Source organism: Geodermatophilus pulveris (assembly GCF_900188375.1).
GTDB lineage: Bacteria > Actinomycetota > Actinomycetes > Mycobacteriales > Geodermatophilaceae > Geodermatophilus > Geodermatophilus pulveris.
The window spans coordinates 1-113,437 of the sequence record NZ_FZOO01000012.1 but is presented as its reverse complement, the minus strand read 5'-3'; the positions used below and the strand labels follow the sequence as shown (position 1 = coordinate 113,437).

At 76.2% G+C, this 113,437-nt stretch carries 104 protein-coding genes, 1 tRNA gene and 4 pseudogenes (1 of these 109 cut by a window edge); 58 read left to right on the top strand and 51 right to left on the bottom strand.

The window, feature by feature from the left end; all coding sequences use genetic code 11:
* A protein-coding gene (locus CHB98_RS19670) for an MBL fold metallo-hydrolase (protein ID WP_245821448.1) crosses the window boundary here: on the bottom strand, positions 1-444 show its 5' end (the start). The gene continues 771 nt to the left of window position 1, outside the view; 444 of the gene's 1,215 nt are visible here — the first part of the coding sequence; it begins with the start codon at positions 442-444; its stop codon lies beyond the left edge, outside the window.
* Between the two features lie 110 nt (positions 445-554).
* On the opposite strand from CHB98_RS19670, the gene CHB98_RS19665 reads away from it, so the two are divergent.
* The gene (locus CHB98_RS19665) at positions 555-731 is read left to right on the top strand and encodes a hypothetical protein (RefSeq protein WP_218822435.1); all 177 of its coding nucleotides are present in this window, start codon (positions 555-557) and stop codon (positions 729-731) included.
* A gap of 20 nt (positions 732-751) precedes the next feature.
* On the opposite strand, the gene CHB98_RS19660 is transcribed toward CHB98_RS19665, so the two are convergent.
* Positions 752-1,588, bottom strand: a complete 837-nt coding sequence (locus CHB98_RS19660) for a hypothetical protein (protein ID WP_179224707.1) — start codon at positions 1,586-1,588, stop codon at positions 752-754.
* A gap of 176 nt (positions 1,589-1,764) precedes the next feature.
* On the opposite strand from CHB98_RS19660, the gene CHB98_RS19655 reads away from it, so the two are divergent.
* Both CHB98_RS19655 and CHB98_RS19650 read left to right on the top strand, forming a co-directional pair.
* Positions 1,765-2,163, top strand: coding sequence for a DUF485 domain-containing protein (locus CHB98_RS19655; RefSeq protein WP_089307289.1), 399 nt, complete (start codon positions 1,765-1,767; stop codon positions 2,161-2,163).
* Entirely contained in the window at positions 2,156-3,799 is a 1,644-nt protein-coding gene (locus CHB98_RS19650; RefSeq protein WP_089307288.1) for a solute symporter family protein, read from the top strand. Before CHB98_RS19655 ends, CHB98_RS19650 begins: the two co-directional genes overlap by 8 nt.
* 125 nt (positions 3,800-3,924) lie before the next feature.
* Here the strand turns inward: CHB98_RS19650 and CHB98_RS19645 are convergent, their stop codons facing one another.
* The 3 genes from CHB98_RS19645 to CHB98_RS19635 all read right to left on the bottom strand — a co-directional run bounded on the left by CHB98_RS19645 (position 3,925) and on the right by CHB98_RS19635 (position 5,951).
* On the bottom strand, positions 3,925-4,146 hold the full coding sequence (locus CHB98_RS19645) for a hypothetical protein (RefSeq protein ID WP_089307325.1): 222 nt from the start codon (positions 4,144-4,146) through the stop codon (positions 3,925-3,927).
* A 94-nt stretch (positions 4,147-4,240) separates the two neighbouring features.
* Positions 4,241-5,101 carry a manganese catalase gene (locus CHB98_RS19640; protein WP_089307287.1) on the bottom strand — a complete coding sequence of 287 codons (861 nt, stop codon included), beginning with the start codon at positions 5,099-5,101 and terminating at the stop codon, positions 4,241-4,243.
* A gap of 115 nt (positions 5,102-5,216) precedes the next feature.
* Positions 5,217-5,951 carry a histidine kinase gene (locus CHB98_RS19635; protein ID WP_089307286.1) on the bottom strand — a complete coding sequence of 245 codons (735 nt, stop codon included), beginning with the start codon at positions 5,949-5,951 and terminating at the stop codon, positions 5,217-5,219.
* A 59-nt stretch (positions 5,952-6,010) separates the two neighbouring features.
* Here CHB98_RS19635 and CHB98_RS19630 point away from each other — a divergent pair, with 59 nt between their 5' ends.
* Positions 6,011-6,700: a response regulator gene (locus CHB98_RS19630; RefSeq protein WP_089307285.1), complete on the top strand. Its 690-nt coding sequence runs from the start codon at positions 6,011-6,013 to the stop codon at positions 6,698-6,700.
* Between the two features lie 96 nt (positions 6,701-6,796).
* Here the strand turns inward: CHB98_RS19630 and CHB98_RS19625 are convergent, their stop codons facing one another.
* On the bottom strand, positions 6,797-8,326 hold the full coding sequence (locus CHB98_RS19625; RefSeq protein WP_245821446.1) for a PH domain-containing protein: 1,530 nt from the start codon (positions 8,324-8,326) through the stop codon (positions 6,797-6,799).
* Between the two features lie 76 nt (positions 8,327-8,402).
* Positions 8,403-8,927 carry a PH domain-containing protein gene (locus CHB98_RS19620; RefSeq protein WP_179224705.1) on the bottom strand — a complete coding sequence of 175 codons (525 nt, stop codon included), beginning with the start codon at positions 8,925-8,927 and terminating at the stop codon, positions 8,403-8,405.
* A 56-nt stretch (positions 8,928-8,983) separates the two neighbouring features.
* Between CHB98_RS19620 and CHB98_RS19615 the strand changes: the two genes are divergently transcribed.
* Positions 8,984-9,313 carry a rhodanese-like domain-containing protein gene (locus CHB98_RS19615; protein ID WP_245821460.1) on the top strand — a complete coding sequence of 110 codons (330 nt, stop codon included), beginning with the start codon at positions 8,984-8,986 and terminating at the stop codon, positions 9,311-9,313.
* 320 nt (positions 9,314-9,633) lie between these two features.
* On the opposite strand, the gene CHB98_RS19610 is transcribed toward CHB98_RS19615, so the two are convergent.
* A complete protein-coding gene (locus tag CHB98_RS19610; RefSeq protein ID WP_089307282.1) occupies positions 9,634-11,250 on the bottom strand; it encodes a long-chain fatty acid--CoA ligase in 1,617 nt (538 codons plus the stop codon).
* 62 nt (positions 11,251-11,312) lie between these two features.
* Complete coding sequence (locus tag CHB98_RS19605) at positions 11,313-12,506, bottom strand: cytochrome P450 (protein WP_245821444.1); 1,194 nt, start codon at positions 12,504-12,506, stop codon at positions 11,313-11,315.
* Between the two features lie 263 nt (positions 12,507-12,769).
* Here CHB98_RS19605 and CHB98_RS19600 point away from each other — a divergent pair, with 263 nt between their 5' ends.
* From CHB98_RS19600 to araA, 8 genes are all read left to right on the top strand, one after another.
* A complete protein-coding gene (locus tag CHB98_RS19600; protein WP_089307280.1) occupies positions 12,770-13,705 on the top strand; it encodes a DUF5926 family protein in 936 nt (311 codons plus the stop codon).
* 244 nt (positions 13,706-13,949) lie between these two features.
* Positions 13,950-15,110, top strand: a complete 1,161-nt coding sequence (gene chvE / locus CHB98_RS19595; RefSeq protein ID WP_218822434.1) for a multiple monosaccharide ABC transporter substrate-binding protein — start codon at positions 13,950-13,952, stop codon at positions 15,108-15,110.
* Positions 15,111-15,280: 170 nt separating this feature from the next.
* Complete coding sequence (gene mmsA, locus CHB98_RS19590) at positions 15,281-16,819, top strand: multiple monosaccharide ABC transporter ATP-binding protein (protein WP_089307279.1); 1,539 nt, start codon at positions 15,281-15,283, stop codon at positions 16,817-16,819.
* Positions 16,816-18,081 carry a multiple monosaccharide ABC transporter permease gene (gene mmsB / locus CHB98_RS19585; protein WP_089307278.1) on the top strand — a complete coding sequence of 422 codons (1,266 nt, stop codon included), beginning with the start codon at positions 16,816-16,818 and terminating at the stop codon, positions 18,079-18,081. The genes mmsA and mmsB overlap by 4 nt, the downstream gene beginning before the upstream one ends.
* Positions 18,082-18,209: 128 nt before the next feature.
* Positions 18,210-19,223 carry a LacI family DNA-binding transcriptional regulator gene (locus CHB98_RS19580; RefSeq protein ID WP_179224703.1) on the top strand — a complete coding sequence of 338 codons (1,014 nt, stop codon included), beginning with the start codon at positions 18,210-18,212 and terminating at the stop codon, positions 19,221-19,223.
* Between the two features lie 31 nt (positions 19,224-19,254).
* A complete protein-coding gene (locus CHB98_RS19575; RefSeq protein ID WP_089307277.1) occupies positions 19,255-20,919 on the top strand; it encodes a xylulokinase in 1,665 nt (554 codons plus the stop codon).
* The gene (locus CHB98_RS19570) at positions 20,916-21,596 is read left to right on the top strand and encodes an L-ribulose-5-phosphate 4-epimerase (protein ID WP_089307276.1); all 681 of its coding nucleotides are present in this window, start codon (positions 20,916-20,918) and stop codon (positions 21,594-21,596) included. Before CHB98_RS19575 ends, CHB98_RS19570 begins: the two co-directional genes overlap by 4 nt.
* Positions 21,597-21,607: 11 nt before the next feature.
* Entirely contained in the window at positions 21,608-23,116 is a 1,509-nt protein-coding gene (gene araA / locus CHB98_RS19565) for an L-arabinose isomerase (protein ID WP_089307275.1), read from the top strand.
* 19 nt (positions 23,117-23,135) lie between these two features.
* On the opposite strand, the gene CHB98_RS19560 is transcribed toward araA, so the two are convergent.
* A complete protein-coding gene (locus tag CHB98_RS19560) occupies positions 23,136-24,401 on the bottom strand; it encodes an arginine deiminase (protein WP_089307274.1) in 1,266 nt (421 codons plus the stop codon).
* A 50-nt stretch (positions 24,402-24,451) separates the two neighbouring features.
* Between CHB98_RS19560 and CHB98_RS19555 the strand changes: the two genes are divergently transcribed.
* Positions 24,452-25,219: an SDR family oxidoreductase gene (locus tag CHB98_RS19555; protein ID WP_089307273.1), complete on the top strand. Its 768-nt coding sequence runs from the start codon at positions 24,452-24,454 to the stop codon at positions 25,217-25,219.
* Here CHB98_RS19555 and CHB98_RS19550 read toward each other — a convergent pair.
* A complete protein-coding gene (locus CHB98_RS19550) occupies positions 25,165-28,533 on the bottom strand; it encodes an ATP-binding protein (RefSeq protein ID WP_179224701.1) in 3,369 nt (1,122 codons plus the stop codon). The genes CHB98_RS19555 and CHB98_RS19550 overlap by 55 nt on opposite strands.
* A gap of 162 nt (positions 28,534-28,695) precedes the next feature.
* Here CHB98_RS19550 and CHB98_RS19545 point away from each other — a divergent pair, with 162 nt between their 5' ends.
* A complete protein-coding gene (locus tag CHB98_RS19545) occupies positions 28,696-30,141 on the top strand; it encodes an FAD-binding oxidoreductase (RefSeq protein ID WP_089307321.1) in 1,446 nt (481 codons plus the stop codon).
* Positions 30,142-30,157: 16 nt separating this feature from the next.
* Here CHB98_RS19545 and CHB98_RS19540 read toward each other — a convergent pair whose 3' ends face one another.
* Positions 30,158-31,246: an FUSC family protein gene (locus CHB98_RS19540; RefSeq protein ID WP_179224696.1), complete on the bottom strand. Its 1,089-nt coding sequence runs from the start codon at positions 31,244-31,246 to the stop codon at positions 30,158-30,160.
* 105 nt (positions 31,247-31,351) lie between these two features.
* Here CHB98_RS19540 and CHB98_RS19535 point away from each other — a divergent pair, with 105 nt between their 5' ends.
* The 4 genes from CHB98_RS19535 to CHB98_RS19520 all read left to right on the top strand — a co-directional run bounded on the left by CHB98_RS19535 (position 31,352) and on the right by CHB98_RS19520 (position 35,837).
* Positions 31,352-32,146, top strand: coding sequence for a methyltransferase domain-containing protein (locus CHB98_RS19535; protein ID WP_089307270.1), 795 nt, complete (start codon positions 31,352-31,354; stop codon positions 32,144-32,146).
* A 96-nt stretch (positions 32,147-32,242) separates the two neighbouring features.
* Complete coding sequence (locus CHB98_RS19530) at positions 32,243-33,625, top strand: FAD-binding oxidoreductase (RefSeq protein ID WP_089307269.1); 1,383 nt, start codon at positions 32,243-32,245, stop codon at positions 33,623-33,625.
* The gene (locus CHB98_RS19525; protein WP_089307268.1) at positions 33,622-34,917 is read left to right on the top strand and encodes a (Fe-S)-binding protein; all 1,296 of its coding nucleotides are present in this window, start codon (positions 33,622-33,624) and stop codon (positions 34,915-34,917) included. The genes CHB98_RS19530 and CHB98_RS19525 overlap by 4 nt, the downstream gene beginning before the upstream one ends.
* A 152-nt stretch (positions 34,918-35,069) precedes the next feature.
* Complete coding sequence (locus CHB98_RS19520) at positions 35,070-35,837, top strand: SDR family NAD(P)-dependent oxidoreductase (protein WP_089307267.1); 768 nt, start codon at positions 35,070-35,072, stop codon at positions 35,835-35,837.
* Between the two features lie 25 nt (positions 35,838-35,862).
* Here the strand turns inward: CHB98_RS19520 and CHB98_RS19515 are convergent, their stop codons facing one another.
* A complete protein-coding gene (locus tag CHB98_RS19515; RefSeq protein ID WP_179224694.1) occupies positions 35,863-36,498 on the bottom strand; it encodes an NAD(P)-dependent oxidoreductase in 636 nt (211 codons plus the stop codon).
* A 56-nt stretch (positions 36,499-36,554) separates the two neighbouring features.
* Here CHB98_RS19515 and CHB98_RS19510 point away from each other — a divergent pair, with 56 nt between their 5' ends.
* Positions 36,555-37,007, top strand: a complete 453-nt coding sequence (locus CHB98_RS19510; protein WP_089307265.1) for a MarR family winged helix-turn-helix transcriptional regulator — start codon at positions 36,555-36,557, stop codon at positions 37,005-37,007.
* Positions 37,008-37,043: 36 nt separating this feature from the next.
* Here CHB98_RS19510 and CHB98_RS19505 read toward each other — a convergent pair whose 3' ends face one another.
* Positions 37,044-37,799, bottom strand: coding sequence for a MerR family transcriptional regulator (locus tag CHB98_RS19505; RefSeq protein WP_089307264.1), 756 nt, complete (start codon positions 37,797-37,799; stop codon positions 37,044-37,046).
* Positions 37,800-38,129: 330 nt separating this feature from the next.
* Between CHB98_RS19505 and CHB98_RS19500 the strand changes: the two genes are divergently transcribed.
* The 8 genes from CHB98_RS19500 to CHB98_RS19465 all read left to right on the top strand — a co-directional run bounded on the left by CHB98_RS19500 (position 38,130) and on the right by CHB98_RS19465 (position 45,832).
* A complete protein-coding gene (locus tag CHB98_RS19500; RefSeq protein ID WP_089307263.1) occupies positions 38,130-38,771 on the top strand; it encodes an ABC transporter permease in 642 nt (213 codons plus the stop codon).
* The gene (locus CHB98_RS19495; RefSeq protein ID WP_089307262.1) at positions 38,764-39,954 is read left to right on the top strand and encodes an ABC transporter ATP-binding protein; all 1,191 of its coding nucleotides are present in this window, start codon (positions 38,764-38,766) and stop codon (positions 39,952-39,954) included. The genes CHB98_RS19500 and CHB98_RS19495 overlap by 8 nt, the downstream gene beginning before the upstream one ends.
* Positions 39,951-40,757 (top strand): ABC transporter permease, encoded by an 807-nt coding sequence (locus CHB98_RS19490; RefSeq protein WP_179224692.1) that lies wholly within the window; start codon positions 39,951-39,953, stop codon positions 40,755-40,757. Before CHB98_RS19495 ends, CHB98_RS19490 begins: the two co-directional genes overlap by 4 nt.
* A gap of 1 nt (position 40,758) precedes the next feature.
* On the top strand, positions 40,759-41,736 hold the full coding sequence (locus CHB98_RS19485) for a glycine betaine ABC transporter substrate-binding protein (protein ID WP_089307261.1): 978 nt from the start codon (positions 40,759-40,761) through the stop codon (positions 41,734-41,736).
* Positions 41,737-41,795: 59 nt separating this feature from the next.
* Positions 41,796-42,701: a haloalkane dehalogenase gene (locus CHB98_RS19480; protein ID WP_089307260.1), complete on the top strand. Its 906-nt coding sequence runs from the start codon at positions 41,796-41,798 to the stop codon at positions 42,699-42,701.
* Positions 42,702-42,855: 154 nt separating this feature from the next.
* Positions 42,856-43,983, top strand: a complete 1,128-nt coding sequence (locus CHB98_RS19475; protein WP_218822433.1) for a glycosyltransferase family 4 protein — start codon at positions 42,856-42,858, stop codon at positions 43,981-43,983.
* Positions 43,983-45,104, top strand: coding sequence for a glycosyltransferase (locus tag CHB98_RS19470; protein WP_089307259.1), 1,122 nt, complete (start codon positions 43,983-43,985; stop codon positions 45,102-45,104). The genes CHB98_RS19475 and CHB98_RS19470 overlap by 1 nt, the downstream gene beginning before the upstream one ends.
* Positions 45,101-45,832 (top strand): SGNH/GDSL hydrolase family protein, encoded by a 732-nt coding sequence (locus CHB98_RS19465; RefSeq protein ID WP_179224690.1) that lies wholly within the window; start codon positions 45,101-45,103, stop codon positions 45,830-45,832. Before CHB98_RS19470 ends, CHB98_RS19465 begins: the two co-directional genes overlap by 4 nt.
* A gap of 10 nt (positions 45,833-45,842) precedes the next feature.
* Here the strand turns inward: CHB98_RS19465 and CHB98_RS19460 are convergent, their stop codons facing one another.
* Positions 45,843-46,289 (bottom strand): YdeI/OmpD-associated family protein, encoded by a 447-nt coding sequence (locus CHB98_RS19460; RefSeq protein WP_089307257.1) that lies wholly within the window; start codon positions 46,287-46,289, stop codon positions 45,843-45,845.
* Positions 46,290-46,368: 79 nt separating this feature from the next.
* Between CHB98_RS19460 and CHB98_RS19455 the strand changes: the two genes are divergently transcribed.
* Both CHB98_RS19455 and CHB98_RS19450 read left to right on the top strand, forming a co-directional pair.
* Positions 46,369-46,818: a PH domain-containing protein gene (locus CHB98_RS19455; protein WP_089307318.1), complete on the top strand. Its 450-nt coding sequence runs from the start codon at positions 46,369-46,371 to the stop codon at positions 46,816-46,818.
* 118 nt (positions 46,819-46,936) lie between these two features.
* Positions 46,937-48,694 (top strand): HNH endonuclease signature motif containing protein, encoded by a 1,758-nt coding sequence (locus tag CHB98_RS19450; RefSeq protein WP_089307256.1) that lies wholly within the window; start codon positions 46,937-46,939, stop codon positions 48,692-48,694.
* 256 nt (positions 48,695-48,950) lie between these two features.
* Here the strand turns inward: CHB98_RS19450 and CHB98_RS19445 are convergent, their stop codons facing one another.
* From CHB98_RS19445 to CHB98_RS19435, 3 genes are all read right to left on the bottom strand, one after another.
* The gene (locus CHB98_RS19445; protein ID WP_089307255.1) at positions 48,951-49,784 is read right to left on the bottom strand and encodes an ABC transporter permease; all 834 of its coding nucleotides are present in this window, start codon (positions 49,782-49,784) and stop codon (positions 48,951-48,953) included.
* Positions 49,781-50,770, bottom strand: a complete 990-nt coding sequence (locus CHB98_RS19440) for an ABC transporter ATP-binding protein (RefSeq protein WP_089307254.1) — start codon at positions 50,768-50,770, stop codon at positions 49,781-49,783. The genes CHB98_RS19445 and CHB98_RS19440 overlap by 4 nt, the downstream gene beginning before the upstream one ends.
* Before the next feature lie 256 nt (positions 50,771-51,026).
* A complete protein-coding gene (locus CHB98_RS19435) occupies positions 51,027-51,629 on the bottom strand; it encodes a TMEM165/GDT1 family protein (RefSeq protein ID WP_245821441.1) in 603 nt (200 codons plus the stop codon).
* A gap of 195 nt (positions 51,630-51,824) precedes the next feature.
* Between CHB98_RS19435 and CHB98_RS19430 the strand changes: the two genes are divergently transcribed.
* The gene (locus CHB98_RS19430; RefSeq protein WP_089307253.1) at positions 51,825-52,898 is read left to right on the top strand and encodes an MFS transporter; all 1,074 of its coding nucleotides are present in this window, start codon (positions 51,825-51,827) and stop codon (positions 52,896-52,898) included.
* Here CHB98_RS19430 and yczE read toward each other — a convergent pair.
* On the bottom strand, positions 52,891-53,490 hold the full coding sequence (gene yczE, locus CHB98_RS19425; protein WP_245821439.1) for a membrane protein YczE: 600 nt from the start codon (positions 53,488-53,490) through the stop codon (positions 52,891-52,893). The genes CHB98_RS19430 and yczE overlap by 8 nt on opposite strands.
* 58 nt (positions 53,491-53,548) lie before the next feature.
* Here yczE and yczR point away from each other — a divergent pair, with 58 nt between their 5' ends.
* Positions 53,549-54,979, top strand: coding sequence for a MocR-like transcription factor YczR (gene yczR / locus CHB98_RS19420; RefSeq protein WP_089307251.1), 1,431 nt, complete (start codon positions 53,549-53,551; stop codon positions 54,977-54,979).
* Between the two features lie 115 nt (positions 54,980-55,094).
* Complete coding sequence (locus CHB98_RS19415; RefSeq protein ID WP_089307250.1) at positions 55,095-56,177, top strand: CE1 family esterase; 1,083 nt, start codon at positions 55,095-55,097, stop codon at positions 56,175-56,177.
* A gap of 41 nt (positions 56,178-56,218) precedes the next feature.
* On the opposite strand, the gene CHB98_RS19410 is transcribed toward CHB98_RS19415, so the two are convergent.
* From CHB98_RS19410 to CHB98_RS19400, 3 genes are all read right to left on the bottom strand, one after another.
* The gene (locus tag CHB98_RS19410; protein ID WP_089307249.1) at positions 56,219-56,503 is read right to left on the bottom strand and encodes a DUF1905 domain-containing protein; all 285 of its coding nucleotides are present in this window, start codon (positions 56,501-56,503) and stop codon (positions 56,219-56,221) included.
* 50 nt (positions 56,504-56,553) lie between these two features.
* Positions 56,554-56,961: an MmcQ/YjbR family DNA-binding protein gene (locus CHB98_RS19405; protein ID WP_089307316.1), complete on the bottom strand. Its 408-nt coding sequence runs from the start codon at positions 56,959-56,961 to the stop codon at positions 56,554-56,556.
* Positions 56,962-57,216: 255 nt separating this feature from the next.
* Entirely contained in the window at positions 57,217-57,402 is a 186-nt protein-coding gene (locus CHB98_RS19400; protein ID WP_089307248.1) for a hypothetical protein, read from the bottom strand.
* 30 nt (positions 57,403-57,432) lie between these two features.
* Between CHB98_RS19400 and CHB98_RS19395 the strand changes: the two genes are divergently transcribed.
* Positions 57,433-58,059: a LysE family translocator gene (locus CHB98_RS19395; RefSeq protein WP_089307247.1), complete on the top strand. Its 627-nt coding sequence runs from the start codon at positions 57,433-57,435 to the stop codon at positions 58,057-58,059.
* Between the two features lie 152 nt (positions 58,060-58,211).
* On the top strand, positions 58,212-58,505 hold the full coding sequence (locus tag CHB98_RS19390) for a DUF1905 domain-containing protein (RefSeq protein WP_089307246.1): 294 nt from the start codon (positions 58,212-58,214) through the stop codon (positions 58,503-58,505).
* On the opposite strand, the gene CHB98_RS19385 is transcribed toward CHB98_RS19390, so the two are convergent.
* Together CHB98_RS19385 and CHB98_RS19380 are read right to left on the bottom strand one after the other, a co-directional pair.
* Complete coding sequence (locus CHB98_RS19385; protein WP_245821437.1) at positions 58,498-61,215, bottom strand: diguanylate cyclase domain-containing protein; 2,718 nt, start codon at positions 61,213-61,215, stop codon at positions 58,498-58,500. The two genes, CHB98_RS19390 and CHB98_RS19385, sit on opposite strands and share 8 nt — an antisense overlap.
* A gap of 104 nt (positions 61,216-61,319) precedes the next feature.
* Complete coding sequence (locus CHB98_RS19380) at positions 61,320-62,975, bottom strand: GGDEF domain-containing protein (protein WP_089307245.1); 1,656 nt, start codon at positions 62,973-62,975, stop codon at positions 61,320-61,322.
* Positions 62,976-63,065: 90 nt separating this feature from the next.
* Between CHB98_RS19380 and pheA the strand changes: the two genes are divergently transcribed.
* The gene (gene pheA, locus CHB98_RS19375) at positions 63,066-64,001 is read left to right on the top strand and encodes a prephenate dehydratase (RefSeq protein ID WP_089307244.1); all 936 of its coding nucleotides are present in this window, start codon (positions 63,066-63,068) and stop codon (positions 63,999-64,001) included.
* Between the two features lie 17 nt (positions 64,002-64,018).
* Here pheA and CHB98_RS19370 read toward each other — a convergent pair whose 3' ends face one another.
* Positions 64,019-66,130: an MMPL family transporter gene (locus tag CHB98_RS19370; RefSeq protein ID WP_089307243.1), complete on the bottom strand. Its 2,112-nt coding sequence runs from the start codon at positions 66,128-66,130 to the stop codon at positions 64,019-64,021.
* Positions 66,131-66,215: 85 nt separating this feature from the next.
* Between CHB98_RS19370 and CHB98_RS19365 the strand changes: the two genes are divergently transcribed.
* Positions 66,216-66,683: a MarR family winged helix-turn-helix transcriptional regulator gene (locus CHB98_RS19365; protein ID WP_089307242.1), complete on the top strand. Its 468-nt coding sequence runs from the start codon at positions 66,216-66,218 to the stop codon at positions 66,681-66,683.
* Positions 66,684-66,751: 68 nt separating this feature from the next.
* Here the strand turns inward: CHB98_RS19365 and CHB98_RS19360 are convergent, their stop codons facing one another.
* From CHB98_RS19360 to CHB98_RS19335, 6 genes are all read right to left on the bottom strand, one after another.
* Positions 66,752-67,075 (bottom strand): GroES family chaperonin, encoded by a 324-nt coding sequence (locus CHB98_RS19360; protein WP_245821435.1) that lies wholly within the window; start codon positions 67,073-67,075, stop codon positions 66,752-66,754.
* A gap of 95 nt (positions 67,076-67,170) precedes the next feature.
* Complete coding sequence (locus tag CHB98_RS19355; protein WP_089307241.1) at positions 67,171-67,518, bottom strand: metallopeptidase family protein; 348 nt, start codon at positions 67,516-67,518, stop codon at positions 67,171-67,173.
* Complete coding sequence (locus tag CHB98_RS19350; RefSeq protein WP_089307313.1) at positions 67,515-68,948, bottom strand: GuaB1 family IMP dehydrogenase-related protein; 1,434 nt, start codon at positions 68,946-68,948, stop codon at positions 67,515-67,517. Before CHB98_RS19350 ends, CHB98_RS19355 begins: the two co-directional genes overlap by 4 nt.
* Positions 68,949-68,982: 34 nt before the next feature.
* Positions 68,983-70,422, bottom strand: coding sequence for a glycosyltransferase family 2 protein (locus CHB98_RS19345; RefSeq protein ID WP_089307312.1), 1,440 nt, complete (start codon positions 70,420-70,422; stop codon positions 68,983-68,985).
* Complete coding sequence (locus tag CHB98_RS19340) at positions 70,422-71,474, bottom strand: HEAT repeat domain-containing protein (protein WP_089307240.1); 1,053 nt, start codon at positions 71,472-71,474, stop codon at positions 70,422-70,424. Before CHB98_RS19340 ends, CHB98_RS19345 begins: the two co-directional genes overlap by 1 nt.
* Positions 71,471-71,851 (bottom strand): response regulator transcription factor, encoded by a 381-nt coding sequence (locus CHB98_RS19335; protein ID WP_089307239.1) that lies wholly within the window; start codon positions 71,849-71,851, stop codon positions 71,471-71,473. Before CHB98_RS19335 ends, CHB98_RS19340 begins: the two co-directional genes overlap by 4 nt.
* 137 nt (positions 71,852-71,988) lie before the next feature.
* On the opposite strand from CHB98_RS19335, the gene CHB98_RS19330 reads away from it, so the two are divergent.
* Genes CHB98_RS19330 through CHB98_RS19315 form a run of 4 tightly spaced genes read left to right on the top strand, consistent with a single transcriptional unit; the run spans position 71,989 to position 77,813 of the window.
* Entirely contained in the window at positions 71,989-74,778 is a 2,790-nt protein-coding gene (locus CHB98_RS19330; protein WP_143425138.1) for a hybrid sensor histidine kinase/response regulator, read from the top strand.
* 35 nt (positions 74,779-74,813) lie between these two features.
* Positions 74,814-76,109 carry a serine--tRNA ligase gene (gene serS / locus CHB98_RS19325; protein ID WP_089307311.1) on the top strand — a complete coding sequence of 432 codons (1,296 nt, stop codon included), beginning with the start codon at positions 74,814-74,816 and terminating at the stop codon, positions 76,107-76,109.
* A complete protein-coding gene (locus CHB98_RS19320) occupies positions 76,106-77,017 on the top strand; it encodes an HAD family hydrolase (protein WP_089307237.1) in 912 nt (303 codons plus the stop codon). Before serS ends, CHB98_RS19320 begins: the two co-directional genes overlap by 4 nt.
* A complete protein-coding gene (locus tag CHB98_RS19315; protein WP_089307236.1) occupies positions 77,010-77,813 on the top strand; it encodes a Cof-type HAD-IIB family hydrolase in 804 nt (267 codons plus the stop codon). The genes CHB98_RS19320 and CHB98_RS19315 overlap by 8 nt, the downstream gene beginning before the upstream one ends.
* 54 nt (positions 77,814-77,867) lie before the next feature.
* On the opposite strand, the gene CHB98_RS19310 is transcribed toward CHB98_RS19315, so the two are convergent.
* On the bottom strand, positions 77,868-79,376 hold the full coding sequence (locus CHB98_RS19310; RefSeq protein WP_089307235.1) for a helix-turn-helix domain-containing protein: 1,509 nt from the start codon (positions 79,374-79,376) through the stop codon (positions 77,868-77,870).
* Positions 79,377-79,597: 221 nt separating this feature from the next.
* On the opposite strand from CHB98_RS19310, the gene CHB98_RS19305 reads away from it, so the two are divergent.
* From CHB98_RS19305 to CHB98_RS19285, 5 genes are read left to right on the top strand one after another with little or no spacing between them, the layout of a single operon-like run.
* Positions 79,598-80,146 carry a diol dehydratase small subunit gene (locus CHB98_RS19305; RefSeq protein WP_089307234.1) on the top strand — a complete coding sequence of 183 codons (549 nt, stop codon included), beginning with the start codon at positions 79,598-79,600 and terminating at the stop codon, positions 80,144-80,146.
* Complete coding sequence (locus CHB98_RS19300; protein ID WP_089307233.1) at positions 80,143-81,837, top strand: propanediol/glycerol family dehydratase large subunit; 1,695 nt, start codon at positions 80,143-80,145, stop codon at positions 81,835-81,837. Before CHB98_RS19305 ends, CHB98_RS19300 begins: the two co-directional genes overlap by 4 nt.
* Before the next feature lie 3 nt (positions 81,838-81,840).
* Positions 81,841-82,434, top strand: a complete 594-nt coding sequence (locus CHB98_RS19295; RefSeq protein WP_089307232.1) for a propanediol/glycerol family dehydratase medium subunit — start codon at positions 81,841-81,843, stop codon at positions 82,432-82,434.
* A 1-nt stretch (position 82,435) separates the two neighbouring features.
* A complete protein-coding gene (locus CHB98_RS19290) occupies positions 82,436-84,322 on the top strand; it encodes a diol dehydratase reactivase subunit alpha (RefSeq protein ID WP_089307231.1) in 1,887 nt (628 codons plus the stop codon).
* Entirely contained in the window at positions 84,307-84,681 is a 375-nt protein-coding gene (locus CHB98_RS19285) for a glycerol dehydratase reactivase beta/small subunit family protein (RefSeq protein ID WP_089307230.1), read from the top strand. Before CHB98_RS19290 ends, CHB98_RS19285 begins: the two co-directional genes overlap by 16 nt.
* Positions 84,682-84,824: 143 nt before the next feature.
* Here the strand turns inward: CHB98_RS19285 and CHB98_RS19280 are convergent, their stop codons facing one another.
* Positions 84,825-85,103, bottom strand: coding sequence for a hypothetical protein (locus CHB98_RS19280; RefSeq protein ID WP_089307229.1), 279 nt, complete (start codon positions 85,101-85,103; stop codon positions 84,825-84,827).
* 334 nt (positions 85,104-85,437) lie between these two features.
* Here CHB98_RS19280 and CHB98_RS19275 point away from each other — a divergent pair, with 334 nt between their 5' ends.
* A complete protein-coding gene (locus CHB98_RS19275) occupies positions 85,438-86,364 on the top strand; it encodes a slipin family protein (protein WP_245821431.1) in 927 nt (308 codons plus the stop codon).
* Here the strand turns inward: CHB98_RS19275 and CHB98_RS19270 are convergent.
* Both CHB98_RS19270 and CHB98_RS19265 read right to left on the bottom strand, forming a co-directional pair.
* A complete protein-coding gene (locus CHB98_RS19270; protein WP_089307228.1) occupies positions 86,333-86,527 on the bottom strand; it encodes a DUF1707 SHOCT-like domain-containing protein in 195 nt (64 codons plus the stop codon). The two genes, CHB98_RS19275 and CHB98_RS19270, sit on opposite strands and share 32 nt — an antisense overlap.
* A gap of 80 nt (positions 86,528-86,607) precedes the next feature.
* On the bottom strand, positions 86,608-87,156 hold the full coding sequence (locus CHB98_RS19265; RefSeq protein ID WP_089307227.1) for a bacterial proteasome activator family protein: 549 nt from the start codon (positions 87,154-87,156) through the stop codon (positions 86,608-86,610).
* A 77-nt stretch (positions 87,157-87,233) separates the two neighbouring features.
* Between CHB98_RS19265 and CHB98_RS19260 the strand changes: the two genes are divergently transcribed.
* Entirely contained in the window at positions 87,234-88,457 is a 1,224-nt protein-coding gene (locus tag CHB98_RS19260; protein WP_089307226.1) for a cysteine desulfurase-like protein, read from the top strand.
* Between the two features lies 1 nt (position 88,458).
* Here CHB98_RS19260 and CHB98_RS19255 read toward each other — a convergent pair whose 3' ends face one another.
* From CHB98_RS19255 to folP, 5 genes are all read right to left on the bottom strand, one after another.
* Complete coding sequence (locus CHB98_RS19255) at positions 88,459-89,451, bottom strand: NAD(P)H-quinone oxidoreductase (RefSeq protein WP_089307225.1); 993 nt, start codon at positions 89,449-89,451, stop codon at positions 88,459-88,461.
* Positions 89,452-89,486: 35 nt separating this feature from the next.
* Positions 89,487-91,088 (bottom strand): 4-coumarate--CoA ligase family protein, encoded by a 1,602-nt coding sequence (locus CHB98_RS19250; RefSeq protein WP_089307224.1) that lies wholly within the window; start codon positions 91,086-91,088, stop codon positions 89,487-89,489.
* 75 nt (positions 91,089-91,163) lie between these two features.
* A complete protein-coding gene (locus CHB98_RS19245) occupies positions 91,164-91,601 on the bottom strand; it encodes a PaaI family thioesterase (RefSeq protein WP_089307223.1) in 438 nt (145 codons plus the stop codon).
* Positions 91,602-91,726: 125 nt separating this feature from the next.
* On the bottom strand, positions 91,727-92,665 hold the full coding sequence (locus tag CHB98_RS19240) for an acetamidase/formamidase family protein (protein WP_089307222.1): 939 nt from the start codon (positions 92,663-92,665) through the stop codon (positions 91,727-91,729).
* Positions 92,666-92,675: 10 nt separating this feature from the next.
* Positions 92,676-93,536, bottom strand: coding sequence for a dihydropteroate synthase (gene folP / locus CHB98_RS19235; RefSeq protein WP_089307221.1), 861 nt, complete (start codon positions 93,534-93,536; stop codon positions 92,676-92,678).
* Between the two features lie 73 nt (positions 93,537-93,609).
* Here folP and CHB98_RS19230 point away from each other — a divergent pair, with 73 nt between their 5' ends.
* Positions 93,610-94,071 carry a MaoC family dehydratase gene (locus CHB98_RS19230; RefSeq protein ID WP_089307220.1) on the top strand — a complete coding sequence of 154 codons (462 nt, stop codon included), beginning with the start codon at positions 93,610-93,612 and terminating at the stop codon, positions 94,069-94,071.
* 49 nt (positions 94,072-94,120) lie between these two features.
* Here CHB98_RS19230 and CHB98_RS19225 read toward each other — a convergent pair whose 3' ends face one another.
* Together CHB98_RS19225 and CHB98_RS19220 are read right to left on the bottom strand one after the other, a co-directional pair.
* Positions 94,121-95,374, bottom strand: coding sequence for a serine hydrolase domain-containing protein (locus CHB98_RS19225; protein ID WP_089307219.1), 1,254 nt, complete (start codon positions 95,372-95,374; stop codon positions 94,121-94,123).
* A 174-nt stretch (positions 95,375-95,548) separates the two neighbouring features.
* Entirely contained in the window at positions 95,549-95,833 is a 285-nt protein-coding gene (locus CHB98_RS19220; RefSeq protein ID WP_089307218.1) for an HU family DNA-binding protein, read from the bottom strand.
* A 213-nt stretch (positions 95,834-96,046) separates the two neighbouring features.
* On the opposite strand from CHB98_RS19220, the gene CHB98_RS19215 reads away from it, so the two are divergent.
* Entirely contained in the window at positions 96,047-96,970 is a 924-nt protein-coding gene (locus CHB98_RS19215) for an aldo/keto reductase (RefSeq protein ID WP_089307217.1), read from the top strand.
* Between the two features lie 301 nt (positions 96,971-97,271).
* On the top strand, positions 97,272-99,986 hold the full coding sequence (locus CHB98_RS19210; RefSeq protein WP_089307216.1) for a SpoIIE family protein phosphatase: 2,715 nt from the start codon (positions 97,272-97,274) through the stop codon (positions 99,984-99,986).
* A 10-nt stretch (positions 99,987-99,996) separates the two neighbouring features.
* Here the strand turns inward: CHB98_RS19210 and CHB98_RS19205 are convergent, their stop codons facing one another.
* Positions 99,997-100,731, bottom strand: a complete 735-nt coding sequence (locus tag CHB98_RS19205; protein WP_089307215.1) for a trimeric intracellular cation channel family protein — start codon at positions 100,729-100,731, stop codon at positions 99,997-99,999.
* 127 nt (positions 100,732-100,858) lie between these two features.
* On the opposite strand from CHB98_RS19205, the gene CHB98_RS19200 reads away from it, so the two are divergent.
* Positions 100,859-102,394 (top strand): amidase, encoded by a 1,536-nt coding sequence (locus CHB98_RS19200; RefSeq protein WP_089307214.1) that lies wholly within the window; start codon positions 100,859-100,861, stop codon positions 102,392-102,394.
* Between the two features lie 48 nt (positions 102,395-102,442).
* Here the strand turns inward: CHB98_RS19200 and CHB98_RS19195 are convergent, their stop codons facing one another.
* Positions 102,443-104,470 (bottom strand): acyl-CoA dehydrogenase family protein, encoded by a 2,028-nt coding sequence (locus tag CHB98_RS19195; protein ID WP_089307213.1) that lies wholly within the window; start codon positions 104,468-104,470, stop codon positions 102,443-102,445.
* Entirely contained in the window at positions 104,467-105,096 is a 630-nt protein-coding gene (locus CHB98_RS19190) for a TetR family transcriptional regulator (protein ID WP_089307212.1), read from the bottom strand. The genes CHB98_RS19195 and CHB98_RS19190 overlap by 4 nt, the downstream gene beginning before the upstream one ends.
* 115 nt (positions 105,097-105,211) lie before the next feature.
* Between CHB98_RS19190 and CHB98_RS19185 the strand changes: the two genes are divergently transcribed.
* The 5 genes from CHB98_RS19185 (at position 105,212) to CHB98_RS19165 (ending at position 109,036) form a co-directional block, all read left to right on the top strand.
* Positions 105,212-106,960: a glycoside hydrolase family 2 protein gene (locus CHB98_RS19185; protein WP_089307211.1), complete on the top strand. Its 1,749-nt coding sequence runs from the start codon at positions 105,212-105,214 to the stop codon at positions 106,958-106,960.
* A 43-nt stretch (positions 106,961-107,003) separates the two neighbouring features.
* Positions 107,004-107,711: a class I SAM-dependent methyltransferase gene (locus CHB98_RS19180; protein ID WP_089307210.1), complete on the top strand. Its 708-nt coding sequence runs from the start codon at positions 107,004-107,006 to the stop codon at positions 107,709-107,711.
* A gap of 305 nt (positions 107,712-108,016) precedes the next feature.
* The gene (locus tag CHB98_RS19175; RefSeq protein WP_089307209.1) at positions 108,017-108,643 is read left to right on the top strand and encodes a hypothetical protein; all 627 of its coding nucleotides are present in this window, start codon (positions 108,017-108,019) and stop codon (positions 108,641-108,643) included.
* A 28-nt stretch (positions 108,644-108,671) separates the two neighbouring features.
* Positions 108,672-108,902, top strand: coding sequence for a hypothetical protein (locus tag CHB98_RS19170; RefSeq protein WP_089307309.1), 231 nt, complete (start codon positions 108,672-108,674; stop codon positions 108,900-108,902).
* 47 nt (positions 108,903-108,949) lie between these two features.
* Positions 108,950-109,036 (top strand) — tRNA-Ser (locus CHB98_RS19165).
* Between the two features lie 76 nt (positions 109,037-109,112).
* Here the strand turns inward: CHB98_RS19165 and CHB98_RS19160 are convergent.
* The 5 genes and pseudogenes from CHB98_RS19160 to CHB98_RS22580 all read right to left on the bottom strand — a co-directional run bounded on the left by CHB98_RS19160 (position 109,113) and on the right by CHB98_RS22580 (position 111,806).
* Positions 109,113-110,078 carry a site-specific integrase gene (locus CHB98_RS19160; RefSeq protein ID WP_143425136.1) on the bottom strand — a complete coding sequence of 322 codons (966 nt, stop codon included), beginning with the start codon at positions 110,076-110,078 and terminating at the stop codon, positions 109,113-109,115.
* Between the two features lie 9 nt (positions 110,079-110,087).
* Positions 110,088-110,156: pseudogene (locus tag CHB98_RS23130) on the bottom strand (hypothetical protein); the annotation flags it as partial.
* Between the two features lie 148 nt (positions 110,157-110,304).
* Complete coding sequence (locus CHB98_RS19155) at positions 110,305-110,523, bottom strand: helix-turn-helix domain-containing protein (protein ID WP_089307207.1); 219 nt, start codon at positions 110,521-110,523, stop codon at positions 110,305-110,307.
* A gap of 141 nt (positions 110,524-110,664) precedes the next feature.
* Positions 110,665-111,475, bottom strand: a pseudogene (locus CHB98_RS19150) (IS5 family transposase).
* Positions 111,476-111,582: 107 nt separating this feature from the next.
* A pseudogene (locus CHB98_RS22580) lies at positions 111,583-111,806 on the bottom strand (helix-turn-helix transcriptional regulator).
* A gap of 210 nt (positions 111,807-112,016) precedes the next feature.
* Between CHB98_RS22580 and CHB98_RS19140 the strand changes: the two are divergent.
* A complete protein-coding gene (locus CHB98_RS19140; protein WP_089307206.1) occupies positions 112,017-112,484 on the top strand; it encodes a hypothetical protein in 468 nt (155 codons plus the stop codon).
* Positions 112,485-112,500: 16 nt separating this feature from the next.
* Here CHB98_RS19140 and CHB98_RS19130 read toward each other — a convergent pair.
* Positions 112,501-113,368, bottom strand: a pseudogene (locus CHB98_RS19130) (IS3 family transposase); the annotation flags it as partial.
* Positions 113,369-113,437 lie beyond the last annotated feature (69 nt).

The window sequence follows — 113,437 nt, the reverse complement described above, 5'->3', positions numbered from 1 at the left end:
CACCGGGTGCAGCCGGGTGGGCCCGATGACGGGGGACGGCGAGACCCGCTCGCCCCACACCGGGTCCACCAGCACCCGGCGGCCGTCGACCTCCAGCAGCGCGCTGGAGTGCCCGAACCAGGTCACCGCCAGCTCGGCGGCCTCCGCCGGCAGCTCGGGCCGGCGCAGCGGCACCGGGCGCGCCGGCAGGCCGGTGTCCCGCTCCTCGTGCACCTGGCGCAGCAGGCCGCGCTGGGCGCTGGCCGGGGGCCGCGCCGGGGTGCTGATCCGGTTGTGGAAGCGACCCTGGGAGAAGTGCGGCGACCCGGCGGCGTACGGCCGGACCTGCCGCTGGCTGGCGCCCAGGGCCGTGGGCAGCCCCCAGGCGGCCCGGGCCAGCCACGTGGCGGGCCCGGCGAGGGTGGCGACGGCGAGCGCGGTGCGGCGGGCGGCGGAGGACGGCACGCCCGCCAGCATCCCAGCCGCGCGCCGGGCGGCGGCGTCCTCCTGGAGGGTGGCGCCGGCCACCGGGAGGGCGGTTGCCCGGCCGCTGGCGGCGGCCGACGATGGCGCCCGTGACCGACGACACGGCACCCGCCGGGCGTGGCGACACGGCACCCGCCCGACGCGGCGACGACGGCGGCGACCCGGCGTGCTGGCTCCGCCGGGTGTGCCCCGCGTGCGGCCGGCTCGCCGACGCCGACCCGCCGGTGCGGTGCACCGCCTGCGGCGGGCTGCTGCCCGCGGACTGAGGACCTCCGCCCGGCGACCCTCAGGCGGCGCCGCGGTGCCGCACCGGCGCGGACAGCACGAACTCGCACAGCGCCCGGCGCAGCTCCGCGCCCGGCCGGTCGGCGGGCACCGGCGGTCCGTCGCGCCCGGCCAGCGCCAGCCCCGTGCCGGCCAGGTGCGCGACCGCCGCCAGGTCCTCGTCGAGCACCCGCTGCGCGGCGGCCACCTCCCGGGCTACGTCGGCCGGCGCGGGAAGCGGGCGACCGGACCCGGCGGAGAGCAGCAGCCGGGGGTGCACCCGCGTGGAGTCCGCGTCCTCCGGCTGCAGCAGGAGCAGCAGGGTCCGCACCGCGCCGGCGTCCCGGGACTCCTCGCGCAGCAGCAGCTGGAACGGCGCCCGGTGCACCGACGTCAGCCGCCGGCCGGCCGCGCGGTCCCCGCGCACGCTGCGCGAGCCGCCGGGCTCGGGGGAGACCGCCGCGGGCGGCACCGCCCCGGACCGGGCGTGCGCGGCGTCGAGGAGGGCGTCGGCCACCACCCCGGCCGCCGCCGCCGAGCGCCGGGACCGCAGCCGGCCGGTGACGAACCGGCGGTCGCCGTCCTCGGCCACCTCCAGCGGGACGTCCCGCGGTTCGCCGGGCGCCAGCCACACCACTCCGAGCCGCTCGCGGACGCCGTGCGCGGGCGGGTCGGCCGCCAGGCGGTCGGTGCGGTGCAGCGTCCAGGTCCGCCCGAGCAGGCGGACCTGCAGCCAGCCGCCGGGCCGCAGCTCGCCGGACGGCGCCACCGGGTGCCACGCCGTCTCCAGCGCCGGGTCCAGGTTGCCGAGGACCGGGCCGGTCGAGGTCCCCGCGGTCGCGACGTCGTCTCGGTGCACCGGCCCAGTGCAACCGACCGACGTTCCCGGGCGGTTACGGACGGCGCACGACTGCGTGAGCGATTCCGGTGGCGCACAACGAATCGGCATCCGGCAGTCGAGTTCCGGACGCCGGGAATCTAGAGTGACCGCGATCACCCCGACCAGGTGACGAGCACCAGCAGGGAGACCGCACCGTGACACCACCCGAAGAACGCAGGCTGCTCACCCCGGAGGAGTACGCGCAGGCGCAGGCCTCGCCGGAGTTCGTGGAGCTCAAGCGGCGCTTCCGTCGCTTCGCCTTCCCCATGACCGTGGCCTTCCTGGCCTGGTACCTGCTCTACGTCCTGATGTCGACCTACGCGCCGGACTTCATGGCGACCCCGGTCTTCGGCAACGTCAACCTCGGCATCCTGCTGGGGCTCGGGCAGTTCGTCTCCACGTTCGTGATCACCCACGTCTACGTGGCGCACGCCAACAAGCGCACCGACCCGATCTCCGACGAGATGCGCGAGCGGCTCGAGCACCACGAGTACGCCCCGGGCACCCGTGGCAGCAGCGGTCCGTCAGTGACCGGGGGTGCCTCGCGTGCCTGAGCTGCTCGCCGCCGACAGCGCCACGATCGGCAGCCCGGCGATCAACATCTCGATCTTCGGCATCTTCGTGCTGATCACACTGGTCATCACGTTCCGGGCCAGCCGCAACAACACCAGCGCGGCGGACTACTACGCCGCCGGCCGCAACATCAGCGGTACCCAGAACGGCCTGGCCATCGCCGGCGACTACCTGTCGGCGGCGTCCTTCCTGGGCATCGCCGGCGCCATCGCCGTCTACGGCTACGACGGGTTCCTCTACTCCATCGGCTTCCTCGTCGCCTGGCTGGTGGCGCTGCTGCTCGTCGCCGAGCTGATGCGCAACACCGCGCGGTACACCATGGCCGACGTGCTGGCCTTCCGGATGCGCCAGGGCCCGGTGCGCACCGCCGCGGCCATCTCCACGCTGGCGGTGTCGCTGTTCTACCTGCTGGCCCAGATGGCCGGCGCCGGCGGCCTGGTCACCCTGCTGCTCGGCGTCACCGGCGAGGCGGCCCAGGCGGTGGTCGTCGTCCTCGTCGGCGCGCTGATGATCGTCTACGTGCTGGTCGGTGGCATGCGCGGTACCACGTACGTGCAGATCATCAAGGCCACGCTGCTCATCGCCGGTGCGCTGGTGATGACGCTGTGGGTCCTGGCGTTGTACGGCTTCAACCTGTCGGCGCTGTTCGGCGACTCGGTGGCCAACGCGGTGGAGGGCCGCGACGTCCTCGCGCCGGGTGCGCAGTACGGCGCGACCAACATCTCCCAGCTCGACTTCATCTCCCTCGCGCTGGCCCTGGTGCTCGGGACGGCGGGCCTGCCGCACGTGCTGATGCGCTTCTACACCGTGCCGACGGCCAAGGACGCCCGTCGCTCGGTGGTGTGGGCGATCTGGCTGATCGGCATCTTCTACCTGTTCAGCCTGGTGATCGGTTACGGCGCCGGTGCGCTGGTCGGCCCGGAGACGATCCTCAGCGCGCCCGGGGCGGTCAACGCCGCGGCGCCCCTGCTGGCCTTCGAGCTCGGCGGCACGGTCCTGCTGGGCATCATCGCCGGCGTGGCCTTCGCGACGATCCTCGCCGTGGTCGCCGGCCTGACGATCACCGCGTCGGCGTCCTTCGCCCACGACGTCTACGCGTCGGTGATCAAGAAGGGCAACGTGTCGCCGAACGGCGAGGTGAAGGTCGCCCGCATCACCGCGATCGTCATCGGGGCCATCTCGATCGGCCTGGGCATCCTGGCGCTGCAGGCCGGGCTGAACATCGCCTTCCTGGTGGCGCTGGCCTTCGCGGTGGCCGCCTCGGCGAACCTGCCGACCATCCTCTACACGCTGTTCTGGAGCCGGTTCACCACCCGGGGCGCGCTGTGGTCGATGTACGGCGGGCTGATCGCGTGCATCACGCTGATCCTCTTCTCGCCGGTGGTGTCCGGTGCACCGGTGAACCCGGTGACCGGCGTCAGCCCGTCCCTGGTGCAGGACGTCGACTTCTCCTGGTTCCCGCTGAACAACCCGGGCCTGGTGTCCATCCCGCTGTCGTTCTTCCTCGGCTGGCTGGGCACGGTGCTGTCCAAGGAGCGGCCGGACGAGCCCAAGTGGGCCGAGCTGGAGGTCCGGGCGTTCACCGGCATCGGGGCGGAGAAGGCCGTCCAGCACTAGGAGGACCTCCTGGCCCCCCACGCCTCGCTCCGCTCGGCGCGGGCCCCTGCCAGGAGGCCACTCCACCCGGTTGCGTCGGCGCGCGTCCCCTGTGCAGGGGGCGCGCGCCTCGCGCGTCGTGGGGCTCAGGCGGCGGCGGCCCGGGCGGGGTCGGGCGCCAGGACGGCGTCGGCGGTGGCGGCCGCGACGACGGCGTGCGCGCGGCGGTGGCGGACGGCCCAGCGGGTGACCAGGCCGGTGAGGACGAGCAGGCCGGCCAGCAGGTGCTGGCCGGGCGCGGTCACCGCGACGGCGAGGGCCGCGGCGTAGACCGTCGTCAGCAGGACGGCGGGGACGGACAGGTGCACGGTGCTCTCCTCCACGGGAGGCGTCCCGCCGGCCGGCGGCCGGGTCACGCGGACCCGGCCACCGGCGCGGCGACGGCGCAGGGGACGGGTCAGCTCACTTGAGCAGGTCCTTGGCCTTCTGCAGCAGCGACTGCCCCGGCAGCTGCGGCGTGGAGAACAGCCGCGGGTCACCCGGCGGCAGGATCGGCGCGTCGGCCGTGGCCTCGATCGGGCGGGCGCGGAACTCGCCGCGGCCGTCGGGCGCCGGGCCGGACGCCCAGCGGCCGGCGGAGGCCTCAGGGCCGTCGGAGGCGTCGATGAAGGTGTAGCCGAGGTCGGCGATCTCCTCCTCCAGCGGGAAGGCCTCGGGCACCGGGATGCCCTCGATGCCGTCGGACTTGAGCTCCTCGGTCGCGGCCAGCCACTGCATCTGGTGCATGTGGTCGCGGGTGATCAGGAACCGCAGCATGTCCTTGACGCCGGGGTCGTCGGTCATGTTGTAGAGGCGGGACACCTGCAGGCGGCCCTGCATCTCGGCGGTGGCGTTGTACATGAAGTCGGCCATGAGGTTGCCGCTGGCGGTCACGTACGCGCCGGTCCAGGGGTTGCCCATGCTGTCCATGTAGGACGCGCCCTGACCGTTGGCGATCAGGTGCTGCGGGTTGTGCTGGCCGTAGCCGGCGGCCGCCTCCTTGGTGCGGTCGGCGGCGTCGGGCTTGAGGGGCGCGTGGTCGAGCAGCCGGTCGATCATCGTGATGATCATCTCGACGTGGGCCAGCTCCTCGGTGCCGATGGCCAGGAGCATGTCCTTGTACTTGCCGGGCAGCCGGCAGTTCCAGCCCTGCAGCAGGTACTGCGTGGCGACCGTCATCTCGCCCCACTGGCCGCCGAGGATCTCCTGCATCTTCCGGGCGAAGTCCGGGTCGGGACCGTCGGGCTTGGCCTCGTACTGCAGGGCGTGGGTGTGCGTGAACATGCGTCTCTCCCTGGCGTCGTCGCTCCACCGCCGGTGCGGTGACACCGGGGATCTGCCCGCCCCCGCTGGCCCGCCCGTGCCGACCGGTGGCCCCCCGGTGCCACCTTGTCCGCGCTCACCGGTCGGGCAGCTGCACGGTCAGCGTGAGGGCCGTGCCGTCCTCGGCCCACACGATCCGGCCGTCCAACTCGGCGGTCTGCCGCCGCACCGACCACAGCCCCAGCCCGGTGAGGTCCGGCGGCGGGGCGTCGGTGGACAGGTGGCCGAGCAGCCGCTCGGGGCGCGAGACGGCCTGGGTGAGCGCCAGGTCGACCCAACCGGGACGGCACCGCACGGCCAGCAGCACCACGGCGCCGTCCCCGTGCCGGTGGGCGTTCTCCAGCAGGTTGGTGAGGATGCGCTGGACCCGGGCGTCGGCGACGGCGACATCCCCGGCGTGCGGGCAGAACTGCACGGTCAGCTGCGCGGCGGGCAGCCCGGCGGCCGCCACCGAGGCGCGGACGACGTCGCCCAGCCGTCGCGGCCCGCGGCCCAGCGGGGCGGCGCCGCCCGTGGCCGCGGCCGTCCGCAGCATCGACGACAGGTGGGCGGTCTGCGCCCGGGCCAGCTCCAGCACCTCCGCCGGGTCCGGTCGCGGGCCGGCGGACGGGCCGGCGGCCCCCAGGGCGGCCAGCAGGGCCTCCAGCGAGGCCAGCGGGGAGCGCATGTCGTGGCACAGGGCCCGCACCAGCGCCTGGTCGGGTGCGGGGACGTCGGGGGTGGCGGCGCGGGCGCGGGTGGCACGGCGCAGCAGGCGGCGCAGGGCGCCATCGGTGGCGGAGGAGGTCGAGGGGTTGGCGGCGAGGGTCATGGGCACCTCCGGAGTGCGTCCGGTCAGCAGCGCCGGCGCTGTCGACCGTCGGGGGAGAGATGGAGTCGACCGACGCCGGTGCTGGGCGCCGTCCCGACGTCGACGTCGTGCTCGTCGACGACCACCCGTTGTTCAGCCGGGGCCTGGCCCTGCTGCTGCCGGGGGTGAGCGAGGGGCGGGTGCGCGTGGTGGCGACCACCGACGACGCGTCGGCGGCCGCCGCGATGGTGCGCCGGCACCACGCCGACGTCGCGATCGTCGACCTGCACATGCCGCCGCCGGGCGGCACGCGGGCGATCGCGGCGATCCGCCGGGCGGACCCGACGGTGCGGGTCGTGGCGCTGTCCGGTCAGGCCGAGGAGGACGCCGTCCTGGAGGCGCTGCGGGCCGGGGCGGCCGGCTTCCTGCCCAAGAGCGCCGACCCCGAGGCCCTGGTCCGGCCGCTGCTCGCGGTGCTCGACGGCTGGTCGGTGCTGCCCGAGGCGCTGCTGCGCCGGCTGCTCGAGGACTCCGCGCCCACCGGCGAGCAGGGCCTCGCCGAGCGGCTCACCGCCGACGAGCGCCGGCTGTGGCGGCTGGTGGCCGAGGGCACCAGCACCGTGGAGATCGCCACGACGCTGCACGTGTCCGAGCGGACCGCGAAGCGGCTGGTGGCCGCCCTGCTGCGCACCCTGGGGGTGGCCACCCGGATGGAGGCCGCCGCGCTCGCCGGCCGGGTCCACCTCCGCGGGGACGGCAGGCCGGGGTGAGTACCGCACCGATGCGGTCTCGCACCTCATCGCCGCTCCAGCTACCCGGCAGGGTGATCGACACGCGCCGTCCCCGGCGGCCGGCGGGTGAACGGCTCAGCGCGGGGCCAGCGTCCCCGCCCACGAGCCGGACGACGCCGCCGCGGTGAAGCCGGCGACGTCCGCCGCGGCCATGTCGACCGCCGCGTAGCCCCCGCTGCCGGCGCCCACGCAGGCGAGCACCGTGGCCAGCCCGGCGCGCCGCTGCAGGGGGCTCTGGCGCACCTGCCAGCCGACGACGGCGCGGCGCTGCAGCACCGCCTGCTCGCGCACCAGCCAGCCGCTGCGGACGCTGAACGACCGCGGCCCCGCGCAGTGTCCCAGCGCCCGGTAGCGGCCGATCCCCATCGGCACGCCGAGCACCGTGAGGACGAGGCCGGCGACCGGCAGCGGCCACCAGCCGAGCGCGGCGGCCGCCCACAGCCCGCCCGCGGTGACCAGCAGGCCGGCGGTCAGGGCGCGGGCCAGCCGGCGGCGCAGCGCCGCCCGCGGGTGGCCGGTCAGCGGCCCGGGGTCCTCGACCAGCCGGCCGAGCAGCAGCAGCGCCTCGCTGCGCGGGCCCAGCGGCAGCAGCTGCCCCCGCCGGTTGGCCTGCCCGAGGCCGGTGACCAGCGCGTTCACCCGTGCCGCGCGCACCCAGCGCATGCCGAGGCCCTCGCTCAGCGTGCCCCCCCGGATGCGGTCGACCTCCAGCTCGGTGTGCCGGCGGGTGAGCAGCCCGCGGACGGCGACCAGCGAGCCGCCGCGGCGCACCAGCCGGTACCGCCAGTTGACGACGGCCGCGCCGACGACCGCGGTCAGCGCCATCGCCGGCAGCGCGGCGAGCAGGGCGACCGCGAGCAGCTGCGGGGAGGGCTCCGGACCGGCGAGGTCCGGGACCACGGCGTCGGGCAGCTCCTGGAGCAGGCGGACCAGGGTGCCGACCGCGGCCACCGGGACGACCAGGTAGCTGCCGACCAGCGGCGCGTAGAGCAGCCAGCGGGCCGACAGGCGGGTGATCTCCTCCTCGGCCGGCTGCCCCGCGCCGTCCGGGCCGGGCCCGGCGGCCGCGGCCGGGCGGCGGCTCAGCAGCCGGGCGCGCAGCCGGTCGCCCTCGGCGCGCGGGACGCCGTCGACGACCAGTTCCTCCTCGTTGGTCCCGACCGAGCCCGCGGCGGCGTCGATGCGCACCCGCACCAGCCCGACCAGCCGGTGCAGCGGCGGGGCCTCCACCTCCACGCCCCGGATGCGGTCGTTGGGGACGGTGCGCACCGAGCGGGCCAGCAGCCCGCGGGTCACGACGACCGCCGTCTCCCGGTCGGCGTAGCTGAACCGCCACCAGCTCAGCGCGGCGGTCGCCAGCGACAGCAGCGTGACGGCCACCGCGAGGACGACGACCGTGGTCAGCCCGTCGTCCAGGCCGACCACCGCGGCGACCGGGATGAGGGCCGGCACCAGCTGGCGGGCCTGCCGGAAGGTGGCGGTGTGCACCAGCACCACGCGCGGCGAGGTCCGCCGCGGCCGCTCCCCGGGCACGAGCGCGTCGCCGGCACCCGCGTCCGGCCGGGTCCGTTCCTCGCCGGGGTGCCCGCTGCCCTGTGGGCTCACGTGGCTCACTGTTCGCCTCCGCGGGGCGCTCCGCTCCTCGCTCGTCCCCCGCTGCGATGCTCGCGCCCCTGTCGGCTCACGTGGCCTCGTCGCGGACCAGCTCGGCCCGTCGGGCGAGGTCGTCGGCGACCCGCTGCGCCACGTCGGCCTCCAGGTGCAGCACCCGGACCGTGCCCTGCGAGGACGCCGTCAGCACCGCCACCGTGGCCAGGCCGAACAGCTGCTGCAGCACGCCGCGGGTGACGTCGACGGTCTGGATGCGGGAGATCGGCACCAGCGTCCAGGTGCGGGTCAGCCAGCCGGTGAGGGTGTAGACCGCCTCGCCGGTGACCTCCCAGCGGTGCACCCGGTAGCGCACCCACGGCCGGATGCCGATCGTGACCACCGCGTCCACGGCGAGCAGCGAGGGCAGCAGCCAGCGCAGCACCGGTGCCGGCCCGACGTCGGGCAGGAAGGACAGGACGGCGACCACCACCACGACCCAGAAGAGGGTGCCGAGGACGCCCTCGACGACCCACAGGCCGATCGCCGAGCGGGACAGCGGCCAGGCGGGGTCGCGGACGGGCGTCCCGGCGTCGGGTTCGGCGGCGTCGGCGGTCATCGCCCCCATCCTGTCAGCCCGGCCGGCCCGGGCCGCGTGTCACGATGGGCCGCGTGATGCCGCAGCAGGTCCCGACCGTGCCCGCCAGCGAGCTGCCCGAGGACGCCGTCGTCCTCGACGTCCGCGAGGACGACGAGTGGGTCGCCGGCCACATCGACGGGGCGACCCACATCCCGATGGGCGAGGTCCCGGCACGGCTGGACGACGTCCCGGAGGGCGACCCGGTCTACGTCACCTGCCGCGGCGGCGGCCGCTCGGCGCGGGTCACCGCCTGGCTGAACGCCAACGGCTACGACGCGGTCAACGTGGGCGGCGGCATGGGCGAGTGGGAGGCCGCCGGCCGGCCGATGGTGAGCGAGACCGGCCAGCAGCCCTTCGTGCGCTGACCGCCGCGGGAGCGCCGGCGGCGTCTGCCGGGCACCGGGGCCGATGGCGTCGCGGACGGAGGAACGGTGGGCACGGCCACGGACGAGGCGGGCGGCGCCGTCGCCGCCGGGACCGCCACGGTGACGCAGGAGGGCCGCTGCTCGTGGGCCGACCGGCGCCCGGGCGCGTGCCGGGCGTCCTCCGCCGGTCGGTCCCCGTGGACGTGCCCGTGCCGGGCCCGGAGGACGATCTGCGCCCAACGTGTCCGCGCGACTCCTGCGTCATGACGCCCGGTGCGTCGGGCTGGGTCCCCACCGGCGGGCGGACCCACCCGCGGCGGTCAGCTCCGGACCGGGAACTCCGTGAAGCGGGCACGCAGGTCCTTCTTGGAGAACTTCCCGACGCTGGTCTTGGGCACCTCGTCGATGAACTCGACCGCGTCCGGCACCCACCACTTGGCCACCAGCGGCTTCACGTGCTCGAGGATCTCCTCCTCGGTCGCGGTCTCCCCGTCCCGCAGGACGACGCAGGCCAGCGGCCGCTCGTCCCACTTCGGGTGCGCGATGCCGACGACCGCGGCCTCCTTGACCTTCGGGTGACTCATGATCGCGTTCTCCAGGTCCACCGAGCTGATCCACTCGCCGCCGGACTTGATCAGGTCCTTGGTGCGGTCGGCGATGCGGATCGACCCGAAGGCGTCCATGGCCGCGACGTCGCCGGTGCGCATCCAGCCGTCCTCCGTGGTCAGCTCCACGCCGGCGTCGGGGTTGTAGTAGTCCTGCGCGCACCACGGCCCGCGGACCTGCAGCTCGCCGGTGGCCTTGTCGTCCCACGGCTGGGGTTCCAGCGTCTCGGCGTCGACGATCCGCGCCTCCACGCCCAGGAACGGGATGCCGGCACGGGCCCGCTGGGCGGCCCTGCCCTCGTCGTCCAGGTCGTCGAAGCGCGGCGGCAGGATGCCGGAGGAGGCCACCGGGTGGGTCTCGGTCATCCCCCAGGCCTGCAGGATCGGCAGGCCGACCTGCTCGCGGTAGGCCTCCGACAGCGCCTTCGGGACCGCCGAGCCGCCGCAGCCGATGTCGCGCAGCCGGTGCGGGCGGCCGGCCAGGTGGGGCAGCACCCCCTGCCAGATCGTGGGCACGCCGGCGGTGAAGGTGACCCCCTCGTCGACGATCAGGTCGGCCAGCGCCTGGGGCTGCATCATCGAGCCGGGCATGACCAGGGAGGCGCCGGCGGCCGGCGCGGCCTGCGCGATGCCCCAGGCGTTGGCGTGGAACATCGGGACGACGGGCATCGCGACGTCCCGGATGCCCAGGCTGAAGGCGTTGGGCGCCATCACGCCCATGGTGTGCAACCAGGTCGACCGGTGGGAGTAGACGACGCCCTTGGGGTTGCCCGTCGTGCCGCTCGTGTAGCACATGTAGGCGGCCGAGTACTCGTCGGTGACCCCGAAGTCGACCGGCTCGGCGTCGGCCAGGAGCGTCTCGTAGTCGAGGACGCGCGGGTCGTCGGGGATCTCGGCGTCGCCGCCGTCGTCCATGACCACCACGTGCCGGATGGTCTTCATCGTGTCGATGAGCGGCCACAGCAGCGGGAGCACCGTGCGGTCGACGAAGACGACCTCGTCCTCCGCGTGGTTGGCGATGTAGGTCAGCTGCTCGGGGAACAGCCGCACGTTGAGGGTGTGCAGCACCCGGCCGGTGCTCGGCGCGCCGAAGTACAGCTCCAGGTGCCGCTGGGTGTTCCAGCCGAACGTGCCCACACGTCCGTCGGCGCTGATGCCCAGGGTGTCGAGCACGCCGCCCAGCCGCCGGGTCCGGTCGGCCCACTCGGCGTAGGTGCTGCGGGTGACCCCGCCGGGCCCCGCGGTGACGATCGTCCCGTCGCCGTAGTGCTGCTCGACGTGCCGGAACATCGCGTCGATGGTCAGAGGGTGGTCCTGCATGAGCCCGCGCATGGCGCGATCGTGCCAGTGACCCCGCTCACGTTCCACCCGCAGAGGTCACGGCAGCTCGCCGCTCAGCCCAGCACGACCGGCAGCTCGGCCAGGCCGCGGATGACGAACCCCGGGCGGCGCACCGGCGGGCCGCCGGGCTCCAGCCGCGAGGTGCGTGCCAGCAGCGCGCCGAAGGCGGCCTGCAGCTCCACCCGGGCCAGCGGCGCCCCGACGCAGAAGTGCACCCCGGCACCGAAGGAGACGTGCGGGTCGTCGCGGCGGGCGACGTCGAGGGTGTCCGGGTCGGTGGAGGCCGCCGGGTCCCGGGCGGCCGCGCCCAGCAGGGCGGCCACCTTCTGGCCCCGGCGCACGGTCACCCCGCCGATCCCGACGTCCTCGGTGGCGGTGCGCTCGAACAGCTGCAGCGGCGGGTCGAAGCGCATCAGCTCCTCCACCGCGGTCGGCAGCAGGCCCGGGTACGCCCGCAGCCGGGCCAGCTGGCCGGGGTGCCGCTGCAGCGCCAGCAGGCCGTTGCCGGTGACGTTCACCGTCGCCTCGTGCCCGGCGTTGAGCAGCAGCACGCAGGTCGTGACCAGCTCGTCCTCGGTCAGCCGGTCGCCGTCGGCGTCCCGCACGCGCACCAGGGAGGACAGCAGGTCCTCGCGCGGTGCGCGGCGGCGCTCGGCGGCCAGCCCGCGCAGGTACGTGACGAACTCCTCCGCCGCCCGCTCGGCGGCGTCCTCGTCGGCCGCCGTCCGGCCGTACTCGTACATCCGCACGATCGCGTTCGACCACGGCCGCAGCCGCGGCCGGTCGGCGTCCGGGACGCCGAGCAGCTCGGCGATGACGGCGACCGGCAGCACCTCGGCCAGCCCGCCGACGACGTCGACCGGGTCGGTGCCGCCGGACCGCTCGACCAGGCCGTCGACCAGCCCGGCGGCCAGGTCCTGCACCCAGGGCCGCAGCCGCTCCACGTGCCCGCGGGCGAAGGCGGCACTGACCAGGCGGCGCAGCCGGGTGTGGTCCGGCGGCTCCATCTCCAGCAGGGCGTTGCGGTGCACCAGGTTGAAGGCGGCGAAGCGGCCGGCCGGCTCCCGGTCCCGCCAGATCCGGCCCAGCCGCCGGTCGCGCAGGACGGCGTCGCACTCGGCGTGGGTGAACGCCAGCCACATCCCCAGGCCCTCGTGCCACTGCACCGGCGCCTGCGCGCGGGCGCGCGCGAAGGCCGGGTAGGGGTCGGCCACGACGGCCGGGTCGGTGAGGTCCAGCGGCTCCACGACCGGAGCGTAGGGGCGCTCCCGGTGCTGCCGGGGCGCCCCGGCGGCGGTCAGCCGGCCGGGGGACCGGGCGAGGTCAGGGCGGGCAGGGCGTCGAACCGCTCGACGATGCGGACGGTGCGTCCGCCGACGTCCTCGTCGGCCCACTCCCGACATCCCGCCCCGTCCGCACCCCCGCCCCGGACGCGAGGGCTGTGTCCCGGCGCGGGGGAGCTGTCCACGGGTGCGCGGCGGCCGCACGGCCGCCACCTAGGCTCGGGCGCATGGCCCGCTCCGCCACCCGCAAGCGTCCCGCCGCCCCGTCCGCCGGGGACGGCGTCAACCCGAAGGCGCCGTGCCCGTGCGGCTCGGGTCGCCGCTACCGGCACTGCCACGGGTCCGGCTACGCCCCGCCGGTGACCCGGCCGTTCGAGGGGCTGCCCGGCGAGGAGCACTGGGTGGCCCTGCGGGAGCTGGTCCCCGCGGCCACCGCGCCCCTGCGGACGGCGGACGGGCGCGCGGTCACCCTGGCCAGCGTGCTGCCCGGCGGCGCGCCCGCCCTGGTCCGCGCCAACGGCGAGATCCTGCTCGGCGTCCAGCTGCAGGGCTCCTCCGACGACGTCAGCCGCGACCTCGGGACGGCGCTGGCCGCCGCGCTGGAGGCACCGGCCGGCGCGCCGGTCGACCCGGGCCCCCTGGGCGGCGCCGGCTCGGCCGGCCCGCGGCTGCAGGAGCTGCTCGACCTCACCGCGCCGCTGGACGTGACCGTGCACCCGGACTTCGGCTTCTGGCTGGAGGGTGTCGACGCCGGGGCCGCGGCGCGGGCCGGCCTGGAGCAGGCGAACGCGGCCATCCTGCCCACCGAGGCGCTGCCCGGGCTCGGCGCCGCCTACTGGGTGCGGCCCAGCGGCGAGCGGGCCCACCTGCGCTGGGTCCGGCCCGAGCCGGAGGAGCGGCTGCTCGACGCGCTGGCCCGGCTGCGCGCCTCCGGGGAGGTCCTGCTCGGCGAGGGCACCCGCTACGCCGGGGCCTTCCGTGCGCACGGCCTGCTCGTCCCGGTCTGGGACCTGCCCGCCGGTGCCCCTGCCGCCGACTGGACCGGGGCGGCGACGGCGTTCCAGGGCCGGCTGGAGCAGGCGCTGGGCGAGACGGCCCCGCTGACCGCCGACGAGCGCCGCGCCCGGGCCGGCCTGCTCTCCCGCCAGGTCACCCTGCGCTGACGGCCCCCTGACCGGGTGGTCCCCCGCACGCCCCATGGGGAGGCCGTCGCCGCCCCGTCGTCGACGCGGCGTCACGCGCCGGTGACGGCGGTGCGCCGCCCGCCGGGGACGTTACGAGACCGTGACGCCGAGATGGCGCCCAGGGCTTGACGGCGATGGGTTGTTAGCGCTCACACTCTTACCGCTCGCCACGGGCGGGCCTGCGCCGGGTCGAGCGCGCAGCAGTTCCCGAGGAGGAGATCACGTGAGCAAGAAGCTCGGCTTCGCCGCCCTCAGCGCCGGCATGGCGTTGACCCTGGCGGCCTGTGGCGGCGAGGGCGCCGGTGGCGGCGGCGGTGGTGCGGGCGCTGGTGGCAGTGCCGCGCCGGAGGACCTGACCATCGGCGTCTCGATGCCGACGCAGACCTCCGAGCGGTGGATCGCCGACGGCGCGAACGTGCAGGAGCAGCTGGAGGGCGCGGGCTACACCGTCGACCTGCAGTTCGCCAACGACGACATCCCCACCCAGCTGCAGCAGATCGACTCGATGATCACCCAGGGTGCCGACATCCTCGTCATCGCGGCGATCGACGGGACCGCGCTGGCCGGCCAGCTGGAGACCGCGGCCAGCCAGAACATCCCGGTGGTCTCCTACGACCGGCTGATCCGCGACAGCGAGAACGTCGACTTCTACGTCACCTTCGACAACTTCCAGGTCGGCGTCGCGCAGGGCAACGCCCTGCTGCGCGGGCTGGGTCTGCAGAACGAGGACGGCTCGGCGGGCACCGCCACCGGCCCGTTCAACATCGAGCTGTTCGCCGGCTCGCTGGACGACAACAACGCCTTCTTCTTCTTCAATGGCGCCATGTCGGTCCTGCAGCCGCTGATCGACGACGGCACGCTGGTCGTCAAGTCCGGCCAGACCAGCATCGAGCAGGCCGCCATCCTGCGCTGGCAGCAGGAGACCGCCCAGCGGCGCATGGAGGACCTGCTGACCTCCACGTACAACGACGGCTCCCGCGTCGACGGCGTCCTGTCGCCGTACGACGGCCTGTCCCGCGGCATCATCACCGCGCTGACCAACGCCGGCTACGGCCCGACGCTCGACGCCGGCAACCCGATGGCGGTCGTCACCGGTCAGGACGCCGAGATCGCCTCGGTCAAGTTGATCCAGGACGGTGTCCAGAGCTCCACGATCTTCAAGGACACCCGCCTGCTGGCCGAGCAGGCCGTCGAGGCCGCCGCGGCGTTCGCGGAGGGCGGCGAGCCGGAGGCCAACGACACCGAGACCTACGACAACGGCGTCAAGGTCGTCCCGTCCTACCTGCTGCCGGTCGAGACGGTGTTCGCCGACGACATCCAGTCGGTGCTCATCGACTCCGGCTACTGGACGGCCGACGAGGTCGCCAGCGGCCAGGCCGACTGACCCCCTCCCCCCGAGACCCGGCCGGGCCCGGCAGCACAGGCTGCCGGGCCCGGCCGGCACCACCCGGACCGCACCGCACGCCCCTGGCCGACCCGACCCACGGGGCGCACACTCCACAGACCACCCGCGGGCGCCGCGTCCGGCGCCGACGACATGGACGACGAGGTCCCATGGACGACTCCATCCTGGAGATGCGCGGCATCACCAAGACCTTCCCGGGCGTCAAGGCCCTGGAGGACGTCAACCTCAAGGTGCGCCGCGGCGAGATCCACGCGATCTGCGGCGAGAACGGCGCCGGCAAGTCGACGCTGATGAAGGTCCTGTCCGGCGTCTACCCGGCCGGCAGCTACGACGGCGAGATCGTCTACGACGGCCAGCCGGTGCGCTTCTCCGGCATCCGCGACAGCGAGCACGTGGGCATCGTGATCATCCACCAGGAGCTCGCGCTGGTGCCCTACCTGTCGGTCGCGGAGAACATCTTCCTCGGCAGCGAGCGGCGCGGCCGGCTCGGGCTCATCGACTGGAACAAGGCCAACGCCGACGCCGGTGAGCTGCTGCGCTCGGTGGGGCTGGACGAGAACCCGGTCACCCCGGTCGGCCAGCTCGGCGTCGGCAAGCAGCAGCTGGTGGAGATCGCCAAGGCGCTGTCGAAGGACGTCCGGCTGCTCATCCTCGACGAGCCCACCGCCGCGCTGAACGACACCGACTCCGCGCACCTGCTGGACCTGCTGCGCCGCCTCCGCGAGCGCGGCATCACCTGCATCATGATCTCGCACAAGCTGGGCGAGATCACCGCCGTCGCCGACAACGTCACGGTCATCCGCGACGGCCGGACCGTCGAGACGCTGAGCCTGCACGCCGGCGAGGTCACCCAGGAGCGGATCATCCGCGGGATGGTCGGCCGGGACCTGGAGAGCTACTACCCCGAGCGCGAGTCGCACCCCGGCGAGGAGGTGCTGCGGGTCGAGGACTGGACCGTCTGGCACCCCACCCAGGACCGCAAGGTCGTCGACGGGGCGAGCTTCACCGTCCGGGCCGGGGAGGTCGTCGGGATCGCCGGCCTCATGGGCGCCGGGCGCACCGAGCTGGCGATGAGCATCTTCGGCCGGGCCTACGGCCGCAACACCACCGGCCGGATGTACGTGCACGGCAAGGAGGTCCACCCCCGCAACGTCTCCGAGGCGATCGACGCCGGCATCGCCTACGCCACCGAGGACCGCAAGCACTACGGCCTGAACCTCATCGAGGACATCCGGCGCAACATCTCCGCCGCGGCCCTGCACAAGCTCGCCAGCCGCGGCCTCGTGGACGGCAACGAGGAGATCAAGGTCGCCGAGGGCTACCGCCAGAGCATGAACGTCAAGGCCCCGAGCGTGACGTCGATCGTCGGCAAGCTCTCCGGCGGCAACCAGCAGAAGGTCGTGCTGTCCAAGTGGCTGTACACCGACCCCGAGGTGCTCATCCTCGACGAGCCCACCCGCGGCATCGACGTGGGCGCGAAGTACGAGATCTACACGATCATCAACCGGCTGGTCGCGGCCGGTAAGGCGGTGCTGGTCATCTCCTCGGAGCTGCCCGAGCTGCTGGGCACCTGCGACCGCATCTACACCCTCTCGGCGGGCCGGATCACCGGTGAGGTGCCCGTCGGCCAGGCGACCCAGGAGAACCTCATGGAGCTCATGACCAAGGAGAAGGAGCTGGCGGCATGACCAGGACCGTGCCCCCGTCGTCGGAGCCGGAGGCCCAGACGGCGACCGCCCCCAAGGACGTCGCGCCCGCCGTCGCGCTGCACACCGGTACCAGCGACGTCCGCGCGCTGCTGACCAGCAACCTGCGGACCAGCGGCATCTACATCGCCTTCGTGGCCATCATCGCGCTGTTCACGGTGCTGACCGACGGGACGCTGCTGTCCCCGAACAACGTCACGAACATCGTCCTGCAGTACAGCTACATCCTGATCCTGGCCATCGGCATGGTCATCGTGATCATCGCCGGGCACATCGATCTGTCGGTCGGATCGGTCGTGGCGCTCACCGGGGCCGTCTCGGCGGTGCTGGTCATCCAGCAGGGCCAGCCATGGTGGGTCGGCGTGGTGGCCGCGCTGGCCACCGGCATCGTGATCGGCGCCTGGCACGGCTTCTGGGTCGCCTACGTCGGCATCCCGGCGTTCATCGTCACCCTCGCCGGCATGCTGCTGTTCCGCGGGCTGGCGCAGCAGGTGCTCGGCAACATCTCGCTCTCGCCGTTCCCCCAGGAGTACGGCCGGATCGCCAACGGCTTCCTCAACGGCCTGCTCGGTGGCAACGGGTACGACGCCTTCACCCTGCTGATCGGCGCGATCGCCGTCGCCGGCTACGCGGTCAGCCAGTACCGCAGCCGCATCGCCCGCATCCGCTACTCCCAGCCGGTCGAGTCCTTCCCGTTCTTCGTCGTGAAGATCGTCCTCGTGGCGGCCGTCGTCATGGCCTTCGCCTGGCAGCTGGCGCACTCCCGCGGCCTGCCGATCGTGCTGGTCATCCTGGCCGTGCTGATCCTGACCTACGGGGTCATCACCAAGCGCAGCGTCTTCGGCCGCCAGGTCTACGCCATCGGCGGCAACCTGGCCGCAGCCACGCTGTCGGGGGTGAAGGTCCGGGCGGTCAACTTCTGGATCTTCGTCAACATGGGCTTCCTGGCCGCGATCGCCGGGATCGTCTTCTCCTCCCGGTCCAACGGTGCCCAGCCCAGCGCCGGCAACATGTTCGAGCTCGACGCCATCGCCGCCGCCTTCATCGGCGGCGCGGCCGTCACCGGCGGTGTCGGCACCGTGGTCGGTGCCATGGTCGGCGGCCTGATCATGGCCGTCATGAGCAACGGCATGCAGCTCATGGGTGTCGAGAGCCAGATCCAGTCGGTGATCAAGGGCCTGGTGCTGCTGCTGGCCGTCGCCTTCGACGTCTACAACAAGCGGCGCGCCGGCGCGTCCCGCTGACGCCCGGAGCGGCCCCGCGGTGCACCCGCGGGGCCGCCCGGCGCGCACCCGGTGAGGCGGCAACGGGCCGGCTCCTCGACGCAGGAGGGGTGACGGTGGAGCCCGAGGGGGCGAGCCGAGCACTGGTCATGTCCGACGTCGCGGCTCGCGCCGGCGTCTCCCACCAGACGGTCTCCCGGGTCGTCAACGGGCACCCCAACGTCGCCCCGCAGACCCGCGAGCGCGTCGAGCGGGCCATCCGGGAGCTGGGCTACCGGCCCAACACCGCCGCGCGGGCGCTGGTCACCGGCTCGACGCGGACCCTCGGGTTCGTGGCGGTGAACATCAACCAGTACGGCCCGGCGCAGACCCTGGTCGGCCTGGAACAGGCGGCGCGGGCGGCGGGGTACTCGCTGGCGGTGACCGTGCTCGACGAGGCCACGGCGGAGGCGATGCACGACGCCGTCGACCGGTTCGTCGCCCAGTCCGTCGACGCCGTCCTGGCGCTGGCCACCTACGACGACGCGGCCGAGGCCCTGCACCTGGTGCACGCCCCCCTCCCGCTGGTCACCGTGCAGAGCGGCGGGGCGGTGGAGGAGCCGGCGGTCGGCGTGGACCAGGTCGCCGGCGCGCGGCTGGCCACCCGGCACCTGCTCGACCTCGGGCACCGCACCGTCCACCACGTCACCGGCCCGGCCGACTCCCAGGAGTCGCGGGACCGCATCCGCGGCTGGGAGGCGGAGCTGACCTGCGCCCGCGTCCCGATCCCGGCGTGCCTGCACGGCGACTGGACGCCGTCCTCCGGGTACGAGGCCGGCCGCCGGCTCGCAGCCCGCCGGCGCGCGGGGGAGGACATCACCGCGGTGTTCACCGCCAACGACCAGATGGCCCTGGGCCTGCTCGCCGCCCTGCACGAGGAGGGGCTGGACGTCCCGGTGGACGTCAGCGTGGCCGGCTTCGACGACCTCCCCGAGGCGCCGTACCTGACCCCGCCGCTGACGACGGTCCGGCAGGACTTCGCCGAGCTCGGCCGCCGGGCGGTGCAGCTGGTGCTCGCCCGCCTCGAGGGGCGCGAGCTGTCCCTCGAGCCGGTCCCGCCGGTGCTCCTGGTGCGCGCGAGCAGCGGTCCGGTGCCGGCCGGGGCGGCGCACGCCGGGGTGTGACGCCGGCCGTTGTTAGCGCTAACATCAACGGATGACGACGGACGCCGGCGGGGCGGTCACCGCAGGACGCACGGCGCTGGGGATCGAGCTGGGCTCGACGCGGATCAAGGCGGTGCTCGTCGGCCCGGACCACGCCCCGCTCGCGGTGGGCAGCTCCGACTGGGAGAACCAGTTCGTCGACCGGCGGTGGACGTACTCGCTGGAGGCCGTCTGGGCCGGCGTGCAGCAGGCCGTCGCGGCCCTCGCCGACGACGTGCGGCGACGCCACGGCGCCGAGCTGGCGGGGGTGGGGGCGCTCGGCGTGTCGGCGATGATGCACGGCTACCTCGCCTTCGGCGCCGACGGCGAGCTGCTCACGCCGTTCCGCACCTGGCGCAACACCGACACCGGCCGGGCGGCCGAGCGGCTCAGCGCGGAGTTCGGCGTCAACATCCCGCACCGGTGGAGCGTCGCGCACCTCTACCAGGCGGTCCTGGACGGCGAGGAGCACGTCGGCCGGCTGGACTCCCTGACCACCCTGGCCGGCTACGTGCACCGGCAGCTCACCGGCGAGCACGTCCTCGGCGTCGGTGACGCCAGCGGCATGTTCCCGATCGACGCCGCCACGGGCGGGTACTCCGCGCCGCTGCTGGACCGGTTCGACCGGCTGGCCGCCGAGGCCGGGGCCGGGCTGGCCCTCGCCCGCCTGCTGCCCCGGATCGCGTCCGCCGGCGAGCCGGCCGGGGAGCTCACCGAGGCGGGCGCGCGGCTGCTGGACCCGACCGGGCGGCTGCGCCCCGGCACCCCGCTGTGCCCGCCCGAGGGGGACGCGGGCACGGGGATGGTCGCGACCAACTCGGTCGCCCCGCGCACCGGCAACGTCTCCGCTGGGACGAGCATCTTCGCCATGGTCGTGCTCGAGCGCGAGCTCGGCCGCGCGCACCGCGAGCTGGACCTGGTGACCACGCCGGCCGGCGACCCGGTGGCCATGGTGCACTGCAACAACGGGGCCAGTGAGCTGGACGCCTGGGCCGGCCTGTTCACCGAGTTCGCCCGGGCGCTCGGGTCCGAGGCCGACCCGTCGACGGTGTTCGAGGTGCTGTTCACCGCCGCCCTCGACGGAGCCGCCGACGCCGGCGGGCTGCTGGCGTACAACTACCTCTCCGGGGAGCCGATCACCGACCTCGAGGAGGGGCGGCCGCTGTTCGTGCGCCCCCCGGACAGCCGCTTCGACCTCGGCACCTTCATGCGGGCGCAGCTGTTCGCGTCGCTGGCCACGCTGCGGATCGGCATGGACGTCCTGCACGCCGAGGGGGTGCAGCTGGACCGGATGTTCGCCCACGGCGGCCTGTTCCGGACCCGGGGCGTGGGGCAGCGCTTCCTGGCCGCCGCGATCGACACCCCGGTGTCCGTCGGGGACGTCGCCGCCGAGGGCGGCGCCTGGGGGATCGCCGTCCTGGCCGCCTTCGCCACCCGGCGCGCGCCGGGCCAGGGCCTGGCCGAGTACCTGGACACGGCCGTCTTCACCGGCACCGGCCTGCACACCGTGCAGCCCGACCCGGCCGACGTCGCGGGCTTCGACGCGTTCGTGCAGCGCTACGTCGCCGGGCTCCCGGTCGAGCGGGCCGCCGTGGCCCACGTGGGCACCGGCCACGGGCGGGCCGGGCCGCGGGCGACCGAGACCGAGACCACCCCCACCGAGGAGCAGCCGGCATGACCGCAACCCCGACCCGGACCGAGCGGGGCACCCACCGGGCGCAGCGCGAGCGCGTGGCCGCCCTGCACGCCGAGCTCACCGGCAACGGCCTGGTCACCTGGACCGCCGGGAACGTCTCCGAGCGGGTGCCCGGGGAGGACCTGTTCGTCATCAAGGGCAGCGGCGTCCGCTACGACGGGCTCACCTGGGAGGGCATCACCGTCTGCGACCTCGACGGCACCGCGGTCGACGGCGTGAAGAAGCCCTCCAGCGACACCGACGCGCACGCGTACGTCTACCGGCACATGCCCGAGGTCGGCGGCCAGGTGCACACGCACAGCCCCTACGCCACCGCCTGGGCGGCGCGGGCGGAGCCCATCCCGTGCGTGCTCACCGCGATGGCCGACGAGTTCGGCGGCCCCATCCCGGTCGGCCCGTTCGCCCTCATCGGCGACGACTCGATCGGCCGGGGCATCGTCGGCACGCTGCGCGGGTCGCGCTCGCCGGCGGTGCTCATGCAGAACCACGGCGTCTTCACCATCGGCCCGTCGGCGGAGGCCGCGGTCAAGGCCGCGGTGATGACCGAGGACGTCGCCCGCACCGTGCACCTGTCCCGCCAGCTCGGCGAGCCGCTGCCCATCGCGCAGGCCGACGTCGACTCCCTCTACGCCCGCTACCAGAACGTCTACGGACAGTGAGGACCGCGACGATGCGCACGGACCCGTTCGCCGGGCACGAGGTCTGGTTCCTGACCGGCAGCCAGGGGCTGTACGGCGAGGAGACCCTCCGGCAGGTCGCCGAGCAGTCCCGGCGGGTCGCCGCCGCGCTCGACGCGGCCGCCGAGGTGCCGGTGCGGGTGGTGTGGAAGCCGGTGCTCACCGACGCCGCGGCGATCCGGCGGGCGATCGGCGAGGCCAACGAGGACCCGGCCTGCGCCGGCGTCGTCACCTGGATGCACACCTTCTCCCCGGCGAAGATGTGGATCTCCGGGCTCGGTGCGCTGCAGCGGCCGCTGCTGCACCTGCACACCCAGGCCGACGCCGCCCTGCCCTGGGCGACGATCGACATGGACTTCATGAACCTCAACCAGGCCGCCCACGGCGACCGGGAGTACGGGTTCCTGCTCACCCGGCTGCGCGTGCCGCGGACGACGGTGGCCGGCCACGTGTCCGACCCGCGGGTCCGCGCGCGGGTGGGGTCGTGGGCCCGCGCGGCGGTGGCAGCCGGTGCGGCGCGGTCGATGCGGCTGGCCCGCTTCGGCGACAACATGCGCGACGTCGCGGTGACCGAGGGCGACAAGGTCGAGGCCGAGATCCGGTTCGGCACGTCGGTGAACACCTGGGGCGTCAACGACCTGGTCGCCGTGGTCGACGCCGTCGAGGACGAGGCCGTCGACGCCCTCGTCGAGGAGTACGGCGACCTCTACGCGTGGGCCGACGACTGCCGGCCCGGCGGGCCGCGGCACGAGGCGGTGCGCTACCAGGCCCGCCTCGAGGCGGCCCTGCGCGGCTTCCTCACCGACGGCGGCTTCACCGCGTTCACCACGAACTTCGAGGACCTCGGCGGGCTGCGCCAGCTCCCGGGCCTCGCCGTCCAGCGGCTGATGGCCGACGGCTACGGCTTCGGCGGCGAGGGCGACTGGAAGACCGCGGCGCTGCTGCGGGTGCTCAAGGTCGCCGCGGCCGGGCTGCCCGGCGGCACCTCGTTCATGGAGGACTACACCTACGACCTCACCGGGACGCCGCGGATCCTGGGAGCGCACATGCTGGAGGTCTGCCCGACCATCGCCGGCGACCGGCCGCGGGTCGAGGTGCACCCGCTGTCGATCGGCGGCCGCGAGGACCCGGCCCGGCTGGTGTTCACCGCGGCGCCGGGCGCGGGCGTCGTCGTCGGCTGGTGCGACCTGGGCGACCGGTTCCGCTGGGTGGCCAACGAGGTCGACGTCGTGACGCCCGGCGAGCCGCTGCCGAACCTGCCGGTGGCCCGGGCGGTGTGGCAGCCGCGGCCGGACTTCCCGACGGCGACCGAGGGCTGGCTGACCGCCGGCGGCCCGCACCACACGGTGCTGTCCACCGCCGTCGGCGCCGACGAGCTCACCGACCTGGCCGAGGTGTTCGCCACCGAGCTGGTGCTCATCGACGGCGCCACCACCCGCCGCTCGCTGGCCCAGGAGCTGCGCTGGAGCGCCGCCTACCACCGTCTCGCCCAGCGCCTCTGACTGCCTCCCGCGCCGCCCCCTATGCCTCGGGCGGCTGCGGTGGCGGCAGGGGGTCGCGGGTCACCGGGCAGGACATGCACCGCGGCCCGCCGCGGCCGCTGCCGAGCTCGGAGCCCGCGATGCGCACCACCTCGATGCCGGCCGCCTCGAGCGCGGCGTTGGTGACCGTGTTGCGCTCGTAGGCCACCGCCATCCGCGGCGCCAGCGCGAGGGTGTTGTTGCCGTCGTCCCACTGCTCGCGCTCGGCGGTGACCGGGTCCAGGCCGGTGTCGATGACCCGCAGCCGGTCGATGCCCATGGCGGCGGCCGCGGCGGTCACGAACGGTGCGGGCCCGCGGACCACGAGGTCGGTGCCGTCGTCGGCCATCCGATCGGCCCCACCTGCCCCCGCGGTGACCGTCCAGGCGACCAGCGAGTCGGCCACGGCCGGGTACATGACCATGGCGTCGACGTCGACCATCGTGGCGATGGTGTCCAGGTGCATGGTCGCCCGCTGCTGGGCGATCGGGACGACGAGCACCGTGTGCGCCAGCCCGCGGGCGAACACCCGCCGGGCCAGCCGCTCCGCGCCGCCCGGCGTCGTCCGCTCGCCGACCCCGACGGCCACCACCCCCGGGGCCAGCAGCAGCACGTCGCCGCCCTCCAGGTGCTCCAGCGAGGCGTCGTAGAGCTGCTCGGCGCCGGCGAACCGCGGGTGGTGGGCGTAGACGGCCGCGGTGATGGTGCTCTCCCGGTGCCGGGCGGGCATCGCCAGCGACGTCACCGCCACCTCGTCGCCCACCCACACCGAGGAGTCCCGGGTGAACAGCAGGTTGGGCAGCGGGCGGACGACGAAGTCCGTGCGGTCCATGAGCTCCCAGGACAGGCCGCGCGCGCCGGGCAGCTCGTCGTGCGCCACCCCGCCGACCAGGGCGCGGGCGAGGTCCGCGGGGGCCAGGTCGGCCAGGTGCGCGGCCGCGGTGCGCCGCAGCGTGGCGCCCAGCCGGGGGTCGTCGACGGCGGCGGCGACCAGCTCGGCCCGCGCGGCGGGGGTGTCCAGCACCTCGGTGAGCAGCCGGTCCAGGTAGAGCACCTCGACGCCGCGCGCGGTCAGCTCGGCGGCGAAGGCGTCGTGCTCCTCCTGCGCCCGCGGCACCCAGGGCACGCCGTCGAAGAGCAGCTGGTCGTTGTTGCGCGGCGTCAGCCGGCGCAGCTCGGCGCCGGGGCGGTGCAGCAGCACGGTGCGCAGCGGGCCGACCTCGCTGGTCGCGCCCAGGACGGCGGTGTCGGCGGTGGGTGCGCTCATGGGGCGAGGCTGGCACAGGCCGCCCACCGGGCGCGGCTAGGGTGCCCGCTGTGGACCTGTTCGACCTGACCGGCAAGGTCGCCCTGGTCACCGGCGGCACCCGCGGCATCGGCCTGATGATGGCCCGCGGCCTGCTGCAGGCCGGGGCCTCGGTCTACGTCAGCTCCCGCAAGCCCGACGCCGGCGAGGCCGCGGTCGCGGAGCTGTCGCGCCACGGCCGGGTCGCGTCGATCCCCGCCGACGTCTCCACCGAGGACGAGTGCCGCCGGCTGGCCGCCGAGCTGGGCCGCCGCGAGGAGCGGCTGCACGTGCTGGTCAACAACGCCGGGGCCACCTGGGGCGCGCCGTTCGCCGAGTTCCCCGCCGCGGCCTGGGACAAGGTGCTCGACCTCAACCTCAAGGCGCCGTTCTTCCTCACCCGGGCGTGCCTGCCGCTGCTGGAGGCCGCGGGCACCGACGACGACCCGGCCCGGGTGGTCAACGTGGGCAGCATCGACGGGCTGCACGCGCCGTCCCTGCCGACGTTCTCCTACTCGGCGAGCAAGGCCGGCGTGCACCACCTGACCCGGGTGCTGGCCAAGGAGCTCGGACCGCGGCGGATCACCGTGAACGCCGTCGCCCCGGGGCCGTTCGAGTCCAGGATGATGGCCGCCACGCTGGCCGCGCGCGGCGCGGAGATCGCCGCGTCGTCCCCGCTGGGCCGCATCGGCCGCCCCGACGACATGGCCGGCGTCGTGGTCTACCTGGCCAGCCGGGCCGGCGCCTACGTCACCGGCGCGGTCATCCCCGTGGACGGCGGCCGCGCCACGACCCTCTGAGCCGCCACCCGGCCCAGGTGCGACTCGGCCAGGGCGACCTGGTGCGGTGAGCCCACCTCCGCGCCCTCCCGGCGGGCGGCCCGCCACCACCGGCCGGCCGCGTCGAGGTCGCCGCAGCGCTCGGCGAGCCGGCCGAGCAGCTCGTCGTAGGCGCCCAGGGTGAGCGACGGCGTGCCGAGCACCGCCTGCCGGCCGCGGTAGGGGAGCAGCGACTCCGCCGCCGCGGTCCAGTCGTCCTCCCCGCCCAGCCACAGCGAGGACTCGGCCTGCAGGTAGAGGGCGACGTCGCTGGCCCAGTCGCGGACCAGCGTGCGCCCCCACCGCGCCCGCAGCCGGCGGGCCTCGGCGAGGTCCCCGGACTCCGCGGCCGCCAGCACCGCCATCTCCTGCAGCAGGGGGCTGCCCTCGTCGCCGGTCTCCACCAGCAGCGGCAGCGCGTCGCCCTGGCGGGAGTCGGCCCGCCGCAGGGTGAACTGGTGCGCCGCGTAGGCGTGCCGGGCGTGCGGGGTGACCCGGCGGAACCGCTCGTAGGCCTCGGTGGTCAGCTCCTCGGCGCGGGCGGCGTCCCCGCGCAGCCAGGCCAGCCCGCCGGCCTGCCACAGCACGTGCGGGCGCACCTCGGGTCCGCCGAGCGAGACGGCCAGCCGCCGGGCCTGGGCGTGGTCGGCCTCGAACCCGGCCAGGTCGCCCAGGTGCAGCCGGACCGCCGCGCGGTGCAGGTGGGCGGTGAACTCGGTGCGCCGCGGCAGCCCGCTCCCGGCCAGCTCCAGCGTCTCGTCGGCCGCCGCCAGCCGCAGCTCCGCCGCCCCCGGGCGCCCCCACACCGCCAGGCTGAAGTTGTTCAGCGTCCGGCCCAGCAGCTCCGGGTCGCCGGTCCGCCGGGCCAGCTCGACCGCCCGCCGGGCGGCCCGCACGCCGCGGTCGTCCGGGCCGAAGGCCAGCTCGACGCCGAGGGTGCCCAGCAGCCGGGCGGTCATCGGGTCGTCGTCGGGGCGCTCGGCGACCAGGTCGTCGAGCAGCGCCACCATGTCGTCGTCCACCACGCCGTGCGGCCGCCAGTTCCACAGCGTGACGCTGCCCCAGACGGCCGCGGCCTCGGCGAGGCACTGCCGGTCGCCGAGCTGCCGGGCCACCGTGATCGCCTCGGCGACCACCTCGCGGGCCTCCATGAGCTGGCCGCTGCGCAGCAGGTCGCTGCCGAGGGCGGTGAGCAGGTCGTGCCGGGTGCGCGCGGCGTCCGGCGCGCCGGGGTCGAGCAGGTCCAGCGCCCGCCGGGTGTGCACGGCGGCCTCGCCATGGGCCAGGCGGGCGCGGGCGGTGCGCGCCGCGGCCGCGGACCACAGCCGCGCGGGGCCGGGGCCGGTCACCGGCAGGGCCGCGACGTAGTGGTGTGCCAGCCGCTCGACCTGCTCGTCGTCGGCCGTGGTGGGCAGCCGCCGCTCGAGCGCCTCACCCAGCCGCGCGTGCAGCCGCGCCCGCCGCAGCGCCGGCAGGTCGCCGGCCAGCACCTCCTGCACCAGCGCGTGCGCGAACCGCCAGCTCCACGGCCGGGTGCCCTCGACGACCAGCCCGGCGGCGACCGCCGGGTCCAGGGCGGTCAGCGCCTCCTCGGCCGGGGTGCCCGCGGCCTCCAGCAGGTCGATGCCGACCTCGCGCCCGGCGACCGCGGCCAGCTCCAGCACCGTCCGGGTGGCCGGGGGCAGGCGGTCCAGCCGGGCGCGCAGCACCTCGCCCACCGACGGCGGGACCGGGACGGAGTCCAGGTGCAGGTCGTGCGCGCCGACCATCCAGCGGGACAGCTCGCCGACGAAGAACGGGTTGCCGCCGGTGCGGTCGTGCACCGCCGCGGCCAGCGACCGGTCGCCGACCGAGCCCAGCCGGGCGGCGAGCAGCGCGGCGACGTCGTCGGTGCCCAGCCCGCCCAGCCGCAGCCGGGTGCACGCCGGCTCCCGGGCGAGCCGGGCCAGGCAGTCGACGACCGCCCCGGACAGCTCCTCGCCGACGGTGCGGACGGTGACGACGACGAGCAGCGGCACCGCGGGGAGGTGCCGGGCCAGCAGCGCGAGCAGCGCCACCGAGGTGGTGTCGGCGCCCTGCAGGTCGTCGAGGACGACGAGCACCGGGCGGGGCGCGGCGGTGGCCGCCAGGCGGGCGCGCAGGTCCTGGAAGAGGCCGAAGCGGGCGGCGTCGGCGTCCCCCACGGCGTCCTCGGCCGGCAGGGCGAGCTGCTCCTGGCCGAGCTGCTCGAGCACCTGGGTCCACGGCCACAGCGCCGGCGCGCCGGCGTCGTCGGCGCACCGGCTCCAGGCCACCGACCACCCGGCCGCCCGGGCCGTGTCCGCGGCCGCGCCGGCCAGCCGGGTCTTGCCGATGCCGGCCTCCCCGTCGAGGACGACCACGCCCGGCCGGCCGCCGGCCGCCTGCTCGGCGACCGCCCGCAGCGCGGCCAGCTCCGCCTGCCGGCCGACCAGCTCGTCCGCGTCGGGCGCCGTGGCCGGCAGCGACGCCGGCGCGGGGACGACGGACAGCACCGGGCGGGGCACGCGCTCGGTGAGCCGCGGGTCCTGGCGCAGCACCGCCCGCTCGAGGTCGCGCAGCTCCGGGCCGGGGTCGATGCCCAGCTCGTCGCGGAGCCGGTCGGTGCACCGGCGCACCGCGTCGAGCGCGTCGGCCTGCCGGTCGGCGGCGTACAGCGCGGTGACCAGCCGCGCCCACAGCCGCTCGCGCAGCGGGTGCTCGACGACCAGGTGCTCCAGGTCGGTGACGGCGGCGTCCGGCCGGCCGGTCGCCAGCAGCGCGTCGCAGCGCCGCTCGCGGGCGCGCACGCGCAGCTCGGTCAGCCGCAGCCGGTCGGTCGCGGCGCTGGGCAGGTCGCCGAGCTCGGGCAGCGGCTCGCCGCGCCACAGCTGCAGCGCCCGGTCCAGCAGCGCCACCCCGCGCGCCGGCTCCCCGCCGCTCACCGCCCGGTCGCCCTCGTCGACCAGCCGGGCGAAGCGCAGGCTGTCCAGCTCGGCGGCGCCGGCCTGCAGCAGGTATCCCGGGGGCCGGGTGAGCAGCACGGTCGGCGGCTGGCGCGGGCCGCGGGCCGGCTCCAGCACCCGCCGCAGGTGCGAGACGTGGGCCTGCAGGGTGCCGGTGACCGCCGGCGGCGGGGTGTCGCCCCACAGCGCCGCGATGATCCGGTCGACGCCGACCACCCGTCCGGGCTCGGCGAGCAGCAGGGCCAACAGCGCCCGCGGCTTCGCGCCGCCGACGTCGACGGCCCGGCCGGCGTCGTCCTCGACCTCCAGGGGACCGAGGACGCGGTAGCGCACGACCCGCGATCCTGGCAGCTCCCGGCCCGCTGCGGGAGGCACCGGGCGCTGCCGGTCGACCGCAAGCCCGCGGCCAAGCCGGGGACAAGTGCGCGGCAAGGGGACGGCGCCAGTCTCGTCGCCGTCCCGAACCCCCGCCGCACCCGCCGAGGAAGCGCCACCATGACCAGCTCCACCGAGCTCCGCACCGCCACCCCCACCGTCCCGGCCCCGCGCCGCCCCGCCGCCGCCGTACCGGCCGCCGACCTCGACGACCTGCGCCGCCGGGTGCACGGCCCGGTCCACGCCGCCGGTGAGGAGGGGCTGGCCGCCGAGGTCGCCACCTGGAACGTCGCCGTCCGGCACACCCCGGCCGTCGCCGTGGGCGCGACCTGCGCCGCGGACGTCGCCGCCGCCGTCGGCTGGGCCGCCGCGCGCGGCCTGCCGGTCGCCGTCCAGGCCACCGGGCACGGACCGGTCCGCAACGCCGACGGCGCGGTGCTGGTGTCGACCCGCCGCATGCAGGGCGTCTCCGTCGACCCGGTCCGCCGCACCGCCCGCGTGGAGGCCGGCGTGAAGTGGGAGAAGGTGCTGGCCGCCGCGGCCGAGCACGGGCTGACCGGCCTGTGCGGGTCGTCGTCCGACGTCGGGGTTGTCGGCTACACCCTCGGCGGCGGGATGGGCTCCCTGGGCCGCCGGTACGGCTTCGCCGCCGACGCCGTCGTCTCCTTCGACATCGTGACCGCCGACGGCGCGCTGCGGACGGTGAGCGCCGACACCGAGCCCGAGCTGTTCTGGGCGGTGCGCGGCGGCAAGGCCAACTTCGGCATCGTCACCTCGCTGGAGTTCGGGCTCTTCCCGGTGCGCTCGGTGGTCGGGGGCGGCATCTTCTTCGCCGCCGAGGACGCCCCCGCGGTGCTGCACGCCTTCCGCGCGTGGGCCCCGACGCTGCCCGAGGAGGTCGGGACGTCGATCGCCGTCCTGCGGCTGCCGCCGATGGAGGAGCTGCCCCCGCCGCTGCGCGGGCAGACCGTCGTCCACCTGCGCTACGCCCACTGCGGGGACGACCCGGCCGAGGGTGAGCGGCTGCTCGAGCCGATGCGGGCGGCCGGGCGGATCGTCGTCGGCCACGTCGCCCCGCTGCTGACCACCGAGCTGGACGCGGTGCACATGGACCCGAAGGACCCGATGCCCGCCTGGGAGAAGGGCATGCTGCTGGCCGAGCTCACCGCGGAGACCGTCGAGGTGTTCCTCGCCGCGGCCGGGCCGCAGGTGCAGGTGCCGCTGGTGCTGGCCGAGATCCGGCTGATGGGCGGCGCGCTGGCCCGCGCGCCGCGCGTGCCGAACGCGGTGGCCGGCCGGGACGCGGCCTGGTCGGTGTTCGTGCTCGGCCCGATGGTGCCCGAGCTCGCCGAGGTGCTGCCGCGGGCCGGCCGCGGGGTGCTGGCCGCGCTGCAGCCGTGGGCGGCGCCGGGGTCCATGACCAACTTCCTCGGCGACGTCTCCGAGCCCGCCGAGGTGGCCGCCTCCTACCCGCCGGCGGTGCGCGAGCGGCTGCTGGCGCTCAAGGACGCCGTCGATCCCGGTGGCGTGTTCTCCTCCGGCCACGCCCTGTCCCCGCGCGGCTGAGGAGGGCGCGGGCGGCTCAGGCGGGCTGGTACTGCCTGCGGCGCGCGCCGAGGGCGGTGAGCCCCCGGCGCACCCCGACCGCCACCGCGCCCAGGGCGAGGAAGCCGTCCTCGTCGGCCGGCCGGGAGGTGCGCAGCAGGCCGACCAGCCGGTCCAGCGCGGCCTCGGTGGCGGCTATCCGCTCGTCCCGGTGGTCCGGCGTCCCGTCGGTGCTGTGGTGCGGCGTGCGGACGACGCCGGCCAGCCCGGACAGCGCCTCGGCGAGCACCCAGCCGGTGCCGGCCTCGACCCGGTCGACACCGCGCCTGTGCGGCTGGAACTCGACGACCAGCGAGGTGAGGTCGTCGACGAGGACGGCGACGCGGTCCAGCGCGCGGGACTCCTCCCGGATGCCGCGGGCCCGGCCCTGCCAGCGCCGGGCCCGCGGGTTGGCCCGGCGGGCCCGCTCGACCGCGGCCTCGGCGGCGCGCATCCGCTCCAGCGCCCGGTCCAGTGCCTGCGAGCGACCGGACCACTCGGCGGGCTCGGGGACCCGGCCCTCGCGCAGCGTCACGGCGATCCCGTCGAGGTGCGCGGCGAGCAGCGAGCGGGTGGCCGAGATCTGCTCGACGGCGCGGGTGAGCTGCAGCGGCGGGAAGAGCACGGTGGTGACCAGCACGCCGATCACGCCGCCGAGCAGCGTCAGCCCGGCGTAGCGCAGCACGTAGGCGGCGGGGTCGTCGAGGCCCACGGTCATCATCAGGACGGCGGCGAAGCTGACCCAGCTGGCCTGCTCGCGCCACAGCCGCCACTGCTCGACGGCGACCGCGGCGGCGACGATCAGGGCGATGGTGAGCGCGTTCGGCACCGCCCGGGTCAGCTCGTACAGGCCCACGGCCAGGGCGAACCCCGCGAGGATGGCCAGCACGCTGCGCCAGGCGGCGCCGGCCGAGTCGGCGATCGTGGGGTGCACCGCGATCACCGCGCCGAGCGGGGCGTAGTAGGCGTACTCGCTCAGCAGCGGCGGCAGCAGGACGGCCACCTGCCAGGCCAGCCCGGCCGCCACCGCGGCCCGCACCCCGCGCTGCACGGCGGGACGGTGCAGCCGCACCCACAGCGCTCCCACGGGAGCCAGGGTGACCGGTGCCGGGACCCACCGCCGCACCGGGTCCCCCTCCCGCAGCGTGGGACACCTCTTCCCGTGCGGTGGGAGGAGGGCGACGCTCGGCCCGTGGACACCTACACCCACGGGCACGCCGAGCCGGTCCTGCGGTCCCACCGGTGGCGGACGGCGGAGAACTCCGCGGCGTACCTGCTCCCGCACCTGCGACCCGGCCTGGACCTGCTGGACGTCGGCTGCGGCCCCGGCACGATCACCGTCGACCTGGCCGGGCGCGTGGCCCCGGGGCGGGTGCTGGCGGTCGACGTCTCGCCCGACCCGCTGGACGAGGCCCGGGCGCTGGCCGTGGAACGGGGCCTGCCGGTCCGGTTCGCCGTCGGCGACGCCTGCGCCCTCGGCGCCGCCGACGACTCGTTCGACGTGGTGCACGCCCACCAGGTGCTGCAGCACCTCACCGACCCGGTCGCGGCGCTGCGCGAGATGGCCCGCGTCTGCCGGCCGGGCGGGCTGGTCGCCGTCCGGGACGTCGACTACGCCACGGTCACCTGGGCCCCGGCGGACGTCGGCCTGGACCGCTGGCTGGACCTCTACCACCGGGTGGCCCGGCGCAACGGCGCCGAGCCCGACGCCGGACGCCGGCTGCTCGGCTGGGCGCACGCGGCCGGGCTGCGCGACGTCACCGCCTCGGCGAGTGCCTGGTGCCACGCCTCGCCCGCCGAGCGGGAGTGGTGGGGGACCTCCTGGGCCGGCCGGGCGACGGCGTCGGCCTTCGCCGAGCAGGCACTCGCCTCCGGGCTGGCGACGACGGCCGAGCTGGCGGAGGTCGCCGCCGCCTGGCGCCGCTGGGCCGCCGCGGACGACGGCTGGCTCGGGATGCTGCACGGCGAGCTGCTGGTCCGCGTCTGACAGCCGCCCGGCCGGGTGTCGTGCGGGTCACTACGCTGGCGGCTGCGGTCCGCACGCCGGGGAGTCCGCCCCGTGGGCCGCGAGAGGGGTGTCGCCATGGCGCTGGATCCCGGGGTGCTGGCCGAGCTGGGGTCGATCGTCGGCCGCGAGCACGTGCGGTCCGGGGCGGGCGAGGTCGCGCCCTACGCCCGCGACGCCACCCCGCTGTTCTCCTCCCCGCCCGACGCGGTGGTCTTCCCGGCGCGCACCGCGGAGGTCGCTGCCGTGCTGCGGCTGGCCACCGCCCACCGCATCCCGGTGGTGCCCCGCGGCGCCGGCTCGAACCTGTGCGCGGCCACGGTCCCGCTGCAGGGCGGCATCCTGCTGGTGCTGACCCGGATGGACCGCGTCCTGGAGATCAGCAACGAGGAGTTGCTGGTCCGGGCCGAGCCGGGCGCCACCACCGCCACGGTCGCCGACGCCGCCGCTGCCAAGGGGCTGCTGTTCGCCCCGGACCCCGGCAGCCGCACCGTCTCCACCGTCGGCGGCAACGTGGCCACCTGCGCCGGCGGGCTGCGCGGCCTCAAGTACGGCGTCACCCGCAACTACGTGCTCGGCCTGGAGGTGGTGCTGCCCACCGGTGAGGTCATCCGCACCGGCGGCCGGCTGTGGAAGGACGTCGCCGGCTACGACCTGACCCGGCTGATGACCGGCTCGGAGGGCACGCTGGGGGTCATCACCGAGGTGACGCTGGCGCTGCTCCCGATGCCCGCCACCGCCAGCACCGGGGTGGCCTACTTCTCCTCGCTGGCCGACGCCGGCCGCGCGGTCACCGCGATCCTCGGCCACGGCGTGGTGCCGGCGACGCTGGAGTTCCTGGACCGCACCTGCATCGGCGCGGTGGAGGACTACGCGAAGCTGGGGCTGCGCTCCGACGCCGGCGCGCTGCTGCTGTTCGGCGACGACGGCGAGGCCGACGCCGTCGAGCGCAACCTGACCCGCATGGGCGAGCTGTGCGCCGACGAGGGCGCGCTGGAGGTCACCGTGGCCAAGGAGGTGGCCCAGTCCGAGGCGCTGCTGGCCGCCCGCCGCTGCGCGCTCCCGGCGCTGTCCCGGCTGGACACGCTCACCGTGCTGGAGGACGTCACCGTGCCCCGCCCCCGGCTGGCCGAGATGGTCGACCGGATCGACGACGTCGCCGCCCGGCACGACCTGGTGATCGGCACGTTCGGCCACGCCGGCGACGGCAACCTGCACCCGACGGCGGTGGTCGACGTCCGGGACACCGAGGCCGCCGAGCGCACCCACGCCGCCTTCGCCGAGATCTTCACCGCCGCCATCGGGATGGACGGCACGATCACCGGCGAGCACGGCGTCGGGGCGGCCAAGCTGCCCTACCTGCGCCAGCGGCTGGGTGACGACCAGATGGCGCTGACCCGGCGGATCAAGACCGCGTTCGACCCGGCCGGCATCCTCAACCCCGGCAAGGTGGGCTCATGAGCGCCGAGGTGTCGCCGGGCACCGACGCCCTCGCCGCCGCCGGGCAGACCCGCGGCATCTTCCCGGCCGAGCTGCTCGACCGGTGCATCTCCTGCGGCTTCTGCCTGCCGGCCTGCCCGACCTACGCGCAGAGCTTGGACGAGGCCTCCTCCCCGCGCGGCCGGATCACCCTGATGCGCGCCCTGGAGACCGGCGTCCTGGACGACGACGACGCGACGCTGCGCGAGCAGGCCTCCTACTGCCTGGGCTGCCGGGCCTGCGAGCCGGTCTGCCCGGCGGGGGTGCAGTACGGCGAGCTGCTGGAGCACTGGCGCTCCCACCAGTGGCAGGGCCGCCGCCGGCCGCCGCTGGCGCGGGTGCTGACGAACGTCGTCGTCCGCAACTGGCTGGTCCGCCGGCTGGGGCTGTTCTCCCGGCACGCGCGCACGGCGACCGCCGCGCCGCAGGGCCCGCACCTGATGCTCGGCTGCTTCGAGCGGGCGCTGTTCCCGGCGGTGAGCCGGGCCGCGCGGCGGCTGCGCCCGGAGCTCGACGCCCCTGGCGACCAGGGCTGCTGCGGGGCGCTGCACGCCCACAACGGCGACCTGGAGCTGGGCCGCGAGCTGGGCCGGCGGCTCGGCGAGCAGCTGCCCGGCACGATCGTCACCACCGCCGGCGGCTGCGCGGCGCACCTGGCCTCGGTGCTGGGCCGCGACCGGGTGAAGGAGTTCTCCGAGTACGCGGCCGCCGACCCCGCGACCGCCCTGGGCGAGCTGCGGGTCGACGGCCGGCGGGCGCGGGTCGCGCTGCAGGACTCCTGCCACCTGCGCAACGGCATGGACGTCTGGCGGGAGCCCCGCGAGCTGATCGCCGCGGTCGCCGACTACGTCGAGCTGCCCGGCGCGGCGCAGTGCTGCGGCTCGGCCGGGTCGTACTCGCTGCTGCGCCCGCGGGACAGCCGCCGGGTGCTGGCCCCCAAGCTCGACCAGATCGAGGCCGCCGGCGTCGACTACGTCGTCGCGGTCAACCCCGGCTGCCAGCGGCAGCTGGTGGGCGGCCTGCGCCGCCGCCGCTCCCGGGTGCGCGTGCTGCACCTGACCGAGCTGCTGGCCGCGGCCCAGGACGGCGGGCTGCCCCGCCGCCGGCTGCGCCTGGGCCTGCGGTCCGGACGCCGCGCCGAGGTCCCCGCCGACGAGCCGGCCGGCACCGCCGCGCACCTCAACGACCGGCCGCTGCCCGACGACCCGGGCGCGGCCGCCGCCGGCCGCCCCGACGCGCTGGACGGCTCGGCCGGCCCGGACGACATCCGGTGACACCGTCGGCCTCCCGGCCGACACCGCGGCCAGGTGTCGTCCCGGTCCGCGTGGAGCCGCTGCCCGTGTCCCGGTCGGGAGACCCTGCGGGCCTCCGCGACCGGTCCACCTCAGCCAGGCGCCGTCCGCCGATGGTGGGGTAGGACGGCGTCGTGGCCACCGTCGCCGTGACCGGCTCCACCGACGGCATCGGGCTGGCCGCGACGCGGACCCTGCTGGCTCGCGGCCATCGGGTGCTGGTGCACGCCCGCAGCGAGGAGCGCGGCCGGCCGGTGGTCGACGGCCTCGACGGCGACGTCGCGCTGGTCACCGGGGACCTCGCGTCGCTGGCCGCGGTGCGGGCGCTGGCCGACCAGCTGCGCGCGCACGCCCCGCTGGACGCGCTGGTGCACAACGCGGGCGTCTGGGTGCGCGGCGCGGTGCCCGGGCGCAGCCGGGACGGCGTGGAGACGACGTTCGCGGTGAACGTGCTCGCCGCCCACCTGCTCACCGCCCTGCTCGGCGACGCGGTCCGGGAGCGGGTGCTGTGGCTGGGCTCGGGCATGGCCCGCTCCGGCCGGCTGGACCCCGCCCGGCTCGGCGCCGAGGAGGACCCGAAGCGGGCGTACGCGCAGTCGAAGGCCGCCGACGTGGCCCTCGCCGCCGGGTGGGCCCGGCGGCTGCCCCGGGTGGCCTCGGCGGCGGTCGACCCCGGCTGGGTGCCGACGAAGCTGGCCAGCCGCGGGGCGCCCGGGCAGGTGCAGCGCGCCGGCGACGATCTGGCCTGGTGCGCCACCGAGGCCGACCTGCGCGCGGCGCCCTACTGGCGGGACCGCCGTCCCACCCCGGTGCCCGCGCCGCTGCGCGACCCCGGGCTGCAGGACGCCCTGCTGGCCGGCTGCGACCGCCTCGCCGGCCTGGGACCCGACGGCCGCCCGTGACCGGGCCGGCCCGCGGACGCCGGGGTCAGGGGCGTCCGGCGGCCACCAGCGGGGCCTGGCGCGGGTAGAGGTGCTGCTCCAGGCAGTCGACGAGGAAGGCGGCCAGGTCGGCGCGGTCGAGCCAGGTCGCCCGGGCGGAGGTCGAGGCGTGGTGCTCGACGGTTCCGGTGCCCGGGCCGTCCTTGAGCCGGGGCGGGCGGACCAGCGTCCAGTCGCGGTCGCTGGCGGCCCACACCGCGTACTCGGCGGGCTTGTCGGCGACCGCCGCCCCGCCCAGCCGCTGGATGAGGAAGGAGATCACCCGCGCGCTCGGGGACTTGCGGTCGCCGGGCACGTCGATGCCGGCGCCGCTGACGCCGACGAAGCGCGGCACGCCGGCCTGCTGCATCACCGGCACCAGCGCGGCGGCGGTGTCCCGGTGCAGCGTGGTGTCCCCGCGGCCGGGGCCCAGCGCGGAGACGACGGCGTCCGCGCCGGCCACCAGCCCGGCCAGCGCCGCGGCGTCCCGGCTGGAGCCGGTGACCACCCGCACCCGGCCGGTGAGGTCGCCGAGCCCGGCGGGGTCGCGCGCCAGCACGGACACCTCGTGCCCGCGGCGCAGCAGCTCGGCGACCAGCGGCCGGCCGGTGCGGCCGGTGGCACCCAGGACGGCGACTCTCACGGCGTTGCTCCTCGGGTGGGGTCCATGCATGTACGGTACATGGACAGGGAGGCGCGGTGAGCCAGGACGACCTCGCCCGCGTGGACCGGGCGCTGCTGCGGCTGCGCCGGATGTGGGACGCGCCGGCCGGCATCGAGCACGAGGGCGCGGTCGTGGAGGGCTCCACCCTGCTGGTCTGCCTGGCCGTCGAGGAGGCCCTCGGCGGGGGCGTGCCGGAGGTGGGCGTCGTCGAGGTCGCCGCGGCGCTCGGCGTCACCCACTCCACCGCCAGCAGGCTGGTCAGCCGGGCCGCCGCGGCGGGCATGGTCGAGCGGCGGACCTCCCCGACCGACCCGCGCCGGGCCGCGCTGACCGCGACGCCGGCGGGGCACCGGCTGGTGGCGGCGGCGCGGGCGTTCCGCACCGGCCGGCTCGCCGCGCTGCTGGCCGGCTGGCCGCCCGGCGACGTCACCGCGCTGGCCGACCTGATGACCCGCTTCGCCGAGGCGGCCACCGCGCCGCCGCCCTGACCCGCGCGCCGGCGCGATGGGCAGGAGTGCCTCCCCTCAGCCGTCCTGGCGGGCGGCGTTGGCCTGGACGGCGGTGCTCACGTACCGCGCCAGGCCCGGGGCGATCGCCTCGTAGGTGGCGGTGAACCGCTCGTCCTCGACGTACATCCGGCCCAGGCCGGCGTGCACCTGCGGCGGGCAGTCGTGGAACCACCGGGCGATGTGCTGCCGGTGCTCCTCGGCGAGGTCCATCGCCGGCTCCGCGTCGGCCGGGACACCGGCCCGCATGGCCTCGGCCAGGCGCCGGGAGACGTCGTCCATCTCGTCCTTGATGCGGACCCAGTCCTCCTTGTCGTACGCGCGGGTGCGCCGCTGGGACTGCGCCCACGCCTCGGTGTCGCCCCAGCGCTCCTCGGCCTCCGCCTCGTAGCGCGCCGGGTCGTGCTCGCCGAAGAGCTCGAACCGCTCCTCCGGGGTCAGTGCGATCCCCATGTGCCGTGCCTCCATCTCCTTCTCGACGGCCGCGACCACCGCCCGCGTCCGCTCCAGCCGGTCGAGCAGCAGCCGGTGCTGGCGGCGCAGGTGCTCGGCCGGGTCGGCGTCCGGGTCGTCGAGCAGCGTCGCGACCTCCACGAGGGGGAACCCGAGCTCGCGGTAGACCAGCACGCGGTGCAGCCGGTCCAGGTCCTCCGGTGCGTACCGGCGGTAGCCCGCCGCCGTCCGGCCGGACGGCGACAGCAGGCCGATCCGGTCGTAGTGGTGCAGCGTGCGCACCGTCACCCCGGCCAGCGCCGCGACCTCGCCCACGTTCACGGGCCCTCCCTCCTGACCCCCGGAGTGCACAGCCTGACGTTGCGTCAGGGTCAAGCGCGGACACCGCACCGCGTCCACCCGGCCGGATGACCCCGGTCGCTGACCAGCGGTGATGGGCTGCGCACGGGCAGTGGGCCGGGTCGCCTCGTGAGCCACCGTGTGGCACCGTCGATCGTCGGTGGAGACGGCCCCGTGCAGGAAGAGTCCGAGAGGACGCCCCGCCAGAGGACTGCGCGGTGCCGTCCCGGCCGCCCTCCGGGCGCAGTGCACGCACGACGATCGACGAGGGCCCCGCCACGACCGGTGGGGCACGAGAGGGGTGCGGCCGGCATGTGGGACTACGTGCTCGAGCGGCGCGAGCTGATCGCCTTCCAGGCGTTCCAGCACGTCAGCCTGGTGGTGCAGTGCGTGCTGCTCGGGACGGTGATCGCCCTCGCGCTGGCGGTGCTGGTCTACCGGAGCCCGGCCGCCACGGCCCTGGCCAACGGCGTGTCGGCGGTGGGCCTCACCATCCCGGCGTTCGCGCTGCTGGGCATCCTGCTGGCCCCGTTCGGCTTCGGCATCACCCCGGCCGTCATCGCCGTCACCTTCTACGCGGCCCTGCCGGTGCTGCGCAACGCCGTCGTCGGGCTGGCCGGGGTGGACCGCTCGCTGGTCGAGTCCGCCCGCGGCATCGGCATGAGCCGGTCGGCGGTGCTGTTCCGCGTGGAGCTGCCGCTGGCCTGGCCGGTCGTGCTCGCCGGCATCCGCATCTCCACCCAGATGGTCATGGGCATCGCGGCGATCGCCGCCTACGTGCTCGGCCCCGGCCTGGGCGGCCTGATCTTCTCCGGCCTGTCCCGCCTGGGCGGGGCCAATGCGCTCAACTCCACGCTGGTCGGGACGATCGCCATCGTCCTGCTGGCCCTCGTCCTCGACCTGCTGCTCGTGCTGGCCGGTCGCCTCACCACCCCCAGGGGGATCCGTGTCTGAGACCACCACCCCCGAGACGCCGGCGTCCGACGCCGCCGTCCCGCAACGCCGCGTCAGCGGGGTCGCCATCCGCCTCGACGGGGTGACCAAGCACTACCCGGGCCAGGACCGGCCGGCCGTCGACGACGTCGACCTGGAGATCCCGGCCGGGGAGACGGTCATGTTCGTCGGCCCCTCCGGCTGCGGGAAGACCACCCTGCTGAAGATGCTCAACCGGCTGATCGAGCCCAGCGGCGGGCGCATCCACCTGGACGGCGAGGACGTCACGGACCAGGACCCGGACAAGCTGCGCCGCCGGATCGGCTACGTCATCCAGGCCGGTGGGCTGTTCCCGCACATGACCGTCGCCACCAACATCGGCCTGGTCCCCCGGATGCTCGGCTGGGACAAGCCGCGCACGGCCACGCGGGTGGACGAGCTGCTGGACCTGGTCGGCCTGGACCCGGCCGTCTACCGCGACCGCTACCCCCGCGAGCTCTCCGGCGGGCAGCAGCAGCGGGTGGGCGTGGCCCGCGCCCTGGCCGCCGACCCGCCGGTGCTGCTGATGGACGAGCCGTTCGGCGCCGTCGACCCGGTCACCCGGCTGCGGCTGCAGGACGAGCTGCTGCGGATCCAGGAGGAGCTGGGCAAGACCATCGTGTTCGTCACCCACGACTTCGACGAGGCGGTGAAGCTCGGCGACCGGATCGTCGTGTTCGACATCGGCGCGCGCGTGGTGCAGTACGACACCCCCGACGCGATCCTGGCCAGCCCCGCCGAGGAGTACGTCGCCGACTTCGTCGGCGCCGGCGCCACGCTCAAGCAGCTCACGCTCACCCGGGTCGGGGACGTCGAGCTGGAGCAGGTCACCACCGCGGCCGTCGGCACCGACGCGGCCGCGGCCGTGGCGGCGGCCCGGGCGGCCGGACAGGACTTCGTCGTCGTCCTGGACGAGCGCGGGCGGCCGATCAGCTGGCCCACCCTGGCCGAGCTGGGCCGGGCGACGACCGTGCCGGCCACCGTGGACCCGCGGCTGCCCGTCGTCGGGGTGCGCTCCACGCTGAACGACGCGCTGGACACCATGCTGGCCGCCAGCCAGGGCGGGGTGGTCGTGACCGGCCGCCGGGAGGCGCTGGCCGGCGTGCTCAAGGTGGAGGCCGTCATGGCCGCCATCCGGCGCTCCCGCGCGGAGGTGGCCGGGTGACCCTGTCCACCGAGACCCCCCAGCGGGGCGCGCCCGAGTCGGCGACCCGGCGCGCCGACACGGCGTCGGACGGCGCCGACCGCGCCGGCTGGCGGGCGCTGGCCACCCAGCCGCTGCTGGTCCTCGCGGGGTTGCTGGCCTTCGCGGTGTGGCGGGTCAACGCCACCCTGACCGAGACCGAGGCCCGCCAGCTGGGCTGGGCGGCGCTGTGGCGCAGCACCCGCGAGCACCTCCTGCTGACGGTGACGGCCGCGGTGATCGTGCTGGCGCTCGCCGTGCCGCTGGGGATCGCCCTCACCCGCGCGCCGCTGCGCCGGATGAGCCCGCTGGTCATCGGCGTGGCCAACACCGGCCAGGCCGCCCCGGCGATCGGCCTGTTCGTGCTCCTGGCCACCTGGCTGGGCTTCGGCTTCGGGACGACCGTGGTCGCGCTGGTCCTGTACGCGGCCCTGCCCGTGCTGCGGAACACGATGGTCGGCCTGCAGGGCGTCGACCCGCGCCTGGTGGAGGCCGGCCGGGGGATGGGCATGAGCGCCGCCGCCGTCCTGTTCCGGGTGGAGCTGCCGCTGGCCGTGCCGGTCGTGCTCTCCGGGGTGCGCACCGCGCTGGTGCTGCTCGTGGGCACCGCGACCCTGGCCACGTTCATCAACGGCGGCGGCCTGGGGGTCCTGATCAACACCGGCATCACGCTGTCGTTGGACTCGCTGCTGGTCAGCGGGGCGGTGCTGGTGGCGCTGCTGGCCCTGGCCGTCGACTGGCTGGGCCGCGTCGTCGAGCACGTCGCCCGGCCGAAGGGACTGTGACGTGCGACACCGTCTCCCCGCCGTCGCGCTGGCGACCGCGCTCGCCCTCTCCGGCTGCGGCCTGGAGAGCGCCAACACCTCCGCGCCGCAGGCCGCACCGGCCGGGATCGAGCCGGTCCCCGGCGCGGAGGGCGCCGAGGTCGTCGTGGGCACCAAGAACTTCACCGAGGCCCTGCTGCTGGGCAAGGTCGCGGTCATCGCCCTGCAGGCCGCCGGCTTCGACGTCACCGACCGCAGCGGCATCCCCGGCGCCGCACCGGCGCGGGCGGCGATGCTCGACGGCGAGGTCGAGGTGCAGTGGGAGTACACCGGCACCGGCTGGCTGAACTACCTGGCCATGCCGGAGGGGATCCCCGACCGGCAGGAGCAGTACGAGGCGGTGCGCGACGCCGACCTGGCCAACGGGCTGACCTGGCTGCCCCCGGCGCCGGCGAACAACACCTACGCCTTCGCCGTCCGCAGCGAGGCGGTCGGCGAGCTCGGCGGCATCGACGCCCTCTCCGACATCGCCGCGCTGCCGGTGGAGGAGCGCACCTTCTGCGTCGAGTCGGAGTTCGCCACCCGCAGCGACGGGTTCGAGCCGATGCTCGAGGCCTACGGCATCCCGCTCGGCGACCCGCAGGGCGTGCCGCGGGAGAACGTCAGCGTCCTGGACACCGGCGCGGTGTACACCGCCACCGACAACGGGCTGTGCAACTTCGGCGAGGTCTTCACCACCGACGGGCGCATCCCGGCGCTGGACCTCACCGTGCTCGCCGACGACCGCGCCTTCTTCCCCGCCTACAACGTCGCCCCGGTGGTGCTCACCGAGACCCTCGAGCAGCACCCGGCGATCGCCGACGTGTTCGCGCGGATCACCCCGCTGCTGACCGACGACGTGCTGCAGCGGCTCAACGCCCGGATCGACGTCGACGGCGAGGACCCGGCCGACGTGGCGCTGGACTGGCTGGTCAACGAGGGCCTGGTCGCCCCGGCCTGAGCGGCCGGCCGCCGCCCCTCGCCGGGTGCGGCGGCCGGGGATGGGTGAGGATCTCCGGCATGCCCGACGACGACGTCTCGCCCGTCGACCCGTTCCCCCGCAGGCGCGTCAAGGTCGACCGCCGCGCCGACGGCACCCTGCAGATGGCCCACGTCGACGTGGGCGAGGGCGACCCGATCGTCTTCCTGCACGGCAACCCGACGTCGTCCTACCTGTGGCGCAACGTCATCCCGCACGTGCAGCACCTCGGCCGCTGCCTGGCACCGGACCTCATCGGGATGGGGGAGTCCGACCGGCTGCCCGACCCGGGCCCGGGCAGCTACTCCTTCGCCGCCCACGCCGGCTTCGTGGAGCGGTTCCTCGAGCAGGTGGGCGCCACCGAGCGGGTCACGCTCGTGCTGCACGACTGGGGCTCGGCGATCGGCTTCGACTGGGCCCACCGGCACCCCGGCGCGGTGCGCGGCATCGCGTTCACCGAGGCGCTGGTCACGCCGCTCACCTGGGCCGACTGGCCGGCGGCCGCCCGCGGCGTCTTCCGCCGGATGCGCGGGAACGGCGGCGAGGCGGCGGTGCTGCAGGACAACGTGTTCGTCGAGCGGATCCTGCCGGCGTCCGTGGCCCGAGGGCTGACCCCCGAGGCGCACGACCGCTACCGGGAGCCCTTCACCGACCCCGCGCACCGGTGGCCGACGCTGGAGTGGCCGCGACAGCTGCCGATCGAGAACGTGCCGCCGCTGGTCCGCGACGTCGTGTCCCGGTACGGCCAGGCCATGCGCAGGAGCGAGATCCCGAAGCTGTTCCTCAACGCCGAGCCGGGCTCCATCCTGGTCGGCCGGCAGCGGGCGTTCGTGCGCAAGTGGGCCGCGTTGACCGAGGTGACCGTGCCCGGGTCGCACTTCGTGCCCGAGGACTCGCCGCACGAGATCGGCCGGGCACTGGCCGAGTGGATCCCCACGCTGCGCTGACGGAAGGACCCCGTCCTCCTCACCGCTCGCACGCTCGCGGTGAGCCTCGGGACGGGGCCGGGACCAGGCGGCGGGTGAGGCTTCGCGCGCCGTTCACCTGATCACGGTCGCGCCGTCGCCCTGCCGGTGGGGACCTCGGCCGACGCTGGTCGGCATGCGCGTCGTCGTGGTCACCGAGTCCTTCCTCCCGCAGGTCAACGGCGTCACCAACAGCGTGCTGCGCGTCTGCGAGCACCTGCAGGGGCGCGGCAGCGAGGTCCTGGTCGTCGCGCCGGGGCAGGGGCCGACCGAGTACGCCGGGGCCCGCGTGGCGCGGACCCCGTCGGTCCGGCTGCCCGGCTACGCCGGCTTCCGGGTGGGCCGGCCCTGGCAGGGGATGACGGCGACGCTGCGCGACTTCCGGCCCGACGTCGTCCACCTCGCCAGCCCCGCCTGGCTGGGCGCCCAGGCGGCGCGGACCGCCCGCCGGCTGGGCGTGCCGGTGGTCGCCGTGCACCAGACCGACCTGGTCCGCTTCTCCGCCTCCTACGGCGTCACCACCGGGGTGGACCGGGCGGTGTGGGCCCGGCTGCGCCGCGTCTACGGCTCCGCGGCCTGCACGCTGGCGCCCAGCCGCGCCACGGTCGAGGAGCTGCAGGCGCGCGGGGTGCCCCGGGTGCGGCGGTGGGCCCGCGGGGTCGACACGAGGGCGTTCTCCCCGGCGCACCGCGACCCGCAGCTGCGCCGCCGGCTGGCCCCCCGGGGCGAGCTGCTCGTGGGCTACGTCGGCCGGCTGGCCCGCGAGAAGGAGGTCCACCTGCTGGCCGCCCTGCAGGGACTGCCCGACGTCCGGCTCGTCGTGGTGGGGGACGGCCCGCAGCGGCCGGCCCTGGAGCAGCTGCTGCCCGACGCCGCCTTCCCCGGGTTCCTCGGCGGGACGGAGCTCAGCCGCACGGTGGCCTCCCTCGACGTCTTCGTGCACACCGGCTCGTCGGAGACCTACTGCCAGGCCGCGCAGGAGGCCCTGGCCAGCGCGGTGCCGGTCGTGGCCCCGGCCGCCGGCGGGCTGCTCGACGTGGTCGCCGACGGGCACACCGGCCTGCTGTTCGAGCCCGGGTCAGCTGCTGACCTGCGCCGCCGGGTCGAGCAGCTGACCGCCGACCCCGACCGGCGGCACCGCATGTCCCGGGCGGCGCGGTGGGCGGTGCGCGGCCGCACCTGGGAGGCCGTCGGCGAGGAGCTGCTCGGCCACTACGCCGACGCGCTGCGCGGGCCCGGCTCCGCCGCGGTGCGGGCGGCCTGATGCGCATCGTGCAGGTGGCGAACTTCGTCACCCCGACCTCCGGCGGCCTGCGCACCGCGCTCGGCCACCTCGCCGCCGGGTACGCGGCGGCCGGCCACGACGTGGTGCAGGTCGTCCCGGGGGAGCGGGCGGCCGTGGTGGAGACGGCCGGGGGACGGCGGGTCGAGCTGCCCGCCCCCGCCGTCCCGGGAACCGGCTACCGGGTGCACGCCTCGCCGCGGCGCGTCGTCCGGGCGCTGGAGGACCTCGCCCCGGACCGCCTCGAGGTGCACGACCGGACGACGCTGCGCGGCCTGGGCACCTGGGCGCGGCGGGCCGGCGTGCCGGCGCTGGTGGTCAGCCACGAGCGGCTGGACCGCTGGCTGCGGCAGTGGCTGCCGTCGCGGCCGGCCGTGCACGGCTGGGGCGACGCGCTGGCCGACCGGTCCAACGCCGCGCTGGCCGCCGGCTTCGGCACGGTCGTCTGCACGACGGGGTGGGCGGCAGAGGAGTTCACCCGCCTCGGGGTCGGGGTGTCCACGGTGCCGCTCGGGGTGGACGCCGGGTCCTTCGTGCCCGACCGGTCCGCGCGGTCCCGGTACGCCACCGACGGGGAGGTCCTGCTGGCCACGGCCACCCGGCTGTCGCGGGAGAAGCGCCCCGACCTGGCCGTGGCCGCGCTGGCCGAGCTGTGCCGGCGCGGGGTGCCCGCCCGGCTCGTGGTGGCCGGCGACGGTCCGGCGCGGGCCGCGCTCCAGCGCCGCTCGGCCGGCCTGCCGGTGCGGTTCCTCGGGCACGTCCGGCACCGTCCGGGGCTGGCCGGGCTGCTCGGCGCGGCCGACGTCGTGCTGGCCCCCGGGCCGGTGGAGACCTTCGGCCTGGCCGCGCTGGAGGCGCTGTCGTGCGGCACGCCGGTCGTGGTGCACCGCGACTCCGCGCTGCCCTCGGTGGCCGGGCCGGCCGGGGTCGCCGCCGCCGGGACCGCGGTGGGGATGGCCGACGGGGTCCAGGCGCTGCTCGCCGAGGGCGAGGCCGTCCGGCGGGACCGCGCCCGGCGGCGGGCCGAGCAGTTCCCGTGGGAGCGCACCGTGCGCGGCTTCCTCGCGCTGCACGGGGCCGCCGGCCGGGAGCTGGCCGCGTGACGGTACGGGTGGTGTCCCTGGGCGACAGCACCAGCTGCGGGGAGGGCGTCGGCGTCCGGGTGCCGGCCGACCGCACCTGGCCGTCGCTGCTCGCTCGCGGCGTCCCGGACGCCGAGCTGACCTGCCTGGCGGTGGCCGGCGCCCGGTTGCGGGAGCTGCGCGCCGGCCAGCTGGCCCCCGCGGTGGCGGCCGCGCCGCACCTGGCGACGCTGCTGGTGGGGCTCAACGACATCGCGCGGGGCGGCTTCTGCGGCCGGTCCTTCGCCCGCGACCTCGCCGTGGTCGTGCAGGCGCTGCGCGGCGTGGGCGCCACGGTGCTGCTCGGCCGCCTGCACGACCCCTGCCGGCTGCTGCCGCTGCCGGCCCCCGTCCGCGGCGCGGTGCTGCGGCGGGTGGCGGAGGTCAACGGCGCGGTCGACCGGCTCGCCGTCCTGCCCGGGGTGCACGTCCTGGACCTGGCGGCCGTGCCCGGGGTGCAGGAGCGCCGCTCGTGGGACGTCGACCGGCTGCACCCCGCCGCCGAGCTGCACGGCCGGATCGCCCGCACCGCCGCGGAGGTGCTGCAGCGGGCCGGCCTCGGCCTGGAGCTGCCGCCGGTGCCGCCGCTGCCCGCGGGCGGCCCGTCGGTGGTCCGCGAGGCGCTGTGGGCCGCGCGGCACGGGGCGCCCTGGCTGGTCGGTCACCTGCGGGGGGTGACCGCGACCGCCCTGGAGCTGGCCCGCACCTGAGCCGGGCGGCTCAGCGGGTCCGGCGGCCCGCGGCCAGCGCCTCCGCCGCCCGCGCGATGCGGGCGGCACGGGTCTCGGGCCTCCGGGCCTCCTCCACCCAGCGCACCCACTCCTTGCGGTGGGAGGGCGCCAGCCGGTGGAAGAAGGACCGGGCGCCCTCGTCGAGGGCCGCGGCCAGGTCGTCGGGCAGCGGGGTGTCGCGTGGTGCGGTGTCCAGCTCGACCCGCACCGCGACCTCCTCGCCGGCCCGCACGCCGGCGGCCTGCCGGTGCTCGGCGGCCAGCGGGATCCACGACGCCCCGCCCATCGGCGCGACCGTCGTCCGGTAGGTGTGCCCGCCCACGGTCACCGTGACCGGCGGCCGCCTCCCGGCACCCAGCGCGGCGACGACCTCGTCGGGCACCTGCAGCCCGGTGGCCGTCTTCCCGCCGAGCACCACCTCGGTCCGGAACTCCACGGGCGGCAGCGTAGGACGCCGTCACCGGATCGTGGCGGCAGCTGGCGACCGCGCTCGCCACCTGCCCATGATCACCGCCGTGACCTCCCCGGACGTCGTCCTCGAGCTGCGCCCGCCGCGCCCGGCCGTCGTCCTGTCCCTGATCAGCGCGCTGCCGGCCGTCGTCGTCGTGCCGATGGTCCTCGACGGCTTCTCGGCACGGTTCGCCACTGTGTTGCTGCTCCTCTACGTGGGCGCCCTCGCCTTCCACGCCGTCACGGTGCTGACCCGAGTCCGTGCGCACGCCGACGGCTCGCTGGAGGTGCGCAACCGGCTGTCGACGCGCCGGCTGCACCGCACCGACGTCGCCCGGGTGACCGCGGCCCGCCAGGGCGGCCTCGGGTCGGCGTGGAGGCTGGAACTGCTGCTCGCCGACGGGTCGACCCTGCCCCTGATCGCCACCCAGACGCCGCAGTCCCGGCCGCAGCGGCACCTGGAGGAGCGGGCCGCGGAGCTCCGCCGCTGGCTGGGGGACGCCGCGAACCGCTGAGGGAGCCGGGTGACCGTGGGCCTGACGCGTTTCTGCGGGAACGCGGGAGGCCGGCCTGACCTGCACGTTCCGTCGGTGCCCGGTCGTAGCCTCCGAACACCTGAGCGAAGGAGGCGCCGTGCCCGACGTCGGCACCACCCACCCGTCCGGCAGCCCGCTGCCCGACCTGGCCCGAGCGATCACCGCCGGTGCCGTCCGGCTGGCCGCGGCCACCGCCGCCTGGTTGCGGCTGGTCGCGGAGTTCGACGACCGCGGCGGCTGGCACGCCGTCGGCATCCGCTCCTGCGCGAACTGGCTGTCCTGGCAGTGCGGCCTGGCGCCCGGCGCGGCCCGCGAGCACGTGCGCGTGGCCCGCGCGCTGCGTGTCCTGCCGCGCACCGAGGCCGCCTTCGCCGGCGGACGGCTGTCCTACTCCAAGGTCCGGGCGCTGACCCGCATCGCCGAACCGGACACCGAGGAGTCCCTGCTGGACCTGGCCGTGGAGACCACGGCCGCCCAGCTGGAACGGTTCACCCGCACCTGGCGGCGCACCGACCGCGACGATGCCGCGGACACCGACGGTGGCCTGCCCCGACCGGAGCCCGAGGAGTGCTTCGAGTCCTGGTGGGACGACGACGGCATGCTCAACGTCCGGCTGCGGATGCGCCCCGAGCCCGGCGCGGACTGGCTGGCCGCGGTGGAGTCCGTGGCCGAGCGCGAGGCCCGCCGCGAGCGAGCACAGTGCGCCCGCGCCCGCGAGGCAGGTCCGGCTCCGGGCGTCGATCGGCGGGAACGGCAGGAGCTCGACCGCCGCTGCGCCGAGGACGACGCGCTGCCCGGGCTGGCCGCCCAGCGGCGCACCACCCGCCGGCTGCACGCCGTGGTCACCCTCGCCCGCGCCGCCGTGGCCACCGACCGCCGCCCCGGCGACCCGCCCCGCCGCGAGGTGGTGCTGCACGTCGACGCCGCGGTGCTGGCCGACGACACCGCCGCCGGTGTCGCCCACCTGGCCGGCGGCCCGGCGCTCACGCCGGCGCAGGCGCGCCGGATCGCCTGCGACGCCACCGCCGTCACCCTGCTGCACGCCGGCCGCGAACCCCTCGCCCTCGGCCGCCGCCGGCGCCGCGCCAGCGCGGCCCAGCGCCGGGCGCTGATGGCCCGCGACGGCGGCTGCGCCCGGCCCGGCTGCCCGGAGACCCGGCCCGAACGGCTGCACGCCCACCACCTGCGGCACTGGCTGTTCGGCGGGGCCACCGACCTGGCCAACCTCGTCCTGCTCCGCGACGTCGACCACGGCCTGGCCCACGACCTGGACCTGGTCATCGCCCGGGTCGACGGGCGCCTGGTGGTCACCACCCCCGACGGCCGGCACGTGTGGGGCGCCGCCGACGCCGCCTTCCACGCCGGCACCGATCGCGTCGACGCCCCGCTCGGCACCGAGTCCGCCACGTCGCGCCCGGCCACCGCCGACCCCTGGACCGGCGTCCACCCGATCGACACCGCGGTCGGCCGGCGCCCCGCGCCACCGGCCGACGTGACCACCACGACGGAGCAGACCGCGCACCGTCACCGCGGGCGGGTGCCCTCCCGCCGGCGGGGGCGACGACCCGGCGCGCGGCCGGCCGGCCGGCCCGCCCCTGGCGCGGCACGCCGCCTGCGCCGAGCCCCCGGGCACACGTCCGTCCGGGAACGGGCCGACGTCGAGCGGGCCGGCGCCGTCCTGAGCCGGACCCTGTTCCCGGCCGGCGAGCCGGTCCTCCCCGACGCCATGCCCGTCAACGGCGAACGGATGGACCTGCGCCACGCCGTCGGTGTCCTGATGGGTCACCGCGCGTTCCTCCGCCGCCTCGCCACCGAGGCCGGGGCTGCCGGAACGGCTGTCGGCACCGGACCATGACACCGGACGCCGGACGCCTCGCCGCCCGCGGGCCGCCGGCGTCTCCGCGGGAACGGGTCCGGCGGAGCACGACGTGCGCCCACCGCGGGGGAGCGCGCAGCGGCGACCTCTGAGAGGGGGGCAGGTGCCCCTGTGCCTCCCCTCATCCTCACGCGGTGGCCGGGGGTGGAGGTGACCGGTCTGCTGGCGGCGGGGGCGCGCTCCACCGCAACGTGGTGCCGGCTGAGTCCGACCGGGTGGTGTCCCGGGCGGGCCCTCAGTCCAGCGCGCGGCGGCGGAAGCCGACCAGGCTGGTCGTGCCGAAGACGAGCAGGAAGCCGGTCAGGGCCAGCGCGCACAGCCACAGCGGCAGGTGCGGCACCTCCGGGGCCATCTGCCCCCGCAGCGCCTCGCTCACGTACGTGAGGGGGTTGAGCGCGCACACCACCTGGAACCAGCGCAGCGAGTCCAGCGACTGCCACGGGAACTGTGTGGAGCCGGTGAACAGCAGCGGCGTGAGGACGACGGCGAACACGACGTTGATCCGGTTGGGCCTGACCGACGTCCCGAGGGTCATGCCCATGACCGCGCCGACCAGCGACCCCAGGACGAGGAAGGCGCCGATGACCGGCAGGTCGGCCCGCTGCACCGGCAGCGCGCCGAGCACCCACCAGCTGATCGGGAACATCACCGCCGCGGCGACGAGCGCCCGCAGCAGCGAGAACACCACCTTCTCCACCGCGACCAGCCAGGTGGGCAGCGGCGCGAGCAGCCGGTCCTCGATCTCCTTGGTGAACGAGAAGTCGATGACCAGCGGGAACGCGGTGTTCTGCAGCGCGGTCAGGAACGCGGTCAGCGCGATGACGCCGGGCAGCAGCACGAGGGAGTACTGGGCGGTGGCGAAGCCGAGCTCGACGAGCACCTTGCCGAAGACGAACAGCAGGAAGACCGGCTGGAGCACGACCTGCAGCAGGAACGGCACCAGCTCGCGGCCGGTGACGAACACGTCGCGCCACAGCAGCGCGCGGAACGCCCGGCCGACGGCCGGTGGGCGCGGCGCGGGCGCGCCGGCCCCGGCGGTCAGGGCCGGTGCGGCCGTGTCCGTGCTCATCGCAGCTCCCGTCCGGTCAGGCTGAGGAAGACGTCCTCCAGGCTGGGCTCGCCGATCCGCACCCCGGTCAGCCGCGCGCGCCGGGCGCCGAGGGCCTCCGACACCGGGCCGACCAGCGCCGCGGCGTCCCCGGACAGGTAGAGGCGGGCGCGCAGCCCGGCGGCGTCGGTGACCTGCTCGACCCGCTCGGCCAGCGGGGCGAGCGCGGCCAGCACCGCCTCGTCGGTGTCGCCGTCGGCCCGCTCGACGTCGATGTCCAGCGTGGCGCTGCCCGGCAGGGCGCGGGTGAGCGCGGCGGGGGTGTCCAGGGCCAGCAGCCGGCCGGAGTCCATGATGCCGACCCGGTCGGACAGCGTCGCCGCCTCGTCCATGTCGTGCGTGGTGAGCACCACGGTGACCCCGCCGGCGCGCAGCTCCCGGACGCGGTCCCACACGAACAGCCGGGCCTGCGGGTCCAGCCCGGTGCTCGGCTCGTCGAGGAACACCACCTGCGGGGCGTGCATCAGCGCGCGGGCGATCAGCAGCCGCTGCGCCATCCCGCCGGAGTAGTCGTCCACCTTGTCCCCACCCCGCCCGGACAGGCCCAGCTGCTCCAGCAGCGCGTCGGCCCGGCGGTTGCGCTCGGCCCGGCCCACGCCGTGGTAGGCGGCGTGGAAGACCAGGTTCTGCCGCGCCGTGAGCGCGCGGTCCAGGTTGGACCGCTGCGGCACCACCGACAGCCGGCTGCGGGCGGTCACCGGGTCGGCCGCCACGTCCACCCCCGCGACGGTGACGGTGCCCGACGTGGGCAGCACCCGGGTGGTGAGGACGCCGAGCGTCGTCGTCTTGCCCGCCCCGTTGGGGCCGAGCAGGCCGAAGACCTCCCCGCGGTGCACGGTGAAGGAGATGCCGTCGACGGCGTTGGCCGGCCGGCCGGGGTAGCGCTTGACCAGGTCGCTCACCTCGACGGCGGCGCCGCCCTCCCCACCCGCGTCCACCACGGCCATGCTCCCACCGTCCGGCGGTCACCCGGCGGCGCCTCCCGGAGCCGTGCAGCGGCGTGCGCGGCTTCGGCCTGCGCCTGGGCGGCCTGGCTCTCCGCGGCCGGCACGGCCAGCCGCAGCGCCTGCCGGCGGCGGTGGAAGGTGCCGACCACCAGCGCGGCGAGGTCGGCCGGCTGGCCGGCGACCGCGGCGCCGGACTGCAGCCGCCGGGGTCGCGTCGAACCCCGGAGCCACCACCCACCTCCGACGGGGGGCGTCGTCAGCCGGCGAGTGTGCGCACCGTCTCGACCGCGGCGACGACGGCGAAGCCGAGGAACAGCACCGCGGCGACCCGACGGATCAGCGCCACCGGCAGCCGGTCGGCGAGCCGCCCGCCCAGGAACACGGCCAGCCCGGAGACGGTGAGCAGCGCCGCCCAGGCGCCGGCGAAGACCGACACCGGGTCGTCCAGGCGAGCGGCCAGCCCGGCCGTGGCCAGCTGCGACAGGTCGCCCCACTCGGCGGCGAACAGCACGCCGAAGGAGACGGCGGCCGCTCGCAGGAACGACGTCCCCTCCCGGCCGGCCGCCACCTCGCCGGCCTCCTCCGGGCCCTCGGTCGCGCTGCGCCAGAGCAGCACCGCGCCGACCAGGAACAGGACGGCGACCACCCCGCTGACCAGCGCCTCGGGGAGCAGGGAGAGCAGGCTGCCCGCGGTCACCGCGATCGCCACCTGCAGGCCGAACGCCGTCCCCACGCCGACGAACACCGGCAGCGCCGGGAACCGCGTGGCCAGGACCAGGCTGGCGAACAGCGTCTTGTCCGGCAGCTCCACCGGGAGCACGAGGACGAACGCGGTCGCCACGACGGTCAGGGACAGCACGGGGCTCCCCTTCCGCTCGACCGCCGGGCCCGCGCGAGCCTAGTCGGGCCGGTCCGGAACCCCGGTGCGCAGCGGGTGACCCCGCGCTACGGTCCCGGCATGCCGTTCCGTTGACGCACCGACCCGCCCGCCCTGCCGCCCGCCGCCCGCCCACTGGCCCGGCTGGCCGTCGGCTGGGCCGCCCTGTCCGAGCTGGTGCCGCTCTACCCGCTCTACGCGCTGCTCTTCCTCGACACCGGGCTGTCGACCGCCGAGGTCTCCGGCCTGTTCGCGGTCTGGTCGGTCACCGCCCTGCTGGCCGAGGTGCCCGGTGGCGCCCTGGCCGACCGGTGGTCCCGCCGCGGGGTGCTCGCACTGGGCGGCGTCCTGCAGGCGCTGGCCTTCGTCGTGTGGACCGTCGGCCCGTCGGCCGCGGGGTTCGCCGCCGGCTTCGCCGTCTGGGGGCTGGCCGGCGCGCTGGTCTCGGGGACGGTGGAGGCGCTGGTCCACGACGGCCTGGCCGACCTCGGCGCCGAGGAGGCCTTCGCCCGGGTGCACGGCTGGATGACCTCCGCCGAGCTGCTCGTGCAGGTCCCGACGGCGGCCGCGGCCGGCGGGCTGTACGCGCTGGGCGGCTATCCCCTGGTCGGCTGGGCGAGCGTGGCCGTCTGCCTGGCCTGGGCGGCCCTCGCGCTGCGGTTCCCCGAGCCGCCGCGGGAGCCCGACGGGGGGTCGCTGCTCGGCACGCTGCGCCTCGGGCTGGCCGACGTCGCGCAGGTGCCGGCGCTGCGGCTCACCGTGCTGGCGATGGCCCTGGTCGGCGGGCTGGACGCGGTGGAGGAGTACTTCCCGGTGCTGGCCGGCGACCGCGGCGTGCCGACGGTCGCCGTTCCCCTGGCCGTCCTGGGCATCGCGCTGGCCGGCGCGCTCGGCGCGGCGCTGGGCGGCCGGGTCGCCGGGCTGCCCGACCGGGCGCTGCCCGCCCTGCTGCTGCTCGCCGGCGTGCTGCTCGGCGCGGTCGCCGTGCTGCCCGGGCCGGCGGCCCTGGCCGTGGTCGCGGCCTCCTACGGGCTGTACCTCGCGGTGCTGGTGGTGGCCGAGGCGCGGCTGCAGGAGCGCATCGAGAGCACCCGCCGCGCGACGGTGACCTCGGTCGCCGGCGTGGGCGTCGAGGTCGGCGGGCTGCTGGTCTTCGCGGCGTGGGCCGCAGGCGGCGTGGCCGCGGTGGCGGTGCTCGTGCTGGCCGTCGTCCCGGTGGCCGCGGCCGGGCTGCGGCGGCCGGTCAGCTGACCGGCGCCGGTGGCCGGACCGACAGCCGGGGGAGCAGCAGGTGCACCAGCGGACCGATGGCCAGCGCGTACAGCACGGTGCCGACGCCGAGCGTGCCGCCGAGCAGCCAGCCCGCGACGACCACCACGACCTCGATCGACGTGCGCACCAGCCGCACCGAGCGGCCGGTGCGGCGCACCAGGCCGGTCATCAGCCCGTCCCGCGGCCCCGGGCCGAGGTGCACGCCGACGTAGGCGGCGGTCGCGACGGCGTTGAGGCCGACGCCGAGCGGGACGAGGGCGACCCGGACGGCCAGGGACGACGGCTCGGGCAGCACGGCGAGGACGGCGTCCAGCACCACCCCGATGACCACGACGTTGCTCACCGTGCCCAGCCCGGGCCGCTCGCGCAGCGGGACCCAGGCCAGCAGCACCAGGGCGCCGACCACGACGGTGACCACGCCGAGCGACCAGCCGAGCTGGCGGGCCAGGCCCTGGTGCAGCACGTCCCACGGCATCACCCCGAGGCCCGAGCGCACCAGCAGGGCCATCGACAGGGCGTAGAGCGCCAGGCCCGCGTACAGCTGGACGAGGCGGCGGACGGGCTGGTGCACCCCCCGATCCTGCGCCAGGATTGGCCTGCTCACCACAGGCCAATCATCGGGAGGTGGCATGGAGGCGACATCGGCCCGCGCGCTGGCCGCCCTCGTCGGCGACCTCGCCACCGAGCGGCCGCCGCGCTACGCGGCGCTGGCCGGGCGGGTCCGGCGGCTGGTGGCCGACGGCCGGGTGCCGCTGGGCACCCGGCTGCCGGCCGAGCGGGAGCTGGCGGCGGCGCTGGCGGTCAGCCGGGCCACCGTCACCGCCGCCTACACCCGGCTGCGCGAGGACGGCTGGGCCACCGCGCGGCAGGGCGCGGGCACCTTCGCGGCACTGCCGGCCGGCCCGCACCGGGGCGCCTGGGTCCCCGGCCCGGTGGACGACGGCACGGTGGACCTGGCCCACGCCGCTCCGGCCGCGCCGGCCACCGTGCCCGCCGCGCTGGCCGCGGCGCTGGAGGAGCTGCCCCGCCTGCTGTCCTCCCACGGCTACCACCCGGCCGGCCTGCCCGACCTGCGCGCGCGGGTCGCCGAGCGCTACACCGCGCGCGGCCTGCCCACGACGCCGGAGCAGGTGCTGGTCACCAACGGCGCCCTGCACGGGGTGTCGGTCGCCTTCGCCGCCCTGCTCGGCCGCGGCCGCCGGGTGCTGGTGGAGCAGCCGAGCTACCCCAACGCCCTGCAGGCCGCCCGCGCGCTGGGCGCCCGCGTCGTCCCCGTCGCGCTGGACGCCGACGAGCCGGCCGCCTGGGTCGACACCGCCGGGCGGACGCTGTCCGCCGTCCGGCCCGCGGCCGCCTACCTCATGCCGGACTTCCAGAACCCGACCGGCGTCCTGCTCGACGTCCCCGGCCGGGAGCGGCTGGCGGCGGCGCTGCGCCGCAGCGGGGTCCCGGCCGTGGTGGACGAGACGTTCGCCGAGCTGGGGCTGGACGCCGCGGCGCCGCCGCCGCTGGCGGCGTTCGGCGCCGGCCACGTCTCGGTCGGCACGCTGAGCAAGGTGGCGTGGGGCGGCCTGCGGGTGGGCTGGGTGCGCGCCGAGGCCGACGTCGTCCGGCGCCTGACAACGGTCGCCGTCGCGACGTCGATGTCCGGGCCGGTGGTCGAGCAGCTGGCCGCGTGCGTGCTGCTCGACGGGCTGGACGCCGCCCTGCCCGGGCTGCGGGCGCAGCTGCGCGAGCGGCGCGCCGTCCTGGCGGGGGAGCTGCGCGCCCGGCTGCCGTCCTGGCGGGTGCCCGAGCCGGCCGGCGGCCTGGTCCTGTGGTGCGGGCTGCCCACGCCGCGCTCCCGGGCGGTGGTGGCCGCCGCCGAGCGGCTCGGGCTGCGGCTGGCCGCCGGGCCGCTGTTCGGCACCGGGCACGCTCTCGACGACCGGCTGCGGCTGCCCTACACCCAGCCGCCGGAGGTGCTGCGCCGCGGCATCGCCCTGCTCGCCCGCGCGGACGCCGCGGCCACCGGCGCCCGGCCACCCGCCGGCGAGCCACGCGAGCTGGCGGTGGTCTGACGCAGCGTCCACGGGCCGGGACCACGGGTCGCCGCCACCGGGCCGGGGGCCTACGGTCGGTGCGGCCCCGGGCTGCCGCAGCGGAGCGGACGCCGGGAACCCCGCGGAGGTCCTGATGACCCACCCGAGCACCCGCCGGCGCACCCTGGTCGTCCTCGCCGCGGCGGCGGTGGTCGGCAGCGGCGTCACCACGGCCACGGCCGGCGGGGACCGGCCCACGGACGGCGGCCACCGCGCCGCGGCCGGGCAGCACCGGGACGGCGGGGAGGCGGGTGGGGGCGGCTGCCGGCGGACCGACGTCGCCGGCGACCTGACCCTCGACGTCACCCACGACGGCGTGACGTACCCGGTGGCCGTCTACGTGCCCGGCGGCGTACCCGCCGACCGGGTGCTGCCGCTCGTCCTCAACCTGCACGGCAGCACCGGCAACGGCCCCCAGCAGATGGACGTCAGCGAGCTGCGGCCCGTCGCGGACCGGGAGGGATTCGTCGTTGCGGCGCCCAGCGGGGCGATCCCGCTGACCCCGCGGACGCCGCCCGACCCGGCCGGCAGCTGGGCCTGGAACGTGCCGGGCGTCCCGACCACGGAGAACGCCCTCCCGCCGGCGGACGCCCGCGACGACGTCGCCTTCCTGGGCCGGGTCGCCGACGTGGTCTCCGACCGGCTGTGCACCGACGACGCCCGCACATACGCCACCGGCTACTCCGGCGGCGGCCGGATGGCCTCGACCCTGGCCTGCCGGACCCCCGAGCGCGTCGCCGCCATCGCCCCGGTGGCCGGGCTGCGCGCCGGGCGACCCGACCCGGACGACACCTCCGTCCCCGAGGTCGAGGACTGCCGACCGGACCGGCCGGTGCCGGTGGTGACCTTCCACGGCCAGCAGGACGCGGTGAACCCCTACGACGGCAGCCCCGACCTGCGCTGGGGCTACGACGTGCCGCTCGCCGTGCAGACCTGGGCGCGCCTGGACGGGTGCCGGGTCGGCCCGGAGGCGGTCCCGGTCAGCACGCACGTGACCAGGCTGGGCTACGCGCAGTGCGACGGGGGCAGCGAGGTGCAGCTGTACCGCGTCTCCGACGGCGGCCACACCTGGCCGGGCACGGAGTACCCCACGTCCAACGGCACGGTGACCCAGGAGATCGAGGCGGCCGAGGTCATGTGGGACTTCTTCGAGGACCACCGCCTGCCCTCCCGGTAGCCGCGGCCCCTCCGCGTCCCGGGGGGCCACGGCCGGCCGGGTCAGCTCAGCCGCTGGGTGAGCCGGACGTCGACGTCGTCACCGTCGCCCTTGCCGATGGCCCAGCGGACCGCGGCGGCGACCGGGAGCTTGTGGGTGCCGTCGCCCAGGGCCATGAAGGCGCCGGTGAACGGGTGGCCGTCGACCGTGCCCGCGACCTTGACCAGGCCCCGGGTGCCGAGGACCTCCGCCGAGTCGGGCCACTGGACGCAGGTCCAGGTGTCCCCGGGGCGCACCCTGCCCAGCCGGGCGGTGAACGCGATGTCCAGGGGTGTCGGGCCGGCCATGGTCGTCCTCCTCGTCGTCATGCCGGTTGGACTGGCTCGGAGGCGCGGAGTCATCGGTCCCGCGCGGGCGGGCCGTCGGACCCGGCCACCAGGCGTCTCGGTGCGCGGGCCCGCCACGCGTCCTCGACCAGCTCGGCGAGCTCCTCGAGCGGGATCCGGTCCAGCCGCACGACCACCGCCGGGTAGCCGTCGAGGTGCGGGATGGTGAGGAAGACGTCGGGGTCGTCGGCGACCAGTGCCGCCTTGACGCCCTCGTCGGCCACCCGCACGCCCAGGAGCGGCTCGGCGGGGTCCGGCGCTGCGGGTCCCAGGGCCGCGCGGTCCGGCCCGCGCAGCGGCCGCTCCCACACGAACAGCTCCCCGCGCACCCGCCAGGAGGGCAGCCCGCCGTAGGAGGCGTGCTCGTCGGTGTCCGGCAGGGCGGCGACCAGTCGCCGCACGTCCGCCCAGGTGGCCACCACCGCAGTCTGACGCCGGGTCACCGTCGGGGGACCCCTCCGGCGCGCGAGGTCACCCGGTGATCAGGAACCGTCCGATGCCGGGGAGAGGGGCAGGGCGACCTCGCGCAGCGGGTCCCCACCGTCGACGAGCAGGCGGCCGCGGGGCGTCAGCACTGCGCGCAGGCACGGCGCAGGGGCAGGGCGTCGACGACCGCCTGCAGGCGATCCGACAGCTCGGGCACCGGAGACCTCCTGATCGTCCCGCAGGGTCCGTCAGCCGCTGGACCGCGGTCGCGGAGGGCCGCCGTCCTCGTGCGCGTGCACCGCGAGCTCGAGGTCGACGAACGCGCTGACCGGCGCACGGTGGGTGCGCTCGCCGATCAGCGCGACGATGCGCGCGTCGAGGGCGTCGATCGCCGCGCGGACCTCGGTGAGATCGTGGTCGCGGCGCTCGTCCACGACCGCAGCCCACGGAGGGGAGGGGGACGCATGGGCCTCGACGCCGTCTGGGCGTTCGCCCTCGTGGCGGCCCTGGTGACCCTCACGCCGGGGGTGGACACCATGCTGGTCCTGTCCACCGCCACCCGGCACGGCGCCCGCCGCGGCGTGCTGACGTCGCTGGGCACCCTCACCGGCCTGTACTGCTGGGGCCTGGCCGCGGCCACCGGCACCAGTGCGGTGCTGACCGCGAGCACCGGCGCCTACACCGCGCTGCGCACCGCCGGGGCGGCCTACCTGTTCTGGCTCGGCCTCCGGGCGCTGCGCTCGCTGCTGAGGACGGCGTCCCCGCCACCCGCCGACCCGGTCCCCGCCGTGCTGTCGGGGCGGCGCGCCTACGTCCAGGGCCTGCTCACCAACCTGCTCAACCCCAAGATCGGCGTCCTCTACCTCAGCCTCCTCCCGCAGTTCGTCCCCGCCGACGCCGCCGCCCTGCCCGCCGGGTTGCTGCTGGCCTCGGTGCACGCCGTCGAGGGCGCGGTCTTCCTCGGCGGCATCTCGCTGCTGGCCCACCGCGCCGGCGCCTGGCTGCGCCGTCCGCGCGTCGCGCGGGGCCTCGACGGGGTGTGCGCCGCGGTCTTCCTTGGCTTCGGTGCCCGGCTGGCCCTGGTCCCCTGAGCCGCCCGCTCCCGCCGTGGCCGGGAGACCCGCCCGATGACCATCTCCTGGCCGTACGCCACCCCGCCGGCCTGACCGGACCGATGAGTCCGCCCCGCCCGGACGGTCTGCACGGTGACCGACCGCCACCGACCCGCCCCGCAGGAGGACCGATGACCGCGGCACCCGCGGGCGTCCAGCGACTGGACGCCGCCTTCACCGCCCCGATCCGCAAGGACGGCGCCTTCCCCACCTACCTGGAGCTCGACGGCTCCGTCGAGCTGCTCGGCACCCGGCGGGCCGTCAAGGTCGCCGGCACCCTGGACGGGCACGAGTTCCGGGCCACCCTGATGCCGTCGGGCACCGGGCCGCACTGGCTGCCGCTGCGCGCCGCCCTGTGCCGGGCCATCGGCAAGGCCGACGCCGGCGAGCAGGTCGCGGTCCGGCTCCAGCAGCGGCTCAGCTGAGACCCGGGGGGGCCATTCCCCGGCGGCGCGTCCGGCGGGCGACGCGGGCGGCGAAGACGCCCGCGGCGTGGCCGTTGTCGATGGTGCTCACCACGACGCCGGGGGCGGTCGAGGACAGCATCGTCAGCAGCGCGCCGAACCCGCCGAACGCGCCGGGCTGCCCGGTGGAGGTCGGGACGGCGACGACCGGCACGTCGGTCAGCACGCCGAGCAGGCCGCCCAGCGCGGCGTCCAGGCCCGCGACGACGACCAGGCAGTCGACGTCCTCGGGCACCACGCCGTCCAGGGACCCGGCGCGGAAGCGGCTGCCGCCCACGTCGTCCACCCGCACCACGCCGGTGCCGGTGACGCGGGCGGCGAAGGCGGCCTCCGCGGCGACCGCGAGGTCCCCGCCGGTCCCGCACACCACGGCGACCCGGCCGGCCGGCTCGGGCAGCGGGCCGACGGCCGCGGACATCGACGCGGCGTCGACGGTCGTGTAGGCGTCGTGCTCGCCGGCCAGCGCGACCAGCGTCTCGGCGGCGGCCCGGACGACGACGGCCGCCCGGTCCGGGAACTCCCGGCGCGCGGTGCGGACCAGGGCCAGCACCTGCTCGGTGCTGCGGCCGGTGCCCCAGATGACGTCGGGTCCGGCCGGCGCCCGGCCTGCCGGCGCGGCCGGGAGGTCGGATGCGCCGACCGCCGGCAGCGGGGCCAGCGCGGGCTCGGCGGGGCTGCCCAGGCCCAGCGGCGGGTCGGCGGGCTCGACGAGGAGGGGGGCGAAACCGCCGGTCTCGCCGGCCGGGTCGTCCAGCGGGGTGGGCTGCACGGCAGGGACCCTAGGGGCCCCGGCGGCCGGCCCCGGGGAGCCGGCGGGGACCGTGTCGTCCCCGGGGGACCCGTCCGTCACAGCCGCCCCAGCCGCGGCGGCCGGCGGGCCCGCCGCCCGGGTCTGGGTCACCGCCGACAGCCGGACGACGCGGTCGCGGCCGCTGCGCTTGGCGTCGTAGAGCACCCCGTCGGCGGCGGAGAACAGCGTGCGCCGGTCGTCGCCGACGGTGGCCGACGCGATGCCGGCGCTGATCGTCACCGGCGCGGGCAGCCCGAGGCCGGCCCAGTCGGTCGAGGCGACGGCGCGGCGGCAGCGTTCCAGCGCGGGCTCGGCCTGCTCGGCGGTGGTGTCGGGCAGCAGGACGACGAACTCGTCGCCGGCCCAGCGGCACACCTCGTCGGTGTCGCGGCACCCGGCCACCAACACCTCGGCGACGCGGCGCAGCACCTCGTCGCCGCCGGCGTGACCGATGGCGTCGTTGACCTCCTTGAACCGGTCGACGTCCACCACGGCCAGCGCGATCGTCCCGCCGCCGTCCAGCAGCCCGTCGAGCCGGGCCTCGGCGTAGCGCCGGTTGGGCAGGTGGGTGAGCGTGTCCTCGTAGACCTGCCGGCGCAGCTGCCCGGCGACCCGCTCGGTCTCCAGCAGGCTCTTGCGGCGGCCGAACAGCTCCACCCACCGGGTGCGCCGCTCGTCGACGCGGTCCAGCTCGTCGGCGAGGTACGCCTGCAGGTAGGGCAGCGCCCGGCCGGCGTCGTCCCGCTCGGCGTGCAGCGTGCACAGCTCGCGCAGCGCGGCCCGGCGCACCCGGGGGAGGCCGTGCTCGCCGGCCGTGGCCAGCGCGCGGACCAGGTGCTCGTCGGCGCCGTCGCCGTCGGCCTGCCGCCGCAGCGCCCGGCCGAGGGCGAGCAGCGCCGCGGCCTGCAGCGCCGGGTCGCCGGCACCGGCGGCCCGGACGGCGGCCCGCAGCGGACCCACCGCCGAGGCGTGCTCGCCGGCGCCGACCAGGGCCCAGCCGTGCACGACCTGCGCGGCCACGACCGCCCCGGCCGACTCCGGGGGCAGCAGGGCCAGCGCCTGCTCGGCCAGCGCGCGGGCCTCGGCGAAGTGCGGCGCGGCCGCGTCCGGGTCGCCCTCGTCGAGCAGCGCCTCCCCGAGCTCGGCGCACAGCTCGCCCAGGCAGCTGGCCGCGCGGGCGACGAGGACGTCGGGGTCGCCGTCCGGGTGGTCGCCGGTCGCGTCGAGGGCGGCGGCGGCCACCGCGGTCTCGTGCGCGCGCCGCTGGTAGTCCAGGGCCAGCGGCAGCAGCTCGAGGTCGGCGAGCACGCCGGCGAGGGTGGTCAGCGTCTGCACCAGCAGCGCCGAGGGCGGCAGCGCCGGGTCCAGCAGGCTGGCCGCCTCCACCGCCTCGTCCATGGCGGCGTCGATGCGGCGGGACAGCAGCTCGATGCGGGCGTGCCGGGCGAGGCCGGCGGCCCGCTGCAACTCGTCCTCGGTGGCGTCGAAGGAGGCCTTCGCCGAGCGGACCAGGGCGATGGCCAGCGCGGCGTGCGACGCCGACCCGTCGCCGGTGCCGGCCGGGCGGCCGTCGATGAGCTCGGCGACGCCCGCGTGCAGGTCGAGGGGGTCGGCCGGGTCCGTGTCGGGCGCGGACCCCACCGGGTCGCCGACGAGGGTGAAGCCGGCCTGCCGCAGCCGGCGGACGAGCAGCTCGGCGCGCAGCGTGTCCGCCCATGCCCGGCCCAGGTCGGCCGCACCGTCCGAGGGGGGGTCGTGAGGGGCCGCCGCGACGTAGGGGGAGGAGCCGGAGCCGACGTCGGCCAGCAGCTCCTCGGCCTCGTCCAGCTGCCCGGTGGTCAGGGCGGCGGTCACCCGGTGGTGCAGGGCTCCCGGAGGCACCAGCGCACTGTGCCTCCCGGTGCCGGCGGAGTCGAGCACCGTCCCGGGGGCACGCCGGGGGCCGGGGGCACGTGCGTCACAACCGTCCCACCGGCCGTGCACCGTCACGGCCGGGTCTCTCCGGCGCCCGTCGGGCCCGGGGCACGCACCCGGTTGCGGCCGCCGCGCTTGGCGCTGGACAGGTGCAGGTCGGCGGTGTCGAACAGCGAGCGCCAGCCCAGCGGCTCGCCGTCCCCGGCGTCCCCGGTGGCCACGCCGATGCTCACGGTCACCGGCTCCGGCAGCTGCAGCTCGCCCCAGTCCGCGTCGGCGACGGCGGCCCGCAGCCGGTCGACGGCGAGCAGCGCCTGGGTCGCGGTCGCCGTCGGCAGCACGACGAGGAACTCGTCGCCGGCCCACCGGTACACCTCGTCGCCGGTGCGGCTGTGCTCGCGCAGCAGCTCGGCCACCCGGCGCAGCACGGCGTCCCCGTGCGAGTGGGAGGTGTCGTCGTTGACCGCCTTGAAGCGGTCGACGTCGACCACGGCCAGCGACACCGGCCCGGCGCCGCCCCGGAGCGCGCCCAGCCGGCTCTCGGCGCTGCGCCGGTTGCCCAGCCCGGTGAGCGGGTCCTCCAGCGCGGCCCGGCGCAGGTGCGCGGTGCGGCGGCGGGCGTCGCGCAGCCGGCTGCGCCGCACGAACATCTCCGCCCACAGCTCCCGGCCGCGGGCCTGCGCCCGGCCGGTGTCGGCGCGGTAGGCCTCCAGCCAGTGCAGCGCCTCGGCGGGGCGGCCCAGTGCCGCGGTGCCCTGGCCCAGCTCCAGCAGGCACTGGCGGTAGCGACGGCGGTCGCCGCTGGCGGCGAAGGCCCCGGCGGCGTCCACCAGCAGGTCGGTGGCCTCGGCGTCGTGCCCGCCGCCGGACGCGGTGCGGGCCAGCCGGGTCAGCACGCGGGCCAGCACCAGGTCGGCGTAGCCGCGCAGCCAGGTCCCGCCGTCCCGGTGCACCCGCCGGTGTGCCCGGCGCAGCGGGCCGACGGCGTCCTCGACGTCGCCGCGCCCGGCCACCGCCCACGCCTGGACGACGTCGAGCAGGTCCTGGTCGTCGGGTCCGGGATCCCCGTCCAGCGCGCGGGCGGCCTCCGCGCACCCCACCGCGGTGCTGGCCGCCTCCTGGGCGCGGTCGGTCTCGCCGCGCCGGTGCAGGGTCTGGGCCAGCTCGGCGTGCTGCTGGGCACAGAGCTGCAGCAGCCGGTGGCGGTCGCAGACGCCGGGCAGCCGGTGGGCCGCCCGGGAGCCGGCCTGCGCCTCGGCGACGGCCAGCTCCTCCAGGTCGAGGGCGGCGAGCGCCAGCGACAGCCACAGGTGGGCGTGGGTGCGGGCGCGGGAGGGCCCGTCGTCGTCGGCGGCCTCGGCCAGCAGGCAGGCGTCGACGGCCAGCACCATCGCCGCGTCCACGTGGTCGGCGGACACCTCCACGGCCGCGAGGTGGGCCAGGGCCAGCGCGGCCCGGGCGTCGGGCGGGCAGTCGCGCAGCGCCTCCCGGGCCGCGGCGACCCCCGCCGCGGCGGCCGCGCGGTCGCCGTCGACGAGGCCGCGGCGGGCGGCCAGCGCGTGCCGCCAGGCGACCCACCACGGGTCGGTCGCGGCGAGCAGGGCGGCCTCTGCGCGGTCGTGCTCGGCGGTGAAGGCGGCGGGGTCGTCCCGGTCGGCGGCGGCGAGCAGGCGCCACAGCGCGTCCTCGAGGTCACCGTCGGTGAGGTCCTCCGGGCCGGGTGTCACGCATCCCCTCCCGACGGTGTGCGAGCACGGGCCGGCACCAACGTGGCAGCTCGCTGGGGGTCGCGCACCCGCCGGCTCTACCCTCGCCCGGTGACCGGGACGACGCCGACGCGGTACGCCTACCTCGGGCCCGAGGGTACCTTCGCCGAATCGGCCCTGATCGGCGCCGTCGGCCCCGACGGGGGTGTCCGGCAACCCATGCCCGGGGTGCCGGCCGCGCTGGCCGCCGTCCGCGCGGGGGACGCCGACGCGGCGCTCGTCCCGCTGGAGAACTCCGTCGAGGGCTCCGTGCCGGCGACCATGGACGGCCTGGCCGACGGCGCGCCGCTGCTGATCACCCGCGAGGTGTTCCTCGCCGTCTCCTTCGTCCTCGCCGGCCGTCCCGGGACGGCGCCGGACGGCGTGCGCTCGGTGGCCAGCCACCCGCACGCGCTGGCCCAGACCGCCGGCACCCTGGCCCGGCTGCTGCCCGGCGTCGTCCCGCTGCCGGCCACCTCCACCGCCGAGGCCGCCCGGCAGGTCGCCGCCGGCGAGCACGACGCCGCGGTCTGCGCCCCGATCGCCGCGGAGCGCTACGGGCTGACCGTGCTGGCCGACGACGTCGCCGACCACCCCGGCGCGGTCACCCGCTTCGTGCTGGTCGCGCCGCCCGGGCCGCTGCCCGCGCCGACCGGCAACGACAAGACCTCGCTGGTCGCCGTCGTCGGCGACCGCACCGGGGCGCTGCTGGACGTGCTCACCGAGTTCGCCGTCCGCGGCATCGGCCTGACCCGCATCGAGTCGCGGCCCACCCGCGAGCGCCTGGGCGTCTACTCCTTCTCCCTCGACTGCGAGGGCCACGTGGCCGACGCCCGGGTGGGGGAGGCGCTGTCGGCGCTGCACCGGGTCTGCGACGGGCTGCGCTTCCTCGGCTCCTACCCGCGCGCCGACGGCCGGGAGAACAAGCCGGTGACGCCGGTGTCCACGGACGCCGCCTTCGGCGAGGCCGCCGGCTGGTTGCGGCAGGTGCGCGCCGGAGGGGTCTGAGGGGGGACCCCCGCCCCTCACACCCGTTCCAGCTCCCGCTCCCGCTCCGGCTCGGGCCGGCGGCGGGCCAGCCTGCTCGGCCACCAGGTGCGGTCGCCCAGCAACGCCACCGCCGAGGGCACCACCAGGGAGCGCACGACGAAGGTGTCGAGCAGCACGCCGAAGCCGACCAGGAACGCCAGCTGCACGAGGAACAGCAGCGGCAGCACCGACAGCGCGCCGAACGTCGCGGCCAGCACCAGCCCGGCGCTGGTGATGACCCCGCCGGTGACGGCCAGCGCCCGCAGCACGCCGTCCCGGGTGCCGTGCCGCTGCGACTCCTCGCGCGCCCGGGTCATCAGGAAGATGTTGTAGTCGATCCCCAGCGCGACGAGGAACACGAAGGCGATCAGCAGGATGCCCGGGTCGCTGCCGGGGAAGCCGAAGACGTCGCCGAAGAGCAGCGCGGCCACGCCGACGGTCGCGCCGACGCTGAGCACCACGGTGGTGATCAGCAGCAGCGGCGCGACGAGGGAGCGCAGCAGCAGCGCCAGCACCACGGTGATGACCCCCAGCACGCTGGGCACGATCACCCGCAGGTCGCGGGCGCCGCTCTCCCGTGCGTCGAGGTTGGCGGCGGTGTCCCCGCCGACCAGCGCGCCCGGGTCCGCGCCGTCCAGGCTGGCCCGCAGGGCCTGCACGGTGTCGATGGCCTCGACGCTGTCGGCGGGGACGGCGAGGACGACGTCCAGCCGGACCAGACCGTCGACGACGACCGGCGCGGCGCCGGGCTGCGGGGGGCCGTCGGCCCCGGTGAACGGGACGACGGTCGCCACGCCCTCGGTGGCCGCGGCCGCCTCGGCCACCGCCGGCCACGTCGTCTCCGGGGTCACCACCACCGTGGGGCTGCCGGAGCCGGCGTCGAAGTGCCGGGCCAGCGCCTCCTGGCCGTCGACGGCGTTGGACTCGCCCTGGATCGCGTCGGAGAAGGTGATGCCCGAGGCGTCGTAGCTGGGGGCGAACACGGCCGCCGCCAGCAGCGCCAGCGTGCTCAGCGCGAGCACCCGGCGGGGACGGCGTCCCACCACGACGGCGACCCGCTGCCAGCCGCGGCCCTCCGGCGGCTCGACGCCGTACCGCGGGCGGAACGGCCAGAACGCCGCGCGGCCGAGCAGCACCAGCGCGGCCGGCAGGAAGGTGAGGGCGGCCAGGACGGCGAGGGTGACGCTGACCGCCGAGATGGGCCCCAGCCCGCGGTTGGAGGCCAGGTCGGAGAAGAGCAGGCAGAGCACGCCGAGGACGACGGTCGCGCCGGAGGCCACGATCGGCTCCCAGGAGCGGCGCAGTGCGGTCCGCATCGCGGTGTACTTCGACTGCTCGTGGCGCAGCTCCTCGCGGAACCGGGCGACCAGCAGCAGGCCGTAGTCGGTGGCCGCGCCGACGACCAGGATCGAGGCGATGCCCTGGCTCTGGCCGTTCACGGTGATCACCCCGCCGTCGGCCAGCAGGTAGGCGACCGCGTTGCCGGCGGTGAGCGCCAGGCCGGCGGTGCCGATGACCAGGAACGGCAGGATCGGGCTGCGGTAGACGACCAGCAGGATGAGCAGGACGACGCCGAACGCGGCCAGGAGCAGCAGGCCGTCGATGCCCTCGAAGGCCTTCCCGAAGTCGGCGAAGATGCCGGCCGGGCCGGTGACGTAGGCGTCGGTGCCCTCGACCGCGATGGCCGCCCGGATCTCGTCGACCAGCGGACCGAGCTCCTCGCCGAGGTCGGTGGGGAGGGGGAGGAGCGCCTGCACCGCCTGGCCGTCCTGCGACGGGACGGGCGGGGAGGGCTGCCCGGCCAGGGCGCCGGCCTCCTCGGCGACACGGGCGGCCTCCCCGACGCGCTCGCCGATGGTGACGAGGGTCTGCGGGTCGATCGCCCCGCCGGTGCTCTCCCAGAGCAGGACGGCCGGGATCGCCTCGGCCGGCGCGAACCCCTGCTGCAGCTCGGCGACCCGCGTGGACTCGGCGCTGTCGGGCAGGAAGGCCGCGGTGTCGTTCTCCTGCACCTCGGTCAGCTGCCCGCCGAGCGCGCCGAGGGGTCCCGCGCCGGCGAGCCAGACCAGGACGACGAGTGCGGGGAGGATCCAGCGCCAGCGACCCATGGTGGTGTCCCTCGATGATCGATAATCTCGACGGTCGAGAGGTTAGGGCCGGGGTGGTGCCGGCGCAAGCGTCGGAGGTGGCGGTGTGGACGACGACCCGCGGCAGGAGGCCGCGCTGCAGCTGCGCCGGCTGAGCATCGACCTGGACGCCGTCGGGCAGCGGTTCGCCACGCTGCACGGGCTCGGCCGCACCGACGTCCGGGCGCTGGTGGCGATCATGGACGCCGCCCGCCGCGGGGAGGCGCTCACCGCCGGCGCGCTGGGCCGCACCGTCGACCTCAGCTCGGCGTCGGTGACCGCGCTGGTCGACCGGCTGGAACGGGTCGGCCACGTGCGCCGGGTGCGCGACGCCGACGACCGGCGCCGGGTCACCCTGGAGATCTCGCCGGCCGCGATGGCCGCCGGCGCGGAGTTCTTCGGCGGGCTCAACCGCGACCTGATGGCCGCGATGGCGGCTTACCCGGACGACGAGCTGGCCGTCGTGCAGCGCTTCCTGACGGAGATGTCGGCGGTCATCTCCCGCCACGCCCACGGCGGCGAGCCCTCGGCATAGGAGGCAGTGCCCACGTCCGGGGCCGCCGCGGCGTGGGCATCGCCTCCTGTGCCTGGGGCTCCGGGACCTCAGAGGTAGAGGCCGGTGGACTCCTCGATCCGCTCGGCCGCGACGGCGTGCACGTCCCGCTCGCGCAGGATGATCAGCTCCTCGCCGTGCACCTCGACCTCGTGCTGGTCCTCGGGGGAGAAGAGCACCTGGTCGCCGACCTTCACCTGGCGGACGCTCGCGCCCACGCCGCGCGCCTCGCCCCAGGCCAGCCGCTTGGCCACCTGCGCGGTCGCCGGGATGAGGATGCCGCCGGTGGACCGCCGCTCGCCGTCCTCCCGCCGCAGCGCGACCAGGATGCGGTCGTGCAGCATCTTGATCGGCAGCTTCTTGTCGTCGGCCACGCCCGCTCACGTTACGTGGCCAGGGCGCGGAGTGGCCCTGCTGCAGGGGCCCGCCGCGAGCGAAGCGAGGGGTGGGGGGCAGCAGGGTCCTTCGACTAGGCCCAGCCGAGCTCGTGCAGCCGGTCGTCGTCGATGCCGAAGTGGTGCGCGATCTCGTGGACGACGGTGATCGTCACCTCCTCGACGACCTCCTCGGCGGTCGAGCAGACGTCGCAGATGGCCTCGCGGTAGACCATGATCCGGTCCGGCAGCGCGCCGCCGTACTCCCAGCCGCGCTCGGTCAGCGCGTACCCCTCGTAGAGGCCGAGCAGGTCCGGCTCCTCGGCGTTGCGGTCCTCGACCAGGACGACGACGTTGTCCATCAGCGACATCAGCTCCGGCGGCACCTGGTCGAGGGCGTCGGCGACCAGCCCCTCGAACACCGGGAGGGGGAGCGGCCTCACCAGGAGGTCGGCAGCGGCCGGCCCTCCTCGTAGCCGGCGGCGCTCTGGACCCCCACCACCGCGCGCTCGTGGAACTCGTCGACGGTGCGCGCGCCGGCGTAGGTGAACGACGAGCGCACCCCGGCGACGATCTGGTCGACGAGGTCCTCCACCCCCGGGCGGGCGGGGTCCAGGTACATCCGCGAGGAGGAGATGCCCTCCTCGAACAGGCCGGCGCGGGCGCGGTCGAAGCCGCTGCGGGTCGCCGTCCGGGCCTTGACCGCGCGGGCCGAGGCCATGCCGAAGGACTCCTTGTACAGCCGGCCCGAGCCGTCGTCGTGGACGTCACCGGCGCTCTCGTAGGTGCCGGCGAACCACGAGCCGACCATCACGCTGGCCGCGCCGGCGGCCAGGGCCAGCGCGATGTCGCGCGGGTGGCGCACGCCGCCGTCGGCCCACACGTGCCGGCCGAGCGCGCGGGCCGCCGCGGCGCACTCCTCGACCGCGGAGAACTGTGGCCGGCCCACGCCGGTCATCATCCGCGTGGTGCACATCGCGCCCGGGCCCACGCCGACCTTGACGACGTCCGCCCCTGCCTCGACCAGGTCGCGGGTGCCCGCGGCGGTGACCACGTTGCCCGCGACCAGCGGCACGGTGCCGGCCACCGAGCGGGCCGCGCGCACCGCCTCCACCGCCTTCTCCTGGTGGCCGTGCGCGGTGTCGACGACGAGCACGTCGACGCCGGCGGCGAGCAGCGCGGCGGCCTTGGCGGCGACGTCGCCGTTGATGCCGACGGCCGCGGAGGTGAGCAGGCGGCCCTGCGCGTCGACGGCCGGCGTGTACAGCGCCGAGCGCAGCGCGCCCTTGCGGGTGATGACGCCGACCAGCCGGTCGCCCTCGACCACCGGTGCGGCGCTGACCCGCTCCCCGGAGAGGACGTCGAAGACCTTGGGCAGGTCGGTGCCCGCCGGCACGGTGAGCGGGTCCTCGGTCATCACCTGGGACAGCTGGGTGAAGCGGTCCACGCCGTGGCACTGGCCGTCGGTGACCACGCCCACCGGGACGTCGCCGTCCACCACGACGACGATGCCGTGCGCCCGCTTGGTGAGCAGCGCCAGCGCGTCGGCCACCGTCGAGGTGGGCGACAGCGTGATCGCGGTGTCGTAGACCGGGTGGCGGGCCTTCGTCCAGGCGACCACCTCGGAGACGACGTCGACCGGGATGTCCTGCGGCAGCACCGCCAGCCCGCCGCGGCGGGCCACCGTCTCGGCCATCCGCCGGCCGGAGACGGCGGTCATGTTCGCCACGACCACCGGGATCGTCGTGCCCACCCCGTCCGGCGTGGTCAGGTCGACCTCGAGCCGCGAGCCCACGGTGGAGTGGTTGGGCACCATGAAGACGTCGGCGTAGGTGAGGTCGGTGGCCGGGCGGGTGCCGCCGAGGAAGCGCATGACGACCATTGTCCCGCATGCACCGACCGCCGGATCAGGACACGGGGACCGGCTCGGCCTCGGTGAAGCCGGTGCGCGGCATCGCCGTCCACACCGGGGTGCGGCGCATCAGGGCGGCGACGAGCCCGCGCAGCCGGAACCAGGCGTGCAGCTGCCGGTAGCCCACGTTCTCCAGCAGCCCGGCGAGCAGCAGGACGCCGACCTCCCGGCCGCGCGCGTAGCGGTGGTAGGAGAACTCCTCGACCGCGACCGCGGCGGTCGACAGCAGCGTGCCGAGACCCAGGGCCAGGCCGAACATCACCAGCGCGGTGCCCGTGTCCAGCAGCCCGAGGAACGCGGCCAGCACCACGCAGAGGAGGCCGACGACCTCCACGACCGGCCCCAGCAGCTCGAAGAGCAGGAAGAAGGGCAGCGCCAGCAGCCCGACCGGGCCGAAGCGCGGGTTGCCGATCATCCGCCGGTGCTTCCACAGCAGCTGGGCCAGGCCGTGCGACCACCGGCGGCGCTGCCGGCCGAGGACGGCGAGGGTCTCGGGCACCTCGGTCCAGCAGACCGGCTCGGGCACGAAGACGACCCGGTGCGGACGGCGCTGCTGCCGAAGGTGCTCCTGCAGCGTCACCACCAGCTCGGCGTCCTCGGCGAGGGAGAGCGCGTCCAGGCCGCCGACCTCGACGACGAGGTCGCGCCGGAACAGGCCGAAGGCCCCGGAGATGATCAGCAGCGCGTTGGCGTCGGCCCAGCCGGTGCGACCGAGCAGGAACGAGCGCAGGTACTCGACCACCTGGAAGCGGACCACCCACCGCGAGGACAGCCGCGGCTCCAGGACGCTGCCGCGGGCCACCCGGGCGCCGTTGGCCGCCCGGATGACGCCGCCGCTGGCGACGACGTTGGCCGGGTCCTCGACGAAGGGCCGGGCCACCTGCACCAGGGCCCCGGGCTCGAGCAGCGAGTCGGCGTCGACCATGCACACCAGCGGGTGCCGGGCGACGTTGAGCGCCGCGTTCAGCGCGTCCGAGCGCCGTCCCACGCTGGTCTTGCGGACGACGGTCAGCGGGTCGCCGGTCGTCGCGCGGTGCACCGAGAGCACCGTCCCGTCCACCCGCAGCGAGGCGGTCGGCCGGGCGGTGACCTGCACCAGGCCGAAGCGCTCGGCCACCTTGTCGAAGGTGCGGTCGGTCGAGCCGTCGTCGACCAGCACGACCTCGAGCACCGGGTAGCGCTGGGCGAGGACGGCGGCGAGGGTGTCGAGGATCCCCGCCTCCTCGTCGTGCGCGGGGATGAGCACGGAGACGCCCGAGGTGAGCGGGCTGGCGAAGATCTCCTCGTGGCCCTCGGAGCCGTCCCAGCGGCGGCTGGCCGAGACCCGGCGCGCGCCGGCCAGCACCAGCGCGAGCATCACCAGGTCCAGCAGCAGCGTGTAGCCGAGGACGGCCCAGCTCATGGTGAGCAGGACGTCGACCAGGACCTCGCGCATCACACACCCACCAGCCGGCCGGGCTGCGAGGTCGCGTCGAGGGTGGCCGCGGCGGCGGTCCCCAGCGGACCGCCCCGTCCCGCGGCGTCGGCCAGGACCGCGGCGCCCTCCGGGCCCAGGGCGACCAGTGCGTCGTCGCAGGCGGCGGCGACCTCGCGGGCGGGGCAGGTGAGGCCGGCGAGCAGCGCCGGCGCCCCGGCCGGGTCGCCGATGCGCCCGAGCGCCTCGGCAGCGGCCCGCTGCAGCGGGGGCAGCGCGGCGTCGAGCAGCACCCGCGCGAGCGGGTCGGTGGCGGCGGGGTCGCCGATCCGGGCCAGCGCCGTGGCCGCGGCGCGGCGGACGTCCTCGGGCTGGCGGGCGTCGGTGAGCAGGTCCACGAGCGCGGAGGTGGCGGCGAGGTCGCCGTGCACCCCGACCACGTCGGCCGACAGCGCTCGCGCGGCCGGTGACCCGGTGACGAGCGTGGCGCGCAGGGCCGGCAGGACGGCGGTGCCCAGGTCCAGGACGGCCATGCCGACGACGCCGGCGGGCAGCGGGCGGGCGGTGGTGAGGGAGGCCAGCAGGCCGTGGACGGCGGCGGGGTCGCCCACCCGGCCCAGGGCTCGGGCCGCGGCGCAGCGCACCTCGAGCGAGCGGTCGGCGAGCAGCGCGGTCAGCCGGGCCAGGTGGTCGCGGCCCGCGGTGCTGCCGAGCAGCGTCGCCGCCCGCCCGCGCCGCCACGCCGCCCGGGCGTCGAGGTCGGCGGCCGCGCGGGCGACGACGCCGCGGCGCGTGAGCGCGGTCTGGATCGCCTCGCGGTCGGCGCCGCGCAGCTGGGGGAGCAGGTGCAGCAGGACCTCGTCGAGGTCGCGCGGGGCCGCCACGACAGCCTCGTCGTCGCCGTCGTCGAGCAGGTCGTGCACCAGGGCCATGAGCCCGGCCCGGCTCCCCTGGGCGGCGGCCAGCCGGCGGGCGCGGGTGGTGTGCACCGCCGCGACCGCGACCAGCAGCACCACGACCAGGACGCCGAGCACGGCCGTCGCGACCGCGGCCGGCGCGGCGAGGGAGCTCACGCCGGGACGGCGTGGAGGGCCGCGGTGACCCGGCTGACCAGCTCGCGCGTGCTGAAGGGCTTGGTGACGAAGTCGGTGGCGCCGGCGGCGAAGCCGCGCTCGAGGTCGGGCTCCTGCGACTTGGCGGTCAGCATCAGCACCGGGGTCCGGGCCAGGGTGGGGTCGGGGTCGGCGCGCAGCGCCCGGCAGGCCTCCAGGCCGTCCATGCGCGGCATGAGCCAGTCGAGCACCACGAGGTCGGGGCGCAGCCGGCGGGCGGCGGCGAGCCCGGTCTCGCCGTCGGTCTCGACGGTGACCTGCAGGCCCAGCCGCTGCAGGCGGAAGGCGACGAGGTCGGCGACGACGGGGTCGTCGTCGACGACGAGGACGTGCGGCATGGCGGGTTCTCCCATCCGTGGGTGGACTCGGACCTCCCATCGGCAGGACACGGCTGGGACTGAAGTGGTGCGTGGGACGGATCGATCACCGCCCGGCCGCGTTCAAGGAAGCGGTGCCGGCAGCCGACACCGGAAGCGTGTCCCCCCACCGCGCACGCCGTCCCCGCGCCGAGCCGCTCCCGCTGCGCGTGCTGCTCCGGCGCCCCCTGCTCGTCGCGCTCTCGGGCGTGTCCGTCGTCGCCCTGACCCTGCTGGGGCTCGCGGTGCTCGTCGTCCCGGTGCTCGGGAACCGGATCACGACGTACGACCAGATGTCGCGGGCCCTGCAGGACAGCCACGTCGCGATGCTCAACCAGGAGACCGGTCTGCGCGGGTACCTCATCACCCGCGAGGAGCGCTTCCTGCAGCCCTACGAGGCGGGTGTGGCCGACCTGCGGGAGGTCGACGCGGAGATCGCCTCGTGGACCGGGGTCGACGCCGAGCTGGCCGGCCGGCTGGCCGAGCTGACGGCGGCGCACCAGCGGTGGACCGAGAAGTGGGTGCGCCCGATGCTCGCCGAGCAGCCGGCGGTGGGGGACGCCGTCGCGCTGGCCGAGCTGCTGAACGAGGACAAGTCGCTGTTCGACGACTACCGGGCGATCGAGGCCCAGGCGCGGGCCGCGGTCGAGGAGCGGCGGGCCGGGGCGATGGCGCTGCAGGAGCTCGCCCTCCACTCCGGGGCGCTCGTCGGGGTGGGCACGGCGGCGGCGGTGGCGGCCGTCCTGCGGCGCGCCTACCGCCGGCTCGAGGCCCAGGTCGTCCCGCCCACGCAGGAGGTGCGCGACGCCCTCGCGGCACTGGCGGCCGGGGACCTCACCCGCCGCGCCGGCGAGTCCGGGTCGGCCGAGCTGCGCCGGATCGCCGCGGACGTCAACGCCCTCGGACACGCCCTGCAGGAGCGCAACCAGCTGGTCGCCGCCCGCGAGCGGGACCTGGTCGCCGCACGTGACGAGGCCGAGCGCGCCGGGCAGGCCAAGACCACGTTCCTCGCGACGATGAGCCACGAGATCCGGACGCCGCTCAACGCCGTCCTCGGCCTGACCGACCTGCTTCTCGCGACCGATCTCACCGACGAGCAGCGCGGCCACCTCGAGACCGTCGCCGGCAGCGGGGACAGCCTGCTGTCCCTCATCAACGACATCCTCGACTTCTCCAAGATCGAGGCCGGCGAGCTGGACCTGGAGGCCGCGCCGTTCGACCTGGTCGGCGTCGTCTACGACGTCGCCCAGCTGCTGGCGCCCACGGCCAGCGGCGCCGGGCTGGACCTGCTCGTCGACGTCGCCGGTGACGGGCCGTGGCAGGTGGTCGGCGACGGCAGCCGGGTCCGCCAGGTCGTCACCAACCTCGTGGGCAACGCGGTCAAGTTCACGAACGAGGGCCACGTCGTCATCCGGCTCACCGGGACGGTCTCCGACGGGCGGCTGCGGTGCGGGCTGTCGGTCGCCGACACCGGGATCGGCATCAGCCCCGACCAGCGCCACCGGCTGTTCCGCTCCTTCAGCCAGGTCGACGCCTCGGTGACCCGCTCCTACGGGGGCACGGGCCTGGGTCTGGCGATCAGCCAGCGCATCGCCCGGGCCATGGGTGGCGACATCCAGGTGGACAGCGAGCTCGGCGTCGGGTCGACCTTCACGGTGGCGATCGACCTGCCGCTGGCCCCGGCCGTGCCCCACGGCCCCTCCGGCGACGGTCTCGCCGGCCTGCGGCTGCTGGTCGTCGACGACAGCCCAACGAACCTGCGGATCCTCGAGCACCAGCTGTCCCGGCACGGTGCCGAGTGCATCCTCGCGGGCGGCGGTCCCGCGGCCCTCGAGCTGCTCGACCAGGGGACCAGGATCGACGTGGCCGTCCTCGACCTCGACATGCCCGGGATGGACGGCGACGTGCTCGCCGCGCGGCTGCGGGCCCGGCCCGGGACGGCGGACCTGCCGCTGGTCCTGCTGAGCAGCTCCGCGACGCTGCCCGCCGAGCGCTACGCGGACTTCGACGCCCGGATCAACAAGCCGGTCCGGCCCGAGCGGCTGGCCCAGACGGTGCGCTCGGTCGCCCTCCGCGACCGGACCGAGGGCGTCACCGGCGGTGGGCAGCGGGGGAGGCGCGCACTGCCCGCCCCGGCCCGGTCGCTGCGCGTGCTCGTCGCCGAGGACAACGCGGTGAACGCCCAGCTCATGGGCCTCTACCTCCGCCAGCTGGGCCACGCGTGCACGCACGTCGGCGACGGCGAGCAGGCGGTGGACGCCGTCCTGCGCGGCACCTACGACGTCGTCCTCATGGACGCGCAGATGCCGGTCCTCGGCGGCGTCGAGGCGACCGCCGCCATCCGTCTGCTGCCGCTGGCCGCGCGGCAGCCGCGGATCTACGCGGTGACCGCCAGCGTGCTGGCGGCCGACCGCACCGCCTTCCTCGAGGCCGGGGCCGACGGGTTCCTCACCAAGCCGATCCGGATGGCCACGCTGCGGGATGCCCTGGACGAGGTGATGCTCCCGCCGGACGCGCCGGACGCGCCGGACGCGCCGGTCGGACCGGGGCCGCAGGCGGCGCTCGACCCCGAGACGGTGGAGGACCTCCGCGACCTCGGGGACGACGCCTTCGCCCACCTCTACACCCGCTACCTCACCACGCTCGACGACGCGGTCGCGGCCATCGTGGCCGCCGCGGACCGGCCCTCCTGGTCGCTGGACGACGAGGGCTCGGTGCCCCGGCTGGCACACGGGCTCAAGGGCAGCAGCGCCGCACTGGGCGCGACCGCGCTGGCCGGGGTGTGCCACAGCCTGGAGACCGTCGACCCCACCGACCTCGCGGTCGGCGACACGCTGGCCGTCCTGGACCGGGAACGCTCCCGGGTGCGGGCCGCGGTCACCGCGCTGCTCGACGACGTGGCGCGGTGACGGGTGCGGTCGCGGCCGACACCTACGATCGAGCGGTGATCGACCTGCGCCTGGTGCGCGAGCACCCCGACCTCGTCAAGGCCAGCCAGCGGGCCCGCGGGGCCGACGAGTCCCGGGTCGACGAGCTGGTCGCCGCCGACGCCGCCCGCCGCGAGGCGGTCAAGCGCGCCGACGACCTGCGTGCCGAGCAGAAGGCGGCCTCCCAGGCGGTGAGGAAGGCCGCACCGGAGGAGCGCCCCGCCGTCCTGGAGCGGGCCCGGGCGCTCGCCGCCCAGGTCCGGGAGGCCGAGGAGGAGCTGCGGGCCGCGGACGCGGCGCTGCGCGCGGCGCACCTGCGCCTCCCGAACGTGGTGCACGACGGCGTCCCGCCCGGCGGCGAGGACGACGCGGTGACGCTGCGCACCGTCGGCGAGCCGCCCGTGCACGACTTCCCGGTGCGCGACCACCTGGAGGTCGGCGAGGCCCTCGGCGCGATCGACACCGAGCGCGGCGCGAAGGTCTCCGGCGCCCGCTTCTACTTCCTCACCGGCCCCGGCGCGCTGCTGGAGTTCGCGCTGGCCCAGCTGGCGATCAGCCGGGCGGTCGCCGCCGGCTTCACCCCCGTCGTCGCCCCCGCCCTGGTCCGCCCCGAGGCGATGGAGGGCACCGGCTTCCTCGGCGAGCACGACGAGGAGGTGTACCGCATCGAGCGCGACGACCTCTACCTGGTCGGCACCTCGGAGGTCGCGCTGGCCGCGATGCGCGGCAACGAGGTGCTCGACCTGTCGGCCGGGCCGCTGCGCTACGCCGGCTGGTCGTCCTGCTTCCGCCGGGAGGCCGGCTCCTACGGCCGGGACACCCGCGGCATCATCCGGGTGCACTGGTTCGACAAGGTCGAGATGTTCAGCTTCTGCCGGCCCGAGGACGCCGCCGCCGAGCACCTGCGGCTGCTCGCCTGGGAGGAGGAGTTCCTGCAGGCTCTCGAGCTGCCCTACCGGGTGGTCGACATCGCCGCCGGCGACCTGGGCACCAGCGCGGCGCGCAAGTACGACATCGAGGCGTGGTTCCCCTCCCAGGGCACCTACCGCGAGCTCACCAGCACCTCGGACTGCACCACCTTCCAGGCCCGCCGGCTGAACACCCGCTACAAGGACGCCGACGGGCGCAACCAGGTCGCGGCCACGCTCAACGGCACGCTGTGCGCGATAGCCCGCACCATCGCCTGCCTGCTCGAGGTGCACCAGCGCGCCGACGGGTCGGTGCACGTGCCCGCCGCGCTGCGCCCCTGGCTCGGCGGTGCCGAGGCGCTGGCCCCCGGCATGCCGCTGGCGCCCCCGGTCCCGGCCGCATGAGCGAGACCGCGCCCCGGGCCGTGCTGTCCGGGCACGTCCCCTCCCCGGCCGCCGACCGGGTGGTCGACCTCGGCGACCTGGGCACCTGGCGCCCGAAGCTGGTGGCCACCGACCTCGACGGCACGCTGCTCACCTCCCGCGGCGAGGTCAGCGCCCGCACCCGGACGGCGCTGGACGCCTGTTGGGACGCCGGCATCCCGGTCGTCGGCGTCACCGGCCGCGGCCCGCGGCTGCTGGACAGCGTGCGCGCCGCGCTCGACGGCCGCGGCATCGCCGTCCTCGCCCAGGGTGGGTTCGTCGTCGACCTGGAGCGCGACGAGGTGCTGCGCACCGTCGGGCTGCCCCGCTCGCAGGCGACGGCGGTCATCGAGCGCATCGAGGAGGTCGCCGGGGAGCTCGTCGTGGCCGTCGAGGACGCCGCGGAGCAGGGCGAGGTGCACTCGCCGCTGCGCGTGCAGCACGGCTTCGACTGGCCCTACCCGGAGCCCGCGCACCTGCTGCCCCGCCACCAGGTGCTGCCCACCGGCGCGGTGCTCAAGGTGTTCCTGCGGTCGACGACGCTCGGCCAGGACGAGCTGCTGGCGCGCGCCCGCCGGGTCGTCGACCCCGTCGACGCGGAGGTCACCCACGCCGGGCTGGGCTTCATCGAGGTGCTCCCCCCCGGCATCACCAAGGCCACCGGGCTGGCGATCGCCCTGGACCGGCACGGCGTCGAGTACGGCGACGTGCTGGTCTTCGGCGACATGCCCAACGACCTGCCGATGATCGAGGCCGTCCGCGACGCCGGCGGCCGCGCGGTCGCGGTGGCGAACGCGCACCCCGCCGTCCGGTCGGCGACCCCCCTGGTCACCAGCGGCCACGACGCCGACGGCGTGGCCCGCTACCTGGAGGCGGTGCTGGGTGTCTGACTGGAGCCCGCGGTTGATCGCCAGCGACATGGACGGCACGCTGCTGCGCGGCGACGACACCGTCAGCGAGGCGACGGTGGCCGAGCTGGAGCGCTGGCGGGACGCCGGGGTGCCGGTCGTGCTGGCCACCGGGCGGCCGCCGCGCTGGATGGTCCGCATCCGCGAGGTGCTGCGGTACGGCACGGCGGTGTGCTGCAACGGCGCCGTCCTGCTGGACCTGGCCGGCTTCGAGGTCCTCGACGAGGTCTCGCTGGGCCCCGACGTGCTCCAGGAGGTCACCGCCGAGCTGCGCCGGCACCAGCCGGACACCTGGTTCGCCGTCGAGTACGGCCTGGAGTTCCGCCACGAGCCGGTCTACCAGCCGCGCTGGGACGTCGACGCGCCCGGCGTGGCGGTCGCGACGCTCGACGAGATGGTCGCCGCGCCGGCCGCCAAGCTGCTGGCCCGGCACGAGGACCTGCCGCGGGACGAGTTCGTCGCGCTGGTCGAGCGGGTCGTCGACGGCCGGGCGACGGTCACCAACTCCTCCAGCGACGCCCTCGCGGAGATCTCCGCGCTCGGCGTCACCAAGGCCACCGGCCTGGCCAAGGTCGCCGCGGAGCACGGCGTCGGCCCGGAGGACGTCGTCGTCTTCGGCGACATGCCCAACGACATCGCCGCCTTCGACTGGGTGCGCGAGGCGGGCGGCCGCGCCGTCGCCATGGCGCACGCCCACCCCGACCTGCTGGCCGCCGCGACCGACGTCACCGGCACCAACGAGGACGACGGCGTCGCCGCCTTCCTCCGCGGCCTCTGACGTCGTCGGCCTGCGAGGCGGTGCGGGGAGGGGGGCCGGAGGGGTGCTGCCGCCTCACTCCGCCCGGAGGCGAGCCGCGCGCAGCGCCACCCGGGGCGACCGCGGGTCTCCGTCGGGCAGCAGCGCGAGCAGCCGGTCGTGCGCGGCCAGGTCCTCCTCGCCCAGCGGGTGGGCCACGTAGGCGTGCAGCAGGTCGATGTCGGGACTGCCCAGCACGGCGCGGCGCAGCCCGGCGGCCAGCTCCTCGCGCAGCTGCCGGACCTCGGCCACCTCCGACCGCGGCAGCAGCGGCCCGGCGCACCCGCGCAGCGCCGCGGCCGGCCGGCCCTCCCGCAGCGCCCGCCGCACCTGGGCGAAGTCGCTGTCCACGGCGGCGGTGAGCCGGTAGGGGCGGGTGCCCAGCACGTCGCCGCCCACCAGCGCCCGCAGCCGGCGGACCTGGACGCGCACGGTGGTCGTGTTGCCGTCGTCGCCGTAGAGCAGGCAGCCGAGCTGGTCGGCGGTCAGGCCCTCGGGGTGCAGGACGAGCGCGGTGAGGACCTCCGCCGCCCGCAGCGTCAGCGGCACCGCGCGCCCGTCGAGCACCGCGCCCGGGCTGCCCCCGGTGAAGCGCAGCGAGAGGACCGGGGTGCGGCGGACCGCCCGGGCCGGCCGCGGGCTCACCAGCAGGTGACCCTCGGCCAGGGGCTCGACGCGCACCTCCCGGCCGTCCGGCAGCACCGCGTGCCCCGTCGCGCCGGCCAGGTCGACCCGCACGGGCCAGCCGCCGTCCGGGTCCGCGGCGAGCACCCGGCCGGTGGGGGTGACCAGCGCGCCGGCGGCGCCGCGCAGGCCGGCGAGGTGGGCCGCGTGGCGCAGCAGGAGCCGCTGGTCGGCCTCGGCCATCCGGGCCCGCAGGTGGGCCTCGGCCAGCCGGGCGGTCGTCGACACCAGCTGGGCCAGCAGCGGGTGCATGGTCTGCAGCGGGCCGCTGAGGTCCACCGCACCCAGCAGCCGCCCGGTGTCCGGGTCGTGCACGGGCGCGGCCACGCAGGTCCAGGCGTGGTAGGTGCGGACCAGGTGCTCGGCGGAGTGGATCTGCACCGGCGCGTCGACGGCCAGCGTGGTGCCCATCGCGTTGGTCCCGATGGCCGCCTCGCTCCAGTCCGTGCCCGGGAACAGCCCGACGCGGTCGGCCCGGCCGAGCAGCCCGACGGAGCCCTCGCGCCACAGCACGCACCCCGCGGCGTCGGTGACCAGCACCAGGTGCGCCGCCTCGTCGGCGGCCGTGGCCAGCGCCCCCCGCAGCAGCGGCATCACCTCGCTGAGCGGGTGCGCCGACCGGACGTCGCCCAGCTCGTCCGGGGCGTACACCACCGGCGGCGTGCGGCGGTCGGGGTCCACGTGCGCGGCCAGGCTGCGGGCCCAGGACGCCGAGACCACCGGCCGGGGCGACCGGCGCGACGGGCCGCCACCGAGGACGTCGTCGAAGGTCTCGGCCAGCTGCCGGGCGTGCGCGACGGCGTCGCCGCCCGGCAGGCCGGGCCCGCCGCGGTGGCGGGGGTGCCGGCCGGTGCGGGACATGGGACCCCCGGGGAACGCGCGCGGGGCGGGTCCGCGCCCGCCCGCCGCGGATCATCGCCCATCCCCGTGCGGGCCAGCAAGGGCGCCCACCGGCCGGCCCCGCCGAGGCAACGTCCGTGCAACGTGTCGCGTGCCACAGTGGCCGCGACGGTGCTGTGCCCGACGCCTGCTGTGCCCGTCGCCTGCTGTGCCCGACGACGCGACTCCCGAGGAGCGAGCCCGTGACGAGCGCTTCCCCTCCCACGCTGAACGCGGCCGACTACCCCCTCTCGATCAACCGGCCCGAGCTGCTGCGCACCCCCACCGGCAAGCCGATCACCGCCCTGACCATGGACTCGGTGGTCTCCGGCGACCTGTCCCCGGCGGATCTGCGCATCGCCCCGGAGACGCTGCAGCTGCAGGCGCAGCTGGCCGAGGCCAGCGGCCGCCCGCAGCTCGCGGCCAACTTCCGCCGGGCCGCGGAGATGACCGCCATCCCCGACCAGGAGGTGCTGGCCATGTACAACGCCCTGCGGCCGCGGGCCTCCACGGCCGAGCAGTTGGCCGCGCTGGCCGAGCGGCTGGAGGGCACCTACACCGCGCCGGTGTGCGCGGCGCTGGTCCGCGAGGCCGCCGAGGTCTACGCGCGCCGGGGGCTGCTGGCCCGGCCCGAGGCCGGCGGCGATGCCGACGCCGGGGCTCCCGCCGGGAGCCCCGCCGCCACCCCGGTCACGACGGCGGCCACCGCCGCCGCCGCCCGGGCCGATCGGGAGGAGGGGCAGCCGGCATGACCAGCACCCGACCGCGCCAGTCACTGCGCACCGAGATCCTGGAGAGCCGCCCGGTCAACCTCGACGGGTTCGTGGAGGAGTGGCCCGAGAAGGGCCTGGTCGCCATGGAGAGCGACTTCGACCCGGCACCGAGCATCCGGGTGCAGGACGGCCGGGTCGTCGAACTCGACGGCACCGAGCGCGCGGACTTCGACTTCATGGACACCTTCATCGCCGACCACGCGATCGACGTGGCATCGGCCGAGGCGTCCGTGGCCATCCCCTCGGCGGAGATCGCCCGGATGCTCATCGACCCGGGCGTCTCCCGGGGCGACGTCCTCGCGGTCAGCCGCGGCCTCACCCCGGCCAAGATCCTCGACGTCGTCAAGCTGATGAACGTCGTGGAGATCATGCAGGGGATGCAGAAGATGCGCGCCCGGCGCACCCCGGCCAACCAGGGGCACTCGACCAGCGCCCGGGACAACCCCATCCAGGTCGCCGCCGACGCCGCCGAGGGGGCGCTGCGCGGGTTCGCCGAGCTGGAGACGACCCTGGGCGTGGTGCGCTACGCGCCGCTGGTGGCCATCGCGCTGCAGGTCGGCGGCCAGGTGGGACGCGGCGGCGTGCTCACCCAGTGCGCCCTGGAGGAGGCCACCGAGCTCGAACTGGGCATGCGCGGGATCACCGCCTACGCGGAGACGATCTCCATCTACGGCACCGAGTCGGTCTTCATCGACGGCGACGACACCCCCTGGTCCAAGTCGTTCCTGGCCGCGGCCTACGCCTCGCGCGGGATCAAGATGCGCTTCACGTCCGGCACCGGGTCGGAGGTGCAGATGGGCAACGCCGAGGGCAAGTCGATGCTGTACCTGGAGATCCGCTGCATCCTGATGGCCAAGGGGGCCGGGGTGCAGGGTCTGCAGAACGGCTCGATCAGCTGCATCGGCGTGCCCGGGGCGGTGCCCGGCGGCCTGCGGGCGGTGGCCGCGGAGAACCTGGTGGCCAGCATGGTGGACCTGGAGTGCGCGTCGGGGAACGACCAGTCCTTCTCGCACTCCGCGATGCGCCGGACGGCGCGGGCGATGCCCCAGATGCTCCCGGGCACCGACTTCGTGTGCTCGGGGTACTCCTCGGTGCCCAACGCCGACAACATGTTCGCCGGGTCCAACTTCGACACCGACGACTTCGACGACTGGAACACCATCCAACGGGACTTCCAGGTCGACGGGGGGCTGCGGCACGTCCGCGAGGACGAGATCCTGGCCGCCCGCAACAAGGCGGCCCGCGCGCTGCAGGCGGTGTTCGCCCACCTCGACCTGCCGTCGATCACCGACGACGAGGTCGAGGCGGCCACCTACGCCAACTCCTCGAACGACTACCCGCTGCGCGACGTGCTCGCCGACCTCAAGGCCGCGCAGTCGGTGATGGACCGGGAGGTCACCGGCCTGGACCTGGTCAAGGCCCTGGAGTCGGCCGGCTTCCACGACGTCGCGGAGAACCTGCTCACCGTCCTGCGCCAGCGGGTCTCCGGTGACCTGCTGCAGACCTCCGCCGTCCTGACCGCGGACTTCACCCCGCTCTCGGCGATCAACGACCCGAACGACTACGCCGGCCCCGGCACCGGCTACCGGCTGTCCGGCGAGCGCTGGGAGCAGCTCAAGAAGCTGCGCCACGTCACCTCGGCGAGCAACCCCGAGACCGAGGTGGGCTGACCCATGAGCACTCCGACGGCGACCGCGCCGGACCGCACGGTGAGCCTCCGGGAGGTGGGTCCCGCGCGGCGCGGCACCCGACCCGACGAGGTCGTCATCGCGCTGTCCCCGGCGTTCGCGGGGCACTTCACCAAGACGATCGTCGACGTCCCGCACGCCGAGGTGCTCCGCCAGTTGATGGCCGGCATCGAGGAGCAGGGCGTGACGGCCCGGCTGGTGCGGGTGCTCGAGACCGCGGACCTGGCGGCGATCGCGCACACCGCCGCCCGGATGTCCGGGTCGGGGATCTCGGTGGGCATCCTCTCCCGCGGCACGACGATGATCCACCAGAAGGACCTGCCGCGGCTGAGCAACCTGGAGCTCTTCCCGCAGTCCCCGCTGCTCGACGCCCCGGTGTTCCGGATGATCGGCTCGAACGCCGCGCAGTACGCCAAGGGCGAGCACCCCCAGCCGGTGCCCACCCGCAACGACCAGATGGCCCGGCCCCGCTGGCAGGCGAAGGCGGCGCTGCTGCACCTCAAGGAGTTCGACTGCATCGAGCCGGGCCGCGGCCCGGTGGAGGTCGAGGCCGTCTTCGGCCCGGGCACCGCCGGCTGAGGTGGGCGCGCGCGAGGGCGGCCCGCCGCAGGGCCGGCTGGTCGTCGGCGTCGACATCGGCAACTCCACGACCGAGGCGTGCCTGGCCGCCGTCGCCCCCGACGGGTCGATCTCCTACCTGGCGACCGACCTGACCCGCACGACGGGCGTCAAGGGCACCCCGGACAACACCGCCGGCGCGCTGGCCGCGATCCGCGGGGCCCTGGCGCGCGCCGGGCTGGGCGCCGCCGACGTGGACGCCGTGCTGCTCAACGAGGCCACCCCGGTGATCAGCGGGCTCGCCATGGAGACGATCACCGAGACGATCATCACCGAGTCCACGATGATCGGGCACAACCCGGCGACCCCCGGCGGCGAGGGCCTCGGCGTCGGCACCACCGTCGCGATGGCCGAGCTGCCCGGGCAGCCGCCGGGCACCCCGGTGGTGTGCGTCGTCCCCGCCGGCGCGGACTTCGACGACGTCGCGGCCGCGGTGAACGCCGCCGTCGCGGCCGGCGTGGACGTCGTGGCCGCCGTCCTCGCCGGTGACGACGCGGTGCTGGTGACCAACCGGCTGCACCGGCCGATCCCGGTCGTCGACGAGGTGGCGGCCGTCGAGCGCGTGCCGCTGGGCATGCTGGCCGCCGTCGAGGTGGCCCCGCCCGGGCGGACCATCCGGACGCTGTCGAACTCCTACGGCCTGGCCACCGTGTTCGGCCTGGACCCCGCGCAGACCCGGCAGGTGTCCCCGGTGGCGCGGGCGCTGACCGGCAACCGGTCGGCGGTCGTCGTGCGCACCCCCTCCGGGGACGTCACCGACCGGCGCATCCCGGTGGGGGAGCTGGTGCTCCGGGGCGCGGGCAAGACGCTGCGGGTGGACGTCGACGCCGGCGCGGAGGCGATCATGGACACCGTCGCCCGGGTGCAGCCCCTCGACGACGCCGACGGCGAGCCCGGCACGCACGTCGGCGGGATGCTCGCCCAGGTCCGCGACACGATGGCCGACGTCATGGACGTCGCCGGCCAGCCGGCGGTGCCGGTGGCGGAGATCGCCATCCGGGACGTGCTGGCCGTCGACACGTTCGTCCCGGCCGAGGTGCGCGGCGGGCTGGCCGGCGAGGTGGCGCTGGAGAACGCCGTCGCACTCGCCGCGATGGTGCGCACCAGCCGCAGCCGCATGCAGCTGGTCGCCGACCGGGTCTCCGAGCAACTCGGCGCGGCGGCGCGGATCGGCGGCGTCGAGGGGGAGATGGCCGTGGGCGGCGCGCTCACCACCCCCGGCGTCGACCGGCCGGTCGCCGTCCTGGACCTCGGCGGCGGCTCGACCGACGCCGCCCTGCTGACCCGCGACGGCGAGTGCACGGCGGTGCACGTGGCCGGCGCCGGGGAGCTGGTCACCAAGCTGGTGGACTCCGAGCTGGCCCTGGACGACCGCGAGGTCGCCGAGGAGGTCAAGCGCTTCCCGCTGGCCAAGGTGGAGAGCTTCTTCCACCTGCGCCACGAGGACGGCACCGTGCAGTTCGTCGACCAGCCCCTGCCGCCGCACGTCTTCGCCCGGGTCGTGGTGCTGACCCCCGAGGGCCCGGCCCCGGTGCCCACCCGCCACGGCCTGGACCACGTGCGGCGGGTGCGCCGGGAGGCCAAGCGGCGGGTGTTCGTGGTCAACGCGCTGCGGGCGCTGCGCCAGGTGGCGCCCGGGGGCAACCTGCGGGCGCTGGACTTCGTCGTCCTGCTGGGCGGGTCGGCCCTGGACTTCGAGATCCCCGACCTGGTCGCCGACGCCCTCGCCCCCTACGGGGTGGTCTGCGGGACGGGCAACGTGCTGGGCACCGAGGGGCCGCGGACCGCGGTCGCCGCGGGCCTGGTCCGCGCGCACGCCGCCCGCCCGGTCGAGTGCCCGACCGGCTGAGGGACCCCGGGCCACGGCCGGCCGTGTTGGTCCACCGGCACCCGGCAGCCCCGGCGCCGGCGCTGCGCCAGGTCCGCGCCGGGGTGGAGGAGGAGGGGGTGCCCACCGACGTCGTCGACGTCCCCGGGCCGGCCGGGGCCCCTGCCCCCGACGCCCCGGCCCTGGCCGCGGCGGCCGCCGCGGACTCCCCGCTGGGCGTGGGCATCGGCCTGGACGCCGCCGGTGCCGCGGCCGTGCACCACCGCACCCTGCCGGGCGACCGGCCGGTGACCACGGCCCCGGCCGGTGCGCCGCCGCCGGAGTGGCGCCGGATCGGCCGGGTCGCCGCCCGGGTGGTCAAGCACCTGCCGCTCGGCTGAGCGGCACGGAGGTCACTGCCCCGCGCTGCGCGGCACACGGGACCCTGTGGGAGCAGGGCCGCGACGTCATCGGGGGCTGACCGGCACGCGCTCGGGTGCCCGACCCCGCGGGTCGCGGCCCGGGGGGGTCGGGCACCTCCCGCTCAGGTGAGCAGGGCGTAGGCCGCCACCATGGTGACGACGGCGACGACGACCGCGAGGACGCCGGTCACCAGGCCGGCGGTGGCCTGACCGCTGCGCACGCCACCGCGCCGGGCCGCGACCGCGAGGCCGATGGCGACCACCCCGAGGACCACGCCCACGATCGGGACCAGCAGGGCGAACAGGATGCCCGCGACACCGGTCACCAGGGCGGCGACCGCCAGTCCGTTCGAACTCCCGGTGCGTCCCACCGGCGGGGTGCTCGTCTGTCCGCTGGTCATGGTGCCTCCACACGTCGCTCGCCGGCCGGGACCTCCGGCCGTCGACCGGCCCGGGTGCGCACCCCCGGGCTGCCGGAAACGGCCCCGGCAGGGGATCCACCGGGTCAGGTGACCTCCAGGCACGCGCCGTGTGGCCGGGGCGACCGTCCGTCATTCCCGGTACCCGGCCGCCCGACCCTCCGCCGGCCCGGACCGCGACGGCCACGGTGGTGGCGGTCACGACCAGGTCACGGCGGTGAGGGCCGGCCTGCGGGAGCATGGAGGGGGACAGGCCGGCCGCCCGAGGTGTCGGGGGAACGCCCCTCGGCCACCGAGCCGGCAAGGAGGTGCGTCCGTGGACGTCCTGCTGATCGTCCTCGCCGTCGTCGGCATCACCGCGCTGGTCCTGCTGGGCACCGGCATCCGGATGGTGCAGCAGTACCAGCGCGGCGTGGTGCTGCGCTTCGGCCGGCTGCTGCCGGAGGTGAGGGAACCCGGGTTGCGGGTGCTGGTGCCCTTCGCCGACCAGATGACCAAGGTGCCGGTGCAGACGCTCGTCCTCGACGTGCCGTCGCAGGGCACGATCACCCGGGACAACGTGACCATCGGCGTCGACGCGGTCGTCTACTTCCGCGTCGTCGACCCGGTCCGGGCGGTGATCAACGTGGAGAACTACATGGTGGCGACGTCCCAGGTGTCCCAGACCTCGCTGCGCTCGGTGATCGGCCGGGCCGACCTGGACACCCTGCTGTCGGACCGGGAGCAGATCAACAGCGAGCTCCGTGCGGTCATCGACACCCCCACCGAGGACTGGGGCATCAAGATCGACCGCGTCGAGGTGAAGGACATCTCGCTGCCCGAGAGCATGCGGCGGTCGATGTCGCGGCAGGCCGAGGCCGAACGCGACCGGCGCGCCCGGGTCATCGCCGCGGACGGCGAGCTGCAGGCGTCGGCCAAGCTGTCCCAGGCCGCCGAGGCGATGAGCGCCACCCCGGGTGCGCTGCAGCTGCGCCTGCTGCAGACCGTCGGTGAGGTCGCCTCGGACAGGAACAGCACACTGGTGATGCCCTTCCCGGTGGAGCTGCTCCGCTTCTTCGAGCAGGCGGCGGGCGCCCAGCCGCGGCAGGCGCCCGCGGCGGCCCCGGCGACCGACGACGTCCCGTCCGCACTGCCCGCGGCCGGCGAGGCACCCCGGGCGGTCGCCGGGAACGGTCAGCCGGAGGGCGGCGCGACCGCCGCGGACCGGCCGGTCACCAGAGACTCCGCGGCAGGTCGCGGGTGAGGTCGTCCAGCTCGCCGGTGGTGCGGGCGGCGTAGGCCGCCCGCACCCGGTCGTCGAACTCGTCGACGGTGAGCCGGCCGTCGGACAGCCCACGCTGCAGCTGCCGCACCGCGTCCTCGCGGTCGGCGTCGGACGCGCGGATCTCCCGGTCGCGGGGGCTCACCGTCGCTCCCTCCTCGTCGATCTCCCCGGTGCGGCGACCGACGCGAGCGGCGGTCGCCGGCCGTCACCGGTGCAGGTGGGTCAGAGGTACTGGCCGCCGCCGGGGCGCAGGTCCGGCTGGGGCACCTGACCGCCGGGCAGCGCGCGGCGGCGCATCTCCTCCAGCTGCGCGCGGGCAGCCATCTGCTGGGCGAACAGGGCGGTCTGGATGCCGTGGAAGACGCCCTCCAGCCAGCCGACCAGCTGCGCCTGGGCGATCCGCAGCTCGGCGTCCGAGGGCGTCTCGCCCTCGCTGAACGGCAGCGTGATCCGCTCCAGCTCCTCGCGCAGGTCCGGCGCCAGGCCCTGCTCCAGCTCACGGATGGAGGAGGCGTGGATGTCGCGCAGCCGGTTTCGGCTGGCGTCGTCCAGGGGCGCGGCGCGGACCTCCTCCAGCAGCTGTTTGATCATCGTGCCGATCCGCATGACCTTCGCCGGCTGCTCGACCATCTCGCCGATGTTCCCGCCGCCGCCGCCGTCGCCGCCCGGGCCGCCGCCGTCGGGCACGGCCATCGTCCCGACGGGCCGCCCGTCGGGACCGACGACGACGACCTGCTGAGGACGTTCACTGCCGTTTCCGGATGCCGTCATGGACCCATCCTCCCCAACGCCGCGGGACCCTGCCGGGGCGGCCGGTGGCCCGGGCGCGGCGGCTAGTGTCGAGGTCCATGGGACCGGGGGAGGGGCGGCTGGACGTCGCCCGCGTCCGGGGCCTGTTCCCCGGTCTGTCCGACGGTCTGGTGCACGCCGAAGGGCCCGCCGGCGCGCTGCTGCCGGAGGCCGTCGTGCTGGCCGTGGCCCAGGCGATGCGGGTGCCGGTGGCCGAGCGCGGCGGGGTGTTCCCGGCGTCCGCCCGCGCCGAGGGGCTGCTGGCCAGCGCCCGCACCGCCGTCGCCGACCTGGTCGGCGGGGTGTCCTCCGGCGTCGTCCTGGGCCCGGACAGCTCCCGGCTGACCTGGACCCTGGCCCGGGCGCTGGCGCGCACCTGGCGCCCCGGCGACGAGGTGGTGGTCAGCCGGCTGGACCACGACGCGAACGTCCGCCCGTGGGTGGAGCTGGCCGCGGGCGCCGGCGCGGTCGTGCACTGGGCGGAGGTCGACATCGAGACCGGCGAGCTGCCGGACTGGCAGTACGACCAGCTGCTCGGCCCCCGCACCCGGCTGGTCGCGGTCACCGCGGCCAGCTCCGCGATCGGCACCCGCCCGGACGTCGCCGCGATCGCCCGGCGGGCGCACGCCGCCGGCGCCCTGGTGTTCGTCGACGGCACGCACGCCGCCGCCCACGACCTGCTCGACGTCCGCACGCTGGGCGCGGACTTCCTCGCCGTGGCCGCCGACATGTGGTGCGGCCCGCACGTGGCGGCGGTGGTGGCCGACCCGGCGCTGCTGGCGGAGCTGGAGCCGGAGCGGCTCGCGCCGGTGCCCGACCGGGTGCCCGACCGGTTCGAGAGCGGCGGGCACGCCTTCGAGCTGCTCGCCGGCGTCTCGGCGGCCGTGGAGCACCTCGCCGCGCTGGACGACCTCGCCACCGGCACCCGGCGGGAGCGGCTGCGGGCCTCGATGGCCGCCGTGGCCGCCTACGAGCACGGCCTGTTCGGCTGGCTGGACCAGGCGCTGCGGGCGATGCGCCACGTGCAGGTGATCGGCTCGGCCCCGCGGACCACGCCCACGCTGTCGTTCACCGTCGAGGGGATGCGCCCGCGGCAGGTGGCCCACGAGCTGTCCCGGCGCGGCATCTGCGCGTGGGACGGCGACCTCTACGCCCGCGAGCTGTTCGACGCGCTGGGCGCCAACGAGGAGGGCGGCGCCGTGCAGCTGGGGCTGATGCACTACAACACCGCCGAGGAGGTCGGCTACCTCATCGACGCGGTCGCCGCGCTGCGCCCGCGCTGAGTCACGGTTCGTTGACCAGCAGCACCTTGCCGACGTGCTCGCTGGCGTCGACCACCCGGTGCGCCTCGGCGGCCCGCGACATCGGCAGCCGGCGGTCGATGATCGGCCGGACGACGCCGCGCTCGACGTCGGGCCACACGTCGTGCCGGACGGCGGCGACGATCTCGGCCTTGCCGCCGGGGCCGGTCGCCGGGCGGGCCCGCAGCGTGGTGGCGTGCACCGCGGCCCGCTTGCGCATGAGCTTCCCGAGGTCCAGCTCGGCCCGCGTGCCGCCCTGCATGCCGATGCAGACCAGCCGCCCGCCGGTGGCCAGCGCGTCGAGGTTGCGGGCCAGGTACTTCGCGCCCATGTTGTCCAGGACGACGTCCGCCCCGGCGCCGCCGGTCTCCTCCCGCACCCGCTCGACGAAGTCCTCCTCCCGGTAGTCGATGCCCACGTCGGCGCCGAGCTCCCGGCAGACGGCGAGCTTGGCGGCACTGCCCGCGGTGGTGAGCACGCGGGCGCCGGCGCGGGCGGCCAGCTGGATGGCCATCGTGCCGATCCCGCTGGCGCCGCCGTGCACCAGGAACGTCTCGCCGCGGCGCAGCCCGGCCAGCATGAACACGTTGGACCACACGGTGCACACGACCTCGGGCAGCGCCGCGGCGGTGGCCAGCTCCACCCCCGCCGGGCGGGGGAGCAGCTGGCCGGCCGGGACGGCGACCCGCTCGGCGTAGCCGCCGCCGGACAGCAGCGCGCAGACCTCGTCGCCCACCGACCAGCCGGTCACGCCCTCCCCGACCTCGCTGACCACCCCGCTGCACTCCAGGCCGAGGACCTCGCTGGCACCCGGCGGCGGCGGGTAGTTGCCCGCGCGCTGGAGCAGGTCGGCCCGGTTGACCGCGGTGGCGACGACGTCGACGAGGACCTCGCCGGGCCGCAGGACCGGGTCGGGCACCTCCCCCCAGCCGAGCACCTCGGGGCCACCGGGTCGGTCGAGGGTCACCGCACGCATGGGCCGAGCCTAGGAGGCGGGGGGCAGGGGGTCCTTCACCCGGCGGCGCGCAGGTCCTTGCGCAGGATCTTGCCCGCCGCGGACTTCGGCACCTGCTCGATGAACTCCACGACGCGGATCTTCTTGTGCGGCGCCACCTTGCCGGCCATGTACTCCATGACCGCCTCCGCGGTGAGCGCCGAGCCGGGCGCCCGCACGACGAACGCCTTGGGCAGCTCCTCGCCGCTGTCCCGGTCCGGCACGCCGATGACGGCGGCGTCGGCGATCTCCGGGTGGCCGATCAGCACCGCCTCCAGCTCCGCCGGGGCCACCTGGTAGCCCTTGTACTTGATCAGCTCCTTCACCCGGTCGACGACCGTGTAGCAGCCGTTCTCGTCGACGACCGCGACGTCACCGGTGTGCAGCCAGCCCTGGGCGTCGATGGTCTCCGCGGTGGCCGCGGGGTTGTTGAGGTAGCCCTTCATCACGTTGGGCCCGCGCACCCACAGCTCGCCGCGCTCGCCGGGCCCGGCGTCCTCCCCGGTGGCCGGGTCGACCAGCCGGCACTCGGAGTTCGGGACGGCGAAGCCGACCGAGCCCTTGGGCACCGAGCCGGGGGCCACGCCCGGCGGCTCGGCGCCGATGTCGGGCGTGGTGTGCGACACCGGCGACAGCTCGGTCATGCCGTACCCCTGGGCGACCGTGACGCCGGTGTCGGCGCCCTTGCGCAGCCGTGCCTGGGCGGCCAGGGCCAGCTGCTCGTCCAGCGGCGCGGCACCGGAGGTGACCGAGGTCAGCGAGGAGAGGTCGTAGGCGTCGACCAGCGGGTGCTTGGCCAGCGCCAGCACGATCGGCGGGGCCACGAAGGCCCGGGTGATCCTGTGGTCCTGGATGGTGCGCAGGAAGTCCTCGAGGTCGAAGCGCGGCAGCGTCACCACCGCGCCGCCCCACGCCAGGCCCTGGTTCATCAGCACGGTCAGGCCGTAGATGTGGAAGAACGGCAGGACGGCGATGATCCGCTCGTCGGCGCCCATCCGGATGAGCGGGCGGCACTGCGCCACGTTGGCCACCAGGTTGCGGTGGGTGAGCATGACGCCCTTGGGCAGCCCGGTCGTGCCGCTGGAGTACGGCAGCGTGACCAGGTCCTCGGCGGGGTCGATGTCGACCCGCACCGACGGGGCGTCGGTGGTGAGCAGGTCGCGCATCGAGGCGTGCCCCTCGGCGCCGTCCAGCACGACCACCTCGTCGACCGGGGTGTCCGCGACGGCGGCGCGCGCCCGGTCGAGGAACGGCGAGACGGTGACCAGCACCTTCGCGCCGGAGTCGCGCAGCTGGAAGGCGATCTCGTCGGGCGTGTAGAGGGAGTTGATCGGGCTCATCACGCAGCCGGCGGCCGCGATGCCGTGGAACACCACCGGGAACCAGGGGGTGTTCGGGCAGAACACCGCGACGACGTCGCCCGTGCGCAGGCCCCGGGCGTGCAGCGCCGCGGCCACCCGGTCGACGTAGGCGGCGAGCTGACCGTGGGTGATGACGTCGCCGGAGAGCCCGTCGATGAGCGCCGGCGCCCCGGGCCGGTCCCGGCCGGCGGCGAGGACGAACTCGGGGACGGAGACGTCGGGGATCTCGACGTCGGGGAATGGGCTGGCCAGCGCCACGGGTGCAGCTCCTCACTCGTCAGGTGTGGCGCCAGTCTCACACCCGTCGCGGGGTGGGGGCAGTGGGGTCCCCGTTCAGCGTGGCCAGAGCACCGACTGGGTGCAGCGGAACAGCGCGACGGTCCGCTCCGGGCCCCCGGTGGTCGTCGCGGCGGTCACCACGGCGTCCCACACCTGGGTGGTCCGCCCGGCGTGGGCGTTGGTGGCCACGGCGGTGAGCCGGCCCCCGCGGGCGGTGCCCAGGAAGTTGCTCTTCAGCTCGATGGTGGTGAAGCCGGCCGACCCCTCGGGCAGCAGCGCGCGGGTGGCCAGGCCGCAGGCGGTGTCGGCCAGCCCGACGACGGTCGCGGCGTGCAGGTAGCCGTTGGGCGCCAGCAGGTCCGGCCGGACGTCGAGGGCGGCGGCCAGCCGGCCGGGCTCGTGCGCCGTGACGGTGAGCCCGAGCAGGCCCGGGAGGGTGCCCGGCAGCAGGGCGTTGAGCTCGTCGGCGGTGTGGAACCCGGTGGCGGCCATGCGGCCAACCTAGTGAGGCGGCAGCCACCGCCCGCGCCACCCCGGACCTCGCGCCGTGGTGCCCGACCTCGCGCTGCGGGGCGGGGTCGGGCACCGCGGGGCGGGGTCGGGCCCGGCCGGGCGCCTCAGCGCACCGCCCCGGGGGGCAGCACGGCGTGCACGCCGAACACCTGGTTGGCCACCTGGGTCACCCGGAGGTCGACGACGACGCTGGCCAGCGCCAGCGCGTCCGACCGCGGCACCCCGTGCAGCGCGCCCAGCAGGTCGAGCACGGCGTCCATCGCCTCGGCCGCGGCCTCGTCGAGGTCGTCGCCGAGGCCCAGGCACACCCAGCCGGCCGGCGTCGAGGCGACCGGCGTGGCCAGCGGCCGGCCGAACAGGTCGTCGCGCACGTCGAGGGTGAGGTCGGCGCGCTCGGTGCCGCACTCGATGGCGGTCCCGCTCACCTCGCCGTCCCCCTGGGCGGCGTGCGCGTCGCCGACGCTGAGCAGCGCGCCGTCCACGGGGATCGGCAGGTAGAGCGTGCTGCCGGCCACCAGCTCGCGGCAGTCCAGGTTCCCGCCGTGCCACCGGGGCGGGACGGTCGAGTGCCGGCCGGGCTCGGCCGGCGGCATCCCGATGACGCCGAGGAAGGGCCGCAGCGCGACCGTGTGGCCCAGGTGGTTGCGCGCGGTGCCGGCGGCGACGTCGACCGTCCAGCGGTGCACGGCCGGGGCGGTGATGCCCAGGCGGGCGCTCCAGGCGGTGTCGCGCAGGCCGGCGTAGGTGGTCCCCCACGACGAGGGGACGACGTCGTCGACGCGCACCGCCAGCACCTGCCCGGCGCGGGCCCCGCGCACCTCGACCGGCCCGGTCAGCGCGTGGCCGGCGTCCGGGGTGTGCCCGGCCGCCCGGCGCCGGGCCGCGGTGCCGTCGCCGGGAGCGGGCTCGAGGAACCAGCCGGAGTCCAGCGTCCGGAAGCGCACGGTGGTGCCGGGGTCGACCGTCAGCGCCGGGGGCAGGTCGCGGTCGAACCAGCCGTGCAGCGCGCCGGCGTGCGGCTCCAGCACGGGGACGGCACCCATCAGGCGGTGCTCACGCGAGGCCGCGGGTGGTGCGCGCCGGCGGGCGGTCGCCGCGGATGGCGGCGACCATGTCCAGCGTCTGCCGGGTGGCGGCGACGTCGTGCGCGCGGAACACCGTGGCGCCCAGCCAGGCGCTCACCGCGGTCGCGGCCAGGGTGCCGGTCAGCCGCTCGCCCAGCGGGACGTCGAGGGTCTCGCCGACGAAGTCCTTGTTGGACAGCGCGACCAGCACCGGCCAGCCGGTGGCGGCCAGCTCCCCGAGCCGCCGGGTGGCCTCCAGGGAGTGCCGGGTGTTCTTCCCGAAGTCGTGCCCGGGGTCGACGAGCACCCGCTCGCGGTCCACCCCGGCGGCGACCGCGGCGTCCGCGAGGGCGGTCGTCCGGGCGACGACGTCGGCCACCAGGTCGTCGTACTCCACCCGGTGCGGGCGGGTGCGCGGGGGCAGCCCGCCGGCGTGCGTGCAGACGATGCCCGCGCCGGCCGCGGCGGCCACCTCGGCCAGTTCGGGCTCGACGCCGCCCCACGCGTCGTTGACGACGTCCGCCCCGGCGGCGAGCGCCTCGCGGGCCACCTCGGCCCGCCAGGTGTCGATGGAGATCGGCAGCGCCGGGTGGGCGGCGCGGATCGCCGCGACCAGGTCGACGGTGCGGCGGACCTCCTCGGCGGGGGAGACCTCCTCCCCGGGGGCGGCCTTGACCCCGCCGACGTCGACCACGTCGGCCCCCTCGGCGACCACCCGGTCCACCCGCTCGACGGCGGCGGCCAGCTCGTAGGTGGCGCCGCGGTCGTAGAAGGAGTCGGGCGTGCGGTTGACGATCGCCATGACCACCAGCCGGCCGGGCGGCACGTCCAGGTCCCCGAGCCGCAGCAACCCCGCTCCCCCCGCCGTCGCGTCGTGTGGTGGAGTCAGCCAACCAGACCGGCGGATCGCAGAGGAGAGGCTCATGGCGCAGACCACCGTGGAGGGCGTCGAGGGCGTGCTGGCCAAGGTCGGCGAGCACCTCGGGCACAGCGAGTGGGTGGAGATCACCCAGGAGCAGGTGAACCAGTTCGCCGAGGCCACCCACGACCACCAGTGGATCCACGTCGACGTCGAGCGGGCGGAGCGGGAGAGCCCGTTCGGCGGCCCCATCGCGCACGGCTACCTGACGCTGTCACTGGTCTCGGCGCTGGCCGGGCAGATCATCGAGGCGACCGGCTTCCGGATGGGCGTCAACTACGGCGCCGAGAAGATCCGGTTCATGTCCCCGGTGCCGGTCGGCGCCCGCATCCGCGCGTCGGCGACCCTCGACGAGGCCAAGCAGTTCGAGGGCGGCGTGCAGATGAACCTCGGCATCACGATGGAGATCGAAGGCCAGCCCAAGCCGGCGATGGTCGCCTCGATCCTGTTCCGCCGCTACCTCTGAGCCGCCGGGCCGGGGCCCGTGCCGGGCCGGCACGGGCCCCGACCCGCCCCTAGTCGACCAGGGCCTGGTTGACCAGCGTGCGCAGGTGGTTGCGGATCGGCAGCGTGCTCGACGGCAGCAGCTGGGTGTAGAAGCCGACCGTCACGTCCTCGACCGGGTCGACGTAGAAGGCGGTGGACGCCGCCCCACCCCAGCTGTAGTCGCCGGCGCTGGACAGCACACCGAAGCGGACCGGGTCGAGGACCATCGAGAAGCCGAGCCCGAAGCCCACCCCGCGCAGCGGCGTCTCGGCGAACAGCGGCCGGCCGAAGGTCTCCAGGTCGGCGTTGCCGGGCAGGTGGTTGCGGGTCATCAGCGCGATGGTGCGCGGGCCGAGCAGCCGGCCGCCGTCGTAGGAGCCGCCGCGGCGCAGCAGCTCGACGAAGCGCAGGTAGTCCGCGGCCGTGGACACCAGCCCGCCGCCGCCGGAGAGGAACGCCGGCTTGGCGTGCGCGACGGCGCCCATCGTGTCGTAGGGGGCGAAGCGGGTGGGTGCCTCGCCGGGCTGCCCCGGGATGGCGGCGTAGAGCCGGGCGAGGGAGTCGACGTCGTCGCCCTCGCGCAGCCCGAAGGAGGTGTCGGTCATGCCGAGCGGGCGGAAGACCCGGGACTCGAGGAACTCGTCGAGCGGCCGGCCGGAGACGACCTCGACCAGCCGGCCCAGGACGTCGGTGGACACGCCGTAGTTCCACTCCGACCCCGGCTGGAACACCAGCGGGACGGCCGCCCACTGCCGGCAGACCTCCGCGGAGTCCGCGCCGGGCGGCGTCCCCCACTCGTGACCGGCGGCCCGGTACATGGCGTCGACCGGGTGGGCGTGGTGGAAGCCGTAGGTCAGCCCCGAGGTGTGGGTGAGCAGGTGCCACACCCGGATCGGCTCGACCTGCGGGGCGGTGACCGGCCGCAGCGCCGAGCCGGCCACGTAGACGCGGGTCTCGGCGAACTCCGGCAGCCACCGGGAGATCGGGTCGGAGAGCTGGAAGGCGCCCTCCTCGTACAGCATCATCGCCGCGACCGAGGTGATCGGCTTGGTCATCGAGTAGATGCGCCAGCGGGTGTCCCGCTCCACCGGCAGCCCCGCCTCCACGTCGCGGTGCCCGGCGGAGCCGACGTGCACCAGGTGCCCGTGCCGGGCGACCGTGACCAGGAAGCCCGGCAGCTGGCCGTCGTCCACCCAGCGGGCCAGCCGCCGGTCCAGCCGGGCCAGGCGGCCGGGGTCGAAGCCGACCTCCCCCGGGTCGGTGTCCACCTCGAGTGCCGTCACGGGTCCTCCGTCCCTCGCGCCGCCCGCGGTCGGACGGCGGCTGCCCCAGGCATCCTGACCCACGAACCCGTGGGCCGGCTCACAGGGGCAGCCGCCGTCCCGGCGGCGGAGGACGGCCCCCTTGCAGGGTCCCGCCGCGCGCGTGCGAGCGGTGGGGGGCAAGGGGGTCCCTGCTCACACCGGGACGTTGCTCGCGGCCTTCTTCAGGTTCGAGCCCGCGGTCACCTTGACGGTGTTGGCGGCGGGGATGTCGATCGACTCGCCGGTCTGCGGGTTGCGGCCGGTGCGCGCGGAGCGCTGGGTGCGCTCGACGGTCAGCAGGCCGGAGACGGCGACCTTCTCGCCGCGGGTGATGGCCTCGACGAGCTCGTCCTGGAGCCCGGTGAGCACCGAGTCGACGGTCGATGCGGGTACGTCGGCCCGCTTGGCGATGGCGGAGACGAGTTCGGCCTTGTTCACAGGTGTCCTTCCGTGTCGGGAACTGCGGCGTCGTCCGGCCCCGCGCGGAGCGCGGCCGGATCGGGGGCACGGTGCCATGCCCCGCCGACAGCCCGCCACCGCGGGGGGTCGGCGGCGTCGCTCGCGCCCCACCGGCCCCGGCGCCCGGCCCTCCCGCAGGGGCCCGGCCCGGGCTCGCGAGGGGGCGGGGGGTCCTCCTCCTACGGTGGGGTCATGCCGCAGATCCCCGGGACCGACCTGACCGTCAGCGACCTCTGCCTGGGCGCCAACGTGTTCGGCTGGACGGCGGACGAGCCGACGTCCGCCGCCGTGCTGGACCGCTACCTCGACGCCACCCCGAGCACCCGGGCCCCGTTCGTCGACACCGCGGAGATGTACGGCCAGGGCCGCTCCGAGCAGATGCTCGGCGCCTGGATGGCCGAGCGCGGGGTGCGCGACCGGGTGGTGGTGGCCACCAAGGCCTCGCCGGGACGCAAGGAGCACCCGCTGTCCGCACCGGAGATCCGGGACGCGGCGGAGCGCTCGCTGCGCAACCTGCAGACCGACCGGATCGACCTCTACTACGCGCACTACGACGACACGTCCACGCCGCTGGAGGAGACGCTGCGCGCCTTCGACGAGCTGGTGCAGGCCGGCAAGGTGCGCCACGTCGCGGCGTCGAACTACTCCCCGGAGCGGCTCACCGAGGCGCTGGGGACCGCGGAGCGGCTGGGGCTGACCCGCTACGTGGCGCTGCAGCCGCACTACAACCTCGTGGAGCGGGCGGTCTACGAGGACGGGCTGCGCGACGTCGTGGCCGCCCACGACCTGGGCGTGCTGCCGTACTTCTCGCTGGCCAAGGGCTTCCTGACCGGCAAGTACCGGCCCGGGGAGCAGGTCGACTCGCCGCGGGCCCAGGGCGCGTCGGCCTACGTGGGGGAGCGCGGCGACCGGGTGCTGGCCGCGCTGGGCGGGGTCGCCGACGCCCACGGGGTGACCGTCGCGGCGGTGGCGCTGCGCTGGCTGGCCGACCGGCCGACCGTCGTCTCGCCGATCGCCAGCGCCCGCTCGGTGGAGCAGCTGGCCGACCTGCTGCCGATGCAGGACCTGGTGCTCACCGACGAGCAGACGCAGGCGCTCGACGCCGCGTCCGCCTGACGGAGGACCCGCCTGCCCGGAGGCGGCTCAGGCGCTCCTGGTGTGCGGGCGGACGCGCTCGTCGGACTCGGTGCCCGGCCCGGCCGGCGGGCTCCAGCCGGGGACCAGGGGTCAGCGGCGGGCGGCCTCCGCGGCGAGGTCGACGGCCTCGACCTGCGCCGGTCCCCGCTCCCCCGGTCGGGTGGACGACCCGGGGTGACACGGCAGAGCGACGGACCGGTCGCGCAGCGTACCGGCGTGTCAGGATGTGGTGTCGGCGCGGCCCGGGACGGGAGCGCCACGGCGGGACGAGGGAGCGGGCATGGCGAGGACCCCTGCGCCCACGGGGCGCGGTGTCCTCGCCGACGAGGGCCGCGTCGCGGCCGCCCGGAGACTGCTCGCGGAGGCCTCGCCCGGCGCCCACGACCGGCTCGCCGGGCTGGCCGCCCGGCTGACGTCGGCCCCCGCGGCGCTGGTCTGCCTGGTCACCGACGTCGAGGTGCCGATCGGGTCCTGCGGCCTGCCCGCGTCCGTCGCGGACGGCCCGCTGCCGGTCGAGGGGTCCCCGTGCGCGGTCACCGTGGCCGCCGGGGCGCCGGTCGTCGTCGCGCACGCGGCGCACGACCCGCGCACCGCCCACCTGCCGTCGGCCGTCGCCGGGGCGCTGGTGGCCCACGTCGGCGTCCCGCTGCGCGCCCAGTCCGGGCACGTGGTCGGGGTGCTCGCGGTCTTCGACCCGGTCCCGCGCACCTGGCCGGCCGATGCGGTGGCCTCCCTGGAGCACCTGGCCGCCTCGGTGGTCGCCGAGCTCGAGCTGTCGGCCGCCCGCTCGGCCGTCGGCACCTCGTTGGTGCGGCTGGACCTGGCGCTGGAGGCCGGCTCGGTCGGCGTCTGGGAGGTCGACCTGCAGCAGCGGACCATCGACTGGGACGCCCGCTGCGCGGCCCTCTTCGGCTACGACTCCACCGTCCGGCTCGGCTTGGACCGGCTGTTCGCCGACCACGTGCACCCCGACGACCGGGAGCGCGCCCGGCGGGAGATGCAGGCGGCCATCGACGCGCGCGACCAGTACACCGTCGAGCTGCGGGTGCTCCACACCGACGGGACGGTGCGCTGGACGGTGAGCCGGGGACGGGTGCTGACCGGTCCGGACGGCGAGCCGCAGCGCATCCTCGGCACGGTCGTCGACGTGTCCGGCGCCCGCGAGGACACCCAGCGCCGCCTGTCGGCGGTGCAGCGCGCGGCGGCCATGGCGGAGGTGGCCGCCGAGATGGCCGGCGCGTCCCGGATCGACCAGCTGGCCGACATCACGCTGCGCGGCGCGCAGGTGCTCGGCGCGGAGTCCGGCGGGATCGCCGTCCTCGACGGCGACGGGCTGCGGCTGCACCTGGGCCGGCGGCTGTCCGACGCCCTCCGCGAGGGCACCGACGTCGAGCTCCCGGCGGAGGGGGTGCCGCTGCCGCTGGACGACGCGCTGCCCACCCAGTACGCGGCCCGCCACGGGCAGCCCGTGCTGCTCGGCACCGCGGAGGAGGCCGCCGCCCGGTTCCCGGCGATGGCCGGGATCCAGCAGCGGTACGGCGTGCGCGCCGTGGCCGCGCTGCCGCTGCGGGTCGAGGGCCGGCTGGTCGGCAGCTCCACCGCGACCTGGACCACCGACTACGCGTTCGCCGACAGCGACGTCGAGCTGCTCGAGGGCCTGGCCGCGCAGATCGCGCTCAGCGTCTCCCGGCTGCAGGCCGACGCCGAGCGGGCCGCCGCGGTCACCGCCATGGCCGAGGCCAACGCACGGTTGCAGCTGCTCGCCGAGGCGGGCCGCACGATGACCGGCACGCACGACATCGCCCAGCAGCTGGAGCGACTGGCCCGGCTGGTCGTCCCGCCGCTGGGCGACTGGTGCTGGATCGTCGCCACGGACGAGCACGGCCGCATGCACGAGGTCGCGGTGGCCCACCGCGACCCGTCCCGGCTGCACGAGGCGCAGACCTACGTGCGGCTGATGGTGTCCACGGTCTCCGAGGAGGGTGCGCCGAGCATCGTGGCCCGCACCGGCAGACCCCTGGTCATCCCGGACCTGCGGCCGGAGCGGATCGCGCGGTCCCTGCCCGACCCGGCAGCGCGGCAGGCGTTGCTCGCGCTGGGGCCGGCGTCGGTCGCGGCCGTCCCGTTGACCGCTCGGGGGCGGACCCTCGGCGTCCTGTGCCTGCTCCGCGGTCGGGAGCGACCGCCGCTGCGCGCCGAGGAGGTCGACACCGCGGTCGAGGTCGGCCGGCGGGCAGGAGCCGCGCTGGACCAGGCCCGCCTCTACGCCGCGCAGCGGGAGCTGGCCGACGCGCTGCAGCACAGCATGCTCACCGCCCCGCCCGCGACCGACCACGGCGAGATCGTGGTCCGCTACGTGCCCGCCGCGGCCGGCGCGGAGATCGGCGGGGACTGGTACGACGCGTTCCTCGAGCCGGGCGGTGCCACCGTGCTGGTCATCGGCGACGTCGTCGGGCACGACAGCCAGGCCGCCGCCGCGATGGGCCAGGTGCGGGGCCTGCTGCGCGGGATCAGCTACTCCAGCGGCGACGCGCCGGCGCAGGTGCTCACCCGCGTCGACTCCGCGATCGGCGGGCTGGGCCTGGACACGATGGCGACCGCGCTGGTCGCCCGGCTGGAGCGGGCGGAGGCCGGCGGCACCGTGCTGCGCTGGTCGAGCGCCGGCCACCCGCCGCCGGTGCTGCTGCGGCCCGACGGGCGGGCGGAGGTGCTCGACGGCGAGCCCGCCGACCTGCTGCTCGGGGTGGACCCCTCGGTGGCCCGCCAGGACCGGGTCGCCGTCCTCCCCGCGGGCAGCACGGTGCTGCTCTACACCGACGGGCTGGTCGAGCGCCGCGGCCGCGACCTGGACGAGGGCACCGCCGCGCTGGTGGCCGTCCTGGGCGGCGCCGCCGGGCTCCCGCTGGCCGCCCTGTGCGACCGGGTGCTCTCCCGGCTGTTCCTGCCCGACGCCGCGGACGACGTCGCGCTGCTCGCCGTCCGGCTGCGCGGCTGAGGGCCGGGCGCTACGCCCGGCGACGCCAGCGGGCCGGGCGCCCGGTGGTCCCCGGACGGCGCGCCGCGCGCACCCGCAGCAGCCGGCGGCGGGCCCGGCCGGGCAGGTCGACGGCGACCGGCGCCGCCCAGCCGCGCCACACCGACAGCACCCGCAGCGCGGCCACCAGCGCGATCACCAGCAGCGCCACCGGGACGGGGTCCAGGCCGGCCGGCCCGGCGAGCACGGTCAGCGCGATGGCCCCGAGCAGCGCCGCGACGGCGTTGTACGGCCCCGGCTGCACGATGTCGGCGCGCTGCGCGAGCAGCACGTCGCGGATCACCGCCCCGCCGACCGCGGTGAGCGTGCCGATGAAGACCACCGAGGCGCTCGGCAGCCCGAGCAGCTGCGCCTTCTGCGCGCCGATGACGGTGAACAGGCCGAGGGTGGCGGCGTCGAGCACCACGAGCAGCCGGGTCAGCCGGGACAGCCAGCCGGAGAAGTAGAAGGTCACCGCGGCCGTGACGGCCACCGTGGGCAGGTAGGCGGTGCTGGTCAGGGCCACCGGCGGCAGGTCGCCGAGCAGCACGTCGCGGATCAGCCCGCCGCCCAGCCCGCCGCTGACGGCCAGCAGCAGCACGCCGGAGACGGCGAAGCCCTCGCGGGCGGCCAGCAGCCCGCCGGTCAGGGCGCCGACGACGACCGCGGCGAGGTCGACGGCGGCCGGGACCGGGAGCGTCCCGGCGGCCGCGGCGAGGATCTCCACGGCCGGTCATCCTCCCCGCCGGCCTGCCCGCCGTGTCGGGCGGCGGGGTCCGTCCCGCGGCCGGGTGACAGGACGGCCGGGACGCGGTTGGCTGGCCGCACCGACCCGCCGTCCCCAGGAGGCCGCCGTGCCCGTACGCCCGCCGGACGAGAACGAGGTGGCCGCGCTGGCGGCCGGCTACGGGATGAAGCCGAGCCCGGACGAGGTGGCGGCGTACACCCCGCTGGTGGCCGCCTTCCTCAGCTCGTACGACGCGGTGGAGGAGCTGTACGACGGCGTCGCCCCGCAGGCGCCCACCGACCGGCCGAGCGCCCGGCCCGCCGACGCCGACAACCCGCTGGGCGCCTGGTACGTGACCACGGAGGTCCGCGGTGCCGCGGACGGCCCGCTGGCCGGCCGGACCGTGGCGGTCAAGGACAACGTCGCGGTCGCCGGCGTCCCGATGATGAACGGGTCGCACACCGTGGAGGGCTTCGTCCCCCGGCAGGACGCCACCGTCGTCACCCGGCTGCTCGAGGCCGGCGCGACGGTCACCGGCAAGTCCGTCTGCGAGGACCTCTGCTTCTCCGGTGGCAGCCACACCTCCGTCACCGGGCCGGTGCGCAACCCCTGGGACCCGGCGCGGACGACCGGCGGCAGCTCCAGCGGCAGCGCCGCCCTGGTCGCCGCCGGCGAGGTCGACCTCGCGCTCGGCGGCGACCAGGGCGGCTCCATCCGCATGCCCGCGGCCTTCTGCGGCATCGTCGGCCACAAGCCCACCCACGGGCTGGTGCCCTACACCGGGGCCTTCCCGATCGAGCTGACGCTGGACCACCTGGGCCCGATGACCCGCACGGTGGCCGACGCCGCCACGATGCTCGACGTGCTGGCCGGCCGGGACGGCGAGGACCCCCGCCAGCCCGCCGACCTCGCGCCCCAGCGGTACGCCGCCGCCCTCGACGGGGACGTCGCCGGCCTGAGCGTCGGCGTGGTCGCGCAGGGCTTCGGCTGGGCGGAGCTGTCCGAGCCGGGCGTGGACGACACCGTGCGGGCGGCCGCCGACCGGCTGCGCGAGCTGGGCGTCGAGGTCGTCGACGTGGACCTGCCCTGGCACCGGCACGCTCTGCACGTCTGGAACGTCATCGCCACCGACGGCGCGACCGTGCAGATGGTCGACGGCAACGGCTACGGCCACAACTGGGAGGGCCGCTACGACCCCGAGCTGGTCGCGCACTACGGCCGGCAGCGGCGGGAGACGGTCGACCGGTGGTCGCCGACGGTCACCGCCGTGGCGCTGGCCGGGCGCTGGTCGCTGGACCGCGAGCAGGGCCGGCACTACGCGATGGCCCAGGAGCTGGCCCGCGAGGTGCGCCGGCAGTACGACGCCGCGCTGGCCGACGTCGACCTGCTGCTCATGCCCACCGTGCCGATGGTGGCGAAGGAGATCCCCGCGCCGGACGACCCGATCGAGACCCGGGTGGCCCGCGCGCTGGAGATGATCGTCAACTGCGCGCCGTTCGACGTCAGCGGGCACCCGGCGACCAGCGTCCCGGCCGGGCTCTCCCAGGGCCTGCCGGTCGGCCTGATGCTGGTCGGCCGCCGGTTCGAGGACACCACCCCGCTGCGGGTGGCGCACGCCTTCGAGCAGCTGGTCGGCGGCTTCCCCGCGCCCCCCGCCCGCTGAGGTTCTGCCGTGCGGTGACCGATGGGCGGCGGGGCGGGCGGGTGCCTGCTACTGGGCCGGCGGGACCTCCAGCGAGGTCGCGGTCCCCCGGCGCAGCAGGCCGTCGGAGGTGGCCGCGTCGTGGGCGTGCATGGCCTCCTGGCGGCCCGGCTCCTCGCGCACGATCGCCGCGCCCCGCCAGTCCTCCGGGAGGGCGAACGCGTCGACCAGCGTCACCATGTGCGGGCGCAGCTCCCCGAGCAGCGCGTTGACCGTCGCGGTGAGGGCCTTGGAGCGGGCCGGGGTGAGCCGGCCGTGCTCCAGGAACCAGGCGCGGTCGGCCTCGATGGTGGTGAGCGCGAACAGGTCGCAGACCCGCTCGAGCAGGGCCCGCGCGCCGGGGTCGGCCGTGCGCACTATGCCGGCGACGAAGGCCTCCAGGACGACGCGGTCGACGTGCGCCTGCGCCGTCCGCAGCACGTGGTCCTGCACGTCGTCGAAGACGTCGAACGGCGCCATCCCGGGGGTGGCGGCGTTGCGGCGCAGCCGGCGGACGGCGCCCTCGAGCAGGTGCCGCTCGCGGTCCTCGAGGGCCCGCAGCTGCCAGCCGCGGGAGCGCAGCGGTACGTCGTCGTCCCGGCCGGGGACGGCGTCGACCAGGCGGGCGATCAGGCCGCGGGCCGCCGTCCGCTCCAGCACGGTCTCCCGCACCAGGTCGGCGACGAAGCCGACCCGGCCCCAGCCCTCCAGCGAGCCGAACTCCTCGCGGTAGCCGGTGAGCAGGCCCTTGGCGACCAGCTGCAGCAGGACGGTGTTGTCGCCCTCGAAGGTGGTGAACACGTCGGTGTCGGCCCGCAGCCGGGGCAGCCGGTTCTCCTGCAGGTAGCCCGCGCCCCCGCAGGCCTCCCGGCACGCCTGGATGGTGCGGGTGGCGTGCCAGGTCTGCGCGGCCTTGAGCCCGGCGGCGCGGGACTCCAGTTCGCGCTGCGCGTCCTCGTCGACGACGTCCGCGCCGAGCACGTCGTGCATCGCGCCGACCAGCTCCTCCTGCGCGAAGGCGTACGCGTAGGTGGCGGCCAGCGCGGGCAGCAGCCGGCGCCGGTGCGCGCGGTAGTCGTTGAGCAGCACCTCGCGGTCGGCGCCGGGCGCGGTGAACTGCCGGCGGGTCTCGCCGTAGCGGACGGCGATGTCCAGGGCCACCCGGGTCGCGGCCGACGCCGCCCCGCCGACGCTCACCCGGCCGCGCACCAGCGTGCCGAGCATGGTGAAGAAGCGGCGGGTGGCGTTCGGGATCGGGCTGGTGTAGCTGCCGTCAGGGGCGACCGAGCCGTAGCGGTCGAGCAGCATCTCCCGCGGCACGGGGACGTGGTCGAAGGACAGCCGGCCGTTGTCGACGCCGGGCAGGCCGGCCTTGGCGCCGTCGTCCCCGATGGTGACGCCGGGCAGCGGGTCGCCCCGCTCGTCGCGGATGGGCACCAGCCAGGCGTGCACGCCGTGCCGCTCGCCGCGGGTGACCAGCTGGGCGAACACGACCGCCATCCGGCCGTCCTGGGCGGCGTTGCCGATGTAGTCCTTGCGCGCGGCCTCGTGCGGGGTGTGCAGGTCGAAGGTCTGTGTCGCCGGGTCGTAGGTGCAGGTGGTGCGCAGCTGCTGGACGTCGGAGCCGTGCCCGGTCTCGGTCATCGCGAAGCAGCCGGGCAGCGCGAAGGACGCGATGCCGGGCAGGTACGCCGCGTGGTGCCGCTCGGTGCCCAGCGCGTGGACGGCCCCCCCGAACAGCCCCCACTGGACGCCGGCCTTGACCATGACCGACAGGTCGGTGGAGGCCAGCATCTCGATCGCGGTGACCGAGCCGCCGGCGTCGTCCGCGCCGCCGTACGCCTTGGGGAAGCCGAGGGTCACCTGGCCACTGGCGGCGAGCTTCGCCGCCATGCGGGTCACCCGCGCGCGGGCCGCCGCCATGTCCTCGCCGGGGGCCGGCAGCAGGTCGGGGTCGTGCAGGTGCTCGCGGGCGTCGCGGCGCACGTGCGCCCAGCGGCCGTCGAGCACCTCGGTCAGCCGGGCCGGGTCCACCGCCGGGGGCAGGCTCCTGGTCACGCGTGGTCCTCCTCGTGGGTCCCGATCGCGGACAGCCCGGACCAGGTCAGGTCGGTCAGCTGGGCGGCGAGCTCCGCCCGGGGGACGGGGCGGCCGGCCTGCAGCCACCAGTCGGCGGCCGACCGGACGAGGCCGACCAGGCCGTGGCCCCAAGGCAGCGCGGCCGCGGGGTCGCGGCCGGCCCGCTCCAGGGCGACGGCGACCAGCGCCGCCGCCTGCTCGCCGACGAGCGTGGACAGGCCGGCGATCGGGTCGCCGTCGGCCGCGGGCGTCCGGACGACGAAGCGGTAGAGCTCGGGGTCGGCCTCGATGAAGGCCAGGTAGGTCTCGATCGCCGCGGCCAGCATCCGGTGCGGGCCGGTGGTGCCCGCCGTCGCCGCGCGCAGCCGGGCGGTGAGGGAGTCGGCCACCCGGGCGCAGACGGCGACGTGCAGCTCGCCGCGGTCGGCGAAGTGCCGGTAGACGACGGTCTTGCTGGTGCCGGCGGCCGTGGCGATCTCCTCCATGCCGACCCCGGCGCCGTGCCGGCCGACCGCCGCGACGGCGGCGTCGACCAGCTGCTCGCGGCGGGCACGGCGGTGCTCGTCCCACCGCGAGTCGCGGCGGTCGCGCGTCGGGGTCTGCACGGTACCGACGGTACCCGGTACCGGCGGTGCCGTCCGGCACCGGCGGGGGCGCCTGGCTCCTCCGGGGGAGGCCGCCCGCGCTGCGCGACACCGCGGTCTCCGGTGGGGTGGGTGCGTGGAGCACACGGACCCGACCGAGCACCCCCGCCCGCTGCTGCGCCGGCCCTGGACCTCGCTGGACGGCGCGTGGCAGTTCGCCGCCGACCCCGACCGCACCGGCACCGTCGGCGCGGTGGACTTCGACCGCACCGTCCAGGTGCCCTACGCGCCGGAGACCCCGGCCAGCGGGGTGCACTGGCAGGGGCCGCTCAACCGCGCCTGGTACCGCCGCCGGCTGCCCGGCCGGGCCGGCGACCGGCGCACCGTGCTGCACCTCGGCGCCGTCGACCGGGTCTGCGACGTGTGGGTCGGCGGAGCGCACGTCGCCTCCCACGAGGGCGGGTACACGCCGTTCGCCGTCGACGTCACCGACCACCTGGGGGACCACGGCGCCGACCTCGTCGTCCGGGCCGACGACGACCCGCTGGACCTGGAGGCGCCGCGCGGCAAGCAGGACTGGCGGGACGAGCCGCACGCCATCTGGTACCCGCGCACCACCGGGATCTGGCGCACCGCCTGGCTGGAGCAGGTGGCCGGTCGGCACATCGCCGACGTGCAGTGGCGCGGCGACCCGCACACGCTGCGCGTCGACGTCCGGGTCGAGCTGGCCGGGCCCGTCTCCGGCGCCCGGCTGCACCTGCGGCTGCGGGCCGGGGACCGGCTGCTGGCCGACGACGCGGTGCGGGTGGACGGCGCGGTGGTCGAGCGGGCCGTGCAGGTGGGGGACGGCGGCATCGACGACCGGTGGGGGCTGCTGTGGCGCCCCGGCCCGGACCCGGTGCTGCTGGACGCCGAGCTGGCGCTGGTCGCCGACGACGGGGAGGTGCTCGACGAGGTGGCGAGCTACACCGCGCTGCGGTCGGTGGCCGTGGGTGACGGGCGGCTGCTGGTGAACGACCGGCCGGCGCCGCTGCGGCTGGTGCTCGACCAGGGCTACTGGCCCGGCACCGGGGCCACCCCGCCGGACGTCGCGGCACTGCGGCGGGACCTGGAGCTCACCCGGGCGCTGGGCTTCACCGGGGCCCGCAAGCACCAGAAGACCGAGGACCCGCGCTACCTGGCCCTCGCCGACCGGATGGGCCTGCTGGTGTGGGCCGAGATGCCGTCGGCGTACCGGCCCGGCCCCACGGCGAGCGCGCGGCTGCTGCGGGAGTGGGCCGAGGTGGTCGTCGCGCACCGGGGCCACCCGAGCGTGGTCGCCTGGGTGCCGCTCAACGAGTCCTGGGGCGTGCAGGAGGCGGTGGTCGACGGCCGGCAGCGCGGGCTCGTGCGGGCGATGGCCGCCACCGCCGACGCCCTCGACGGCACCCGGCCGGTGTCGGCCAACGACGGCTGGGAGACCCTCGGCGGCGACGTCCTGGGCGTGCACGACTACGAGCAGGACCCGGCGGTGCTCGGCGAGCGCTACGCCACCGCCGACGACCTCGAGCGGGTCGCCCGCGGCCGCCGTCCCGACGGGTACCTCGCCGACCTCGACCGGGCCGGCGTGGCCGGGCGGGCCGTCGTCCTGTCGGAGTTCGGCGGGGTGGCCCTGCGCGACCCGGCCGACGAGGGCTGGGGCTACGCCGACGCCACGTCGCCCGAGGACCTGCTGGCCCGCTACCGCGCCCAGTGGGCCGCGGTGCACGGCAGCAGCGCGCTGGCCGGCGCCTGCTGGACCCAGCTGACCGACACCTACCAGGAGGCCAACGGGCTGCTCACCATGGACCGGGAGCCCAAAGCCGACCTCGACGCGCTGCGCCGGGCCACCCTCGGCGAGAGCTGAGCCGGCCGGCGCCGCCCGGCGCGCGCTGTGCCAGGCTGGCCCGATGGTGGGGGTCGGGCACAGGAGCGGCCGGCGCACGGCGGCACACGGGTACTACCGCGGGCACAGCGTGCACGCCGCGCCGGGGGTGCACGAGTACGCCGTGCAGCTGGTGCGGGCGGCCCTGCCCGGCGGCGGCCGGGTGCTGGAGGTGGGCGCCGGCTGCGGTGCGCTGGCGCTGCGGCTGCGCGACGCCGGGCTCGACGTCGTCCCCACCGACCTGGACCCCCCGCACGACTGGATCCACCGGCTGGACCTCGACGCCCCGGAGTGGACCGAGCAGACCCGCGGCCCGTTCGACATGGTCGTGTGCGTCGAGACGCTGGAGCACGTGGAGAACCCGCGGCAGGTGCTGCGCTCCATCCGCTCGCTGCTGCGCCCGGGCGACCGGCTGCTGGTCAGCACGCCGAACGTCACCCACCCGCACTCGCGGCTGAAGATGTTCCTGCGCGGCGCGCCGTTCATCTTCGGCCCGCGGCACTACCACGAGCCCGGGCACATCACCATCCTCCCGGACTGGATGCTCACCGAGCACGTGCGGCAGGCGGGCTTCGGCTCGATCGAGGTCACCCGCGGCGGGGACACCTTCTACACCGGGGCGACCCGCCTGGCCTACCGGGCCGAGATGGCCGCGCTCGCGCTCATCGGCCTGCGGCGGCGGGCGCAGCACGGCGACGGCATCTGCACGTTCGTCACCGCCACCGCCGTCTGACCCGTCGGCCGACACGCCGGGGCCCGCCGCCGCCGGACCGGGGTGACCGGCCCGGCCGCACTCGCCGCCACGCTCGCGAAGGACCGGTTGGGTCGACATGTGGGTGCTGGTCACGGCGGGTCACCGGGGTGGTTGGGGCGGATGGCAACGATTCGGCGTCCGCAGCGCCGGGCCACGTCGCCGGGAACCGGACGTCGCGGTCCGCACCACCTATGGTCGGTCCACCGCAGCCGGTCCGCCGGCTGCGTACGGGAACCGTCGCCCTTCCCCGGTGGCGGCCCGTTGGCGGGGGAGGAAGGTGGCCGGTGATCACCGTGGGCACCCGGTTCGACGAGGTGGTCCTGGGCGGCGTCGTCCGTCAGGGCTGGTGGCTGGTCGTCGAGGACGAGGACGGACCCGGGCTGGTCGTCGACGGCCCCTTCGGTGACCGCGACGAGGCCGTGTGGGCCGCCGACGACGAGGACCGGCCGGCCGGCGTGCAGGCCGTCTACGGCGTCCGGCGGGCCGACGGGCTGCTGCGCCGCCGCGCGTCGCCGCAGGACCGCGCCTGGTGGTCCTTCCTCGGCGAGCAGGCCGACCGGCTGCCCGAGGACTGGGACGCCGACCTGGACGACGAGCACCCGCTGCCCGGGCTGGTCCTCGAGGTGCTCGGGGTGCTGGCCGAGGCGGGCCTGTTCCTCTACGACCCGACCGGCGCGGACGGCGAGCTCGGCGGGGTGTGCCTGACCCCGGAGACGGCGCTGGACGGCGTGGTCGTCAGCTGGCGGCAGCACGACCGGATGAGCCGGGAGCGGCTGCACGGCGCCGCCGCGGACGCGCTGGTGCAGCAGGTGATGAACCGCGCGCTGGCCGAGGTGCTGTCCGTGCGCGGCTTCGCGGTGGAGCCGATCGGCGGCGCCTGCGTGGTCCGGGAGGGCGAGCCGGCCGAGTGACCCCGTGGGCGGGGATAGCGTGGGCGCCGTGGCCACCCCCAACCGCCCGCCGTGGTTCGGCAACCGGGGCGTGCAGGTGCTGGCGGGGATCGCCCTCGCCTACAGCCTGGTGCAGCTGGTGCTGCACCTCCTGGACGCCCAGTGGGGGTCGGCGTTCCTGGACTTCGCCTGGTGCGTGCTGTTCGGCTACGTGCTGAGCGAGTCGCTGCGCTTCCGCCGGGAGCAGGAGGCGCAGCGCGACGAGCGGCCGGGGGGCTGAGCGCGGCCCCGTGCCCGGCGGCCCGACGGGATAGCCTCGACCCGCCAGGAGGGCTCGCCTAGTGGCCGATGGCGGCGGTCTTGAAAACCGCTATGGGGTGACACCCATCGTGGGTTCGAATCCCACGCCCTCCGCTCTGACCAGCGTTTTTGTGTTACCCGAGGAGCTCCGGCAGGAGGCGTCCGGCGCCGCCAATGGCTCGCGTGCCCGCTACGTGCCCGTACGGTTCGGGGTCGTGCCCGCTGCGAGGCGCCCGAGGCGGGCCGCGACCTCGGCGTCGCGCCGCTCGGCCGCGTGCTGGTAGATCATCGCCGCGCGGGACGACGAGTGGCCGGCACGTCGCATGACCTCGGCCAGGGTGGCCCCGCTCTGCGCCGCCAGGGTGAGTCCCGCATGCCGCAGGTCGTGCAGATGGATGCCGGGCAGGTCAGCTGCTCGCCGGGCCGTGCTCCAGGCGGCGTGGACGTGGTGGGCGCGGAGGGCCCTCCCGTCCCTCCGCACGAACAGCCGAGCGGTCGGCAGCGCCGGGGAGCGGGTCCTCAGGTGCTCGGCCAGGGCCGAGACGCCCCGTGGGGGGAGGTGGACGAAGCGCTGGCTGCCCGCCTTCGGTGGGCTCTCCACGGGGCCCGCGTCCGTCTCCACGACCTGCCGCTGCACGGCCACCGTGCCGGCGTCGAGATCGATGTCGCCGATGCGGAGGGCCAGCAGCTCGCCGAGGCGCAGGTGGGCCCAGAAGGCCAGGTCGACGAGGCCCCGGAGGTGCTCGGGCATGTGCGCGGAGAGGTGCTGCACCTGGTCGACGTCCAGCAGCGGCCGCTCGTCACTGCGGGCCTGGCCTGCGCCCTTGATCCGGCAGGGGTTTCGGGGGAGCGCGTCGTCGGCAACGGCCGTGGCCAGGATGGCGTGGAGGAGGGCATAGGCCTGCCTGGTGGCCGTCGGGCCGGTGGCTGCGCTCGTCTCGGCGTGCCACCGCCGCACAGCGGCCGGGGTGACCCGGTCGAGTGGCAGGCCGCCGAGCGCGGGGAGCACCCAGCGGTCGAGGGAGTGCTGGTAGGTCTCGCGGGTTCGCGCGGCGAGGGGACGACCTCGAACGGTCCGCTCGGCCAGCCACGCCTGGCTGTACTCGCGGAGCGTGACGCCGCTGCGCAAGGGGTCGAGCCACACGCCGCGCCCCATGTCGACCTCCACCGCGGCCAGGAAGCGCGCCGCGTCGGTCTTGGTGGCGAACGTGCTCGGTGCTGACCGGTCCCGGCCGTCCGGGCCCGGTCAGCGGGCCTGCCACCGACCGGAGGGCAGCTTGCGCACACGACCGAAGCGCCTCCTGCTGCTGCTTGCTGGCATGCTCCGACCTTGGCCACCTTCGGCTCTGCAGGGAACTCGTCTGTGGACGCTGGTCGACGCCCTACCGGCAGGGCACCCGGCCGGCGGCCACAAAGGCGTCCAGCGCGCAACGCGCGAGGCGCACGTGCTCGCCGAGCTTGACGTAGGGGATGCGCCGCTCGCTGATGAGGCGGCGGACGAAGCGCTGCCCGGTGCCCAGGTACTCGGCAGCCTGGGCGATGGTGAGCAGCTGACCGGAGTCGCCGAGGGGCACGTGCTCGTGGGCGGACGCAGGTGGCATCGCGCTCCGCCGTGGGGTTGTCCGAGCCACCATCAGCGGCCGCCGGCCGTGAGGGTGGCTCGGTGGCCTTACGAGGTCCTCCGGCAAGGTCCGAGCGTGCCGCTGAGCGGTGTACTCGCCCGGCGGGTAGTGCCTAAGAAGTCATTTCAGAACGACCGCCAGCTGCCGGTAGCAGATGAGAGCGCAGGCGAGCTGGAGTAGGCCGAGGTGGATGTCGCCGCGGTGCTCGTAACGGATGCACAGCCGTTTGAAGGCGTGCAGCCAGGCGAAGCTGCGCTCGACGACCCACCGCTGACGTCCCAAGCCGGAGCCGTGGGCGACGCCGCGGCGAGCGATCCGGGAGTGGTCCCGCGCTGGCGGAGCTGGCGACGGTAGATGTCGTGGTCGTAGCCGCGGTCGGCGAACAGCTCCCGCGGTCGGTGCCGAGGGCGGCCGCGCCGTCCGCGGATCAGCGGGATGGCATCGACCAGCGGGATGAGCTGGGTGATGTCGTTGCGGTTGCCGCCGGTCAGGCTGACCGCGAGCGGGATGCCACCGGCATCGCAGATCAGGTGGCGCTTGGAGCCGGGACGGCCGCGGTCGACCGGAGACGGGCCGACCTGGGCCCCCCTTTGAGCGCGCGGACGTGGGAGCCATCGACCGCGCAGCGCTCCAGGTCCAGCTCACCGAGCGCGCGCAGCTGAGCCAGCAGCAGCTCGTGCAGGGCCGGCGACACGCCGGCCTCGGTCCAATTCCGTAGCCGCCGCCAGCAGGTCACCCCGGAGCATCCGACCAGCGACGTGGGCAGCTGGTTCCAGGTGATCCCGGTCTTGAGGACGAACACGATGCCGGCCAGTGCGGCACGGTCATCGATCGGTCGCCGTCCGGGATAGCGGTGGCGACGCGGCTTGGGCGGCGGGAGCAGCGGAGCGATCCGCTCCCACAGCCCGTCAGGCACGAGCTCCTCGATCACCCACCACAGCCTGGGCAGGTCGCGCAGATCGCCGTGAGAGGCACGCCGAGCTCATCTTGAAACGATCTCTAAGGCATCCCGGTGACTGGGCCGGTGGTGGCGCGGGTTCACCCCTGGTTCTCCGGGCCGGCGGTGGACTGGCCGTGCTGGGCGTCGATCCAGGCGTGCAGGTCGTCGCGGCGGTAGAGGACGCGGCGGCCGAGGCGGAAGCTGCGCGGGCCGGTGCCCAGGTGTCGCCAGTAGCGCAGGGTGGCGACGGGGCGCGCAGGAGGTCGGCGGCTTCGGTGATGGTGAGCAGGTCGGGCTCGCGGCCGGTGGCGGGCTGGGTCATGGCGGACTCCGGATCTGGTGCTGGTGGGGCCTCTCGCCTGTAGAAGGCGTTGTTTCGGGCCGTTCGGTGACAGCTCACCGCCAGGTTTCTCCGGCAGTCCCCAGTTTTCCTCCAGCACTTCTCCCGCCGAGCCTGCGGCCTGTTCACTGCAGGACCTCCCGGTCAGCGCCCGAGGGACGGGCCAGCACCCCGACTCCCGGCGGACAGCCCATGGTGGTGCCACAGCTGTGGGCCACCGATGTCGCCCGCGGAAGCGACCGGGCGTCGGGAGCTCGACCGGGCCAGGTGGCGGTCGGCGTTCCGAGCCGCACGCCAGGCGTCGCGCTCCGCGGCGAGCCGCTGGGCCGGCTGTCCGTCGAGAGCCGGTTGGTCCTGCAGTTGGGCGATGCGCGCCCGTGCTGTGGCCAGCTCGTGCTGGTCGGCGGCGATGTCGCGGTCGAGGTCGGCCAGCCTGCCCGCCGGGTCCGGGGTGCGGCCGAGCGCGCCGAACCGGCCCATCTCGTCGTTGCGCCGGCGGCGGGCGTCGGCCAGCGCGTGTCGCGCCTGCTCGTGCTCGTGGCGGGCGGTGTCGGCGGCCGCGCGCAGGACCGCGTGTTCCGGGTGGGCGTGGTCGGCGGCGCGGCGTGCGGCGGCCTCGAACGCGGTGGCCAGCGTCGGGACTGCTGCAGCTTCGGTTGACGGCGGTTGGGACTGATCATGCCGCGACAGCGGCCTGAGTGGTGAAGGCGAGTTCGTACTCGACCGGGGTCAGCTTGCCCAGGGCGCGCTGGCGCCGTCGGCGGTTGTAGGTGTGCTCGATCCAGAACACGACCGCCTGGTGGAGTTCGTCGCGGGTGCGCCAGCGGTGGCGGTCCAGGATGTTCTTCTGGAGTAGTGCGTGCCAGGACTCCACCGCGGCGTTGTCACCCCGCGGAGGCCACGCGGCCCATCGAGCCCTGCAGTCCGGCGGCGGTCAGGACGGCGCGGAAAGATCGTGCTCGGAATTGCGATCCGCGGTCGCTGTGCACGACCACCACACCAGCGGGTTGGCGCCGGGCCACGGCCGTGCGCAGGGCGGTGACGGCCAGCTGCGCGGTCATCCGGTCGTCCATCGCGTAGCCGACGATGCGGTTGCTGAACAGGTCCTTGATCGCGCAGCAGTAGAGCTTGCCCTCGGCGGTCGGGTGCTCGGTGATGTCGGTGACCCAGATCTGATCGGGGCGCTGGGCGGTGAAGTTCCGCTGCACGTGGTCGTCGTGCACCGCCGGGCCAGGCGTCTTGCCCGCACCTCGCCGCCCCTTGCGCACCGTGGTCGACCACAGCTTCTGCTGCGAGCACAGCCGCCAGATCCGCCGCTCGCCCGCGAGGTGGCCGGCACGCTCGACCTCGTCGGCGAGGTAGCCGAACTCCGGGTCATCGGCGTGCGCGTCGATGAGCGCGTTGGTGAGGTAGGCGTCCTCGAGGTCGCGTCGGCTCACCGGGGAGGTGATCCAGGCGTGGTAGGCCTGGGTCGAGTGGCCCAGCACCCCGCAGGTCAGCCGCACCGGGATGCCCTCGGCGGCCAGGTCGCGGACCAGCGGGTAGCTCTGTAAGCCTCGGTGGCGGCGGCCCGGTGAGGACTGCCAGGGTCGGTGCCGGTGATCGCGAGTGGC

What these genes read in the sequence shown, in the direction of transcription:
- CHB98_RS19640 (WP_089307287.1), bottom strand. Translation starts at nt 5,101, where the DNA reads ATGTTCACGCACACCCACGCCCTGCAGTACGAGGCCAAGCCCGACGGT.
- CHB98_RS19635 (WP_089307286.1), bottom strand. Translation starts at nt 5,951, where the DNA reads ATGACCCTCGCCGCCAACCCCTCGACCTCCTCCGCCACCGATGGCGCC.
- CHB98_RS19630 (WP_089307285.1), top strand. Translation starts at nt 6,011, where the DNA reads ATGGAGTCGACCGACGCCGGTGCTGGGCGCCGTCCCGACGTCGACGTC.
- CHB98_RS19620 (WP_179224705.1), bottom strand. Translation starts at nt 8,927, where the DNA reads ATGACCGCCGACGCCGCCGAACCCGACGCCGGGACGCCCGTCCGCGAC.
- CHB98_RS19615 (WP_245821460.1), top strand. Translation starts at nt 8,984, where the DNA reads ATGCCGCAGCAGGTCCCGACCGTGCCCGCCAGCGAGCTGCCCGAGGAC.
- CHB98_RS19610 (WP_089307282.1), bottom strand. Translation starts at nt 11,250, where the DNA reads ATGCGCGGGCTCATGCAGGACCACCCTCTGACCATCGACGCGATGTTC.
- CHB98_RS19600 (WP_089307280.1), top strand. Translation starts at nt 12,770, where the DNA reads ATGGCCCGCTCCGCCACCCGCAAGCGTCCCGCCGCCCCGTCCGCCGGG.
- mmsA (WP_089307279.1), top strand. Translation starts at nt 15,281, where the DNA reads ATGGACGACTCCATCCTGGAGATGCGCGGCATCACCAAGACCTTCCCG.
- mmsB (WP_089307278.1), top strand. Translation starts at nt 16,816, where the DNA reads ATGACCAGGACCGTGCCCCCGTCGTCGGAGCCGGAGGCCCAGACGGCG.
- CHB98_RS19580 (WP_179224703.1), top strand. Translation starts at nt 18,210, where the DNA reads ATGTCCGACGTCGCGGCTCGCGCCGGCGTCTCCCACCAGACGGTCTCC.
- CHB98_RS19575 (WP_089307277.1), top strand. Translation starts at nt 19,255, where the DNA reads ATGACGACGGACGCCGGCGGGGCGGTCACCGCAGGACGCACGGCGCTG.
- CHB98_RS19570 (WP_089307276.1), top strand. Translation starts at nt 20,916, where the DNA reads ATGACCGCAACCCCGACCCGGACCGAGCGGGGCACCCACCGGGCGCAG.
- araA (WP_089307275.1), top strand. Translation starts at nt 21,608, where the DNA reads ATGCGCACGGACCCGTTCGCCGGGCACGAGGTCTGGTTCCTGACCGGC.
- CHB98_RS19560 (WP_089307274.1), bottom strand. Translation starts at nt 24,401, where the DNA reads ATGAGCGCACCCACCGCCGACACCGCCGTCCTGGGCGCGACCAGCGAG.
- CHB98_RS19545 (WP_089307321.1), top strand. Translation starts at nt 28,696, where the DNA reads ATGACCAGCTCCACCGAGCTCCGCACCGCCACCCCCACCGTCCCGGCC.
- CHB98_RS19530 (WP_089307269.1), top strand. Translation starts at nt 32,243, where the DNA reads ATGGCGCTGGATCCCGGGGTGCTGGCCGAGCTGGGGTCGATCGTCGGC.
- CHB98_RS19525 (WP_089307268.1), top strand. Translation starts at nt 33,622, where the DNA reads ATGAGCGCCGAGGTGTCGCCGGGCACCGACGCCCTCGCCGCCGCCGGG.
- CHB98_RS19500 (WP_089307263.1), top strand. Translation starts at nt 38,130, where the DNA reads ATGTGGGACTACGTGCTCGAGCGGCGCGAGCTGATCGCCTTCCAGGCG.
- CHB98_RS19480 (WP_089307260.1), top strand. Translation starts at nt 41,796, where the DNA reads ATGCCCGACGACGACGTCTCGCCCGTCGACCCGTTCCCCCGCAGGCGC.
- CHB98_RS19475 (WP_218822433.1), top strand. Translation starts at nt 42,856, where the DNA reads ATGCGCGTCGTCGTGGTCACCGAGTCCTTCCTCCCGCAGGTCAACGGC.
- CHB98_RS19470 (WP_089307259.1), top strand. Translation starts at nt 43,983, where the DNA reads ATGCGCATCGTGCAGGTGGCGAACTTCGTCACCCCGACCTCCGGCGGC.
- CHB98_RS19445 (WP_089307255.1), bottom strand. Translation starts at nt 49,784, where the DNA reads ATGAGCACGGACACGGCCGCACCGGCCCTGACCGCCGGGGCCGGCGCG.
- CHB98_RS19440 (WP_089307254.1), bottom strand. Translation starts at nt 50,770, where the DNA reads ATGGCCGTGGTGGACGCGGGTGGGGAGGGCGGCGCCGCCGTCGAGGTG.
- yczR (WP_089307251.1), top strand. Translation starts at nt 53,549, where the DNA reads ATGGAGGCGACATCGGCCCGCGCGCTGGCCGCCCTCGTCGGCGACCTC.
- CHB98_RS19415 (WP_089307250.1), top strand. Translation starts at nt 55,095, where the DNA reads ATGACCCACCCGAGCACCCGCCGGCGCACCCTGGTCGTCCTCGCCGCG.
- CHB98_RS19410 (WP_089307249.1), bottom strand. Translation starts at nt 56,503, where the DNA reads ATGGCCGGCCCGACACCCCTGGACATCGCGTTCACCGCCCGGCTGGGC.
- CHB98_RS19395 (WP_089307247.1), top strand. Translation starts at nt 57,433, where the DNA reads ATGGGCCTCGACGCCGTCTGGGCGTTCGCCCTCGTGGCGGCCCTGGTG.
- CHB98_RS19390 (WP_089307246.1), top strand. Translation starts at nt 58,212, where the DNA reads ATGACCGCGGCACCCGCGGGCGTCCAGCGACTGGACGCCGCCTTCACC.
- CHB98_RS19370 (WP_089307243.1), bottom strand. Translation starts at nt 66,130, where the DNA reads ATGGGTCGCTGGCGCTGGATCCTCCCCGCACTCGTCGTCCTGGTCTGG.
- CHB98_RS19350 (WP_089307313.1), bottom strand. Translation starts at nt 68,948, where the DNA reads ATGCGCTTCCTCGGCGGCACCCGCCCGGCCACCGACCTCACCTACGCC.
- CHB98_RS19345 (WP_089307312.1), bottom strand. Translation starts at nt 70,422, where the DNA reads ATGCGCGAGGTCCTGGTCGACGTCCTGCTCACCATGAGCTGGGCCGTC.
- CHB98_RS19335 (WP_089307239.1), bottom strand. Translation starts at nt 71,851, where the DNA reads ATGCCGCACGTCCTCGTCGTCGACGACGACCCCGTCGTCGCCGACCTC.
- CHB98_RS19320 (WP_089307237.1), top strand. Translation starts at nt 76,106, where the DNA reads ATGAGCGAGACCGCGCCCCGGGCCGTGCTGTCCGGGCACGTCCCCTCC.
- CHB98_RS19310 (WP_089307235.1), bottom strand. Translation starts at nt 79,376, where the DNA reads ATGTCCCGCACCGGCCGGCACCCCCGCCACCGCGGCGGGCCCGGCCTG.
- CHB98_RS19300 (WP_089307233.1), top strand. Translation starts at nt 80,143, where the DNA reads ATGACCAGCACCCGACCGCGCCAGTCACTGCGCACCGAGATCCTGGAG.
- CHB98_RS19295 (WP_089307232.1), top strand. Translation starts at nt 81,841, where the DNA reads ATGAGCACTCCGACGGCGACCGCGCCGGACCGCACGGTGAGCCTCCGG.
- CHB98_RS19280 (WP_089307229.1), bottom strand. Translation starts at nt 85,103, where the DNA reads ATGACCAGCGGACAGACGAGCACCCCGCCGGTGGGACGCACCGGGAGT.
- CHB98_RS19265 (WP_089307227.1), bottom strand. Translation starts at nt 87,156, where the DNA reads ATGACGGCATCCGGAAACGGCAGTGAACGTCCTCAGCAGGTCGTCGTC.
- CHB98_RS19260 (WP_089307226.1), top strand. Translation starts at nt 87,234, where the DNA reads ATGGGACCGGGGGAGGGGCGGCTGGACGTCGCCCGCGTCCGGGGCCTG.
- CHB98_RS19255 (WP_089307225.1), bottom strand. Translation starts at nt 89,451, where the DNA reads ATGCGTGCGGTGACCCTCGACCGACCCGGTGGCCCCGAGGTGCTCGGC.
- CHB98_RS19245 (WP_089307223.1), bottom strand. Translation starts at nt 91,601, where the DNA reads ATGGCCGCCACCGGGTTCCACACCGCCGACGAGCTCAACGCCCTGCTG.
- CHB98_RS19240 (WP_089307222.1), bottom strand. Translation starts at nt 92,665, where the DNA reads ATGGGTGCCGTCCCCGTGCTGGAGCCGCACGCCGGCGCGCTGCACGGC.
- CHB98_RS19230 (WP_089307220.1), top strand. Translation starts at nt 93,610, where the DNA reads ATGGCGCAGACCACCGTGGAGGGCGTCGAGGGCGTGCTGGCCAAGGTC.
- CHB98_RS19215 (WP_089307217.1), top strand. Translation starts at nt 96,047, where the DNA reads ATGCCGCAGATCCCCGGGACCGACCTGACCGTCAGCGACCTCTGCCTG.
- CHB98_RS19210 (WP_089307216.1), top strand. Translation starts at nt 97,272, where the DNA reads ATGGCGAGGACCCCTGCGCCCACGGGGCGCGGTGTCCTCGCCGACGAG.
- CHB98_RS19180 (WP_089307210.1), top strand. Translation starts at nt 107,004, where the DNA reads ATGGTGGGGGTCGGGCACAGGAGCGGCCGGCGCACGGCGGCACACGGG.
- CHB98_RS19160 (WP_143425136.1), bottom strand. Translation starts at nt 110,078, where the DNA reads ATGGGGCGCGGCGTGTGGCTCGACCCCTTGCGCAGCGGCGTCACGCTC.
- CHB98_RS19155 (WP_089307207.1), bottom strand. Translation starts at nt 110,523, where the DNA reads ATGCCACCTGCGTCCGCCCACGAGCACGTGCCCCTCGGCGACTCCGGT.
- CHB98_RS19140 (WP_089307206.1), top strand. Translation starts at nt 112,017, where the DNA reads ATGGTGGTGCCACAGCTGTGGGCCACCGATGTCGCCCGCGGAAGCGAC.